Origin of the sequence: Mammaliicoccus sp. F-M27 (genome assembly GCF_022387115.1) — a bacterium.
In the GTDB taxonomy this organism is placed as follows: Bacteria; Bacillota; Bacilli; order Staphylococcales; family Staphylococcaceae; genus Mammaliicoccus; species Mammaliicoccus vitulinus.
This window is the reverse complement of sequence record NZ_JAJNIE010000005.1, coordinates 1-115,343: the sequence shown is the minus strand read 5'-3', so window position 1 is coordinate 115,343 and position 115,343 is coordinate 1. Positions and strand designations below refer to the sequence as shown.

General features: G+C 32.7%; 111 protein-coding genes, 1 other RNA gene and 1 pseudogene (1 of these 113 running past the window's edge). 87 read left to right on the top strand and 26 right to left on the bottom strand.

The annotated features are described in order from the left end of the window. The 8 genes from LQ598_RS07195 to LQ598_RS07160 form a co-directional block, all read left to right on the top strand. Positions 1–675 carry the 3' portion of a cation:proton antiporter gene (locus LQ598_RS07195; protein ID WP_239745392.1) on the top strand. The gene continues 1,368 nt to the left of window position 1, outside the view, so the window shows 675 of its 2,043 coding nt (coding positions 1,369–2,043); its start codon lies beyond the left edge, outside the window; its stop codon occupies positions 673–675. 70 nt (positions 676–745) lie between these two features. After that, positions 746–1,600: an SA0632 family lipoprotein gene (locus LQ598_RS07190; protein WP_016912827.1), complete on the top strand. Its 855-nt coding sequence runs from the start codon at positions 746–748 to the stop codon at positions 1,598–1,600. A gap of 67 nt (positions 1,601–1,667) precedes the next feature. Further along, entirely contained in the window at positions 1,668–1,961 is a 294-nt protein-coding gene (locus LQ598_RS07185) for a hypothetical protein (RefSeq protein WP_016912826.1), read from the top strand. Between the two features lie 65 nt (positions 1,962–2,026). Beyond that, a complete protein-coding gene (locus LQ598_RS07180) occupies positions 2,027–3,610 on the top strand; it encodes a DNA-binding protein (RefSeq protein WP_239745391.1) in 1,584 nt (527 codons plus the stop codon). Positions 3,611–4,545: 935 nt separating this feature from the next. Further along, a complete protein-coding gene (gene exaC / locus LQ598_RS07175; protein WP_016912922.1) occupies positions 4,546–6,066 on the top strand; it encodes an acetaldehyde dehydrogenase ExaC in 1,521 nt (506 codons plus the stop codon). After that, a complete protein-coding gene (locus LQ598_RS07170) occupies positions 6,067–6,399 on the top strand; it encodes a DUF779 domain-containing protein (RefSeq protein ID WP_016912921.1) in 333 nt (110 codons plus the stop codon). A 67-nt stretch (positions 6,400–6,466) separates the two neighbouring features. After that, positions 6,467–7,006, top strand: coding sequence for a GNAT family N-acetyltransferase (locus LQ598_RS07165; protein ID WP_103322628.1), 540 nt, complete (start codon positions 6,467–6,469; stop codon positions 7,004–7,006). A gap of 12 nt (positions 7,007–7,018) precedes the next feature. Continuing rightward, positions 7,019–7,489 carry a 2-thiouracil desulfurase family protein gene (locus tag LQ598_RS07160; protein ID WP_016912919.1) on the top strand — a complete coding sequence of 157 codons (471 nt, stop codon included), beginning with the start codon at positions 7,019–7,021 and terminating at the stop codon, positions 7,487–7,489. On the opposite strand, the gene LQ598_RS07155 is transcribed toward LQ598_RS07160, so the two are convergent. After that, complete coding sequence (locus LQ598_RS07155) at positions 7,464–8,033, bottom strand: LOG family protein (RefSeq protein WP_103322627.1); 570 nt, start codon at positions 8,031–8,033, stop codon at positions 7,464–7,466. The genes LQ598_RS07160 and LQ598_RS07155 overlap by 26 nt on opposite strands. Before the next feature lie 82 nt (positions 8,034–8,115). Between LQ598_RS07155 and LQ598_RS07150 the strand changes: the two genes are divergently transcribed. Then, entirely contained in the window at positions 8,116–8,367 is a 252-nt protein-coding gene (locus LQ598_RS07150; RefSeq protein ID WP_016912917.1) for a hypothetical protein, read from the top strand. Between the two features lie 7 nt (positions 8,368–8,374). On the opposite strand, the gene LQ598_RS07145 is transcribed toward LQ598_RS07150, so the two are convergent. The 3 genes and pseudogenes from LQ598_RS07145 to LQ598_RS07135 form a co-directional block, all read right to left on the bottom strand. Next, on the bottom strand, positions 8,375–8,833 hold the full coding sequence (locus LQ598_RS07145) for a YaiI/YqxD family protein (protein ID WP_236590388.1): 459 nt from the start codon (positions 8,831–8,833) through the stop codon (positions 8,375–8,377). A 233-nt stretch (positions 8,834–9,066) separates the two neighbouring features. Continuing rightward, positions 9,067–9,660 (bottom strand): annotated as a pseudogene (locus LQ598_RS07140) (hypothetical protein); the annotation flags it as partial. An 84-nt stretch (positions 9,661–9,744) separates the two neighbouring features. Beyond that, positions 9,745–10,590, bottom strand: coding sequence for an undecaprenyl-diphosphate phosphatase (locus tag LQ598_RS07135; RefSeq protein ID WP_016912914.1), 846 nt, complete (start codon positions 10,588–10,590; stop codon positions 9,745–9,747). A 160-nt stretch (positions 10,591–10,750) separates the two neighbouring features. Between LQ598_RS07135 and LQ598_RS07130 the strand changes: the two genes are divergently transcribed. After that, positions 10,751–12,364 carry an ABC transporter ATP-binding protein/permease gene (locus LQ598_RS07130; RefSeq protein WP_239745389.1) on the top strand — a complete coding sequence of 538 codons (1,614 nt, stop codon included), beginning with the start codon at positions 10,751–10,753 and terminating at the stop codon, positions 12,362–12,364. Beyond that, the gene (locus LQ598_RS07125; RefSeq protein WP_103322624.1) at positions 12,361–14,028 is read left to right on the top strand and encodes an amino acid ABC transporter ATP-binding/permease protein; all 1,668 of its coding nucleotides are present in this window, start codon (positions 12,361–12,363) and stop codon (positions 14,026–14,028) included. The genes LQ598_RS07130 and LQ598_RS07125 overlap by 4 nt, the downstream gene beginning before the upstream one ends. Positions 14,029–14,117: 89 nt before the next feature. On the opposite strand, the gene LQ598_RS07120 is transcribed toward LQ598_RS07125, so the two are convergent. Next, positions 14,118–14,564: a MarR family winged helix-turn-helix transcriptional regulator gene (locus LQ598_RS07120; RefSeq protein ID WP_016912955.1), complete on the bottom strand. Its 447-nt coding sequence runs from the start codon at positions 14,562–14,564 to the stop codon at positions 14,118–14,120. Positions 14,565–14,770: 206 nt separating this feature from the next. On the opposite strand from LQ598_RS07120, the gene LQ598_RS07115 reads away from it, so the two are divergent. Together LQ598_RS07115 and LQ598_RS07110 are read left to right on the top strand one after the other, a co-directional pair. Further along, positions 14,771–15,694 carry a CobW family GTP-binding protein gene (locus tag LQ598_RS07115; RefSeq protein ID WP_239745388.1) on the top strand — a complete coding sequence of 308 codons (924 nt, stop codon included), beginning with the start codon at positions 14,771–14,773 and terminating at the stop codon, positions 15,692–15,694. A gap of 11 nt (positions 15,695–15,705) precedes the next feature. Beyond that, the gene (locus LQ598_RS07110; protein ID WP_107536453.1) at positions 15,706–16,614 is read left to right on the top strand and encodes an aldo/keto reductase; all 909 of its coding nucleotides are present in this window, start codon (positions 15,706–15,708) and stop codon (positions 16,612–16,614) included. 290 nt (positions 16,615–16,904) lie between these two features. Here LQ598_RS07110 and LQ598_RS07105 read toward each other — a convergent pair whose 3' ends face one another. Then, positions 16,905–18,098, bottom strand: coding sequence for a M20 metallopeptidase family protein (locus tag LQ598_RS07105; protein WP_103322621.1), 1,194 nt, complete (start codon positions 18,096–18,098; stop codon positions 16,905–16,907). A gap of 175 nt (positions 18,099–18,273) precedes the next feature. Between LQ598_RS07105 and LQ598_RS07100 the strand changes: the two genes are divergently transcribed. From LQ598_RS07100 to LQ598_RS07060, 9 genes are all read left to right on the top strand, one after another. Beyond that, positions 18,274–19,035, top strand: a complete 762-nt coding sequence (locus LQ598_RS07100) for a DeoR/GlpR family DNA-binding transcription regulator (protein ID WP_016912716.1) — start codon at positions 18,274–18,276, stop codon at positions 19,033–19,035. After that, on the top strand, positions 19,032–19,943 hold the full coding sequence (pfkB, locus tag LQ598_RS07095) for a 1-phosphofructokinase (protein ID WP_016912717.1): 912 nt from the start codon (positions 19,032–19,034) through the stop codon (positions 19,941–19,943). Before LQ598_RS07100 ends, pfkB begins: the two co-directional genes overlap by 4 nt. A gap of 18 nt (positions 19,944–19,961) precedes the next feature. Continuing rightward, positions 19,962–21,893: a PTS fructose transporter subunit IIABC gene (locus tag LQ598_RS07090; protein ID WP_016912718.1), complete on the top strand. Its 1,932-nt coding sequence runs from the start codon at positions 19,962–19,964 to the stop codon at positions 21,891–21,893. Positions 21,894–22,145: 252 nt separating this feature from the next. Then, on the top strand, positions 22,146–22,934 hold the full coding sequence (locus LQ598_RS07085; protein ID WP_016912719.1) for an alpha/beta fold hydrolase: 789 nt from the start codon (positions 22,146–22,148) through the stop codon (positions 22,932–22,934). 372 nt (positions 22,935–23,306) lie between these two features. After that, complete coding sequence (locus LQ598_RS07080) at positions 23,307–24,653, top strand: hemolysin family protein (RefSeq protein WP_016912720.1); 1,347 nt, start codon at positions 23,307–23,309, stop codon at positions 24,651–24,653. Between the two features lie 3 nt (positions 24,654–24,656). Continuing rightward, positions 24,657–24,971: a DUF3817 domain-containing protein gene (locus tag LQ598_RS07075; RefSeq protein ID WP_016912721.1), complete on the top strand. Its 315-nt coding sequence runs from the start codon at positions 24,657–24,659 to the stop codon at positions 24,969–24,971. Between the two features lie 977 nt (positions 24,972–25,948). Continuing rightward, a complete protein-coding gene (locus LQ598_RS07070) occupies positions 25,949–26,671 on the top strand; it encodes a pseudouridine synthase (RefSeq protein ID WP_016913224.1) in 723 nt (240 codons plus the stop codon). A 13-nt stretch (positions 26,672–26,684) separates the two neighbouring features. Then, positions 26,685–27,512, top strand: a complete 828-nt coding sequence (locus tag LQ598_RS07065) for an aldo/keto reductase (RefSeq protein WP_103322619.1) — start codon at positions 26,685–26,687, stop codon at positions 27,510–27,512. An 83-nt stretch (positions 27,513–27,595) separates the two neighbouring features. Then, positions 27,596–28,318, top strand: coding sequence for a YwiC-like family protein (locus tag LQ598_RS07060; RefSeq protein WP_119608978.1), 723 nt, complete (start codon positions 27,596–27,598; stop codon positions 28,316–28,318). A gap of 126 nt (positions 28,319–28,444) precedes the next feature. Here the strand turns inward: LQ598_RS07060 and LQ598_RS07055 are convergent, their stop codons facing one another. Next, positions 28,445–28,693 carry a GlsB/YeaQ/YmgE family stress response membrane protein gene (locus tag LQ598_RS07055; protein ID WP_103322617.1) on the bottom strand — a complete coding sequence of 83 codons (249 nt, stop codon included), beginning with the start codon at positions 28,691–28,693 and terminating at the stop codon, positions 28,445–28,447. 49 nt (positions 28,694–28,742) lie between these two features. Continuing rightward, positions 28,743–29,384, bottom strand: a complete 642-nt coding sequence (locus LQ598_RS07050; RefSeq protein ID WP_103322616.1) for a hypothetical protein — start codon at positions 29,382–29,384, stop codon at positions 28,743–28,745. Between the two features lie 186 nt (positions 29,385–29,570). Between LQ598_RS07050 and LQ598_RS07045 the strand changes: the two genes are divergently transcribed. Then, positions 29,571–29,918, top strand: a complete 348-nt coding sequence (locus LQ598_RS07045) for a PadR family transcriptional regulator (RefSeq protein WP_016911788.1) — start codon at positions 29,571–29,573, stop codon at positions 29,916–29,918. Beyond that, entirely contained in the window at positions 29,902–30,567 is a 666-nt protein-coding gene (locus LQ598_RS07040; protein WP_192978061.1) for a DUF1129 family protein, read from the top strand. Before LQ598_RS07045 ends, LQ598_RS07040 begins: the two co-directional genes overlap by 17 nt. Positions 30,568–30,634: 67 nt before the next feature. Here LQ598_RS07040 and queE read toward each other — a convergent pair whose 3' ends face one another. From queE to queC, 3 genes are read right to left on the bottom strand one after another with little or no spacing between them, the layout of a single operon-like run. Beyond that, a complete protein-coding gene (queE, locus tag LQ598_RS07035) occupies positions 30,635–31,345 on the bottom strand; it encodes a 7-carboxy-7-deazaguanine synthase QueE (protein WP_107536447.1) in 711 nt (236 codons plus the stop codon). Further along, on the bottom strand, positions 31,338–31,769 hold the full coding sequence (gene queD / locus LQ598_RS07030; protein WP_016911785.1) for a 6-carboxytetrahydropterin synthase QueD: 432 nt from the start codon (positions 31,767–31,769) through the stop codon (positions 31,338–31,340). The genes queE and queD overlap by 8 nt, the downstream gene beginning before the upstream one ends. Continuing rightward, positions 31,769–32,437 (bottom strand): 7-cyano-7-deazaguanine synthase QueC, encoded by a 669-nt coding sequence (queC, locus tag LQ598_RS07025; RefSeq protein ID WP_016911784.1) that lies wholly within the window; start codon positions 32,435–32,437, stop codon positions 31,769–31,771. Before queC ends, queD begins: the two co-directional genes overlap by 1 nt. 203 nt (positions 32,438–32,640) lie before the next feature. On the opposite strand from queC, the gene LQ598_RS07020 reads away from it, so the two are divergent. The 6 genes from LQ598_RS07020 (at position 32,641) to ltaS (ending at position 39,143) form a co-directional block, all read left to right on the top strand. Next, positions 32,641–33,243, top strand: coding sequence for an anthranilate synthase component II (locus tag LQ598_RS07020; RefSeq protein WP_192978062.1), 603 nt, complete (start codon positions 32,641–32,643; stop codon positions 33,241–33,243). Next, positions 33,221–34,969: an aminodeoxychorismate synthase component I gene (pabB, locus tag LQ598_RS07015; protein ID WP_239745387.1), complete on the top strand. Its 1,749-nt coding sequence runs from the start codon at positions 33,221–33,223 to the stop codon at positions 34,967–34,969. Before LQ598_RS07020 ends, pabB begins: the two co-directional genes overlap by 23 nt. Positions 34,970–35,030: 61 nt before the next feature. Then, positions 35,031–35,246 carry a hypothetical protein gene (locus tag LQ598_RS07010; protein ID WP_016911781.1) on the top strand — a complete coding sequence of 72 codons (216 nt, stop codon included), beginning with the start codon at positions 35,031–35,033 and terminating at the stop codon, positions 35,244–35,246. A gap of 35 nt (positions 35,247–35,281) precedes the next feature. Beyond that, positions 35,282–36,007 (top strand): carboxyltransferase domain-containing protein, encoded by a 726-nt coding sequence (locus tag LQ598_RS07005; protein WP_239745386.1) that lies wholly within the window; start codon positions 35,282–35,284, stop codon positions 36,005–36,007. Then, positions 35,998–37,002 (top strand): 5-oxoprolinase subunit C family protein, encoded by a 1,005-nt coding sequence (locus LQ598_RS07000; protein WP_016911779.1) that lies wholly within the window; start codon positions 35,998–36,000, stop codon positions 37,000–37,002. Before LQ598_RS07005 ends, LQ598_RS07000 begins: the two co-directional genes overlap by 10 nt. Before the next feature lie 200 nt (positions 37,003–37,202). Continuing rightward, entirely contained in the window at positions 37,203–39,143 is a 1,941-nt protein-coding gene (ltaS, locus tag LQ598_RS06995; protein ID WP_103322609.1) for a polyglycerol-phosphate lipoteichoic acid synthase LtaS, read from the top strand. A 58-nt stretch (positions 39,144–39,201) separates the two neighbouring features. Here ltaS and LQ598_RS06990 read toward each other — a convergent pair whose 3' ends face one another. Next, a complete protein-coding gene (locus LQ598_RS06990; protein ID WP_016911777.1) occupies positions 39,202–40,017 on the bottom strand; it encodes a ZIP family metal transporter in 816 nt (271 codons plus the stop codon). An 85-nt stretch (positions 40,018–40,102) separates the two neighbouring features. Here LQ598_RS06990 and LQ598_RS06985 point away from each other — a divergent pair, with 85 nt between their 5' ends. The 6 genes from LQ598_RS06985 (at position 40,103) to LQ598_RS06960 (ending at position 48,160) form a co-directional block, all read left to right on the top strand. Continuing rightward, positions 40,103–41,974 carry an ABC-F family ATP-binding cassette domain-containing protein gene (locus LQ598_RS06985; RefSeq protein WP_192978065.1) on the top strand — a complete coding sequence of 624 codons (1,872 nt, stop codon included), beginning with the start codon at positions 40,103–40,105 and terminating at the stop codon, positions 41,972–41,974. A gap of 22 nt (positions 41,975–41,996) precedes the next feature. Next, positions 41,997–43,775: a DNA helicase RecQ gene (gene recQ / locus LQ598_RS06980; RefSeq protein ID WP_016911775.1), complete on the top strand. Its 1,779-nt coding sequence runs from the start codon at positions 41,997–41,999 to the stop codon at positions 43,773–43,775. A gap of 90 nt (positions 43,776–43,865) precedes the next feature. Then, positions 43,866–44,825 (top strand): ABC transporter ATP-binding protein, encoded by a 960-nt coding sequence (locus LQ598_RS06975; protein ID WP_103323517.1) that lies wholly within the window; start codon positions 43,866–43,868, stop codon positions 44,823–44,825. Then, positions 44,825–46,339 (top strand): ABC transporter permease/substrate-binding protein, encoded by a 1,515-nt coding sequence (locus LQ598_RS06970; RefSeq protein WP_192978066.1) that lies wholly within the window; start codon positions 44,825–44,827, stop codon positions 46,337–46,339. Before LQ598_RS06975 ends, LQ598_RS06970 begins: the two co-directional genes overlap by 1 nt. 105 nt (positions 46,340–46,444) lie before the next feature. Continuing rightward, positions 46,445–47,512, top strand: a complete 1,068-nt coding sequence (gene hisC, locus LQ598_RS06965; protein WP_239745385.1) for a histidinol-phosphate transaminase — start codon at positions 46,445–46,447, stop codon at positions 47,510–47,512. 66 nt (positions 47,513–47,578) lie between these two features. Next, positions 47,579–48,160 carry a 5' nucleotidase, NT5C type gene (locus tag LQ598_RS06960; protein WP_239745384.1) on the top strand — a complete coding sequence of 194 codons (582 nt, stop codon included), beginning with the start codon at positions 47,579–47,581 and terminating at the stop codon, positions 48,158–48,160. 53 nt (positions 48,161–48,213) lie between these two features. Here LQ598_RS06960 and LQ598_RS06955 read toward each other — a convergent pair whose 3' ends face one another. The 4 genes from LQ598_RS06955 to LQ598_RS06940 form a co-directional block, all read right to left on the bottom strand. Next, on the bottom strand, positions 48,214–49,716 hold the full coding sequence (locus LQ598_RS06955) for a peptide MFS transporter (RefSeq protein ID WP_192978068.1): 1,503 nt from the start codon (positions 49,714–49,716) through the stop codon (positions 48,214–48,216). 536 nt (positions 49,717–50,252) lie between these two features. After that, positions 50,253–51,767 (bottom strand): peptide MFS transporter, encoded by a 1,515-nt coding sequence (locus tag LQ598_RS06950; RefSeq protein WP_107536437.1) that lies wholly within the window; start codon positions 51,765–51,767, stop codon positions 50,253–50,255. A 297-nt stretch (positions 51,768–52,064) separates the two neighbouring features. Then, positions 52,065–52,565, bottom strand: a complete 501-nt coding sequence (gene queF / locus LQ598_RS06945) for a preQ(1) synthase (RefSeq protein WP_016911811.1) — start codon at positions 52,563–52,565, stop codon at positions 52,065–52,067. Then, positions 52,535–53,449, bottom strand: a complete 915-nt coding sequence (locus tag LQ598_RS06940) for a DMT family transporter (RefSeq protein WP_192977891.1) — start codon at positions 53,447–53,449, stop codon at positions 52,535–52,537. Before LQ598_RS06940 ends, queF begins: the two co-directional genes overlap by 31 nt. Before the next feature lie 377 nt (positions 53,450–53,826). Here LQ598_RS06940 and nrdI point away from each other — a divergent pair, with 377 nt between their 5' ends. The 8 genes from nrdI to LQ598_RS06900 all read left to right on the top strand — a co-directional run bounded on the left by nrdI (position 53,827) and on the right by LQ598_RS06900 (position 61,926). Then, positions 53,827–54,225: a class Ib ribonucleoside-diphosphate reductase assembly flavoprotein NrdI gene (gene nrdI, locus LQ598_RS06935; RefSeq protein ID WP_016911809.1), complete on the top strand. Its 399-nt coding sequence runs from the start codon at positions 53,827–53,829 to the stop codon at positions 54,223–54,225. After that, positions 54,188–56,293: a class 1b ribonucleoside-diphosphate reductase subunit alpha gene (gene nrdE / locus LQ598_RS06930; RefSeq protein ID WP_016911808.1), complete on the top strand. Its 2,106-nt coding sequence runs from the start codon at positions 54,188–54,190 to the stop codon at positions 56,291–56,293. Before nrdI ends, nrdE begins: the two co-directional genes overlap by 38 nt. 27 nt (positions 56,294–56,320) lie before the next feature. Continuing rightward, positions 56,321–57,292, top strand: coding sequence for a class 1b ribonucleoside-diphosphate reductase subunit beta (gene nrdF / locus LQ598_RS06925; RefSeq protein WP_016911807.1), 972 nt, complete (start codon positions 56,321–56,323; stop codon positions 57,290–57,292). Positions 57,293–57,513: 221 nt separating this feature from the next. Further along, a complete protein-coding gene (locus tag LQ598_RS06920; protein WP_169034557.1) occupies positions 57,514–57,930 on the top strand; it encodes a FixH family protein in 417 nt (138 codons plus the stop codon). Between the two features lie 126 nt (positions 57,931–58,056). Then, positions 58,057–59,028, top strand: a complete 972-nt coding sequence (locus LQ598_RS06915) for an ABC transporter permease (protein ID WP_016911805.1) — start codon at positions 58,057–58,059, stop codon at positions 59,026–59,028. After that, a complete protein-coding gene (locus LQ598_RS06910; protein WP_016911804.1) occupies positions 59,018–59,983 on the top strand; it encodes an iron chelate uptake ABC transporter family permease subunit in 966 nt (321 codons plus the stop codon). The genes LQ598_RS06915 and LQ598_RS06910 overlap by 11 nt, the downstream gene beginning before the upstream one ends. After that, complete coding sequence (locus LQ598_RS06905) at positions 59,980–60,780, top strand: iron ABC transporter ATP-binding protein (RefSeq protein ID WP_016911803.1); 801 nt, start codon at positions 59,980–59,982, stop codon at positions 60,778–60,780. Before LQ598_RS06910 ends, LQ598_RS06905 begins: the two co-directional genes overlap by 4 nt. Positions 60,781–60,885: 105 nt before the next feature. Further along, positions 60,886–61,926 (top strand): ferrated catecholamine ABC transporter substrate-binding lipoprotein SstD, encoded by a 1,041-nt coding sequence (locus tag LQ598_RS06900; protein ID WP_239745383.1) that lies wholly within the window; start codon positions 60,886–60,888, stop codon positions 61,924–61,926. A 42-nt stretch (positions 61,927–61,968) separates the two neighbouring features. Here the strand turns inward: LQ598_RS06900 and murB are convergent, their stop codons facing one another. Together murB and LQ598_RS06890 are read right to left on the bottom strand one after the other, a co-directional pair. After that, positions 61,969–62,889 (bottom strand): UDP-N-acetylmuramate dehydrogenase, encoded by a 921-nt coding sequence (gene murB / locus LQ598_RS06895; protein ID WP_016911801.1) that lies wholly within the window; start codon positions 62,887–62,889, stop codon positions 61,969–61,971. 70 nt (positions 62,890–62,959) lie between these two features. Beyond that, the gene (locus LQ598_RS06890; protein WP_016911800.1) at positions 62,960–63,481 is read right to left on the bottom strand and encodes a GrpB family protein; all 522 of its coding nucleotides are present in this window, start codon (positions 63,479–63,481) and stop codon (positions 62,960–62,962) included. 96 nt (positions 63,482–63,577) lie between these two features. Here LQ598_RS06890 and LQ598_RS06885 point away from each other — a divergent pair, with 96 nt between their 5' ends. Continuing rightward, a complete protein-coding gene (locus tag LQ598_RS06885) occupies positions 63,578–64,465 on the top strand; it encodes an EMYY motif lipoprotein (protein WP_107536545.1) in 888 nt (295 codons plus the stop codon). A 43-nt stretch (positions 64,466–64,508) separates the two neighbouring features. Here LQ598_RS06885 and LQ598_RS06880 read toward each other — a convergent pair whose 3' ends face one another. Further along, entirely contained in the window at positions 64,509–64,745 is a 237-nt protein-coding gene (locus LQ598_RS06880; RefSeq protein WP_371868295.1) for a hypothetical protein, read from the bottom strand. Between the two features lie 154 nt (positions 64,746–64,899). Between LQ598_RS06880 and ytxJ the strand changes: the two genes are divergently transcribed. Together ytxJ and LQ598_RS06870 are read left to right on the top strand one after the other, a co-directional pair. Next, positions 64,900–65,220, top strand: coding sequence for a bacillithiol system redox-active protein YtxJ (gene ytxJ / locus LQ598_RS06875; RefSeq protein ID WP_016911797.1), 321 nt, complete (start codon positions 64,900–64,902; stop codon positions 65,218–65,220). A gap of 99 nt (positions 65,221–65,319) precedes the next feature. Then, positions 65,320–66,441 (top strand): glycerate kinase, encoded by a 1,122-nt coding sequence (locus LQ598_RS06870; RefSeq protein ID WP_103323463.1) that lies wholly within the window; start codon positions 65,320–65,322, stop codon positions 66,439–66,441. 95 nt (positions 66,442–66,536) lie between these two features. Here the strand turns inward: LQ598_RS06870 and pepT are convergent, their stop codons facing one another. From pepT to gdpS, 4 genes are all read right to left on the bottom strand, one after another. Continuing rightward, entirely contained in the window at positions 66,537–67,763 is a 1,227-nt protein-coding gene (gene pepT / locus LQ598_RS06865) for a peptidase T (protein WP_239745382.1), read from the bottom strand. A 38-nt stretch (positions 67,764–67,801) separates the two neighbouring features. Continuing rightward, complete coding sequence (locus LQ598_RS06860) at positions 67,802–68,266, bottom strand: threonine/serine exporter family protein (RefSeq protein WP_016911794.1); 465 nt, start codon at positions 68,264–68,266, stop codon at positions 67,802–67,804. Between the two features lie 13 nt (positions 68,267–68,279). Further along, complete coding sequence (locus LQ598_RS06855; protein ID WP_016911793.1) at positions 68,280–69,047, bottom strand: threonine/serine exporter family protein; 768 nt, start codon at positions 69,045–69,047, stop codon at positions 68,280–68,282. Between the two features lie 97 nt (positions 69,048–69,144). Next, a complete protein-coding gene (gene gdpS / locus LQ598_RS06850; RefSeq protein ID WP_107536544.1) occupies positions 69,145–70,215 on the bottom strand; it encodes a GGDEF domain-containing protein GdpS in 1,071 nt (356 codons plus the stop codon). 258 nt (positions 70,216–70,473) lie between these two features. On the opposite strand from gdpS, the gene LQ598_RS06845 reads away from it, so the two are divergent. Continuing rightward, positions 70,474–71,529 (top strand): glycosyltransferase family 4 protein, encoded by a 1,056-nt coding sequence (locus tag LQ598_RS06845; RefSeq protein WP_016911791.1) that lies wholly within the window; start codon positions 70,474–70,476, stop codon positions 71,527–71,529. An 8-nt stretch (positions 71,530–71,537) separates the two neighbouring features. On the opposite strand, the gene LQ598_RS06840 is transcribed toward LQ598_RS06845, so the two are convergent. Beyond that, positions 71,538–72,188, bottom strand: a complete 651-nt coding sequence (locus LQ598_RS06840) for a YigZ family protein (protein WP_103323464.1) — start codon at positions 72,186–72,188, stop codon at positions 71,538–71,540. 80 nt (positions 72,189–72,268) lie between these two features. On the opposite strand from LQ598_RS06840, the gene LQ598_RS06835 reads away from it, so the two are divergent. From LQ598_RS06835 to whiA, 24 genes are all read left to right on the top strand, one after another. Continuing rightward, positions 72,269–72,784, top strand: coding sequence for a hypothetical protein (locus LQ598_RS06835; protein WP_103323465.1), 516 nt, complete (start codon positions 72,269–72,271; stop codon positions 72,782–72,784). A 73-nt stretch (positions 72,785–72,857) separates the two neighbouring features. Beyond that, on the top strand, positions 72,858–73,724 hold the full coding sequence (gene fakB1, locus LQ598_RS06830; protein WP_103323466.1) for a fatty acid kinase binding subunit FakB1: 867 nt from the start codon (positions 72,858–72,860) through the stop codon (positions 73,722–73,724). 55 nt (positions 73,725–73,779) lie between these two features. After that, positions 73,780–75,066 (top strand): DEAD/DEAH box helicase family protein, encoded by a 1,287-nt coding sequence (locus tag LQ598_RS06825; RefSeq protein WP_158256822.1) that lies wholly within the window; start codon positions 73,780–73,782, stop codon positions 75,064–75,066. Positions 75,067–75,074: 8 nt separating this feature from the next. Then, entirely contained in the window at positions 75,075–75,728 is a 654-nt protein-coding gene (locus tag LQ598_RS06820; protein WP_169925707.1) for a ComF family protein, read from the top strand. Between the two features lie 66 nt (positions 75,729–75,794). Continuing rightward, on the top strand, positions 75,795–76,364 hold the full coding sequence (gene hpf, locus LQ598_RS06815; protein WP_016912669.1) for a ribosome hibernation-promoting factor, HPF/YfiA family: 570 nt from the start codon (positions 75,795–75,797) through the stop codon (positions 76,362–76,364). A gap of 166 nt (positions 76,365–76,530) precedes the next feature. After that, on the top strand, positions 76,531–79,062 hold the full coding sequence (gene secA, locus LQ598_RS06810; RefSeq protein ID WP_016912670.1) for a preprotein translocase subunit SecA: 2,532 nt from the start codon (positions 76,531–76,533) through the stop codon (positions 79,060–79,062). A gap of 12 nt (positions 79,063–79,074) precedes the next feature. Continuing rightward, positions 79,075–80,185 (top strand): peptide chain release factor 2 gene (gene prfB, locus LQ598_RS06805; protein WP_103322537.1). Its coding sequence is split into 2 segments (ribosomal slippage): positions 79,075–79,146 and positions 79,148–80,185, totalling 1,110 coding nucleotides; the frame shifts between segments, so codons are not numbered across the junction. A 441-nt stretch (positions 80,186–80,626) separates the two neighbouring features. Then, on the top strand, positions 80,627–80,947 hold the full coding sequence (gene cccB, locus LQ598_RS06800) for a cytochrome c551 (protein WP_103322538.1): 321 nt from the start codon (positions 80,627–80,629) through the stop codon (positions 80,945–80,947). 346 nt (positions 80,948–81,293) lie between these two features. Beyond that, entirely contained in the window at positions 81,294–82,172 is an 879-nt protein-coding gene (locus LQ598_RS06795; RefSeq protein ID WP_107556704.1) for a LysM peptidoglycan-binding domain-containing protein, read from the top strand. 121 nt (positions 82,173–82,293) lie between these two features. Next, positions 82,294–82,869 carry a TlpA family protein disulfide reductase gene (locus tag LQ598_RS06790; RefSeq protein WP_107536540.1) on the top strand — a complete coding sequence of 192 codons (576 nt, stop codon included), beginning with the start codon at positions 82,294–82,296 and terminating at the stop codon, positions 82,867–82,869. Continuing rightward, complete coding sequence (locus LQ598_RS06785) at positions 82,869–83,519, top strand: HD domain-containing protein (protein WP_107556705.1); 651 nt, start codon at positions 82,869–82,871, stop codon at positions 83,517–83,519. The genes LQ598_RS06790 and LQ598_RS06785 overlap by 1 nt, the downstream gene beginning before the upstream one ends. Positions 83,520–83,527: 8 nt before the next feature. After that, positions 83,528–83,758: a DUF2198 family protein gene (locus LQ598_RS06780; protein ID WP_016912675.1), complete on the top strand. Its 231-nt coding sequence runs from the start codon at positions 83,528–83,530 to the stop codon at positions 83,756–83,758. A gap of 132 nt (positions 83,759–83,890) precedes the next feature. Then, positions 83,891–85,873, top strand: coding sequence for an excinuclease ABC subunit UvrB (gene uvrB, locus LQ598_RS06775; RefSeq protein WP_107536538.1), 1,983 nt, complete (start codon positions 83,891–83,893; stop codon positions 85,871–85,873). 5 nt (positions 85,874–85,878) lie between these two features. Then, positions 85,879–88,713 (top strand): excinuclease ABC subunit UvrA, encoded by a 2,835-nt coding sequence (gene uvrA, locus LQ598_RS06770; protein WP_016912673.1) that lies wholly within the window; start codon positions 85,879–85,881, stop codon positions 88,711–88,713. 16 nt (positions 88,714–88,729) lie between these two features. Then, positions 88,730–89,056: an SHOCT-like domain-containing protein gene (locus LQ598_RS06765; protein WP_107556706.1), complete on the top strand. Its 327-nt coding sequence runs from the start codon at positions 88,730–88,732 to the stop codon at positions 89,054–89,056. Between the two features lie 621 nt (positions 89,057–89,677). Next, positions 89,678–90,610 carry an HPr(Ser) kinase/phosphatase gene (hprK, locus tag LQ598_RS06760; RefSeq protein WP_016912703.1) on the top strand — a complete coding sequence of 311 codons (933 nt, stop codon included), beginning with the start codon at positions 89,678–89,680 and terminating at the stop codon, positions 90,608–90,610. After that, on the top strand, positions 90,610–91,428 hold the full coding sequence (gene lgt / locus LQ598_RS06755) for a prolipoprotein diacylglyceryl transferase (RefSeq protein WP_107556707.1): 819 nt from the start codon (positions 90,610–90,612) through the stop codon (positions 91,426–91,428). The genes hprK and lgt overlap by 1 nt, the downstream gene beginning before the upstream one ends. Before the next feature lie 19 nt (positions 91,429–91,447). Then, complete coding sequence (locus LQ598_RS06750) at positions 91,448–91,930, top strand: acyltransferase (RefSeq protein WP_026023276.1); 483 nt, start codon at positions 91,448–91,450, stop codon at positions 91,928–91,930. An 80-nt stretch (positions 91,931–92,010) separates the two neighbouring features. Then, the gene (locus LQ598_RS06745; protein ID WP_233709576.1) at positions 92,011–93,375 is read left to right on the top strand and encodes a tetratricopeptide repeat protein; all 1,365 of its coding nucleotides are present in this window, start codon (positions 92,011–92,013) and stop codon (positions 93,373–93,375) included. Positions 93,376–93,438: 63 nt separating this feature from the next. Next, complete coding sequence (gene trxB / locus LQ598_RS06740; protein ID WP_016912699.1) at positions 93,439–94,386, top strand: thioredoxin-disulfide reductase; 948 nt, start codon at positions 93,439–93,441, stop codon at positions 94,384–94,386. 166 nt (positions 94,387–94,552) lie between these two features. Next, positions 94,553–95,458, top strand: a complete 906-nt coding sequence (rapZ, locus tag LQ598_RS06735) for an RNase adapter RapZ (protein ID WP_016912698.1) — start codon at positions 94,553–94,555, stop codon at positions 95,456–95,458. Beyond that, positions 95,455–96,441, top strand: coding sequence for a gluconeogenesis factor YvcK family protein (locus LQ598_RS06730; RefSeq protein ID WP_239745381.1), 987 nt, complete (start codon positions 95,455–95,457; stop codon positions 96,439–96,441). The genes rapZ and LQ598_RS06730 overlap by 4 nt, the downstream gene beginning before the upstream one ends. Before the next feature lie 101 nt (positions 96,442–96,542). Next, the gene (locus LQ598_RS06725) at positions 96,543–96,692 is read left to right on the top strand and encodes a hypothetical protein (protein ID WP_016912696.1); all 150 of its coding nucleotides are present in this window, start codon (positions 96,543–96,545) and stop codon (positions 96,690–96,692) included. Between the two features lie 133 nt (positions 96,693–96,825). Further along, on the top strand, positions 96,826–97,767 hold the full coding sequence (gene whiA, locus LQ598_RS06720) for a DNA-binding protein WhiA (protein WP_016912695.1): 942 nt from the start codon (positions 96,826–96,828) through the stop codon (positions 97,765–97,767). 274 nt (positions 97,768–98,041) lie between these two features. Here the strand turns inward: whiA and clpP are convergent, their stop codons facing one another. Next, on the bottom strand, positions 98,042–98,638 hold the full coding sequence (gene clpP / locus LQ598_RS06715) for an ATP-dependent Clp endopeptidase proteolytic subunit ClpP (protein ID WP_016911944.1): 597 nt from the start codon (positions 98,636–98,638) through the stop codon (positions 98,042–98,044). A gap of 443 nt (positions 98,639–99,081) precedes the next feature. Between clpP and LQ598_RS06710 the strand changes: the two genes are divergently transcribed. From LQ598_RS06710 to LQ598_RS06640, 15 genes are all read left to right on the top strand, one after another. Beyond that, positions 99,082–99,327, top strand: coding sequence for a glutaredoxin family protein (locus LQ598_RS06710; RefSeq protein ID WP_236590375.1), 246 nt, complete (start codon positions 99,082–99,084; stop codon positions 99,325–99,327). A gap of 150 nt (positions 99,328–99,477) precedes the next feature. Further along, a complete protein-coding gene (locus LQ598_RS06705; protein ID WP_239745380.1) occupies positions 99,478–100,494 on the top strand; it encodes a sugar-binding transcriptional regulator in 1,017 nt (338 codons plus the stop codon). 50 nt (positions 100,495–100,544) lie between these two features. Then, positions 100,545–101,555 (top strand): type I glyceraldehyde-3-phosphate dehydrogenase, encoded by a 1,011-nt coding sequence (gene gap, locus LQ598_RS06700; RefSeq protein WP_016911940.1) that lies wholly within the window; start codon positions 100,545–100,547, stop codon positions 101,553–101,555. A 114-nt stretch (positions 101,556–101,669) separates the two neighbouring features. Continuing rightward, positions 101,670–102,860, top strand: coding sequence for a phosphoglycerate kinase (locus tag LQ598_RS06695; protein WP_103322544.1), 1,191 nt, complete (start codon positions 101,670–101,672; stop codon positions 102,858–102,860). Positions 102,861–102,882: 22 nt separating this feature from the next. Further along, positions 102,883–103,644, top strand: a complete 762-nt coding sequence (tpiA, locus tag LQ598_RS06690) for a triose-phosphate isomerase (protein ID WP_103322545.1) — start codon at positions 102,883–102,885, stop codon at positions 103,642–103,644. Next, positions 103,644–105,179 carry a 2,3-bisphosphoglycerate-independent phosphoglycerate mutase gene (gene gpmI, locus LQ598_RS06685; protein ID WP_103322546.1) on the top strand — a complete coding sequence of 512 codons (1,536 nt, stop codon included), beginning with the start codon at positions 103,644–103,646 and terminating at the stop codon, positions 105,177–105,179. The genes tpiA and gpmI overlap by 1 nt, the downstream gene beginning before the upstream one ends. Before the next feature lie 30 nt (positions 105,180–105,209). Continuing rightward, positions 105,210–106,514 (top strand): surface-displayed alpha-enolase, encoded by a 1,305-nt coding sequence (eno, locus tag LQ598_RS06680; protein ID WP_016911937.1) that lies wholly within the window; start codon positions 105,210–105,212, stop codon positions 106,512–106,514. Positions 106,515–106,684: 170 nt separating this feature from the next. Continuing rightward, positions 106,685–108,031: a 3-phosphoshikimate 1-carboxyvinyltransferase gene (aroA, locus tag LQ598_RS06675; RefSeq protein ID WP_239745378.1), complete on the top strand. Its 1,347-nt coding sequence runs from the start codon at positions 106,685–106,687 to the stop codon at positions 108,029–108,031. 66 nt (positions 108,032–108,097) lie between these two features. After that, the gene (gene secG, locus LQ598_RS06670; protein ID WP_016911935.1) at positions 108,098–108,331 is read left to right on the top strand and encodes a preprotein translocase subunit SecG; all 234 of its coding nucleotides are present in this window, start codon (positions 108,098–108,100) and stop codon (positions 108,329–108,331) included. A gap of 89 nt (positions 108,332–108,420) precedes the next feature. Then, a complete protein-coding gene (locus tag LQ598_RS06665; RefSeq protein ID WP_016911934.1) occupies positions 108,421–109,161 on the top strand; it encodes an alpha/beta hydrolase in 741 nt (246 codons plus the stop codon). A gap of 37 nt (positions 109,162–109,198) precedes the next feature. Continuing rightward, the gene (gene rnr / locus LQ598_RS06660; RefSeq protein ID WP_239745377.1) at positions 109,199–111,538 is read left to right on the top strand and encodes a ribonuclease R; all 2,340 of its coding nucleotides are present in this window, start codon (positions 109,199–109,201) and stop codon (positions 111,536–111,538) included. Between the two features lie 10 nt (positions 111,539–111,548). Next, complete coding sequence (gene smpB, locus LQ598_RS06655; RefSeq protein ID WP_040808262.1) at positions 111,549–112,016, top strand: SsrA-binding protein SmpB; 468 nt, start codon at positions 111,549–111,551, stop codon at positions 112,014–112,016. A gap of 78 nt (positions 112,017–112,094) precedes the next feature. After that, positions 112,095–112,450: a transfer-messenger RNA gene (gene ssrA / locus LQ598_RS06650) on the top strand. Between the two features lie 359 nt (positions 112,451–112,809). Further along, positions 112,810–113,325: a MarR family winged helix-turn-helix transcriptional regulator gene (locus LQ598_RS06645; protein ID WP_017000767.1), complete on the top strand. Its 516-nt coding sequence runs from the start codon at positions 112,810–112,812 to the stop codon at positions 113,323–113,325. Next, positions 113,322–113,681, top strand: coding sequence for a rhodanese-like domain-containing protein (locus LQ598_RS06640; protein WP_194200999.1), 360 nt, complete (start codon positions 113,322–113,324; stop codon positions 113,679–113,681). The genes LQ598_RS06645 and LQ598_RS06640 overlap by 4 nt, the downstream gene beginning before the upstream one ends. 258 nt (positions 113,682–113,939) lie before the next feature. Here LQ598_RS06640 and LQ598_RS06635 read toward each other — a convergent pair whose 3' ends face one another. After that, complete coding sequence (locus tag LQ598_RS06635; protein WP_017000765.1) at positions 113,940–114,377, bottom strand: GNAT family N-acetyltransferase; 438 nt, start codon at positions 114,375–114,377, stop codon at positions 113,940–113,942. Positions 114,378–115,343 lie beyond the last annotated feature (966 nt).

Genomic DNA, 115,343 nt, shown 5'->3' with positions numbered 1-115,343 from the left:
AAAGAATTTTATAGTAAAGAAACAAGCTATATTTATGGGAAAATTACGCGTAGCTATCATATGCAACTGTCATTTTTAAGAGAAAGTGACGAAAAAGATGAAGATATTAAAGAACTAGAACGCATGCAAAGAATCGCGATCGATACAGAATTCAAAACGTTAGATAAGTTAATTAGCGACAATAAAATTTCACAAAGTACATTTGATAATTACAGACAAATTACAGAACGTTCAACAACCTTTAAGAATGCATCATTGTATACGAAAGGGAAACTTATGTTGAAGTTGTTTGTTCGACGTAGAAGAATTAAAACATTCGTCAATGCGACAAGTTCACTTACTATTGAAGCAAACTTAAAAGAAATGAGATTTATTACTAAAGAAGTGCATTTCCAAGTTGTGAAGAGATTAACTGAAGAAATGAATGATGATAATGCATTTGAAATGAGCATTGTATGTGATTCTTATTTAAATAAAGTTGAAAGATTAACACCTGACTATTTCAAAGGTAATCATACAGCTGTATATACAGAAATGGAGATTTACGCTTTAAGAATGCAAAGAGAAATGATTAATCAATTAACTGAAGAAGGTAAAATTAGCCGTTCTATGGCTTTAAAATTAAGAGAGTCTGTCAATTATGATGAAATGATTGTGCTAGGAAATAGCATCTAGTTTGTTTTCAATAGATAGCTTACATGTTGTGTGGTAAAATATTTAAGACTATATATGGGAGGCGACACCTATGAAGAAAGTACTTTTACTTATGGTGAGCTCATCAATTATTTTAGCAGCATGTGGCAATGATGATGATGAACAGCAAAATTTAAAACAAGAAATTAAATCTTTAGAACAATCATCTAAAGATTATCAACAAGATAAAAAGTCTTTAGAAAAAGAAAATGAAAAATTAAAAGACAGTATTAAAGATAAAGAAAAAGAACTTAAAAAACTTGAAGATGAAGTAAAAGAAAATCAATCTGATACTGAAACATCAAAAAGTGAAAAAGAAGAAACTAAAAATAAAAAAGAAACTTCAAGTTCTGAAAGTAACGCGCAATCAGCAAAAAAGCCTTTTCCTAATACAATTCGAACATCAACAAATGGTGATGTAGAACTTGTAAATGACATTGATAACAAACATTTTCAATTTGAAGATAGTGGTATAAAAGTTACAATCGATCATTTACAAATTTTCCAAGTGAATAATATGCCAGAAGGTCAAGTGCTGCTTTTCAATGGTGCTAAAGATGGCTATGTTGTCATGTATGAAGTGATGACTGAAAATACAACAAAAGAAAAGTTGTATTATGACAATGCTGCATCGATTCAAGAAGGAGAGCATAAACAACGTTCTGACTATGCTTCATTTATACCAGATTCACACAATGAAAAATATATGAAAAAATCTAAAGAGAATACGGATGAGTACCAACCAGGTGAAAAAACGAAAAGTTTAAAATCTATTCCGATATCTCAAAAAGCTTATAAAGCAATTAAAGATCATACCGCAACATTTAACATTCATGGTGGCGTGAGTAAGACATCTACATATGATGGCGCTACTGATAAAGTTAAATCTTTTAAATTGAATATATAGTCGCGTTTAGATTGAATTGTATTAGGGAATAAACTATAAAGGATTAATTGAAAAGAGGGATGTCATCGTGCATGAAAAAGATTTTGTTTTGATTGAAGGAAAAAAATTAACATTATTAGAACTAGGGCATGAAATCGAAACGATCACTGGTCGTACATTACAGTCAACAACAGGTGAAGTGAGAAGTTGGCCATCTGAAGCTGTTGTTTTCAATCGCAAATCAAACATCAATCAAGTAACATATCGTTTTAATGATGTTAATGATTTAATTGATGCAACGATTGAAGTTCCTAGAGGATTTAAAAACTATGATACAGATCCTGTAACAATTAAATTGCTGACATATATTAGAAGAACGTAAAATATCAATAAAACCTCTAACATGACGTGTTGTTAGAGGTTTATTTTATACATAAGGAGATTATCATGAAATCGAAACTTATCTTGATTAGTTTAATAGGACTATTAGCGTTTGTAATAGTTGGGTGCTCGAATAATGCGAGTGAAAAAGAAGGGAAAGATGGAAAAGTCGTGTTATCACCAAACAGTGATGAAATAAAAGGGAAAGTACTTTTTGATAGTAGTCATGGTCAAACGGCTGGCAGTGCAGACTGGGTCGTTAACGGTGGCTTTTCTGACTTTGCAGAAGCATTGACGAAAGAAAATTATGAAGTAACAGATTTAGGATTTCATCAATTGTTAGAATACGATACGATGAAAAAATATGACCTTGTTGTCATACCTGAATCCAATAACCCACTTAAAGCAAGTGAACAACAAGCGATTGAGAAATATGTAAAATCAGGTGGTAGTACGTTGATGATTAGTGATCATTATAATGCTGACCGCAACTTTAATCGATGGGATTCATCTGAAGTTATGAATGGTTATAGAAGAGGGGCTTATGATAATCCTACAAAAGGTATGACATCTGAAGAAAGTAATTCTGAAAAAATGCAAGATGTCGAAAGTAGAGACTTTTTAAATGATGTCTTTGGTTTAAGATTTAGATATAATGCACTTGGAAATATTAAAGTAGACGATTTAGCCAATGATAAAGATAGCTTTGGCATTACTCAAGGTGTCAATGCAGTGTCGATGCATGCAGGATCTACGATGGCAATTACAGATCCTAATAAAGCAAAAGGTATAGCATTTGTTCCAAAATTATCGAAAGATGATGTGTGGAATCATGCCGTCGACCAAGGTATATATAATGGTGGTGGAAAAAGTGAAGGTCCTTATATCGCGATTAGTAAAGTAGATGAAGGTAAAGGTGCATTTATAGGAGATTCCTCAATGGTAGAAGATAAATCTCCAAAATATAAACGAGAAGACAACGGTGAAACGAAGAAAACATATGACGGATTTAAAGAAGAAGATAACCAAAAAATGAACATGCAAATTGTTGAATGGTTGAATAAGAAAGAAAGCGATAAAGATTTTTCTTCAATGGGCATACAACTTGATGAACAGACCCCTTTATTAAATTTTGAAGAACCAAAAAACAGTAGTGAAGTTGAAAAAGAACCTTGGGGTACACCAAAGCAAGGTTATAAATGGTATGATGCTTCCACATATGCCTCAGGAAGTTATGGTGCTACTGATACTGAGACGAGCAATGAATCCGAAACGGAATCGAGCACAGATAATGAAGGTAGTGAAGGTTCGACAGGAAGTAGTAGCAATAAACAAAGTAACCAAAGTGAATTCGATATGCCAACTTCTGTACAAAGACAACAGAAATTTGAAATAACTGTCCACGTAGACGAATCACAATTAGTAAATCAAAAATTCCAGTTATCAATTAAGAATAAAGACGGACAAGAAGTCGGCATGTTTAACGGTCAAGCACCAGGTGTGTCTGAATCCGTTAATCCAAAAATTAATAATGGCGTAACAGATTGGTATTTCAAAACTAAAATAGCCAATGAAGCCGATAATAATGTAGATGTAGAAGTATTATCAGGCGGAAATGTAATTGCTAAAACAACGATGAATGTAGAATAAATAGTGCCCGTGAATTTATCAAGTCGAGGGCCACATGATAAATAGAGCCGTTGAATTTATCAAGTGAAGGTCCACATGATAAATAGAGGCCGTGAAATTATCAAGTGAAGGTCCACATGATAAATAGAGGCCGTGAAATTATCAAGTCAGGCCCCACATGATAAATAGGACCGTTGAATTTATCAAGTCAGGCTCCACATGATAAATAGACCCGTTGATATTATCAAGTCAGGCTTCACATGATAAATAGAGTCGTTGAAATTATCAAGTCAAGCTCCACATGATAAATAGCAAAAAGATGACTAGGACATTAATATCCTAGATTAATGAGAAAGAGCGTAAATTCTTAAATAAATATGAATTTACGCTCTTTTTCTTATATTGGTAGCCATTAAAGCTAAACCAATTTATGTATTTTAGATTTTACCAGAATCGCACGATATCTTCTGAGTCTTGGTGCGATTTATCCAGATTTTACCAGAATCGCACGATATCTTCTGAGTCTTGGTGCGTTTTCCCCATATTTTACCAAAATCGCACGATATCTTTTAAGTCTTCGTGCGTTTCACCCATATTTTACCAGAATCGCACGATATCTCTTAGGTCTTCGTGCGCTTTATCCATAGCGCTTATTGAACACTGTAACCCTAATATCGCTTGGACTATTCTCCACGATTTTGCAAAGTGCTGACGCCCGGGGGAATAGTATGCCGCGCGCGACTACAGGCTCGAGCCATACCCCCAGGCAAGCATGCACTTTCAAAATCGTAAGATTTTAAAATATAAAATTATTAAACTAGATGCACCAATTGTATAATATTATTTGTAACTTTTTCTGTAACTTTATATCATTATTATAAAATGCTTTTTAGTTGATGAAAGCGCTCCCCTAGATTAAAATTAATATGTAATCAATTTAAGGGAGGCGTTTTAAAATGGCTTTTGAATATCCAACTGCAACAAATGCAAAATACAAAGTAAAAGATAAGTATCAAAACTTTATTGGTGGTAAATGGGTTGATCCTAAAAATGGTGAGTATTTTGATAATGGATCACCAGTTACTGGTGAAGTTTATGCTAAAATTCCGCGTTCAACTAAAGAAGATGTAGATGAAGCGGTAAAAGCTGCGCATAAAGCACAAGTTGAGTGGGCTAAAAAATCTCCAGCTGAACATTCGCAATTACTCTTAGATATAGCAGACCGTGTAGAAGCGCATTTAGAAGAATTAGCTGTTATTGAAACATTTGATAATGGGAAACCTATTAGAGAATGTTTAGCAGCAGATTTACCATTAGTAGTAGATCACTTTAGATATTTTGCTGGTGTCGTAAGAGCTGAGGAAGGATCTATTTCACAAATTGATAATGATACAGTGGCTTATCATTTTAAAGAACCTATCGGCGTGGTAGGTCAAATTATTCCGTGGAACTTCCCATTATTAATGGCAACATGGAAATTGGCACCTGCAATCGTAACAGGTAATGCTGTTGTGCTTAAACCAGCTGAACAAACTCCAGTATCTATTCTGCATTTTATTGAATTAATTGCAGATTTATTACCAGAAGGATTAATTAACGTCGTAAATGGTTTTGGTGCAGAAGCTGGACAAGCTTTAGCTACTCATGAAGATATTAACAAAGTAGCATTTACTGGTGAAACAACGACTGGTCGTATCATCATGCAAAATGCGAGTCAAAACTTAATTCCAGTAACGTTAGAATTAGGTGGGAAATCACCAAATATCTTCTTCAAAGACATTATGGATGAAGACGATGACTTCTTAGACAAAGCTGTCGAAGGGTTAGTCATGTTCGCACTGAACCAAGGTGAAGTTTGTACATGTCCATCTAGAGCGTTAGTTCATGAAGATATTTTCGATAAATTTATTGAAAAATGTATAGAGCGTGTTAAACAAATCAAAACAGGTAACCCACTAGATCCTGAAACAATGCTTGGTGCACAAACTTCTCAAGAACAAGCTGAGAAAATTAAAAGTTATCTAGATATTGGTAAACAAGAAGGCGCTGAAGTATTAGTTGGTGGTAATGTGCGCAAAGAATCTGGAGAATTAGAAAATGGATTCTATATTGAACCAACAATCTTTAAAGGTACTCAAGATATGAGGATTTTCCAAGAAGAAATATTTGGACCTGTCTTATCATTAGCGACATTTAAAGATGATGATGAAGCTTTAGAAATGGCAAATGATACTTTATATGGATTAGGTGCAGGTATTTGGACGAGAAACCAAAATAAAGCTTATCGTTTTGGTAGAGGTATCCAAGCAGGTCGTGTATGGGTAAATAACTACCATACTTATCCAGCACACGCGGCATTCGGAGGATACAAAATGAGTGGTATTGGCCGTGAAAATCATAAAATGATGTTAGACCATTATCAACAAACTAAAAACTTACTCGTGAGTTATGACGAGAAGCCTGCAGGACTGTTCTAAATGACTGAGCAAGTCACTGCTACTGAAAAAGCCAGATCACTCATTAGAGATTTAAAAAAGACACATGGTGAAAATCTCATTTTTCATCAATCAGGTGGATGTTGTGATGGTAGCTCTCCGATGTTATTCGTTGAAGGAACATTGATTATTGGAGATGTAGATGTGAAACTAGGTGAAATTGAAGGTGTACCATTCTATATGAACAAAAAGCAATATGAATATTGGAAACATACTAATTTAGAGTTAGATGTTGTAGATGGAAAAGGCGGAATGTTTAGTATAGAAGGCCCAACTGGTAAAAGATTTCACATTAGAAGTTCAGTAAGATCATAATTTTTGAAAGGATGTGCTAAAATAATAGTACATCCTTTTTTAATATGATAAAGGTTGGGTGAAGTAAATGACTGAGTACATTGAAACAAAACGTTTAATACTAAGAAATTGGAAAGACGAGGATGTTGCTAAATTTCAAAGTATGAATGCAAATCCTGAAGTAAGAAGGTACTTTCCAGATATATTAAGTTACAGCGCAACAAAAAATATTATTGATCAAATGAAAGCAATTATTAACCAACATGAAATTGGTTTATTTGCTGTGGAGTTAAAAGAAACTAAGAGCTTTATTGGCATGGTAGGACTTAACTACATTCCTGAAGATAGTGAATTAACCTTCCCAGAGTTACCGTTTTATGAAATTGGGTGGCGTATAGATAAGGATGTTTGGGGTAATGGCTTAGCTACCGAAGCGGCAGAAGCTGTATTAACGTATGCAAAAGAAAAGGGCATCAATGAAGTTTATAGCTTTACGTCAGAAATTAATAAACCATCTAGAAGAGTTATGGAAAAATTAGAAATGGAACACATTAGAAATTTTTTGCATCCTAAAGTTATACATGACGAACATTTAGCAGCACATGTTTTATATCATAAAGTTTTATAAGGAGTCGATTATATGATTGTTATCAGTGCATGTTTAGTAGGCGAGCAAGTAAGGTATGACGGTAATCATAAATTAGATTTGTTTTATAAAAATTTAATTGATAACAAAAAAGCGATAAGCGTTTGTCCTGAGATATTAGGTGGACTTCAAGTACCGAGAGAACCAGCAGAAATTATTGGTGGAGACGGTTATGATGTTTGGAATGAACAAGCAAAAGTTGTCACAGTATCTGGTCAAGATGTTACACATCAGTTTAAAGAAGGTGCGAAAAGGGCACTTTCTATTATAAAAGATTTAGATGCGCAAACAGTGATTTTGAAAAGTGATAGCCCATCTTGTGGCTCTACAGTTATTTATGATGGAACATTTACGGGCAATAAAAAAGAAGGCGTCGGTGTAACGACAGCCCTCTTTAAATTAAATAACGTTGATGTATATGATGAAAAATCATTTCATGCTACTTTTGATAATCTCGAAGTTTAACAGGTTGAGCTTTTTTCATTGAATGGAATAATGTATCAATATCGTCTTCAATAATCGCTAAATTTTTATAATCTTTACTTACAAATTCAGTTGAAATTAAATGATCAATCATTGAACTTAAAGGATTGAAAAATTGTTTAATGTTTAAAGCGGCAATAGGTTTATGATGTAAACCTATTTGAGCCCATGTATATATTTCAAAAAACTCTTCTAATGAACCGGCTCCGCCCGGCAACATAATAAAAGCATCTGATATGTCAGATATCATTTGTTTTCTTTCATGCATCGTTTCAACAACGTGATATTCTGTTAAGCTATCATGTGCGATTTCACGATCCCCTAAAAATTTTGGCATAATACCTATGGCAATGCCGTCATGGTCTATTACACCATTCGCTAAAGCCCCCATCATTCCAGTTGAACCAGCACCATAAATTAATTCATAATGATTTTCTGCTAAATACTTACCTAAAGCATAAGCTTGCTCGGTATAGATAGGGTCGTTACCTTTGCTTGCACCACAAAATACAGCGATTCTTTTCATGTATATTACTCCTTTCGAATATGTAGTATAATAATAATGAGAGAATTCTAAATTCCATTCATAAAGATAGGAGGGGTTACCTGTGAATGTATTTCTAATGGTTGTACTTATCGTACTCATTTCAACTGCGGCTGGCCTTGTCAAAAACCATCAATCTAAAACAGTTAAAATTGAAAAAATTAAAGCACAAAGTGTTAAAGATGAGTTAGAGCTTGAAAAAATTAAACATGAAAATTATTTGCTAGAAACAGATAAAATGCGTCTAGAACTTGAACAAATGAAAGAAACTGATAAAGTCAATTTAGAAAAATCTAAAAATCAACTTATAGAATAAGACAATGTCACTTGCTGACATTGTCTTTTTTTATAAGCTGTAATAGAAATTCCGAAAAAACTTTATGGTCTTCTTGTGTCAGCTTTTTAGGACCTTTAGTTCTACCGCCTTGTTGTCTTACTTGTGCTGAGATATGCCTTTGCGTTAATAACTGTTCGATATTATTTGTTGTGTATGCATAACCTTTATGGTGTATGACATGCTGTGCTTTATTTAATAAAAGGCTCGCAAGTCCATAATCTTGTGTGACAACAATATCATCAGGTTTTGTAAGTTTAACAATTCTAAAGTCAGCGCTATCCGCACCGTGATCAACATAAATGGTTGAAACGTAATCTGGATATTCAGTTAATGAAAAATGATTAACACTTCTTATAATAAGAACGGAGATGCTTGTATGTTGAGTGATACGAATGACATCATCCGTAACTGGACAAGCATCTCCATCTATAATGATTCGATTAATCATTTATTACGACGAGATCTTTTTTCAGATGTTGTATGTTCTGTTGTATGTTCATCATATGGGAATTGATTGATATGTTGAGACATAGACGCTTTATGTTGATTATACAATTTATGCTTGGCTGGTTCTTTTTTCTCATTTCTAACGCGTTCGTTTACTAATGCTTGAATGTTCGGCTTAGCTTGTTTTGAACTTACATCTTCTAAAGATTTCGTTTGTGTTGATTGCTGCTTGTTTTCTTTTTCTTTAAACTCATTGATTTCTTTAATACGCTTTTCTTTATTTTCAGCTTCTAATTTTTGTTCTTCTTGTTCGCGTGCTTCAATATTTTCTTGAAGTTTTTTATCTAATTTAGATACATCTTTTTCATTTTCTTTTTGAAGTTTTTCACCTTTTTTAGCTTGTTTTTCTTCAAGTTTTAGATAATGATTAAGTTCTTTAAGACGATCTTTTTGATTTTCTTTGCGTGCTTTTTCTTCTTCTTTTTGTCGTTCACTTATATTTTTTTGAAGTTTTTTATCTAAATGATCAATTTCTTTTTGTAATTGTTTTGCTTCTTTTTTCTCTTCTTTAAAAGGTTGTTTCATTTGTTTGTTATAGTCGTATAAGCGTTTCTTTTGTCCGACATAAGATATGACTGGTTGAGATTTTTCGGAAACTTTTTCTTTTGTTTCTATAGATTTATCTTTAACTTTATGAGAAAAATCAACTGTCGTTTCAGTAACGTGTTTAACATCTGGGTGTTCTTTAATTTTTTTACGTTCTTTAATTAATGGTACAAGTATTAATGGTAATGTATTGACGATTAGTTTAACTTTATCATTCATGAGTTATTCCTCCATATTAATTTCTATTGATATATCTTATTTTAATACCCTTTAACATCAACTTCAAACTGTCGGTTACAAGTATTAGCCGATGTTCTGACCGATACCGAATCCGAAGTAAGCAATTGCTATAACAATGACTAAGATGATTCGATAAATAGCAAATGGTATCAATTTAACGCGATTAATAAGTTTTAAGAATAATTTGATAGAAATAAGACCAAATATAAATGATGCAATGAATCCTACAATATAAAATGGAATTTGATCTAAAGTAATGAATTGTAAATTTCCTAATAATGCTTTTGCACTGGCAGCAAACATGATAGGAACAGCCATTATAAACGTAAAGTCAGATGCTGCTTTATGGTCTAATTTAAGAAATACACCTGTTGAAATAGTTGACCCTGAACGACTAAATCCTGGCCATAGTGCTATCGCTTGTGATAAACCAATTACAAATGCTTTTGGATAGTTCATAGCATCTACTTTATGTGGATTTGTAACACGTTTTGAGTAAATATCTGCACATATCATATATACAGCACCTAGTAGTAAACCAATTAACACGGTTGGAACACTAAATAAATGTTCTTCAATAAAGTCATCAAACAATAAGCCAAGTATACCTGCTGGGACTAAACCAACGATGATGTGTGATAATTTTAATCGATTTTTTTTCTGTTCATTTTCTTTAATATGTAACATTTCTATATATCGACTTCTAAATATCCATGCCGCTGCAAGAATAGATCCTAATTGCACGACAACTTTAAATGTAAATGCAGATTCGCTTCCGAGGAAGGCTTTAGATTTCAACCACATATCATCTACTAATATTTGATGGCCAGTAGATGAAACTGGTGCAAACTCTGTCAAGCCTTCTACAATACCTAATATAATCGCTTTAATTAATTCTAATATAAACATAATTTAGCTCCTCTAATTTTAAGAAAGTCTGTGGTTATCTATAGACAATCACTGTATCATTATTGTACCAAATATTACATAATAATATATAAATAAATGATAATACATTTTAGTTTATTTTTTTATTAAAGGCGTTATAATAGAAAAAGGTGGTGAGATTGTGAAAGAATTAACAAAGTATAGTATGGAGTATAAACTGTTACAAATATTCATGTTTTTAGCCTCTTTATTACTCAGTTTAACTGTCATATTTCAAAATATATATTTAGGAAAAATTATAAATCAAATGCTCGTCGTTAAATCAGGATATGAACAGCTTTATTTATGGCTAGGTATATTATTAGCCGTGCTGTTATTAAGAGCATGCTTTAACTATCTTAACCAATTGTCCGGTCAACAGCTTTCTTTTAAAGTGAAAAGAGATGTAAGACACAATTTGATAAATAAAGATACTGAACGATCAAAAGTTACAATTTTAACCGAAGTGGTTGAAGGTATACATCCTTTTTATGAATCATATTTGCCTCAAGTCTTCAAATCAACCATTATCCCAATCGCGATTATCATTACTTTATTTTTCATTCATTGGCCAGCAGCGCTTATTATGATGATAACTGCGCCATTTATTCCATTATTTTATATTGTGTTTGGATTAAGAACACGCGATAAAGCGAAAGATCAAATGCAGTCTTTAGATCGTTTTGCGATCGAGTTTATAGATTTAACGAAAGGTCTTGTGTCACTGAAATTGTTTAATCGTACAGATGAAACAACTGCGAAAATACACAAATCCAGTACATCATTTAGAGATTTAACGATGGAAATTTTAAAAAGTGCATTTTTATCTGGATTAATGTTGGAATTTATTTCGATGCTCGGAATCGGTATTGTGGCGTTAGAAGTAGGTTTGCGACTTATCGTATTTAACGATGTATCATTTGTTGTAGCAATCATTACATTATTGCTTGCGCCTGAATTTTATAATGCGATTAAAGATTTAGGACAAGCTTTTCATACAGGTAAGCAAAGTGAAGGTTATATTGAAATGATTGAAGAGATGAATAACGAAGAACAAGCTAAAAAGACAGCTATTCAAATCGATTCAAATATGAATCAACAGGATATGATTCAATTTAATGATGTATCTTTCGCATATCCTAATCGTCAAGATTTTTCATTTAATAAAATTAATTTAAATATAAAAGAAAAGAGTCATACCGCTATCATTGGGCCAAGTGGTGCAGGTAAATCAACATTGATTCAATTAATGTTAAATGAGCTAAGTCCCAATAATGGTGAAATTAAGTATAAAAAATCATTAAAAATTGGTTATCTATCCCAAAGACCATACATTTTTAGCGCTACTTTACTAGAAAATGTCACGATGTTCCAAAACTATGATGAAAATCATGTATTTGATGTATTAAAAGAAGTAGGACTCATGGAAAAAGTCACACAGCTATCAAAAGGTATCAATACGATGATAGGTGATGGGTATGAAATGTTATCTGGTGGAGAAATGAGAAGAGTTGAACTTGCCAGATTGTTATTGCTCAATCCTGATGTCGTTATTTTTGATGAACCGACAACAGGGTTAGATATTAAGACTGAACAGCTCATTGTTCATACGGTCAATCAATTTGCGAATGAAAAAACTGTTATCACAATTGCGCATAGAAAAGAAGTTCTGAAATATGCCACTCACTACATTGAAATTCAAAATGGTGAAGTTCGTGAAATCGATGTGCCGCATAAAGGTGGTGTCATGCAATGAAAAAATTAACGATTAAATTTGATAAAGATTTCTATCTTTCAATCATAATAGGTGTTTTTGGCATGCTGACCGCATTAGGTATGTTTGCATTGAGTGGATATATGATTTCTAAAAGTGCGCTTGGCACACCTCTTTATGCTTTAATGATTCTAATCGTCACGATTAAATTATTTGGTTTTGTTAGAGCGATCACAAGATATTTCGAAAGGTTATATTCACATCGTTCTACATTTACGATGTTAAGAGACATTCGGGTGGAATTGTTTAATCACTTAATTCCAATAGTTCCTAACGTATTTAGAAGATATCGTTCAAGCGATTTGCTCACTCAAATGGTGAATAATGTCGAACGATTACAAAACATATTATTAAGAGTGTATTATCCACCAATTGTTATTATATTAACGACTTTCATAACGATTTTAGTCATGATTAATTTTAATATATATGCAGGTATCGTAATTGGTATATCGATGTTTATTTCCGTTATATTAATTCCATATTTATCTAGTAAACGTGCTAATCTTCTAGCAATGCAAGTTCAACAAAGTGAAGAAGATTATGTAGCAGAGTATTTTGATTTTGAAAACGGACGTTCAGAATTAAAGAGATTTCAGCAATTTGTACATTTTAAAGAGAAAGTTTTTAAGAAACAAAATCAATATGAACAGAAAAAATATAAAGAACAGAAATTTTTAAGTACGTATGATTTCATGTTGAACTTATCATCAATGGTCAGCATATGGTGTATGACAATCTTATGTATATGGCAAATTCAAGATGGCGTATTAAATGCTGTATTTTTTGCAAGTATCTTAATGATCACCATCACATTGTTTGAACAAGCGATACCTATGACAAACGTCGCATTTTATAAAGCAGATACAGAAAGAAGTCTTCAAAATATAGAAGAAGTTATCAATCAATCTTTTGATGAAATCAATGGAAGTTCAGTGCACAGTGATGCGTTGTATAATGCGAAAAACTTAACTTTCAAGTATGATTTTCAAGAAAGACCAACTTTGAAAAGCATCAATTTTGAAATTGAAAAAGGACAACATGTTGCAATAATTGGGCCATCAGGTTCGGGTAAAACAACATTGCTCAATTTACTCATGGGATTATACAGTGTGAACGAAGGCGTATTATCTTATAATAAAGAACTGCTCGCTCAAATAGACAAAGAAAATTATGTAGACGAAATCAACACAATGTTGCAACATAATCACTATTTTGAGGGTACTGTAAGAGAGAACTTGTTAATTGAAGCGAAAGACGAAGAAATGAAGCAAGTCCTTTCAACAGTGAACTTAAGTTATTTAGATTTAGACCAACAATTAACTAAAAACGCTGAAAATATATCCGGTGGAGAAAGACAACGTTTATCTATGGCAAGATTACTGTTAAGAAGTGCTCAAATATGGATGTTAGATGAACCAACTGCATCTTTAGATGAACAGAACGAAGAAAATATCATGCATCATTTATTAAATAAAGACGACACAATCATCATTGTTACACATAACTTGAAATATTTACAAAGCTTCGATCATATTATTGTCATGAACGAAGGAGAAATTTTAGAACAAGGTAGTTATGCTCAACTGATGAAAGATAAAGGTTACTTATCTGAAGTCATTTATTATAATGAGCAACTCGTGTGAAAATAGTAATGTATAAAAAATAAGCATCTCACTTTGATGATTAAAAAATTAAAGTGAGATGCTTATTTATTTTGAATTAAACATGATTTCTATTTCTCTTGATTAATTTTGTCGACGTTATTAATCAGTTTTTGTAATAAATTGTTAAGCTGTTGTGATTCTTCGTCGCTTAATTCTGATACATCTTGAATGAGATGAGATGCATGATGCAAATGTTCTCTCATTTGTTCACTTTTCTCAGTTAAATGAACAAATACTTCTCTTTGGTCTAATTCAGAACGTTCGCGCTTAATGAGTTCCAAATTCTCCATTCTTTTTAATAGAGGGGATACGGTACCTGTATCTAGAGCTAACTCTGTTACAAGCTTTTTAACATTGACCGGTGCGGTTTCCCATAAAACAGTAAGAACTAAATATTGTGGATAAGTAATCTGGTACTCTTTAAAAATTTTGTTTGAATAATAACGATTGACTTGTCTTTGCGCATTATACAAATTAAAACACAACTGGTTTTGGATATTTAAATTATCCGGCATGATCTTTCCCCCAAACTACAAATGCAATGGTTCATATTTTTTTTACAAACTTCTTATTCATTATATAATGAATAAATTTAGTTTGTAAATATTTTTAATAATAGCAAGGATTCATTGTAGAAATTATATGATGGGTCAATATTTAAAACGTAAGTCTTTGTAGTTTGTATGGTTATATCATATAATTGCAGAAAGGTGGTTTAAACATGGTTCAAAGTAATGAAAATAAAATGTCTGTTACAGTTTTGACAGGATTTTTAGGAAGCGGTAAAACAACTTTGCTTCAAAGGCTGATTTTAAATGCTAAAGAAGCTGGTCAAAAAGTCGCGATTATTATGAATGAATTTGGTTCTTTTGATGTTGACAGCAAACTATTAGGTGACGATGTTTCAAGTCAAAGTTTATTAAATGGTTGTATCTGTTGTTCATTGAAAGATGACATTGAAGTCGTCTTACATAATTTATATCATAAAGAAAATCCGGATTTAGTGTTAATTGAAGCTACTGGAATTGCACATCCAGTTGAAGTGGTAGATGCGTGTCAAAATCCAACATTAATAGATAAAGTTGAAATGCCTTCAATAATCGGTGTAATGGATGGTAAAAGATACTTAGAACGAACACGATATACAATACAGACGAAACAACTTATGGAAGAACAGATGTTGTATTCGCATCTGATCGTTATTAATAAATCTGATGAATTATCAGCAGAAGAAAAAGCATTATTAAAAGAATCATTACAATCTATTAAGCATCAACCTCAACTTCACTTCACGAATTATTCGAATATAGATGATATCGAAATGCCAGTGAATGAAATATTAGCTATTGAAGGTAAACATAGTCATCATCACGGTATACAATCAATGAATTACACATTTAGTGGACCGGTAGACATGGAACTGCTCTTTCAATTTTTGAGACAGTTACCTGATTCAATACTAAGAATTAAAGGGTTTCTTAAATTCAAAGAAGAACCAGAACAAACTTATTTATTTCAATACGCGTTTGGGGTACCTCAATATGAACCAGAAATCATGAATATGCCCTTAACGATTGTCATAATAGGAGAAACGATAGATAAAGCTTATTTACGAAACAAGTTAGATATGTTGAATTTTTCATAGGAGATGATGGGATGGAACGTATTCGTATAAATAAAAATGTTAGTTATTCAAGGATTGTACATGGATTTTGGAGATTAAATGAATGGGGATATAGCAATCAGCAAGCGAACAATTTTTTACATGAAATTGTAGATCGTGGTATTACGACGATGGATCATGCTGATATTTATGGTGATTATACGTGTGAATCTTTATTTGGAGACGCATTAGCATTAACACCGAATTTAAGAGAAAAAATCGAAATTGTCACTAAATGTGGCATTATTTTGCCGAATGAAAATAAACCTAAAAATACAGGTCACCGATATGATCAAAGCTATGAGCACATTATAGAGTCGGTCGATCAATCATTATTAAATCTTAAAACAGACTACATCGATACGTTACTTATACATCGTCCATCTCCACTGATGGATCCAGATGAAATGACAAGAGCTGTCATGCATTTAGTGGAACAAGGAAAAATAAAAGCATTCGGTATTTCTAATTTTAAATGTAATCAATATGAGTTGTTGAACGAAAGTTTAAAAAAAGAAATGTCACATATTTCGGTCAACCAAGTGGAAGTATCACCGTATCAGTTAGAAAATATTGAAGACTGCACATTAAATAGAATGCTCCAACATGATGTTAAAGTTATGGCGTGGAGTCCATTAGCAGGCGGTAAAATATTTGATGAGAACGATAAAAAATCAAGACGCATACTTGAAGTGATTCAACCACTCGCATCCAAATATAACGTCAGCATTAGCACTGTGATATATAGTTGGTTATTAAAATTACCTTCTAAAGTAATGCCAATTGTCGGTTCAAGTAAAATTGAAAGAGTCGATGAAGCGGTTAAAGCGACTAAGCTACAATTAACAGATCAAGAATGGTTTAACATATATGTCGCTTCGCGTGGTGAAGATATATTATAGTTGCTTCAATAAAACAGAAATTTTTCTCAAAATAAAGAGTTTAGGACATAAATGTTCTAAACTAAAATGATTTTGTAAAGTGCATGCTTGCCTGGGGGTATGGCTCGAGCCTGTAGTCTCTCACACATACTATTCCCCCGGGCGTCAGCACTTTACAAAATCAGAAATATAAAATCACCCAATCCGAAAATGATGCCAACGGATTGGGTGATTTATTTTAAGTTGGGATTTATGTCCCAATCTCTTTTATATGTCAGTTTTGAAAAATAGACATTTTTTAAGCTATGTTTTTATTTTTCTAATCTTTTAAGTGTGATTTCAGCTAGTGATTTAGCTGCTACGAGCATACAATCTTCATTTACATCAAATTTAGGATGATGGTTCATATATGGCTCTGATACGCCGTTAGGTTTACTACCTACTATATAGAAAGAACCAGGAATTTTTTGTAAATAATATGCAAAGTCTTCTGACCCTGTTACTTGAGGAATCTCAACTAGTTGATGGAAATAATCTCCGACACTTTCAGATAAAATTTCAGCTACTTTATCTGTTTGTTCAGGATGATTATAAAGTACTGGATAACCATATTGGTAATCTAGATCATATTTAACATCAAATCCTACTGCAACACTATCTGCAATTTTTTTGATTTCTTGATACATTGTTTCTTCTAATGCTGGATTTAAATATCGAGCTGTACCTTTAATAGTGACACTGTCTTGAATAACATTATAACCACCCGGCGCTTCAAATGCACCGATTGTAACAACACCCATATCTAACGGATCGATACGTCTTGAAACAATTGTTTGAATAGCATTTACAAAGTTTGTTCCAGCTACTAAAGCATCGTGTGTTTTGTGTGGACTTGCGGCGTGACCACCTAATCCATTTATCGTTAATTTGAATGTAGAACTACCAGAGAATGAAGGACCTTTATTATATCCAATGAATTCTGGACCAGCTGCAGGTACGATATGAATACCATATACTTCATCTAAATCGTCTAGAACACCTGATTCTACAATTGCTTTAGCACCGCCAGGAGGTTTTTCTTCAGCATGTTGGTGGATGATTTTGACAGTACCTGGTAATTCTTCTTTCATTTCTATTAAGGCATCTGCAAGTCCCATTAAGTAAGCTGTATGTACGTCGTGTCCACAAGCGTGCATAACGCCTTCATTTTGTGATTTGAAAGGTACGTCTGTTTCTTCTGTAATCGGTAAAGCGTCGAAATCAGCTCTTAAACCAATTGTTCTACCTTCACGTCCACCTTTAATTTCAACGACAATAGCATGCTCGCCGTCAATAGGTTTGATAATATTAACATCTTTGTCTTTATAAAATGATTGGATATAGTCTGCAGTATTCACTTCTTCAAATGATAATTCAGGGTTTTGATGTAAATGCCTTCTAATATCAATCATGTTACTTTCATTATTTTCAATCAGTTTAAATAGCTTTTCTTTTGAATTATTCATGTTCTGCCTCCTAAAAATATACTAAATAAGTATAACAGTAATCTTTTTCTACATAAAACATTTAAACTTATAAAATCATAAAAAAATTTTGATTGATTTTGAATGAATGTGATTGAATGTGATTGACATTTTAATGAAAACGTTTTATTATATACAATTGAACAGGGGAGATTGTATGTTAACGACTGAAAGACATCAATTAATCATAGAAGAGATTAACCAACGGGAAACGGTATCTTTACAAGAACTCATCAACTTGACGAATTCAAGTACTTCTACAATTAGAAGAGATTTATCACAACTAGAACAAAGAGGCTTACTTAAACGCGTTCACGGTGGTGCTACTCAAATTGCGAAACGTCATGAAGAAAGAAATATGACGGATAAGGAATTACGTCACCAAGATGAGAAACAAGAAATAGCGAGACTTGCAGCTAGTCTTATTTCGGATGGAGATACCATTTATTTAGATGCTGGGACAACTACTTTAGAAATGATTCCGTTTATTACACAACAAGACATTATCGTAGTTACTAACGGTTTAACACATGTGAGACCGTTATTAGAAAAAGGTATTCCTGTTTATATGACTGGTGGAGAAGTTAAATCAACTACATTCGCAAATATAGGTGTAAATGCAGTTAAATCACTTGAAAGATATCGATTTGATAAAGCTTTTATCGGTATGAATGGAATTGATTTAAACTACGGTCTAACTACACCTGATCCTAGTGAATCAGAAATGAAAGAAACAGCTATCAACTTATCATCACAAGTGTACGTCTTGTTAGATCATTCTAAATTTAATGAAGTGTCATTTGCAGAAGTAGAATATGAGAAATCAATTGAAATTTTAACTTCTGAAAAAGCAGTTCAAACTATACGTAATTTCGATCAATTTAAAGAAAAATATAATATTAACGGAGGACTACAATGATATACACAGTTACATTTAATCCATCAATTGACTATGTGATGTTTACAAATCAATTTGAAGTTGGTGAATTAAATAGAGCGCATGAGACAAATAAATTTGCTGGTGGTAAAGGCATTAATGTATCACGAGTTCTTAAAACGTTAAACGTGAAGAGCACAGCTACCGGATTTGTTGGAGGTTTTCCAGGAGAATTTATTAAAGATGCTCTTGCTAAATCAGATATTCTAACTGATTTTGTAGAAGTTCAAGACGATACGAGAATAAACGTGAAGTTAAAATCAGGTCTAGAAACTGAAATAAACGGACCAGGACCAAATATAGAGCCCGATCATTATGAACAGTTTTTATCAAAAATGAAAAAGACAACTTCAGAAGATACGGTCATTATTGCAGGAAGTGTACCAAGTACGCTTAAAAAACCAGTTTATCAAGAAGTTGCAGAAATATTAAAAGAAACAGGCGCAAATTTAATTGTAGATGCTGAAAAGGATTTAATGAAATCGATTCTTTCTTACAAACCTAAATTTGTTAAACCGAACAAAACTGAATTAGAAGAGATATTTGATAAACAGATAGAAACTGACCAAGAAGTCATTGAATGTGCAGAATCATTATTACAAGAAGGCGCACAAGCAGTAATTGTATCACTTGGTGGAGAAGGCGCTATCTATGTGGATCAAACGACAAAACTAAAAGCTATTGTGCCTAACGGTCAAGTAGTAAATACGGTTGGATCTGGTGATAGTACTGTGGCAGGCATGGTAGCTGGATTAGAGACAGGTCAAGATATAGAATCAGCTTTCAAATTAGCTGTAAGTTGTGGGACGGCAACTGCGTTTAATGCAGACTTAGCAGAATCTCAAGACATCGAAAAAATAATTTCTGAAGTGGTTATTAAACATATTTAAAACAGGGAGGTCATTAAAATGAGAATTACTGAACTTTTAACTAAAGAAACGATCGCAATGGATTTATCAGCTACTCATAAAGATCAAGTAATAGATGAACTTGTATCTCAATTAAATCAAGCGGGGAAATTGAGTGATGAAGTTACGTTTAAAGAAGCGATTCATGCAAGAGAATCACAAAGTACAACTGGTATCGGGGAAGGCATAGCCATTCCTCATGCTAAAACAGATGCTGTACAATCAGCAGCAATTGCATTTGGTAAATCGATTGATGGTGTTGATTATCAATCGTTAGATATGCAACCAGCACATTTATTCTTTATGATTGCAGCACCTGCTGGAGGGGCTCAAACGCATTTAGATGCACTAGCAAAACTTTCTGGGATTTTAATGGATGAAAATGTAAGAGCAGAGTTACTACAAGCTAAAAGTGAAGAAGAAGTATTAAATATCATTAACAAGCATGATGATGAAGCGACAGACGAAGAAACAGAAGAATCTGTAGTTGCATCAAATGAAGCAGCGGTTTCTGAAGAAGGGCTTGTATTAGCTGTAACTGCATGTCCAACAGGAATTGCACATACTTATATGGCAGCAGATGCTTTGAAAAATCAAGCTAAAAAAATGGGCGTTCCGATTAAAGTTGAAACAAATGGTTCAGGTGGTATTAAGAACCATTTAACAGAAGAAGAAATCGAAAAGGCTTCAGGTATAATCGTAGCTGCAGATGTACATGTTGAAACAAATCGTTTCGATGGCAAAAACGTTATACAAGTGCCAGTAGCTGATGGTATTAAACGACCAGAAGAACTAATCAATATGGCACAAGATACGTCACGTAAGCCATTTGTCGCTAAAGGTGGCAAACAAAGCAGCTCTACAAGCAATGAAAAACAAAGTGTATCTAAAACTATTTATAAACACTTAATGAACGGTGTTTCTAATATGTTACCACTTGTAATCTCTGGTGGTATCTTAATGGCAATTGTATTCTTATTCGGTGAGAATTCATTCGACCCTAAGAGTGATCAATACAATGAATTCGCTGCAAACTTATGGTCAATTGGTAGCGACAGTGCTTTCCAATTAATTGTACCAATCTTAGCAGGTTTCATTGCTCGAAGCATAGCAGATAAACCAGGGTTTGCATCTGGTCTTGTCGGTGGTATGTTAGCAGTAGCAGGTGGTTCAGGATTCTTAGGTGGTATTATTGCAGGTTTCCTTGCAGGTTACTTAACTGAAGGTGTTAAATATATATTTAAAAAATTACCTCAAATGTTTGAAGGTTTAAAACCAACATTAATATACCCAGTATTATCTGTGTCACTTACTGGACTATTAATGGTATACGTTATTAACCCACCAACATCTTGGTTAAACAATTTATTATTAAGTGGATTAGATAGTTTATCAGGTTCTAACATCATGTTACTTGGATTAGTATTAGGTGCTATGATGGCAATTGATATGGGTGGTCCATTTAACAAAGCCGCTTATGTCTTTGCTACAGCCGCTTTAACAGAAGGTAATGCAGCAGCAATTACAGCTGCTATGGTTGGTGGTATGATTCCTCCAATCGCAATCGCAACAGCGATGTTAATATTCAGAAGTAAATTTACAAAAGCACAAAAAGGTTCAGTGATTCCAAACTATGTAATGGGATTATCCTTCATAACAGAAGGTGCAATTCCATTTGCAGCAGCAGATCCGTTACGTGTCATTCCATCCATGATGGTTGGTTCAGGAATCGGTGGTGCAATTGCATTAGGATTAGGTTCTAACATTCAAGCACCACACGGCGGTATATTCGTAATACTTGCAACAGACTTTGGACACGTTCTACAAACGTTATTAGCGGTTGTAATCGGTGCATTAGTAGCAGCAATCATATATGGATTAATCAAACCAAAATTAACAAAAGAACAATTAGAAATTGCTGAAGAAGCATAATAAGTAGAAAAATTTAATATTAATCGTTACAAGCTGTCGACAAAGTAGTCACTTTGTGGCAGCTTTTTTTAGTGATAAGCGAGTTGATATTGAGTTATTGATAAACGTGGATACGTAGATTATATTTTCTCAGTCAAAAGTATGACGTGGAAATCTATGTTTAAAATTGAAATATCAGGGAATTTTTTATATGATTAAACTAGAATATTCACATTATGTTGAATAAGGTAAACGTGGGGAAAGATGTAAACTATGTTATATTACAAGACAATTATAAAATCAAATGATTCTGAATGGGTTACGCTACTACATGGTGCTGGTGGGAGCTCTTCAATTTGGTTTAAACAAATGAGGTATTATAGAAAACACTTTAATATTTTATTAGTTGATTTACGAGGTCATGGTAAATCTGCAAATAAAGAATGGAAGAAAAATGATTCATTTGAACATTTGGCTAAAGAAGTCGTAGATGTATTGGATTATTTAAAAATCGACAAGACTCATATAATAGGGATGAGCTTAGGTACTATCGTTGGTCAAACGATGGCTGAATCCTATCCTGAAAGAATTTCAACTTTAGTATTAGGTGGCGCGATTATAAACGTTAATTTAAGAACGAAATTTTTACTCGCTATTGGCCGTACAATTATGAATTTTGTACCTTACATGCTGCTTTATAAACTTTTCGCATACATTATTATGCCTAGAAAAGCGCACGAAGAATCACGGTTAAGATTTGTTAATGAAGCTAAAAAAGTGTCTCAAAAACAATTTATTAAATGGGTTAAGCTGACTAAACTTGTTAATCCTTATTTAGCGCATTTACAAGTAGCTACGAAAGATATTCCGACGCTTTTTATAATGGGTGAGGAAGATTACTTGTTTATGCCGCCAGTTGAAAGATTAGTAAAAGAAAACGGGAATTTTTCTTTGGAAATCATAGAACAAGCTGGCCATGTATGTAATATCGATCAGCCTGAAGCTTTTAATCAAATAAGTTCAAAATTTATTATGAAACATGTAAAATCTGTAACGATGTAAAGAATGAGACTGGGACATAATGTAATGTCTCAGTCTCTTTTAGCATCTTGGCAGTAGCTGACTGAATTGAAAATGCGCTTGTATCAAGCTTTTTCCAACTCTAGTCAGCCTTGCCGGGGCGGGACTACGAAATCTTTTCATACAAATTAGATTTCTGTCCCGCTCCCATTCTTTCTTATATCATTTAAATAAATAGTGAAATGTGATACACTAAAAGTAATATGCTAATATTGGGGGAGGTGACGCTAAATGGGAAGGATTTAGTTTTAAATTCATATTTTATTATAAAATATATAGAAAAAAGTAATAAAAAGGTGACCATAGCGTCACCGCAAAATATTTGGAGGTGAATCCCTAGAAATAGGGAACTAATTGGAAATTTCGACCATAATAAACTTTATTGTATTCTTTGTATTAATTGCATTTACAATGGTATTTGTAGGATCTGAATTCGCGCTTGTTAAAGTACGTATGACTAGAATTGAACAATTGATATCTGAAGGTAGTAAATCAGCTAAAATTGTACATAAGATGGTTAAGGAACTAGACTATTATTTATCTGCATGTCAACTCGGTATTACAGTTACATCACTTGGATTAGGTTGGATTGGTGAACCGACATTTGAAGTATTAATTCATCCGGCATTAGATTTCTTTAATTTACCTGATGCACTCACAAAAACTTTTTCCATCGTAATCAGTTTCTTAATTGTTACATTCATACATGTTGTAGTTGGTGAATTAGCGCCAAAAACGGTAGCTATTCAACAAGCAGAGCGACTAAGTTTAATCTTCGGCAGACCGTTATATTATTTCGGTATTGTTATGAAACCACTTATTTGGTCTATGAATGGAACAGCACGTATTTTAGTAAGAGCAATAGGTATTCAACCTACGAACGAAGAACAAGCAATGTCAGAAGAAGAATTAAAGCTTATCATGACTCAAAGCTATCAAAGTGGTGAAATAAACCATACAGAATTAGCTTATATGAAAAATATTTTCTCATTCGATGAAAGATTAGCAAAAGATATCATGGTACCTAGAACACAAATGGTTACATTAACAGAACCATTTAATATTGAGGAACTGTTAGTAATCATTAATGAACATCATTATACACGTTACCCAATAACAGAAGATGGAGATAAAGATCACGTTAAAGGCTTTATTAACGTCAAAGAATTCTTAACAGAATATGCATCAGGTGCAAATATTAAAATCAATAATTATATACATGATTTACCACTTATTCACGAAGTTACGAGAATCAGTGATGCGTTAGTGAAAATGCAAAAAGATCATGTCCATATGGCATTAGTGATTGATGAGTACGGTGGCACAGCTGGTGTTATTACAATGGAAGATATTCTTGAAGAAATTGTTGGAGAAATCCGTGACGAATTTGATGATGATGAGGTAAATGACATCATTAAAACAGGTGAAGATACTTACCAAATTAATGGTCGTGTCACTTTATCAGAACTCGAAGAAAAGTTTGGAATAGACTTTGCAGATTCTGATGACATAGATACTATTGGTGGTTGGTTACAAGCACATAATCCAGAAATTGAGAAAGATGATTATGTAGACACAGATTACGACAAATGGGTTATAATTGATGTTGAGAACCATCAAATTAAAACTGTTGCATTGCACAAAGAATTTATTAAAGAACGTAGAAGTATTTTTGATGATGACAAAGAAGATGAGGAATGAAAAGTGAGCAAAACTACATTAACATCATTATTTAGATTTACAGGATATTTAGAAGGTGGATCATTACTATTATTAGTATTTATAGCAATGCCTATCAAATATATATTGAGTAATCCAAATGTAGTTGCAGTATTAGGCATGGTACACGGGGGATTATTTACAATTTATCTTATTATGATACTCGTAATGGCTATTATTGTAAGAACCCATATTAAATGGTCTGTTATTGCTTTTGTATCAGCATTTATACCATTTGGTACATTTATATTTGATCGTTTCTTTATTAATAGCAAGTCGTATCAAAATATTACACAATAATCATAAAAATAAGCATATCACGCTACTGATTTAACTCAGTAACGAGTGATATGCTTTTTTATTTTGAGTTGGGATTTATGTACCAGCCCTTTTACAATTGAATGAGGTTGGTGTGTGGAGGGAGTGGGGTCGGAGTCTCTATGTTGCTTGTTTGGTGAGTCTTGCAACTTAGAGTCGTTCTATGTTGCTTGTTTAGTAAGTCTTGCAACATACAGAGCTTCTATGTTGCTTGTTTGATGAGTCTTGCAACATACAGAGCTTCTATGTTGCTTGTTTGGTGAGTCTTGCAACATACAGACGTTCTATGTTGCTTGTTTGATGAGTCTTGCAACATACAGGCTTTCTATGTTGCTTGTTTAGTGAGTCTTGCAACATACAGGCTTTCTATGTTGCTTGTTTGATGAGTCTTGCAACATACAGAGCTTCTATGTTGCTTGTTTAGTGAGTCTTGCAACATACAGCATGCACAAGCAAAACCGTAACTCTATATGGATATTCCAAGAAAAACAATAATACAAATGTCAGCATATTAGATTGGTTTAAAAAATAAAAAATCCCGTGAATTTATCAAGTCAAGCTCCACATGATAAATAGAGCTGTTGAATTTATCAAGTCAGGCTCCACATGATAAATAGAGCTGTTGAATTTATCAAGTCAAGGCTCACATGATAAATAGAGCCTGTGAATTTATCAAGTCAAGCTTCACATGATAAATAGCAAAAATTCTTTATAATATTCCTAACGATTTTGTGAAGTGCTGACGCCCGGGGGAATGGTATGAGTGAGAGACTACAGGCTCGAGCCATACCCCTAGGCAAGCATGCACAAGCAAAATCGTAACTCTATATAAGACAACTATTGATTAGTAATGATAGTAAACGATGCGATAGAAACGTGATGGATCTTTTTTGTCTTAATGAATCGCATCATGTAAAATAGAAGTCATAGTAGATTGATTGAGAGAGGAACACATATGTATGAGAATTAATAAATTTCTAAGTGAAGCTGGAGTATGTTCAAGAAGAGGCGCAGATAAATGGATCAGCGCTAATCGAGTTAAAATAAATGATGAATTGGCAACATTAGGATCAAAAGTAGAAGATGCAGATGTTGTTAAAGTTGATAATGAAGTGATAACAATTGATAAAGGTTATGTATATATAGCTCTAAACAAACCTCGTGGTATTACTTCTACAACTGAACGTCATATTAAAGGTAATGTTGTTGACTATGTGAATCATCAAGAAAGAATATTTCATATTGGGAGACTAGATAAAGACTCTGAAGGACTTCTATTACTGACAAGTGATGGAGATATAGTGAATGAAATATTACGTGCAGAGAATAATCATGAAAAAGAATACATTGTTTCTGTAGATAAACCTATTACGAAAGATTTCGTTAAACAAATGTCTGAAGGTGTAGAAATTTTAAATCAAAAGACGCTTCCAGCCAAAATAGAACAACTCAATGATAGAACGTTTAAAATTGTTTTGACTCAAGGTTTAAATCGTCAAATTAGACGTATGTGTGAAACTTTAGGATATGATGTTAAAAAATTAAAAAGAATACGTATTATGAATATTAAACTAGAAGGTATTAAATATGGTGAGTGGAGAGATTTAACAAAAGAAGAATTTGAAGAACTGACAAATTCACTTTCATACACACCAAAAAGAGAGCGCATGATATCTAAATAAAGGGGTAATGAATATGGTTAAATTAAATAATAATGTAGATATACCAGAATTAGGTTTAGGCGTATATAAAATTAATGAAGAAGATGTTGAAAGAGTCGTAAATACTGCGATTGAAGCTGGTTATAGAGCGATTGATACTGCTTGGTTTTATAAAAATGAAAAAGCATTAGGTCACGCTTTAAATAAAATTGATATAGATCGTGAAGAACTTTTCATTACAACTAAATTATGGAATGATTTTCAAGGGTACGATGAAACAATTAAAGCATTTAATGACTCCTTAGAGTCTTTACAATTAAAGTATATAGATATGTATTTAATTCATTGGCCATGTCCAGAAGATAATCTTTTCGTGGAAACATACCAAGCTTTAGAAAAATTATATAAAGAAGGTAAAATTAAAGCGATAGGCGTATGTAATTTTAAAGAGCATCACTTAGAAAAATTATTAGCTGAAACAGAAGTTGTCCCAGCGGTTAACCAAGTAGAATTTCATCCGAAATTTAACCAAAAAGAACTGCAAACATATTGTGAAAGTAAAGGCATTAAAGTTATGGCTTGGAGTCCTTTAATGAGAGGCGGAGAATGGCTAGATAACCCGGTTTTGAAAAATATAGCTGAAAAATATAATAAAACTGTCGCGCAAGTGATTATTAAATGGCACATACAACAAGATAGACTTGTTATACCAAAATCTCAAAATGACAACAGAATTAGAGAGAACTTTGATGTGTTTAACTTTGAATTAAGCGATGAAGATATAATAGAAATTGATAATCTTCATACAAATGAGAGACAATTTAGAGATCCAGATGATGTGAAAATAGGAGATATGAAATAATGTTAAAACCTTCACATATTTGTTTGAATTAAGATGTATTTTATATATATCTTTTAGTAAAATAAATATGTGGAGGTGTTTTTTTGTTTAAATTTAAAAAACCAAATCAACATGGTGTTTGGTCGATGATCGTCGTACCTATCGCATTTGGTATCGCAGCAAGCGGTTTTACATTTTTGCATATATTATTATATATAGGTGTACTAGCAGCTTATTTCATGAGTGATCAAGTATTTTTCTATTTAAAGAAAAGGAAAAAAGACATAGGCTACATATACACAGCTAGCATATTCGCACTAATAGTCCTTATATCATTTATACCCATAGTGTTATATAGAAATGATACATTTTGGATCTTTTTATTGATGTTGCCTCTATCATTTATCAACGCATATTTCGCTAAAAAGAAAAATGAAAGGGCATTTACAAATGACTTAATAGCTGTCATTATATTTTGCTTATTTGGTATAATTAGCACATTATTAAACACAGCTATATCAAATATTCAAACATGGTTACCGGTTTTTATAATAAGCTTTATGTATTTCTTTGGAACGATATTATATGTAAAAACGATGATTAGAGAGAAAAAATCAACAAAATATAAATGGAGTTCATGGATATATCATTTATGTATTGTCATTGTAGGATTCGTGATTAGTCCTTTAGTTATGGTCATGTATATACCAAGTTTAATACGCTCAATCGTTTTATATGGGAAGAAAATTAAAATTATGCATGTTGGACTAATAGAAATAGCCAATTCTGTCTTCGTGTTAGTAGTCGGATCGATGTACTTACATTAAGATGCAAAATAATGACATACAAAAAGACTGCTAACAAGTTCACTTTAAGTGACTTTGTCGACAGTCTGAAGCAACCATTTACAGGATGGTTGCTTTTTATTTATATCTTTTATTAAAACATAAATATTATTTTTTGATCATTTTTAAGATGAATGATAGTACGAGTATCAATATAATTGAACCAATAAGTGCTGGTATAATTGCTACTCCGCCCCATACTGGACCTAAATCGCCTAGTAAAGAACCACCAATAGCTGACCCGATTAAACCGGCAATGATGTTACCAATAATGCCGCCAGGTATATCTTTACCTAATATAACGCCTGCTAGCCAACCTATAAGTCCGCCTACGATTAACATTAATATAAAGCCCATAGAGTGTACCTCCTCTTGATATTTCTGATTTACTTATATATGTACCCTGTTACTTTGTATGTGAAACATAATAAGAAGTTTTGAATAACTTTTGCCATAAAATAAACAAAATATAAAAAAGGAAGACGGGTACTAATAAAAACCAGTGGGGAGTAAGTACAATCATACATATTAGAGATACGATTGATAATATTTCTCCTACTAATCTTGGATGAATAAAGTATCTATATATACCTTTTTGGTAAATTTTTGCAAGTCTTTTACCATTTGATTCAACTGCTTGTGTAAACAATGAAAGGTAAGCGATAATCTGGCCGAATATAAATAAACTGACACCAAAGTATGGCACAGATTGGTAAATGGAAAGTTTACTATCTAAATAAACGATGTTTAATGTCATGCTAAATATAATAGTAACAATATAAAGTACAAAAAATTGGTTTTCAATATAGTTTGGAGCGTATTTAATTTGAATCCATGTATGAAAAAATGCCCATATAAGTAACATAATTGTTACAGCTATCGTGATGAAGTTGATTTCTTTGATGATTATAAAGGAAACTAAACCATTCAAAGCAATTGTGATAGAAATGACGTAATGGTTTATACGCTTTTTCTTATTCATTACTACGAAGTTATATGACATTAAGACGATACACAGAATGATATTAATTGAAACGAGAAATGCCATATCAGTCTCCTGCCTTAAACTAGTCTCATCTAAGAATTATAACAATTTCTTAACATTTAATCACTAAATATATATTTAAGAAGTAAATTTGGATAAGCGTTTGACATTTTGAATGTGTTTTACTAGTATTGTGTTAAGCTATCTTGTAATACAAAGTAGCAGTGAAAATTGGAAGAGGTTATGAATATGTCGTCCATAAAGACACAAATGAGAAAAGGTTTATTAGATGCTTGTATATTGTCTATTATACAATCTCAACCTGTATATGGTTATGAGTTATCACGTAAATTAAATGAGCATCAATTTACTGATGTGAGCGAAGGTACAATTTATCCGATTTTATTGAGGCTGTTGAATAAAGAATTTATTTATAGTGAGTTCAAGCATAGTGAACAAGGACCAAAAAGAAAGTATTATTACATAACTGAGAAAGGCCGTGAAGAATTAGAAATCGTAAGTAATGAATGGCTTAAAATTAAAGAACCAATTACTAAATTGTTAAAAGGGAGCACTGACGATGGCGAGAACAACTAAACAATTGATAGATGAAAACAATGAGAAGAGAAAGCAATTAAATGAAGAAGATTTAGAAGTGTACGAAGATTTCTTGTTATATGTGAGAACGGATTTAAGAGTAAGTGAACACGAAACTGAAGTTATTTTGATGGATGTATTAGATCATTTATTAGAAGCTGTTTCACACGGTTCATCGGCTATAGAATTTTTTGGACATGATGTCAAAGGGCATGCTGATGAAATCTTAGAAGAGCTACCTAATGAATCTAACAAAGCTGTGATGAAAATGGTAATGATGGGTGTTGCTTATTTTTACAGTATTTATTTTATTGTTTCTGGTATTGTTGGAATATTTGCAGACTATAAGACGCCACTAATATCAACACTTTCATTATTAATTTTAGTGCCAATAGGTGGATTCTTCATTATAAAAATGCTGTTTAATATTATTCAAAGGTATATATTTGATAAATCACAATACAAAAAATTTAAAGAAACTGTTTATGCAGGTCTAGTTGTAGGTGTCATTCCAGCAATATTAATATTAGTACCAAATATTATATTTAAAGATATGATGAGAGTTTATATTCCGTGGTGGATATTCCTTGTAATAGGTATCGCGATTTATAGTGTTTATAAAATATCAAAGAAAAATGGACAAAATTAGAAAATATAAAAATCACCCAATCCGAAAATGAATTTAACGGATTGGGTGATTTATTTCCTAGGAAATATTAAACGCCTTTTTTATTACTCCACAATAAAGTGTGTAATTGAGGTAAGACATAAATATCATTTAATGTGTCGTTCATGACTTTATCAATAAGTTGTTCATATTTTTCTAATAGTTTTTCTGTATGGTTTGAAACACTATCGTCTAAGTAAGGATTTCCAACTTGCAAGTAGAATGGAATGGAAGGGTATCTGTTGTGGATATCTTTGGCGAATTGATAATCTTCTTCATCGAATATAACGACTTTTAGTGACAGACTTTCTTGAACACATTGTGCAATGACTTCATCCAAAATTGGTAAGTTTGGTTTCATACCAGAACTTGGAGGTTTAGGACTAATTGTTAAGTCATCGATAAGTGTCATCCAGCTTTGGAATTTTGAACCTTGCGTCTCGAGCGCAGTCTCGATGTTCCTTTCGTTCAGCGCTTCTACTAAAGGACCAATATTTTTTATGAGTGCTGGATTACCGCCGGATATTGTAACGTGTTGATATTTATTAGGTGCAATGGCATCTAATTCAGATATGATGTCTTCTGGTTCGAGTAAGCGAATATCATCTTTAGCAGAACCATCCCAAGTGAAACTTGAGTCACACCAACTACATCGGTAATCACACCCGCTTGTTCTCACAAACATCGTTTTTCGACCGATGACAGATCCTTCACCTTGAATGGTAGGACCGAAAATTTCTAATACGGGTATTTTAGGCATTATTGTCACCTTGTTTAATAGGACGATAAACAACATAACTTGTTGGTGTCTCTCTAACAAAGACTTGTACACATTTAGGTTTGTTTGCTCGTCTATCTAAAGCTTCTTGTACGATATTGTATATTGTTTGGGCAACTTGTTCAGTTGAAGGACTGTTATCTTTAAATTCATCAAAGTCATTTAACAGTTTATGGTCATATCTTTTGTGAATTAAAGATTTAAGTTCGCTAAAATTCACTAAAAACCCCATTTTATCTAATTCGTTACCTGCAATTGTTAAGTTTATAAAATAAGTATGGCCATGAATATTTTTACATTTACCTGCCTCTTCATAAGGAATGTAATGCGCACTAGAAAAGTTGAAATCTTTATTCAGTTCGAAGGCATAAGGATGTTGAACACTTGGATAAATTTGTTGTAGCATTATAAACTTCCTTTCGTTTCTAGATATTGGTCTAAGCCTTGTTTTCTCAATTTACAAGCAGGACACTCGCCACAACCATCACTCATTACACCGTTATAACATGTTAATGTTTTTTCTCTAACATAGTCTAGTGCACCTAATTGATCGCTTAAAGCCCATGTTTCTTTTTTGTTCAACCACATAAGTGGTGTATGAATCACAAAGTCTTTATCCATTGATAAGTTAAGTGACAAGTTCATAGATTTGACGAAACTATCTCTACAATCTGGATAGCCGCTAAAGTCTGTTTCACAAACACCTGTAATAATATGTTTAGCGCCAATTTGGTAAGCTAATGCACCAGCAAATGATAAAAATAATAAATTTCTAGCTGGTACAAATGTATTTGGAATTCCATTTTCATCATTTTCTATTTTCATATTATGATCAGTTAATGCGTTTGGAGAAAGTTGTGAAAGTAATGACATATCGAGAACGTGGTGTTTTAAACCTTGTTCGCTCGCAATATCTTCTGCAACTTTAATTTCTAAATCGTGCCTTTGACCATATTGAAATGTAACTAATTCTACTTCTTTAAATTGTTTCTTAGCATAAAACAAGCATGTTGTACTATCCTGTCCACCACTGAACACGACAAGTGCTTTTTCATTTTTTAATGTTTCTGACATAAAACTTCTCCTTTATAAAGGCATAAAAAAAGCCTGCCTTCTATAAAAAGGTAGACGTAGGTGTCTAGTTTTTTATAGAGGGTGTAAGCTAGTAACCTCTTAGTTTATTGAATATACAAATGATAATATAATCATATTGTAAAAGCAAGTTTGTGATATGGTATGATTGATTTGAAATTAAGGAAAGAAGAGCGTGTAAACTTATGATTATGATGATAGATAACCACGATTCATTTACATATAATATTATTGAATATATAAAAATACTAACTAAAAATAATGAAATTAAAATTTTGAAATCTGAAGATGTGACTGTAGAAATCGTTCAATCTCTTAATCCCGACGTGATCATCATTTCGCCAGGACCGGGCCATCCTGATGATTATGCAGCGTTGAAATCGTATATTTACAATATTTATAAAGATGTACCTATATTAGGCGTATGTTTAGGTTTCCAATTATTAATTGCTACTTTCGGTGGAAGCGTGATAAAAGGTGAACGACCTGTTCATGGTCACACTGCGAGACTAGAACATGATGGAAAGGGATTGTTTGAACATTTACCTCAAGATTTCCAAGTTACGCGATACCATTCTTTAATAGCTGATAAAAAGTACATTCCTCAAGATTTTATTGTTACTGCGAGAACAAGTGATGATATCCCGATGGCCATTCGACATAAATCATTACCAATTGAAGCTGTTCAATATCATCCCGAATCAATTATCAGTGAATATGGTTTAGAGCAGTTAGCGAATTTCTTGATGAAAGCAGGTGTTGAAATTGAAGACGCATATAAAGTTTAAATATATTAATGATCAGCAAAATGAAGAAAAACTAGACTTAAAGTTTCAGAACTCAATTGCTTCTATGACTGCTCATAGCATCGATGAAGTTCAAACATTAGTTGATAAAGCAACATATTACCATCAACAAGGATATTATGTCGTCATGACATTACCTTACGAAAGTGCACCAGCATTTGACGAAACTTTAGAAGTGCACAAAGCAGACGGTCATTACGGTTCGATGCAAGTGTACGACCAACCAGTTGCTCAATTCGATTATGATGTGAAAAATGATGATACAGATGAAAATATGGATTGGCAGACAACAAATTCAGATGCTGAATTAGCGCATCATATTCATAGAATACAAGATGAAATAAGGTTAGGTAACACATACCAAGTAAACTATACGACGCGATTAACAGCCCAATCCATTCAAGATGGCTATGCATATTTCAAATCGTTAACAGCAGAGTCTCATGGTGATTACGAGGCTTATATTGAGCATGATGATGAAACGATTATTTCTATATCGCCAGAGCTTTTCTTTCAATTCGGACGACATCAACATCTTGAACATACATTGTTAACTAAACCGATGAAAGGTACGATTGCAAGAGGTGGTAGCTTAACTGAAGATGAAGAAAATCTTACGACATTAAAGCATTCTAAAAAAGATAGAGCTGAGAATGTGATGATAGTCGATTTATTAAGAAATGATTTAAGCAAGATTTCTAAAGTTGGGACAGTAGAAACGATAGACTTGTTCAAAATTGAAAAATATAAAACCGTTTATCAAATGACAAGTACTGTGCGAAGCCAATTAAAAGATAAACTTTCATTATTTAATGTTCTTCAAGCGCTTTTCCCATGTGGATCTATAACTGGCGCACCTAAAGAATCCACTATGCGAATCATTAAAAATTTAGAAAAAACAGCTAGAGGCATTTATTGTGGTGCAATTGGTTTGTTATTACCAGATGGAAGAATGATTTTCAATGTGCCTATAAGAACGATTCATAATAATGAAAAAAGGGCTATTTACGGTGTAGGGTCAGGTATAACAATAGATTCAAATGCTGAAGCGGAAATCGAGGAATTTAACATGAAGACTAAAATACTTGAAAAACGTAAAGTGAATTTAATTGAAACGATGCGAATTCAAGATGGCCGTGTTCAGAGACGTCATGAGCATACAGAAAGAATTTCAAAAAGTGCTGAAGCGTTACAAACACCTATTGAACTTGAAAAATGGGATAACATACTTGATGAAACAGAAAAAAGTCATATGGACAGACTATATAAATTAAGAATAGAATTGACTCATGAAGGTGAATTCAATGTGGATACAACAGCATTAGTCGATTCGACAAAACCACTAACAGCAAAATTGAAACAGGCTCAACCAGTTTCTTCTATATATATTAAAAACAAAACAACTGAGCGTCATCATTTTAAGCACGAACATGAGACAGATGTGGTATTGTACTATAATGACAAAAATGAAATTACTGAATTTGATATTGGTAACGTTGTGATTAAAGATGGTGAATCTTTTATAACACCACCTTATAACGAACAAATTTTAAATGGTTGTATGAGGCAACAACTGCTAGCATCTGGCGTCATTAAAGAACAAGCAATTGATAAAGAAACATTGTTAAATAACATTAAAAATCATAAATATGAAGTATTTATGATTAATAGTTTGAGAGAATGGACTAAAATAGATTTAAAATTTTGATGGTAATCTATAAGTACAAATAGTAAAATAGTAAACATCATATAAGGACGGGTGAAAATATATGTTCTTAACATTATTATATTTAGTAATAGTGATTGTAGTAGCATTTTGCTTAAAGCGTGTTGTTTTAAGTGAGCTAAGAAAAGAAAAAAATAAGCAAAGTTTTGCGTATTTATATATTGGATTTGCCATTGCAATCGTTTTTGTGGGCTTATTTGTTAATCAATTAACGCATGTTTTTATTGATTTGACAGATGTATTTTATCGTAAACAGTGATGCTTTATACAGCAAAATAGAATGAGGTGTCTTTAATGCGCATATATCCTAAAGGGGATTCTGCTCTAACAGTAATAAGTGATCGTGAACCTTCAAGACAGTTAACGCATGAAATAAATGAATTTAGATTAGAAATATTAAATCAAGATATGCCTTTTATTGATGAGGTTATTCCAAGTGAAAGTAGTTTAATGGTCGTTTATCATCCATATAGTATGATGATGAATCATAATATAAATGAACCATATAAATTTATGACAGAATTTGTTGAACGTATTATTTATCAGAAGAAGAAAGACTTGAATCATAGAGAAGTTATAAAAAAATCAATATTAATAGATGTTGTAATTGGCGGTAAATATGGTCCTGATTTTAATCATTTAACGAACTTATCAGAAGAAGAACAAAGACAAGTGCTTGAATCGAGAACTTATTTTGTTTCAATGATAGGACACACTCCGGGATGCCCTTATTTATCTGGATTAAGCCACCGTTTATATTCAGACAACTGCAACTATAAACAATTTATTCCTAAAGGCTCTTTATGCATAGAAAAAGATAAATTATTTATTACAACTACGGATACGAGCGGGGACTGGCCGGTAATTGGTTGGACGAATGTTGACATATTTGATAGAAAAAGTAGTGAGTGCAAACTTAAATTTGGTGATGATGTCATTTTAAATGTAGTTGATGATGTCATTTTAAATGTAGTTGATGATTTACCAAGTAAGGATGGAGGGTATAAGCCATGTCAGTAATTATAAGAGAGTCTGGACTATACACTTCAATACAAGACTTAGGTAGACAAAAATATCAACATATAGGCATTGTAAAAAATGGTTCTATCGATCAACTCAATCATAGATTAGCCAATATGCTAGTTGGAAATGATGAGGAAGAAGCATTAATAGAAATGACAATTAAGTTGCCGAGCATTCAATTTACTGAACCAACATTGATCGCTTTTACAGGTGCGAATTTTCCAGCATATAAAGATCATAAAAAAATAACGCCATACAAAATCCATTTAATGAATAAAGGTGAGGTACTCAGCTTTGGTGAAACTTCAAAAGGTACTAGAGGATACTTAGCTATTGCTGGTGGCATTGTTGCAGAAGAATGGTTAGGATCTAAGTCGACGAGTATTCGATTGGAAATGGGTGGCTTTAAAGGCCGCACACTCCAAGAAGGCGACGAAATAGAATTGTGTAGAAATTACACAGCGATTCAAAAGAAACTGTTTGAGAACTTAGAAGTCACTGAAACGACTGCTTGGGGCATTGATCAATATACGTTAGCTTTAAATTACTATACAGATATTTTTCATGTTATTTCCGGAGAAGGTATGACACATTTTAATGCAGAAGAAATAAAACATCTTGAAAACCAAGTTTATAAAGTATCAAATCGTTTTAATCGAACAGGATTAACATTAGAAGGTAAGTCGGTTATTAATCGAAAAATTGTTGATCAGTCATTTTTAAGTGTTAAAAAAGGCACTGTGTTACTAAACCAAGAGAACCAACCAGTTGTGATGCTGAATGATCATCAATCATTATCGAGTTATCCTCAAATTGGAACGATTGCTTCGTATCATATCGATAAACTAGCACAAAAAAAGCAAGGCTCTAAAATGATTTTTAAGAAGTTAACGATTCAAGAAGCGGAATTAAATATGAAAAAACATGCTCAGTTTGTTAAACAAATTAAAACAGGTATAAGATATAAATTGAATGAAGAATTAAATAAATAATTCACATGTGTAAATTGTGTCTGCATCATGCACTTTTTACACATTTTTTGCTTTTATTTATGGTTTTTAGTTGAAATTTATTGTGAAGTAGTATAAATTATAATACTGAGCATAAAATATTACGAGAATATTACAACCTTCAATAATATGTAACGATATAATAATGAAAATTGATTTGAGTTGAGATACGGAGGAAAGGTATGAAAACGAAAAATAGGAAGATAGGCGTCTTTACATTCTTCTTGCTTACTATTTTAGCAATCGCTTTAAAGACATATTTTGCCTATTATGTAGATTTGTCACTCGGGGTAAAGGGTCTCGTACAGAATTTGATTTTATTAATGAACCCATATAGCTTAATCGCTTTAATTTTAAGTGTGTTCTTATTCTTTAAAGGGAAAAAGTCATTTTGGTTTATTTTTATCATGGGATTTGTATTAACGTTCTTACTTTATGCGAACGTAGTATACTTCAGATTCTTTTCAGATTTCTTAACATTCAGTACTTTGAATCAAGTAAGTAATGTTGAATCGATGTCTGGTGCTGTATATAGTTCGTTCTCTTGGTACGATTTTATATATTTCATAGATACTATTGTATTCTTATTTGTACTTATTTTTAAAAGTAAATGGTTTACGACGAAAGCATTTCCGAAAAAATTTGTGCCCGTTGTTATGGGTGTAGCAGTTGCATTATTTTTCTTAAACTTAGCTTTTGCAGAGTCAGATAGACCAGAATTATTAACAAGAACATTTGACCATAAATATTTAGTTAAATATTTAGGACCATATAACTTCACTGTATATGATGGTGTCAAAACGATTCAAAATAATTCACAAAAAGCTTTAGCAAGTGAAGATGATTTAACTGAAGTTAAAAACTATACGAAACAAAAATATCAAGAACCTAACAAAGAAACATTTGGTATTGCTAAAGATAAGAATGTCATTAAGATTCATTTAGAAAGTTTCCAATCCTTCTTAATCGATTTCAAAGTGAACGGTGAAGAAGTAACACCTTATTTAAACTCGTTAGCTAAAGGTAATAAAGATTATAAATATTATCCAAACTTCTTCCATCAAACTGGTCAAGGTAAAACAGCCGATTCCGAATTAACGATGGATAATAGTATTTATGGTCTGCCACAAGGTTCGGCGTTCTCACTGAAAGGTGACAACACTTATCAATCATTACCAGCTATATTAAACCAGCGAGGTGGTTATGAAACTTCTGTCATGCATGGGGATTACAAAACATTCTGGAATAGAGATCAAGTGTACAAACATTTTGGTGTAGATAAGTTCTACGATGCAACTTATTATGATATGCAACAAAAAAATCTTGAAAACTTAGGTTTAAAAGATGAAGTATTCTTTGATGAATCTATTGCGCACTTAAAAGAACAAAAACAACCTTTCTATTCTCATTTAATTACGTTAACGAATCATTACCCATTTACGGTGAGTCCGGAAGACGCAACAATCGAGAAACCAGATACGGGTAGTGCAACATTAGATGGTTATATCCAAACTGCACGTTATTTAGATGAATCACTAGAGAAATTTATGACGCAACTTAAAAAAGAAGGCTTATACGATGATTCAGTTATCATCATATATGGTGACCATTATGGTATTTCAGAGAACCATAATAAAGCGATGGCTAACTTATTAGGTGAAGATGAAATCACACCAGCTAAATTTATGGACTTAAACAGAACACCATTCTTCATGAAAGTTCCAGGTTTAGAAGGTGGCGTTGATGAAAGATATGGTGGTCAAGTTGACGTTATGCCTACTTTATTAGATGTATTAGGTATAAAATCAAATAACTATCTGATGTTCGGAACAGATTTATTATCTAAAGGACATGATGAAACAGTCGCATTTAGAAATGGTGACTTTATCACGCCGAAATATAAATCGATAGGTAGTGCAGTTTATGACAACAAGACAAACCAACCTATGAAGACGAAACCTAAAGATTTAGAGAAAAATAAAAATAATGTAGAAAAAGAACTGGAATTATCCGATCAGTTATTACACGGAGACTTATTCCGATTCTACGACAATCCAGACTTCAAGAAAATTAAGCCATCAGACTATGAGTATAAACCAGGTAATGGCTATCAAGAAGAATAAAAAAAGAAACAAACCCAATCGTTTTCACGATTGGGTTTGTTTTTGTATAGAGACTTGATTAACCTAATGCAACGTCTAGTATCATCATGATCGTAAAACCGCCCATGAGTCCTAACGTTGCTAAGTCTGTATTATTGCCAGATTGTGATTCAGGTATTAATTCTTCTACAACTACGAATATCATTGCGCCGGCTGCAAATGCGAGTGCATATGGTAATACAGGTGCGGCGATGACGACAAGTAATGCGCCTAACATCGCGAATACTGGTTCAACCAATGCTGAAGCTTGACCATAGTTGAATGACTTCCATCTTGTTAATCCTGAAGCTCGTATTGGCATTGAAAGTGCTGCACCTTCTGGAATATTTTGAATACCAATACCTATTGCTAAGCCGAGTGCACCTAATAAAGTGGCACCATTATTACCGGTTGCGACCCCACCAAAAGCTACACCTATTGCCATACCTTCTGGAATATTATGTAGTGTAATGGCTAAAAATAGTAATGTGTTCTTTCCTAATTGAGTATCAGGGCCTTCTACTTTTTGACTTTTATCGACTGCGTTTTGATGTGCATGCGGTATGACGAAGTCTAATAGTCTAATGAACAATCCACCTAATAAAAAGCCGATTGCTGCTGGCAACCATGGCATGGCTGAGTTAGAACTTTGCTCTATCGAAGGTTGTAATAATGACCAAAAACTAGCTGCAATCATGACACCTGCTGCAAATCCTTGCATAGTATTGATTACTTTTGTATCTATATCTTTAAACAAATAAACGAACGATGCACCGAATGCAGTTAACAGCCATGTGATGATACCTGCAAATAATGCTTGTAAATATGGTGGTAGTTCTATAAAAAAGTCTTGCATAGTTTTTGCTCCTTCATATCTTTTGTGTGAAAAAAAGTGTATAATATATTAATTGAAAACTGAGAAAATTAAAGGGTGTTAATTCATGGAAGCATATAAAATTGAAAAACTTAATAAGCAATACGGTGACAAGGTTATTTTTGATGATTTAGATTTATCCGTTTCATACAAAGAGCGCATTGGACTCGTTGGTATAAATGGAACAGGTAAGAGTACTTTGCTTAAAGTGATAGCAAATATTGATGACGATTATGATGCGAAAATATCTTATCCTAATCAATATGAAATAGCATATGCGAGCCAGAAACCCGAACTCGATGCGACTTTAACTGTAATAGATGAAGTGTTGAATAATGAAACTGAAATGACAAAAGTCATTGCCCAATACGAAAACGCTTTAAATCAATATCAACAGACTGCCGATCCTAAAGATTTAGATCTTATGATGAAATACCAATCGGATATGGATCGATTAAATGCATGGGATTACAGTGCAGACGTTAAAACCATTCTATCAAAACTAGGTATAAATGACTATCTTAAAAAAATATCGACATTAAGCGGTGGTCAACAAAAAAGAGTTGCACTAGCAAAAGAATTGATACGTAAACCAGATTTATTATTATTAGATGAACCAACAAACCATTTAGATATTGAAGGAATTGAATGGCTCGTTAATTATGTAAAACAATATCCTCATACAATCATGTTTGTTACACATGATCGTCACTTTTTAAATCAAGTTTCTACTAGAATTGTAGAACTTTCAAATGGTAAATTGACAAGCTATCCAGGTAACTATGAGTCTTATATTGAAGCAAGAGCTGAGAAAGAAGAGATAGAAGCTCAACAAAATGTTAAGAAAAAAGCGCTTTATAAACAAGAATTACACTGGATGAGACAAGGCGCTAAAGCTCGTTCAACTAAACAACAAGCAAGAATCAACAGATTTAATGATTTAGAAGATGATTTGTCTAATAAAAAGACACAAGGAGAGGCAAGTTTAAATTTAGCGCACTCACGTTTAGGTAAACAAGTCTTTGAATTAGAGGATGTCTCTAAATCAATAGGTGACAGAACTTTATTTGATCCATTTACAACAATTATACAAAAGGGCGATAGAATTGGAATTGTTGGGGAAAATGGAGCAGGTAAAACAACATTGCTTAACATTATAAGTGGCTTAGACCAAACATTTGACGGTAACTTGATTACAGGTCAAACGGTTAAAATAGCATACTTTAAACAGCAAGACGAAAGTTTAACTTCTGACGAAAGAATGATTGATTACTTGAGAGAAGAAAGTGAAGTAGCGAAAGAGAAAGATGGGACAGTTGTATCAGTTACCCAGTTGCTTGAAAGATTTCTATTTCCTAGTCAAACGCATGGCACTCGAATTAATAAGCTGTCAGGTGGCGAACAGAAGAGACTATATCTACTTAAATTGTTAGTACATGAGCCTAATGTATTAATTTTAGATGAACCAACAAATGATCTAGACACTGAAACATTAACGATACTTGAAGCTTATATTAATGAATTTGGTGGAACAGTTATAACTGTAAGCCATGATAGATACTTTTTAAATAAAGTGGCTAATAAATATTGGTATATTCATGACAAACAAATCGAACCAATGTTAGGTACTTTTGAAGATTATTTAGCGTACAAAAGAACGGTTGATAAAAAATCTTCACAACAACATAAAGAAGCACAAAAAGCTGAATCGAAATCTAAACCAACTGGTAGATTATCATTTAAAGAAAAACGAGAACTTGAACAACTAGAAGAGAATATTGAATATATTGAAACAAGATTAGAAAAGATTGAACAAGAAATGGTTGAACATGCGACAAATTATGAAAAGTTAAACGAACTGACAAATGAAAAAACATCAATTGAAGCGCAATACGAAGAAGATTATAAGCGTTGGTCATCCTTATCAGACAGATTATAAGCGTATAGAGGTGTAAATATAGATGCAAAATATTTTAAAAGAGTATTTCGGATATCAGCAATTTAGAGATGGACAGAAAGAAATTATAGATAAAGTCATTAATCATCGTCCTACTTTAGGCGTTATGCCTACTGGTGGCGGTAAATCAATTTGTTATCAAGTGCCAGGTCTATATTTAGATGGACTCACAATTGTCATTAGTCCACTGATTTCTTTAATGAAAGACCAAGTTGATAGCTTAAAATCGATGGGGATTAAAGCTGAATTTTTAAATAGTACTTTAACGAGTAAGGAAAAGAAGAGAGTAGAGCATGAACTCGTTTCAGGGCAGTTAGATTTTCTATATATTGCACCAGAACGATTTAACCAACCGCAGTTTATTCAAATGATTAACAAGTGTAATGTTCAACTTATAGCGTTTGATGAGGCACATTGTATTTCTAAATGGGGACATGATTTTAGACCGAGTTACCAAGAGGTCATAAAACATGTTATGAGTTTACCTCATCACTTTAGGCTCGTGGCTTTAACTGCAACAGCGACTAAAGAAGTACAAGCAGATATCTCTCAAAAATTGGGCATAGCTGAAAATGATGTTGTTGAAACATCTATTAAACGTGAAAACTTAACATTTAAAGTGAATAATACGTATCAAAGGCTCAATTTTGTTAAAGATTATGTGAAAAGTAATATTAAACATTCAGGTATTATTTATTGTTCTACTAGAAAACAAGTAGAGCAGTTGAGTGAAACATTAGATGATTTGGATATACAGAATGTTATGTACCATGCAGGCTTACCTAAAGACGAAAGAGAGCGTGCACAACGTAAATTTATTGAAGATGATATCAAACTAGCTATCGCTACGAATGCGTTTGGTATGGGGATTGATAAATCTAACGTCAGGTTTGTCATTCACTATAATATGCCACAAGATATTGAATCTTATTATCAAGAAGCGGGTAGAGCAGGCCGAGATCAATTAGAGAGTGAATGTATTTTGCTGTTCTCAGACAGAGATATTGATCTTCAAAAATTCTTTATATCATCAAGCCCAGCTGATGATGAATATAAAGAAAAACAAGGCGAAAAACTTAGACAAATGATTCAATATACGAAGACAACTAAATGTTTAGAAGCTATGATGATTCATTACTTCAATCCAGATGAAAAATTAGAAGAATGTGGCAGATGTTCAAGCTGTATTCAATCTGAAAAGTCATATAATATGACAACGGAAGCACAAAAAATATTAAGTTGTGTCGCAAGATTAAAACAAAAAGAAAAACGAAATATGATCATACAAGTATTGAGGGGAGAACAAACACCTCAAATTTCCTCATTAGGATACAATGAACTAAGTACGTACGGTATCTTAAAAGACTATACAACCAATGAATGTCACCATTTATTAGATGAGTTACGTTACAAAGGTTATTTAAATGAGCATAAAGAGATATTAAGTGTAGACCAAGACGCTATGGAAGTGCTTAGAGGGAATGTTGAAATTATGACAACGCCATTCAAATCTAAGCCTAAAGAAATAGTTGATATTCAAACAATTGCAGATGTCGATCGTGCTCTATTTGAACGATTAATTGAAGTAAGGAAAGATTTGAGTAAAGAATTAGAAGTATCACCTTTGTCTATATTCTCAGATCAAATTCTAGAACAGTTTGCGAAAAGGTTACCAGAATCTAAAAAAGAAATGATTTTAATAGATGGAATAGGTAGCTATAAGTTGAAACATTATTGTCCGATATTTATCGACACAATCAAAAGTTACAAGCAACCAATTTAAATGATGATAGGCATTTTATTGTGAAATTAGGGTAAATAATGAAAGAGTAAAATGCGTTACAGACAATAAATAGAAATGTGGTGTCTATGAATGATCAAATTTGAAGCTGTTTCAAAGATATACGGGGATAAAAAAGCAGTAGATAATGTGAGTTTCAACATTAACGAAGGTGAATTTTTTGTTCTAATTGGACCATCAGGTTGCGGGAAAACGACTACACTTAAAATGATTAACAGACTTATACCATTATCGGAAGGGTATATATATTTTAACGATAAACAAATTAGCGATTATGACGTTTCAGAAATGAGATGGGATATAGGCTATGTACTTCAGCAAATCGCGCTGTTTCCGCACATGACGATTAAAGAAAATATCGCGCAAGTTCCAGAAATGAAAAAATGGAAAAAGAAAGATATCGCTAATCGAGTAGATGAATTATTAAACATGGTAGGTTTAGAACCCGATACATTTAGAGATCGATATCCTAGAGAACTATCTGGTGGACAACAACAACGTATAGGTGTGATACGTGCGCTTGCTGCAGATCCGCCTGTTATATTAATGGATGAACCATTTAGTGCATTGGATCCATTAAGCAGAAAGAATTTACAAGATGATTTGTTAAAGCTACAATCTAAAATTAAAAAAACAATCGTCTTTGTAACGCATGATATTGAGGAAGCAATGAAAATGGGAGACCGCATTTGTTTGTTAAATCAAGGTCATATAGAACAAATTGGAACGACAGAAGACTTTATACACCGACCTAAAAATGATTTCGTAAAATCATTTATTGGTAATGTAGATACACATGTATTGAAACAAGTTAAACTCGGTGATATTGCACAACCTATATCAGAAGTACATATAGAATCCATTGAACAGTATCCAAAAGTAGAACCATCTCACACGATTGATGACGTATATGGATTATTAGCTGAACATGAAGCAATCATCATGGATAAAGGGGACAATGTTCCTAGCCATATTGTGACAAGACAATATGTATTTAGCTATTTGGCTGAAAAGAATAGAGGTGTTTCATAATGAATGCATTATTCGAAACGCTTGCAAGCAGAAAAGGTCAATTATTAGAGACATTATTAGAACATATACAGCTGTCATTTATTGCGTTGTTAATAGCTGTTGTGATCGCAGTGCCACTCGGTATATTACTTACTAAAACTAAAAAATTAGCAGAAGTTATTATTAATATAGCTGCTGTGTTACAAACAATTCCATCACTAGCATTGCTAGGTTTAATGATTCCATTGTTTGGGATCGGACGTCTTCCTGCAATTATTGCACTTGTTATATATGCATTATTGCCAATTTTAAGGAATACATATACCGGTATTAAAGAAGTCGATCCATCACTTATTGAAGCGGCACGAGGCATTGGTATGAAAACAGGACGAAGGTTGTCTAAAGTTGAATTACCGCTTGCTATGCCTGTTATGATGGCTGGTATTAGAACTGCTATGGTACTCATCATTGGTACTGCGACTTTAGCAGCGTTAATTGGCGCTGGTGGACTCGGAGATTTAATTCTTTTAGGTATCGATAGAAATAATACCTCATTAATATTGTTAGGTGCGATTCCAGCTGCAATATTAGCAATTTTCTTTGATGTCTTTTTAAGAATATTAGAGAAAATTTCATACAAAAAATCGTTAATTATTTTAGGGACGATATTAATCATTTTCTTACTGTCTGTTACAATACCTCTATTTGCCCAAAAAGGTGACAAAATTACTTTAGCTGGCAAACTAGGGTCTGAACCAGAAGTGATTACGAATATGTACAAAATATTAATAGAAGAAGAAACTGATAATACGGTAGAAGTAAAAGCAGGGATGGGTAAAACATCATTCTTGTTTAATGCATTAAAGTCTGATGAAATAGACGGTTATTTAGAATTCACAGGAACAGTTTTAGGAGAATTGACTAAAGAAACGCCGGAATCAACGACTGAAGAAGATGTCTATAATCAAGCTAACAATAGTCTAGACAAAAAATTCGACATGCAGTTGCTTGAACCGATGAAATATAACAATACTTATGCTTTAGCTGTTAAAAAAGAGTATGCAGAAAAGCATAATATTAAAACGATTTCTGATTTGGATAAAGTTAAAGATGATATTAGACCTGGTTTCACATTAGAATTTAATGATCGTGAAGATGGATACAAAGGTGTTCAGAAAAAATACGACTTGAACTTTAAAGATGTCAAAACAATGGAACCTAAGTTAAGATATCAAGCACTTGAAAGTAACGACATTGATTTAATTGATGCATATTCAACAGATGCTGAACTTAAAGAATATGGAATGGTCGTCTTAGAAGATGATAAAAAGCTATTCCCACCATATCAAGGTGCACCTTTAATGAAGAAAGAAACTGTGAAAGAGCATCCAGATGTCGTTAAAGCTATGAATAAACTAAAAGGTAAAATTTCGGATGAAGAGATGCAAGAAATGAATTATAGAGTAACGATTAAAGATGAAGACGCTTATCAAGTTGCAAAAGAATATTTAGAGAAGAATGATTTGATTAGCTAAATACCATTGATTTATGAAAATGATTAGGTCTATAATACTAATAAATTACAAAACGGTAAATTTCGATTTACCGTTTTTTATATTTCAATTTGGAGGTCTTAGATTATGAAGCAACAGTTAAGTGAATTACAGGCATATCAACCGGGTTTATCACCGAGACAATTAAAAGGAAAGTATGGCATAGATGGAGAAATGGTCAAGCTTGCTTCAAATGAAAATTTATATGGTCCTTCACCAAAAGTAAAAGAAGCCATTAAAAATAATTTAGACGAATTATTCTATTATCCAGAAGTGAAACAGTTTGAAGTGAAAGAAACATTAAGCACATTCCTCAATGTAAAAAAAGAACAAATCTTTTTCGGTTCAGGTTTAGACGAAGTCATTATGATTATTTCAAGAACTGTCTTAGAGCCTGGCGATGAAATATTAACAAGTGATATGACGTTTGGACAGTATAAACATCATGCCATTATTGAAAGTGCACAAGTTAAAACAACGCCACTTAAAGATGGTTATTTTGATTTAGATGCTATGTATGATCAAATCACAGACAAAACTAAATTAATATGGATATGTAATCCTAATAATCCTACTGGTACATATCTTTCACATGATGCCATCGAATCTTTTATTAAAAAAGTGCCTGATGACATTATTGTGTTAATTGATGAAGCGTATATAGAGTTTGCAGTTGCTGACGATATCCCAAACAGTTTAGAACTGTTATCAAAATATAACCAAGTAGTTGTGTTAAGAACGTTATCTAAAGCGTATGGACTAGCTTCACAGCGTATAGGGTATGCGATAGCGAATGAGTCTTTATTAGATCAATTAGATATCGTGAGACTGCCTTTTAACGTAACATCTTTATCTGCAGTTGCAGCAGATGCAGCGATAAAAGACCAAACTTATTTAAAAGAAATGACACAAAAAAATCGTCAAGAAATAGAGAAGTTTTTAAATGCTTCTTTCAAAGAACATATTTATGATAGCCAAACGAATTTTATATATGTAAATACTGAAGAGCCTCAAGTATTATATGATTATTTAATCAAAGAAGGATTTATTACACGACCATTTCCAAATGGCGTTCGAATTACGATGGGTTTTAGTGAACATAATGATAAAATGTTAAAAGTATTAGAAACATTTTTTGAAACGCATAATTCATAAAAAAGGAAAGTCATTAATTTCTTTGATATACTAGTAGACATTGATAGATATAAAGGAGTAGGTATAATGACGAAGCAAACAATCGGTATTGATATGGATGAAGTTCTAGCTGACACAATTAAAAAATTATTAAGACGTTACAATGAAGAAACTGCTTCAAATGTAACAATGGAAGAACTTAAAGGTACAAAAATACGTAATATGATGCCAGAGCACCAAGGTGTTCTTACGAGTATTTTAAGAGAGGATGGCTTCTTCAGAGATTTAGAAGTATTTTCGAATGCGATTGAAGTCGTTCAAAAATTAAATGAATATTATGACGTATATATTGTCACTGCGGCAATGGACGTACCAACTTCATTTGCTGACAAATATGATTGGCTAAGAGAACATATGCCATTTTTATCACCACAACATTTTGTGTTCTGCGGTGATAAAGGCATCGTCAATACTGACTATCTAATTGATGACAACCCTAAACAATTAGAAAGCTTTAATAACCACGCTATTATGTATGCTGCTGATCACAATGCTGAGTATGATAAATGGCCAAAAGTTCAAAACTGGCAAGAAGTAGAAGAATATTTCTTAGGTGAGAACGGCGAGTACTCTAAACATCATGAAACTGTATCAGAATCATCAAAATAAATAAAAAATACGACATCAAGCTCAATGAGCTGATGTCGTATTTTTATGTTGTACTAGTGTATACCTTGCATAAGTTTTTTGATCTTTGGTGTCATGGCTAATACAATCAATGCCACGACAATTGCAATTGCACCAATTAGTCCGAAGTAATTTTGTTGTCCTAATGGTTCTATAAGTTTAACGAGTTGACCGTTAATACCTTGTGCTGTTGCGTTTGTTAAGAACCAAAGACTTAACATTTGTGCTGAAAATGCTTTTGGTGCAAGTTTAACAGACACACTTGATCCAGTAGGTGATAAACACAGTTCTCCGATTACACATAAGAAGAAGCTAAATATTAACCATATTGGATTCATCAGTTCTGCTTGTTGCATGGACATTGCAATCATCATAGCAATAAATGAAATACCTGCAAATGTTAAACCAATTACAAATTTAAGTGGTGTAGATGGATTGTATTTTCCTAACTTTTGCCACAAGAATGAAATAACTGGCGCAAATATAACGATGAAGAAAGGATTTATAGATTGGAACCAACCTGCTGGTATAACAAAGTTAATACCATATGCATTTAAATCTAATTGAGTGTGCTCTTGAGCAAATACCCCAAGTACGTTCGAACCTTGTTCTTGAATGCTCCAGAATAATACTGAAGCTAAGAAAAGCGGTATATATGCTATCAGTCTTGATTGTTCAGTGCCATCGATATCTGGACTGCGATACATAATTGCCCAATATATAAAGGGTACAACGATACCGACTATTAATACGATTAAACTAATTGAATTAAATGTAAGCTGTCCAATTGAATATAATATACCTAAAAGGATAACAATACCTATCGCACTATATGTAAATATTTTAGAATATTTCAGCTTTTCTTTATGATTTAAAGGGTTAGAAGGATGATTTTCAACTTCTCCAAGACTTTTTCTTTGGAATAGTACATAAGCTATTAAAGCTAATAACATACCAAATGCTGCGATAGAGAAACCTTGATGAAATCCTATACTAACACGCACTTTGTCAATAATAAGTGGTGATATTAAGGCGCCCATGTTAACTGACATGTAGAATATAACGAACCCTGCATCCAGTCTATTATCGCTCTTGTGGTACAAACCTCCAACAACGTTTGAAATATTCGGTTTCATTAATCCTGAACCTACGATAATAAGAATCATAGATATTAAAAATGCACCTAAACCAAATGGTAATGATAATACTACGTGGCCTAACATAATAAGTACGGCTCCGTACATCAATGATCGACGTGAACCAAGTAATCTATCGGCAACCCATCCACCTAATATACCAGTCATAAATATGAGTGAACCATACATTGACATAACTTGTTGCGCTGTGATTTTATCTAATCCAAGCCCACCTTGACTAACAGAAAAGTATAAATAATACAGTAAAATCGCACGCATCCCGTAATAACTAAAACGTTCCCAGAATTCTACAAAGAATAATATGCCTAATCCACGTGGATGACCAAAAAACCCATGTTGAGGAACAGTTTCTACCATTTCCTCTCGCGTCATTTTGCTCATAAAAAATCGCTTCCTTTCTAAACTTCACCCAATTAGGTAAGTTTAAAGAACATTTTAACTCTATAAATTATAAAATTCAATAAAATTTTAATAAGTTCTAAAATTTTGAATAATCAAAAAATAATTATATTAAAAAGGAAAGTAACATACAGAATCACTTTTTATAATGCGTATGTTTTCTTGTGAAACATTTTCAGTCTTCTGAGTCTTCGTGCGTTTTACCCGTGAATTTACCAGAAACGCACAATATCTTCTGAGTCTTCGTGCGATTTATCCGTGAATTTATCAAGTCAGGCTCCACATGATAAATAGTAAAAAATCTCTATAATCTTTCCTCCACGATTTTGCAAAGTGCGGACGTCCGGGGGAATAGTATGACACGCTCGACTACAGGCTCGAGCCATACCCCCAGGCAAGTATGCACAAGCAAAATCGTAAGATATTAAAATATAAAAAGATCACTTCACTAGGTTTACCTAATGAAGTGATCTTCTATTTTGAGAATGGATATTTATGTCCCAGTCTCGTGATAAGTTCTATTTTATGCCGCCCATCAATGTTTTGATTTTTGGACTAGCTACTAGAAGTAAGATAGCTATAATAATTGCTAAAATACCTGAGTATAAGAAGTAATCGTTAGAACTTATACTCGTGTAAACTTTAACCATTTGAGCATTTAACCCTTGTGCCATAGCATTTGATAAGAACCAAACACTCATCATTTGAGCTGTAAATGCTTTTGGTGCTAATTTTGTTGTTGTTGATAAAGCGATTGGTGAGATACAAAGTTCACCAAGTGTTACTAGTAAGAAACTTGCGAATAACCATACTGGGTTAATTAATGATGAATCACTTGATAAAGGTACAACCATAATGATATATGAAAGACCTGCTAAGAATACACCAATAGAGAACTTATAAACAGTAGGTGGATTGAACTTACCTAGTTTAACCCATAAGATTGAGAATATTGGTGCGAATAGAATGATGAAGAACGGGTTAAGTGACTGGAACCAAGCTGCTGGTATGTTGAAATCAATTGCACCACCAGTTAGTTTAGCCATACTTAATTGTGTTTTAGTATCTGCAAATTGTGCTAATACTGTAGAACCTTGTTCTTGAATCATCCAAAACGCTACTGCAGCTATAAATAATGGTATGTACGCATACACACGTGTACGTTCGTAATCTTCCGTCTTTTTACTTACAGTAATTTTTATAAAGTAATAAATTGGTAATAGAACACCTAGAACTGAAATGAAGTTCGCAAAGTTCGGTAATGTTAATTGACCAAATATACTTAGAATAACGCAGACAATTGCGATGACTACAACGACAATTGCAACGATTTTTGTGATTTTTTTCTTTTCTTCTGAATTTAACGGATCCGGTACTTCTATACCAGCTAGACCTAAATATTTCTTGTTTGTTAAGAAATAAATGATTAAACCGAGAAACATACCTACTGCCGCTACTGCGAAACCAGCATGGAAACCAACGTTAACTTGTAACCAACCGATTAATAGTGGTGATAGTAATGCACCTAAGTTGATAGACATGTAGAAAATTGTAAATGCTGAATCCAATCTTGGATCATTTTTCTCATATAATAAACCAACAGTTGATGAAATGTTAGGTTTCAATAGTCCTGTACCAATGATTAAGAATAAAAGTGCGACTAATAATAAAGTGAAATTGCTCGGTAGTGATAATAGAACATGACCGATCATGATGAGTATTCCACCATAGAATAATGCATGTCGTGTACCTGTAATTCTATCAGCAATCCATCCACCAATGACACCACTCATATAAACAAGTGCACCGTAGATAGATACAATTTGAAGTGCTAAACCTTGATCAATGCCAAATCCGCCTTTTGCTACTGAATAGTAAATGTAGTAGGCAAGAATAGCCTTCATCCCATAATAACTAAATCTTTCCCAAAATTCAGTTAGGAACAATGTTGATAAGCCTTTAGGATGGCCAAAGAAACCAGTACGCGGTGTACTCTGGATAATTTCCTCTTTAGTATAATGTTTGTTACCCATTTTTTACTTCCCCTCATAATAAACTGTATTCATTTTTTAGATGTACTTAAAATTAGCACATGTTAAATTGTAATCGTTTCGTAAAATAAACACAAGTTAAAGATTAACAATATTCATACAATAGTGATTATTTAAAATAATTAAATACAGTAGCGTCAAGGGTTACACGTAATTTAAAAAATATTTAATTTTGTAAGCGTTTTCTTTTACAGATGATTAATATGTCTATATATGTGAAAAATGTAAATGTTATGTAGTAAAAAACCACATCCGCAATAAAGGGATGTGGTATATGAATTATCTGTTATCTATATTTTCAGGATATAAGTCGTGATTCATCATGCGATATTCTGCCATTTTTTCATACTTTGAATCTGGTCTACCGTAGTTCGTATAAGGATCAATTGAAATGCCACCTCGTGGCGTAAATTTACCTAAAACTTCTATATAATGGGGGTCCATTAATTCTATTAAGTCATTCATAATGACATTCATACAATCTTCGTGAAAATCTCCATGGTTTCTAAAGCTAAACAGATATAATTTTAAAGATTTAGATTCTACCATTTTTACATTTGGAATATAAGAAATATAAATAGTAGCAAAATCCGGTTGTCCAGTGATTGGGCATAATGATGTGAATTCTGGACAATTAAATTTAACGAAGTAATCTCTACCTTGGTGTTTGTTGTCAAACACTTCTAAAACCTCTGGCGTATATTGATCATGATATTGATTGTTTTGATTCCCTAATAATGTGATATCTTTTAATTCTTCTTTATTTCTTCCCTCTGACATTGTGATTCTCCTTTTGAAATGGATTGTTTCGGTTTTGGATTTCTTTGAGCTTTTCTGAACATATAATAGCCTGCAAGGAATATAATGATATATCCTAGATAACTTAATAAATCGGGTACCTCTTTAAATATGATGAAACCGAGTAAAGCACTAAATATTACAGATGCATATACAAATATTGAAATATCTTTAGCAGCGGCAAAACTATATGCGATTGTTATGCCAAACTGACCAATTGTTGCGAACACACCCGACATTAACAATATGATAACTTGTGATGTCGTCATCGGTTCAAATGTAAATATGACAAATGGGATTAATGCGACTGTTGAAAAGAATGAAAAATAAAAAACTGTTGTATAAGATTTTTCGCGTTGTCCTAATGGTCTTAAAGCTGTGTACGCGCCAGCAGCAAAAATACCTGATAGTAATCCGATAATTGCAGGGGTTGTATCTGAATCAAATGTAGGTTTAATGATGAAAAGTGCACCTGCAATTGCAACAACCATTGCAATAATTTGATATTTCCGAGCTTTTTCATTTAAAAACAATGCACAAAGTAGTATAGTCCAGAATGGATTTAATTTCATTAACATGTCTGCATCACTTAAAACCATATGATCGATTGCATAAATATTGAGCAACACACCAATTAAACCAAGTGTGGAACGTAATATAAGCAATGGTTGGTTTTCTAATTTCCCGAAAAAGGGTGCTTTAAATTTGATAACGAAGTAAATGGGTACAATCATCGCAATAAGGTTTCTAAAGAGTGATTTTTGAAAAACCGGTAAGTCACCAGAAAGTCTGAAGAATACAGCCATTAAACTAAATCCTATTGATGAAATGAGTATGGCTATTATTCCTTTAACTGTAGAGTTCATTTATACACCTTCCAATTTTTATCAATGAACATATATTATCATAATTCACTTTAAAAAGTATATGTCTTGTTAACGCATTTGGATTCTAAATATAAATTTTAAATGAAAGATATTTTTAAATGTTGATATAGCAATGTTTATTAGAAGATGTAGGAAAGTCAAGCCTATTTTTTTATAAAAATTAAGGTATTATAAGTGTTATGAATCATTTATAGTGTTATAATAAAACACACAATATAGTATGTGCATAAGAAATTGAACACTATATCTTGTGTTTTGCACATTTAGTACAAAAATGAATAAAGTGTTAAAATTTTTGTATTTTTAATTTTATAAATACAATTTGTTAAGTATATATATGTGGTAGGTGAAAGTTTATGAAGATAATTTATTACTCTTTAACAGGTAATGTAAGACGGTTCATTCAGAGGGCTGGATTGTCTGATACAATGGCTCTCACTGAGGCTAACAAAACAAATGTAATAAACGAACCATTTATAATGGTTACAGGTACAATTGGATTCGGCCAAGTACCTGACACTGTGCAAGATTTCTTGAATGTAAATCATCAACATCTTAGAGCGGTAGCAGGTAGTGGAAATAGAAATTGGGGACAGAATTTCGCGAAAGCAAGTGAAGAAATCGCGAATAAATATCATGTCCCTTTATTGATGAAATTTGAATTACACGGTAACCAAGAAATAGCAGATGAATTTAAAGAAAAGGTGGTTAATCTCTATGAAAATGATCAACAAACAACAGAAAAATCATATTGAATTAAACAATAAAGTAACTAAAAGAAGAGAAGACGGCTTTTTCGATATTGAAAAAGATCAAGAAGCTTTAGAAGTATATTTAGAAGAAATAGCAGAAAAAACAATCCAATTTAATGATCCAATGGAACGCTTGCACTTTTTAGTTGATCAAGACTTCTATTATGATTTATTTAAAGAATACAGTGAAGAATCACTTAAAGAGATCAACCAGTTTGCAGATTCAATTCCTTTTCAATTTGCAAGTTATATGTCAGCAAGTAAATTTTTCAAAGATTATGCATTAAAGACTAATGATAAATCCGAATATCTAGAAACATATAAAGAACACGTTATTATTGTGGCGCTATATTTAGCTAAAGGTAATGTTAAACAAGCTAAGCAATTTGTTGAAGGTATGATCGAACAACGTATTCAACCTGCAACACCAACATTCTTAAATGCTGGTAGAGCAAGACGTGGTGAGTTAGTCAGTTGTTTCTTACTAGAAGCAGATGATAGTTTAAATTCAATTAACTTTATCGATTCAACTGCTAAACAATTGAGTAAAATTGGTGGCGGTGTAGCTATTAATTTATCTAAATTACGTGCTCGTGGTGAAGCAATCAAAGGCATTAAAGGGGTAGCTAAAGGCGTACTTCCAGTTGCGAAATCATTAGAAGGTGGATTTAGTTATGCTGATCAGCTTGGTCAAAGACCTGGTGCAGGTGCAGTTTATTTAAACATCTTCCACTATGACGTACTAGAATTTTTAGATACTAAAAAAGTTAACGCTGATGAAGATATTAGACTTTCAACAATATCTACAGGCTTAATCGTTCCTTCAAAATTCTTTGATCTTGCTAAAGAAGGTAAAGATTTCTATATGTTTGCACCTCACACTGTTGAACGTGAATATGGTGTAACGCTAGACGATATTAACCTTGATGAATATTATGATGAGCTTGTTGCAAATCCTAATGTTATTAAAAAAGCTAAAGACGCTCGTGATATGCTCAATACAATTGCGCAAACACAATTACAATCAGGTTATCCTTATTTGATGTTCAAAGACAATGCGAATAAAGTACATCCGAACGCAAATATTGGTCAAATTAAAATGAGTAACTTATGTACGGAAATTTTCCAATTACAAGAGACATCTATTATTAATGATTACGGAACAGAAGATGAAATTAAACGTGATATTTCATGTAACTTAGGATCATTAAATATCGTGAATGTAATGGAATCTAAGAAATTTAAAGATTCAGTTCATATCGGAATGGACGCATTAACAGTTGTTTCTGATGATACAGAAATTAAAAATGCTCCAGGTGTGAGAAAAGCGAACAGTGAATTACATTCAGTTGGCTTAGGCGTTATGAATTTACATGGTTATTTAGCTAAAAACAAAATTGGCTATGAGTCTGAGCAAGCAAAAGACTTTGCTAATGTATTCTTTATGACTATGAATTACTATTCTATTCAACGTTCAATGGAAATTGCGAAAGAAAGACAAGAAACGTATGTTGATTTCGATAAATCTGATTATGCTTCAGGTAAATATTTTGAAAAATACATTCAAAATGATATTAAACCACAATTTGATAATGTTACAGCATTATTTGAAGGCATTGACGTTCCAACAGCTGAAGATTGGAAAGCATTAGCAGAAGCGGTTAAAGAGAATGGATTATATCACGCGTACAGACTTGCTATTGCACCAACTCAAAGTATTTCATATGTGCAAAATGCTACAAGTTCAGTAATGCCTATCGTAGACCAAATTGAAAGAAGAACATATGGTAATGCAGAAACATTCTATCCAATGCCATTCTTATCACCAGAAACGATGTGGTATTACAAATCAGCATTTAATACAGATCAAATGAAATTAATTGATTTAATTGCAACAATTCAAGAGCACGTAGACCAAGGTATTTCTACAATCTTATATGTTAATTCAGAAATTTCTACACGTGAACTTTCAAGATTATATGTATATGCTCACCATAAAGGTTTGAAATCACTTTACTATACACGTAATAAATTATTAAGTGTTGAAGAATGTACAAGTTGCTCAATTTAATCATTTTAATAAGATAGGAGATCTAACATGAAGGCAGTAAATTGGAATACACAAGAAGATATGACAAATATGTTCTGGCGTCAAAACATCTCACAAATGTGGGTTGAATCAGAATTTAAAGTATCTAAAGATATAGCAAGTTGGGAAACACTTACAGAACCTGAAAAAAATGCATTTAAAAAAGCATTGGCAGGACTTACAGGTTTAGATACACATCAAGCAGATGATGGAATGCCACTAATAATGATGCACACGAGCGATTTACGTAAAAAAGCTGTGTATTCATTTATGGGCATGATGGAACAAGTACATGCGAAAAGTTATTCTCATATATTCACAACATTGTTACCATCTAGCGAAACAAACGAACTATTAGATACATGGGTTGTAGAAGAACCACATCTAAAATACAAATCAGATATAATTGTAGGAAACTACCATAAACTGTGGACTAAAGAAGCTTCTGTATATGATCAATATATGGCTAGGGTATCAAGTGTGTTCTTAGAAACATTCTTATTCTACTCAGGTTTCTATTATCCTTTATATTTAGCTGGACAAGGTCGTATGACAACTTCAGGTGAAATTATTCGTAAAATATTATTAGATGAATCGATTCATGGTGTGTTTACAGGATTAGATGCACAAAGTCTGAAAAATGAACTTTCACAAGACGAACAAATTAAAGCTGATAGAGAAATGTATCGTATGCTTGATTTACTATATAAAAATGAATACGAATATACTAAAATGTTGTACGATGAAATAGGATTAACGAATGACGTAATGAACTATGTAACATATAATGCCAACAAAGCATTAGCAAACTTAGGATTCGAACCTTACTATGAAGAAAAAGCATTCAATCCGATTATAGAGAATGCTTTAAATACAAGCACTAAGAACCATGACTTCTTCAGTGTTAAAGGTGACGGTTACGTAATAGCATTAAACGTAGAATCACTTACAGATGACGACTTCGTCTTTGATGAAAAATAAAAGTTTAGGACATTAACATCCTAGATTAATATAAAAGAGCGTAAATTCTTCGAAAATAAGAGTTTACGCTCTTTTTACTATATTGTTTGCACACTTCGTCTTAAATGATCTTTTATAATTGATAGGGGTTAAAAAGTTAACATATTTTTCATTATTTATTGAATTTAAAATGGATTTATTGTTTATAATGAGTGTAATAGCATGAAAGGTGGATTTTACTCATGAAAAGAATTGTGATAAGTATTTTAACGGTATTAATAATTTCTGTGCTTGCTGCATGTGGAAATGATAAGAAGGAAGATGAGCATAATCATTCAGAACATAAGTCTTCTGATAAACCTCAAGCTTTGGAAGTAGCTTTAAATGTGCCTAAAGAAGCTAAGAGTGGAGAAGAAGTTGAATTATCAGCGGAAGTTAAACTTGGGGATGAAAAGGTTAAAGATGCAGATGAAGTAATGTTTGAAATTGTTAAAGATGGGGACAAGGCTTCTTCTGAAATGAAGAAAGTTAAAGAAAATAAAGATGGCGTATATACTTTGAAATATAAGTTTAAAGAAGCTGGTAAATACAATGTAACGAGCCATGTTACAGCTAGGGATCAACATACAATGCCTAATCAAAATATTAATATTAAATAATTATTAAAGAGTAGTGGAATATAATTCCATTGCTCTTTTTTTAAAATAGCATTGCATTTAATTTTATTCTTCATTACAATAGAGATAATGATAATCGTTATCAACTAATGAGAAGTAGGGTGTGACATGGGAAAGTTTTTAATGCGTTTAGATGTTTTAGCTATATTATTAGTAATCGCAACATTTTTCTCGATTTTTATAGGTGTCTCTGAGGTAAAACCTTTACATATATTTAATCTATCTGATGAACAAAAAAATATATTAGTATCGAGTAGGATTCCAAGAACAGTGAGTATTATTATTTCGGGTAGCTCTTTAGCAATTTGTGGGCTTATTATGCAACAGCTCACGCGTAATAAATTTGTTTCACCAACAACGGCTGGAACAATGGACTGGGCTAGATTAGGTATTTTAATTTCATTAATTGCTTTTCCAGAGGCAAATATATTAGTTAAATTACTATTTGCTACATTGTTGAGTTTGTTAGGAACAATGTTATTCATGCAAATTCTACAAAGAATTCAATTCAAAGATGTCATATTCATTCCACTAGTTGGTATTATGCTCGGAAATATTGTTTCTAGTTTTTCATCTTTTGTTGCTTTAAGAACGAATGCTGTGCAAAGTATAGGGAATTTCATGCAAGGTAATTTTTCAATTATTACAAGTGGTAGATATGAAATTTTATATATAAGTATTCCGTTATTGATTCTTGCATTTATATTTGCAAATCAATTTACGATTGCTGGAATGGGTAAAGATTTTAGTGTGAACTTAGGACTTAATTATCAAAAAGTCGTAAATATCGGGTTGATTATCGCATCAATTATTACCGCGCTCGTTGTTGTAACAGTTGGGATGATGCCTTTCTTAGGATTGATTATTCCAAACTTAATATCAATGTTTAGAGGTGATCATTTAAAAAATGCACTTCCACATACAGCTATTTTCGGCGCATTGTTTGTTATGATTTGTGATGTATTAGGTAGACTCATCATTTTCCCTTATGAAATTACAATTGGATTAACGATTGGTGTAATTGGTAGTTTTATTTTTATAGTAATGCTGATGAAAGGACGATCAAGAAATGCTCAATAAATTATCACCTGTACATAAATTAATCCTTTTATCTGTATTAACACTACTGATTGCAGCATTGTATTTGTTTTATAATATTAATCCAAATATTCTAGAGTATCAATTAACGGGGCGTGTAAGAAAAGTAATTGCTATGTTATTAGTAGGTGGAAGTATTGCGGTGTCTACAGTAGTTTTCCAAACGATTACGAATAACAGGATTTTAACACCATCTATTATAGGTTTAGATGCTGTATATATGTTTATTAAGACTTCTTTAATATTTGTATTTGGTTCAACTTCGACAATTGTATTAAACTATCAATTGAATTTTATAATTACGCTTGTCGGCATGATTTTATTTAGTTTGTTTTTATTCCAAATATTATTTAGATCTAAAGACCAGAATGTATTCTTCATATTATTATTAGGTATTGTGTTTGGTACATTCTTCTCTAGTTTATCTAGCTTTATTGAAATGATGATTGATCCTGAAGAATTTTTATCTATACAAAGTGCAATGTTTGCAAGTTTTAGTGCTATTAATGAAAAGTTGCTCGTAATATCAGGTACAGCACTTTTAATCATGATTGTAATAGCATTTAAGATTAAGCCATATTTAGATGTATTGTCATTAGGAAGAGATCATGCCATCAATCTTGGCGTTAATTATATGAATGTGACGAGATGGCTCATGGTTATGGTTGCATTGCTTGTTACAATTTCAACTGCGCTTGTAGGTCCTATTACATTTTTAGGTCTACTCGTCGTTAATTTAGCACATGAGTTTATGAAAGAATTTGAACACAAATATATACTGCCAGCTTCTATACTCATAAGTTGGATCAGTTTGTTTTTAGGTCAATGGGTAGTCGAACACATATTTGAAGGAAACACAGAAATTAGTATCATGATTAACTTTATAGGCGGTATTTACTTTATATTCTTAATTTTAAAGGAGCGTAATGTAGCATGATTAAAGTTCAAGGTTTAACAAAAGCTTATCATCAGAGCAAAGTCGTTGATGACGTTGATATAGAAATTGAAAAAGGTAAAATCACTTCTTTTATTGGACCGAATGGTGCTGGGAAAAGTACGGTTTTAGCTATGGTTAGCCGATTGATTGAAACAGATGAAGGTAATATTAAAATAGATAACCAAGATATCTCTTCAATGAAAAGTAATGAACTTGCTAAAAAGCTCTCTATTTTAAAACAAACGAACCATACAGAACTTAAGATTTCTGTAAGACAACTTGTGAGTTTTGGTAGATTTCCTTATTCAAAAGGTAAATTAAAAAAAGAAGACCATATCATGATTGATAAAGCATTAGAATATTTAGGATTAACGAACATTCAAAATAAATATTTAGGTGAGTTATCTGGTGGGCAAAAACAAAGAGCATATATTGCGATGACAATCGCTCAAGATACAGATTATATATTATTAGACGAACCATTAAATAATTTAGACATGAAACATTCTGTACAAATTATGAAAATTTTAAGAAGACTTGTTAAAGAAATGAACAAAACGATTGTGATTGTGATACACGATATTAATTTTGCATCTTGTTACTCGGATAAAATTATTGCGATTAAAGAAGGTAAAGTAGAAATAGCAGGCCTTAAAAATGAGGTTATCAATGAACCAGTATTGAGTGATATTTATGATTTAGATATTAAAATAGAAGAAATTAATGGTCAACGTATATGCGTTTATTTTGATAATGAATACATTGAAGCAGATGAAATAAAAACGTTAGCGATGTAATGGATTAAGTTTCATACATTGAAGGGAGTGATGCTTGATATTAGATGGGCAGATAGGTTTTTGGACACATTTTACATCATTCAATCAGAAGGAGAATCATAGTCAATGAAAAAAGTATTCAGTTTTATATTAATTGCAGTATTATCAGTAGTACTTGTGGCATGTGGAAGTAACTCAAGCAGCAAAGAGGAAAAATCATCAAAAGATGATACTAAAAGTGAGTCAAAAACAATAGAAATTCAATCGAAATATCAAGTTCGCGGTGAGAAGAAAGATGGCAGTGATTCTAAAAATATCGAAGAAAAAGTTAAAGTACCAGTTAATCCTAAAAAAGTAGTTGTATTAGATTATGGTGCTTTAGATACAGTTGAAGCTTTAGGTGTAAAAGATACAGTTAAAGGTGCTCCCAAAGGGGAAGGTGGCGCATCATTACCTGACTTCTTAAATACATTTAAAGGTGACGACGTTGTTAACACTGGTTCAGTAAAAGAAGTAAACTATGATAAAATAGCTGAAATCCAACCAGACTTAATCTTGTTCTCTGGCCGTACAGCTGGTACAGAAGTACAAGATGAATTGAAAAAAGCAGCTCCAGATGCAGCGAGATTATATGTTGGTGCAGATGATAAAGATTTATTAAATTCAGTTGAAGAAAATACGACGAATTTAGGTAAGATCTTTGATAAAGAAGATAAAGCAAAAGAATTAAATGCAGATTTAGATAAAAAAGTGAAAACAGCTAAAGCAAAAGCTAAAAAAGTAGACGACAAAGCAATGTTCTTATTAGTTAACGAAGGTGAATTATCTACATATGGTCCAGGTGCTCGATTTGGTAGCTTAATTTATGACGTATTAGATATTAAACCTGTCGATAAAAATATTAAAGCAAGCGGCCACGGACAACCAATCAGTTATGAATATGTTACTGAGAAAAATCCAGGTATCATTTATGCAATGGATAGAGGTAAAGCTATTGGTGGTAAAGAAAGTTCAAACAAAGCATTATCAAATGATGTCATTAAAGATGTAGATGCTATTAAAAATGATAAAGTCATTAATGTTGATCCAGAATTATGGTACTTAGCTTCAGGTGGCGTAAGAACAACTGAAAAACAAGTAGACGAAGTCATTAAAGGTTTAGAATAAAAGTAAAAAAGACAAGCGATATTAATTAATCGCTTGTCTTTTTTAATCTTTTAATCTTTCTCCGATGATTCTTACTTCTCTTTTTAATTCTACGTCAAATTTTTCTTTAACTACGCTTTGGACATGTTTAATGATGTTTTCATAGTCTGTGGCTGTACCATTATCTACATTCACGATAAATCCGGCATGCTTAGTAGATACTTCTACGCCACCAATTCTATGACCTTGTAGTCCTGCATCTTGAATAAGTTTACCAGCAAAATGATTAGGTGGTCTTTGGAAGACACTTCCACATGAAGGATATTCTAATGGTTGTTTATCTTCACGACGTTGTGTTAAGTCATCCATAGTTGCTTGAATTGAATTAATGTCACCGTCTTTTAATTTGAATGTTGCTTCTAATACGACTAAATGTTTTCGTTGAACAATGCTTGTACGATAGTCTAATTCTAAATCTTCACCTTTAATGACGTGTAATTGACCTGTATCATCTACCGCCTTAATGTAATCTATACAATCTTTCACTTCGCCGCCATATGCACCAGCATTCATGTATACTGCTCCACCAACAGAACCTGGTATCCCACAGGCAAATTCTAAACCTGTTAAATGATGATTTCTAGCACGTCTAGATACATCAATAATAGCTGCGCCGCTTCCGCAAGTAATGGATTGATTATTAACGGTTATTTGATTGAATTGTAATAAGCTTATAACAATGCCTCTTATACCACCATCTCGAATGATGATATTTGAACCATTTCCTAAAAATGTTAATGGAATTTGATTATTATATGCAAATTCTATAATCTTTTGTACTTCTATATGTGAAGTGGGTGATAAATAAAAGTCCGCTTTGCCACCAGTTTTAGTGAATGTATATCTTTTTAGTGGCTCGTCTACCTTTATAAGTGATTTAGGGAGGAAAGTAGTTAACGCCTCCAAAATAGTATGATTATCCAACGTACGACGTCCTTTCTTTATTGTGCGCTTAATACTATTATATCAAGATTTATAATCTTAAGCTAATAGGTTATTTTTTATGTTTATTTATGAGTTGTTGAAACCATTTTTGTTTTTGGTTTTCATAGTCTTTAATACTTCTAGAATTATGTAAAGCCTCTATCTTAAATGATTCGAAAGTCTTTATAATATTTGTATCATTTGTTAAAAGTGCCTCTACAGTTAAATAATCATATAACATTTGGTTGTTTTGTTCAACAATATGTAAACGTGCAATTTGATTTAACGCAACCATGTCTTGAAATTGAGCCATTATAATTTTTTTGTGATAGCCATTATGCAATCGATATATTTGATGATAGTTTAGTCTTTTTTCGTCTAAGCTCGTAATGTCATGTAACGACTTTACTGTTACAAGAACATCAATAATTGGCTCAGTAGAATAATGTGTTTGCTTAGTGCCACCTATGTGATAGACTGCTATCACTGGCGAATCTAACAGTTCCAATAATAATTGTTGAATCATTTTAAATTTTGGTTTAAAATCATCTGATGATTGTAATTGAATAAAGGGCTGTGGAAGTTTTAACATAAGTACTCCTTTCTATAACACATACATGAATATATAATATAACATTTTCATTATCCATGAAATTATGTATAATACAAGGGAAGCAGAGGTGCAATGATGAAAATTAAATTACTTTATTTAATGATGTTTGTTCTTGTCTTAATTATTGCAGCTTGTAGTAATGAATTACATTCAGATCTTCAAAAGTATAAAAGGGATATGAAACCTATTTATAAAAAAGAAAATTCAATTCTTAAAGATATAGATGAATTAAGATTAAACCAGTTAGATCAACTTATAGGTACAGAAGTAACAGTTGAGAAACGTAAAGAGTTGAATGAACTTCAAGATAAGCTTGAAAAGCGGATTATACCTGAAGTTAAAGATCTTAGAAAACAAGCTGAAAATATAAATGTAAGCACAAATGAAGTTAAAGATGCTCATAATATTTACATGAGTAACGTGAAAAAGAAAGAAGAAACAATAACAGAGTTAAATGAATACATTTCATTATTTAAGCAATCTATTAAATCTAATGAAAAAATATTAGAATATACAAATATTTTTGAGCAAAATAAATCTGACGCTGAAAAAAATGCGAAGCTAGCTAAAAATAATCCTGAAGACAAAGAAGATTATGAAGCGCTCGTATCAGTAATTGATAAAAATAGTGAAGAGTTAAGTACCAAAGCTAAATATTTAAACGAAACTCAAAATGTTCAAGATAGAGCAGATTATATTGAAAAAGAGATTATTCCACTATTTTCAAAAAATGTGAAATCATTGAATCAAACGAATATATCATCTAAAAGAGTTAACCAAATGAGACAAGCTCAAATAGAAGTGTATTATACGCTTATTAATTACTATAAAGAACGCAAAAAAGGTATTATAATTGAAGAAAAACTTCAAAAAGTACAAGTAGCAAATGGTGTAAGTTCTCAGTTTAGTTATCTAGGCAAAGATGAAAAATACGACAAAGCGATTGAAAGATTAAACAAATAAACACACCAAATACATTGTTTTGTGTAATCGGTGTGTTTTTTATTTATTTTTTATTTATTGTTTCTTTATCGTTACGGTTCTTTGATAGATAGATGTTTTTACCAACAAGTGATATGAACCAAATAGTAAATGCGATGATAAGAATGTACGATAATGCAGGTTGATTTTTAAAATCAAATAAAAACAGGATAGAAATAATAAGTAAACATGCATTAATAGTATCAATCATGCCCCATCTTTTAATAAGGATGGGTGTCGTATTTTTGGACAAATCTTGCACCTCCTTAATATATAACTAGTATACCAAAGTTGTGTTGTGGTTAATATTGTAGATTACGGGTAGAGATAATTAATAAAATAGAATTTGCCATATAAATGGATAAATGATATAGTGTTCAATTGTATTGGTTAAATTATGATAGAGGTGAATTAAAATGGTCGTGAAATTAACTTCCATCGATCAATTTGAAAAAGTACTCAATGATAATCCAAACGTATTTGTTATGAAACACAGCAGTACTTGTCCTATTTCAGCAAGTGCATATGATCAATTTAACAAATTCTTATATGAAAGAGACATGGACGGTTATTACGTAATTGTTCAAGAAGAAAGAGAATTGTCTGATTATATAGCTGACAAAACTGGAGTCAAACATGAATCGCCGCAAGCATTTTATTTTGTAAACGGGAATGCTGAATGGGATGCGAGTCATGAAAATATCACAGTAGCAAGTTTATCGAAAGCAGAAGAGTAATACTAATAATAAGCAAACAGTCAAAAGACTGTTTGTTTTTTGTTAATTGCGCAAAAAAACAGTATAATGAATTAAGATAAAAAGCATGAGGTGAAAATTATGAGAGTATTAGTTGCGATGGATGAGTTTGATAGTATTTTATCTAGTTACCATGCAAATCGATTTGTCGAAGAAGCAATAAAGTCTCAATTTAATGAAGCGGATATTGTCCAAGTTCCATTATTTAATGGACAAAGAGAAGTTATAGATTCAGTATTATTATGGCAATCTGGCACGAAATATTCAGTGAATCATCATGATGCGGATATGAGACCAAAATCATCTGTTTACGTCGTGACAGAGAAAAATATAACGGTAGTAGAGGCAGGGAATATCCTAACTTCGAGTGAAGAAGTCAAGAACCCGCTTAATACATCTTCATATGGATTAGGGGAAGTCATCTTAGAAGCACTAAATGAAGATAGTGAAGAAATGTTGATATCTGTAGGTAATGTGGCGAGTTACGATGGCGGACTTGGTATGTTACAAGCATTAGGTGCTAAATTCTACGATGCTGAAGGAAGCTTAGTAGATATTAGTAAAGGTGCTAAATGGATTAAATATATTAGAACAATTGATTTATATGATTTAGATAAAAGATTAAATAATAAAAACATTAAAGTGATTACAGACTTTGAGTCTAAATACTACGGTAAAAATAGCCGTGTTATGAAAGAACTAGAATTGAATCAAATCACTTCAGAAGATGCGACTTCAATCGATAATGCTTTATGGTATATAAGTGAATTATTTAAAAGTCAGCATAAAATATTACTAGGTAAAGAAGAACGTGGCGGATCAGGAAGTGGTTTAGCAGCTTTATTTAATAGTTTATGGAACGCTCAACTTGTAACAGGTGGGGATGTTGTAAATGAACTGACATATTTAGATCAATTAATAGAGCAAGCAGATTTAGTTGTATTTGGTGAAGGCTTGAAACCGAATCAACAACTGTTGGAAACAACGTCAGTGAGAATAGCTGAAATCTGTAAAAAATACAACAAAATAAATATTGCGATATGTGCCACAGATGAAAAGTTCAATCAATATATAGAGCAAGATGTGACAGCAATGTTTAAAGTATTTAACAAAGACCAATATACAATGAGTGATTTAGAAATGGGTATCGCGTTAAGACACTTAACAACACAATCACTTAGACTAGTAAAGACTTCATTATAAATAACGGACAGATATTAAAAAGAGCAGAAATTCATTTGTACAAATGAATTTCTGCTCTTTTTTAATTTCTAAGACATTGATGTCTCGGATTATTTTTATGATTGTTTTTCAAATTCGGATACTATACCAACAATCGTGTGGACTGCTTTTTTCATGACATCTATTGATGCATATTCAAATGGTCCGTGGAAGTTTGCGCCACCTGTAAATAAGTTTGGTGTTGGCAATCCCATATATGAAAGTTGTGAACCGTCTGTCCCGCCTCGTATTGGTTCTATGATAGGGGACATGCCTAATGATTGGATAACTTTCTCTGGTATGTTAATAAGCTCAGGAAGCGGCTTGATTTTTTCACCCATATTATAATACTGATCATTGATTGTAACGGAAATGAGTTCATTATTATATTTATGGTTTAAATTCTTAGCTATATCTAGTAAATGATTTTTTCTACGCTCAAATTGAGCTTTATCATGATCTCGTATTATATATTGAAGTGTTGCTTTTTCAACTGTGCCTGACATATCTGACAAATGGTAAAAACCTTCATAGCCTTCAGTGTGTTCTGGTGCTTCATCACTAGGTAATTGGTCATTGAATGCCATTGCTAATGTATTGGCGTTTACCATTACGTCTTTTGCAGAACCAGGATGTACATTGACGCCATTTACTTCTACTACTGCAGATGCAGCATTAAAGCTTTCGTATTGTAATTCGCCTTCAAGGCTACCATCTAATGTGTAAGCAAAATCTGCATTAAAACGTTCTACATCAAAGTGATGTGGCCCTCTACCAATTTCTTCATCTGGTGTAAAACTAAATCTAATATCACCGTGTTTAATTTCTGGATGTTCCATTAAATAAATAATAGCTTCCATAATTTCGGTAACCCCAGCTTTATCATCTGCACCGAGCAGTGAAGTGCCATCTGTTGTCATCAAAGTATGTCCGATTACTTTTTTTAATTGTGGAAATGTTTTTGGACTCAGTACTTTTTCTGAATCACCTAAACGAATTTCCTCACCGTCATATTTTTCGACTATTAAAGGTTTGACGTTTGATGCATTATAGTCTGGAGATGTATCGATATGTGCTAATAAGCCTATAGTAGGTACTTTTTTATCTGTATTTGACGGCAAAGTTGCCATTAAATAGCCTTTGTCATCTACTTCTACTTCAAGGTTTAAATCTTTGATTTCGTCTTGAAGTAAGTTGATTAAGTCCCACTGTTTCTTTGTAGATGGTGTAGTTTGACTATGTGGATCAGCTTGTGTATCTATTTTTACATATCTTTCTAATCGCTCAATTAGACGTTGTTTCAAATTGCTCGCTCCCTTTTTACATCTATTTACGCTATTTATTATACGCTCTTTTGTTTACGAGAAGCAAAAGAACGCTTTGAACGAATGTAGATTTGGAAGATAATTTCTGAACATAATATTCCAAATGCGATTGCACCTGATATCAATGTAGCTTGTAATGTAGTATTGATTGCGACATCATAATTGTTTATGACTAAATTTTTAGTAGCGTCATAAGCTAATCCACCAGGTACTAGGGGAATGATGCCCGCAACTATAAATATAATCATAGGTCGTTTATAATAACGGCTCATAATATGGCTCATTAAAGCTAATGCGAAACTACCATAGAATGAAGCTTGAACTTTATCTATACCGAAGTCTAATGAAATTGAGTAAATCATCCAGCCCATTGCACCAACGATACCGCAAGCTACTAAAAGTCTTTTAGGTGCGTTGAAAATGACAGAGAAAAATAACGTTGCTGTAAAACTTAATAAAATTTGATATATATAATCTAACATTTAAAGCACCTCCTTAACTTAGTAATAACACAATGGCAACACCAGCACCGATAGCGAAAGCTGTTAGCGCCGCTTCAACACCTTTAGAAATACCAGCAAGTAATTGGCCAGCCATTAAGTCTCTAATAGCATTTGTAATGAGTACACCTGGTACGAGTGGCATTACTGAAGCGATTGTTATTAAGCTTAAATTAACACCAATAAAGAAATTAACGCTAATGGTTGCAATTGTAGCGATAATTAATGAACTAATAAACTCGGTAAAGAATTTGATTCTAATTGTATTATGTACAATAGACATTGTTAAATATCCGGTACCACCTGCTATAAATGATGGTATTACTTCTGCTTGTTTACCACCAAACATAGGTAAAAAACAGGCTGATGCAATAGCAGCAGCTAATACTTTTAACCAAAATGGAAATTGCAATGCTGCATGATGCAAATGTATAAGTTCAGACTTAGCTTCGTCTATCGATAATTCGTTATTTGCGATTTTACGAGAAATTTGATTTGTTAATGAAATCTTTTCTAAGTCTGTTGTGCGTTCGTCTATTCTTATAAGACGTGTATTTGTTCTGTCATTTAACGAGAAAATAATAGCAGTGGAAGTTACAAAGCTATGGGTATTTTCTAAGCCGTAGCTCGTCGCAATTCGTGCCATCGTATCTTCAACTCTATACGTTTCAGCACCACTCTCTAAAAGTATTCGGCCAGCTGTCATGACAACATCAATTATTTTATTCTCATCTATAATAGTGAAGTCTTGTATCTCTTCCATATTAACCTCCAGTTTCACATTGAATTTATGTAAATCGACAAAATAAAAACTATTCAACAAAAAACATAGAATTGCTATAGGCAATTCTATGTTCATTTTATAACTTAATAATTGGATTGAACATTACTTTGTTTTGACCTTGTAATTTTGCTTCGTGTAACATATCATCAGCATCTTTAAACACACGACGCTTAGATTTATTATCTTCTTCGCTCAAGTAACCTACACCAATAGAAACAGATAAATTAATTGTTTCTTTATTAGGTAAATGGAAAGTAGATCGTTGCACACTGTCACGAATACTTTCAGCTAGTTTGATTGCGCTATCTAGCGTTTCACCGACAAGAATAATTGAAAATTCTTCTCCACCGTTACGAAAAGCTTTCACATCTTTCGGTAAATAATTAATCAATAATTGTGACATTTGTTTGAGAACAGCATCTCCAGCTTTATGTGAATGTGCATCGTTCACATCTTTAAAGCCGTCAATATCAATTAATAATAAGGCCATAGATTGATTTTCTTCAGTAATTTGTTCAGTTGTCTTATTTAAATAACGATCAAATTCTTTAACATTTCCTAAACCTGTTAAGTAATCAACTGATTCTTCATTTTCATATCTTGAAATTAAATTTTTCAAGATCCAAATGTCTCGATAAACACTTGCACTTATAATACTTAGGATAAAGGAAACGGGTACAAGAAACAACCACTCATTTAACCATGAATCTGGATTTAAAAATATAAGTGTAATTGCAATAATAATGATGCTGATTAAATATAATAATTGAATACTAACGAAATCACTTTGTTTAAGAAATGGACCTATGAAACCAACTACAATTGCGATAATAAGCAAATGCAAATTATCTAAAAAGGGTGTTCCAAATACGAACATATCAACAAGTAATACTATACCTGCACTCACAACGGAATAAAATAAATTAGTAAATCTTCCTAAGAAAAGTATCGGTATAAAACTTAATGTAATAACGTGTTCATGATATTGTATGGGATTGGTTATTAATAATATGGCAACACCTGTCATTAAGAGGGTGATATAATTTTGAGAAAAAGTCACAGTTCTCGTTTCGTTATATTGTATTCGATGGTATAGATAAAATGCTGCAATAGTTACTGATATATTAAATATAATTGCTTGTATCATTTAACACCATCCTTCTTTTAGTAAGCCATATGATATTGTAATCTATTAGGTGACGTTTGTCACGGTATAACAGGTTATTTTGTTAAAAAAGTTTCTTTTTTCACATAAACGATTTCTTGTTCAGATTAGATGTAGAATTCTTTGACTTTAAATATGTGGTATACTATTGTTTTTATGGCATGTACAGAAAAATTTTGATATTCTAAAAGTAATGTTTAAATTAAAATAATGCTTCAAATACAAAATGAAGGTGAATCCATGTTTACTTTGCAACTAATATTACTATCCATGATTGTAAGTTTAATACTAACACCTTTAGTTATCGTTCTTTCTAAAAAAATTGGTGCTGTAGATATGCCAAATGTTAGGAAAGTTCATACTAAACCCGTATCAGTATTAGGCGGCTCAGTCATTTTATTATCTTTTCTTATCGGATTATGGTGGGGTAAACCAGTTGAACATGAAATCATTCCTATTATATTAGGTGCGATTGTTATATATTTAATTGGTTTAGTTGATGATCTATATGATATGAAACCACTCATTAAACTTGCAGGACAAATAGCTGTTTCTTTAATTGTAGTCTTAAACGGTGTCACACTTGATTTTATTACGTTACCTTTTGGCATTGTAATAGAATTTGGGATATTTAGTATTCCAATGACAATTTTTTGGGTAGTTGCAGTTATGAATGCAATAAACTTAATAGATGGGTTAGACGGATTAGCTTCAGGTATATCTTGTATCGCTTTAATCACGATAGGGTTTATCGCAATTCTACAACAAAACATTTTTATTATGATGATTTGTAGTGTATTAATCGGTTCTTTATTAGGATTCCTAGTGTTTAATTCACATCCCGCAAAAATATTCTTAGGAGACAGCGGTGCATTACTTCTAGGTTATATCATTGGTGTGTTATCGTTATTAGGTTTTAAAAACATCACCTTAATATCGTTATTCTTCCCAATGGTTATCCTTGCTGTTCCATTTATAGATATGTTATTTGCAGTCATTCGTAGGTTACATAATCGTCAATCAATCGTACAAGCGGATAAATCGCATTTACATCACAAGTTGCTCGATTTAGGTTATACACATAGGCAAACGGTCATATTAATATATATGATAGCCATTCTATTTAGTATATCAAGTGTAATACTTTATTTATCACCACCATATGGCGTCTTAATGATGTTTGTTATGATATTGATTACAATAGAACTAATCGTAGAATTTACAGGACTTATCAATGCAAACTATAGACCTATCCTTAACTTGTTAACAAGAACAAGATACAAGAAAGAACGCTAATTTTTTGATTAGCGTTCTTCTTCTTTGTTATATGGAAATGGCAAAGCGATCATGTCTTGTTTGTTTAAATCGTATTTGCCTTGGTTTATTTCATTCAAGAATGATATGAAATGATCTTCTTCAGATGCAATCACGTGAATTGTATATGTTACTTTGTCTGTATAAGATGTATCCACAAGCTGATAATCTGTTTGTTGTAATTCATGTTCGAAGCGGCCAGTTTGATCATAATCGAGTGTGACTTCGAACGGAATGGCATCTAATAATATGATACGTCCGATTTCTTTAATAACTTGGCTGACTGCACTTCCATATGCTCTTATAAGTCCGCCAGCTCCTAATTTAATACCACCAAAATATCTTGTAACAACAACGACGACATTATGGAGTTGTTGTTTTTTTAATACTTCTAACATGGGTACGCCAGCAGTTCCTGATGGTTCACCGTCATCGTTAGCTTTTTGTATGAGCATGGTTGGACCTATAATATAGCTTGAACAATTATGTGTGGCATCATGATGTTCTTTTTTCTTAAGTTGTATAAATGCTTTAGCTTCTTCTTCTGTTTCAGCTGGATGTATACTTGCAATAAACCTTGATTTATTGATAACAATTTCAGTTTCATGTGCTGATTTTATTGTAATAAGTCCTTCTGCCATGTTTATACTTCTCCCTTTACATCATAATCTGTTACGATTATTATATACTATTGAAATTAGTCGGGAAAGGATTGTATGAATTGAAAAATAAATTATTACTTTTATGTTTAGTATTGTCTCTAGTGTTAGTGGCTTGTGGGTCGAAAGAGGAGCCGAAACAAACGACTGACGATGCAGATGACAGCCAAGGTTTACTGTTAGATGACAAAGGAAATCCTAAAGATACAATTCAAGTTGATGAAAAAACTGAGAAGGCAGTTAAAGATACTATAGAAAAGAACAGAAAATCTTTAAATGATGGCAATGTTGATGAATATATAAAAACGATAGATACAGACTCTAAACAACTTGATGTTAAAGAAGAAGAAAAAGTTTTGAAAGATACGCTTGAAAATTATAAGTTTGATAAAAAGATATCCAATATTAAATTCTTAGAGAAGAAAAAAGATCAAATTGTTGTATTTTATAATGTTGAAACAACAGCACATCCAAAGAATGGTAGTGAAGATGAAAAGAAATCTTTTAATGAAGTTGTAACACTTGTTAAAAAGGATGGCACTTATAAATTTTCTAAAATGGCACAAGCAGCTATTTAGTGAATAAACTTCTTTTCAAATAAGTGAGAATTAGATATGATTGTTATGGAAGAGAATCAAGGAGGATAACTTTATGAAGATTGCTGTTCTAACAGATTCAACAGCATATTTAGATCAAGCTTATTTAGAAAAATATCAAATTAAAACAATCGCTTTAAATGTTATTTTTAAAGACAAAACATATAAAGAATTATCAGAACTCAACACAGATGATTTTTATAAAAGAATGAGAAATGAGACACAATTACCGACAACTTCTCAACCAGCAATGGGAGAGTATGTACAGTTACTCGAAAGTTTAAAAGAAGAAGGTTATACAGATGTAATTGCTGTTCACTTATCTAGTGGTATAAGTGGTACATTCCAAAGTGCGGTGACAGCAAATGCTATGGTCGAAGATATTCAAGTCCACCCATTCGATTCAGAAATTTCATGTGCTGTTCAAGGTTTCTATGCTATAAAAGCTGCTCAACTTGTACAACAAGGTATGACAGTTGTGGATAATATTCTTGAACAATTAGAAAGCATGAAACAAACGACTAACGCATATTTCATAGTGGATGATTTAAATAACTTGAAAAAAGGTGGACGCTTAAATAGTGCTCAAGCTTTTGTAGGTACTATGTTACAAGTTAAACCTTTGCTCCACTTTGTAGATACTAAAATTGTTCCTTATGATAAAGTCAGAACTAAAAAGAGAGCTATGAAACGAATCGAAGAGCAATTAGCTAAAGAGGTCGATGGTTATAAAAACTTATCTATCGTCATTATTGAAGGTAATGATAAAGAAAATGCACTTTTGTGGAAAACTCAAATTGAAGAGAAGTTTCCTGGAGCCCATGTAATATTAAGTTATTTTGGACCAGTAATTGGTACGCATTTAGGTGAAGGTGCATTAGGATTAGGATTTACTACGACAGAATTAGATTTATCTAAATAAAATGACTACAGCGCAAAAAGCAAAAGCTTTTTGTGTTTTTTTATTGGAGGTAAAGATGAAATTATACGGACGTATATGTCATGATTTAAACAATATAACAACAGAAAAATTAAAAGCTTCAAAACCTGGTGTTTCAAATGTACAAGGTAAATATATATGCCATCAATGTGGTAACACCGATCAAACATTGTTTTTTCAATATTATTGCCATCATTGTAATAAAGAAACAACTTATTGTAGATATTGTGTTAACTTTGGTAAAGCTCAAAGTTGCAAAGACATTTATATCATTGAAAGTAAACGACATCAAACAGATGGTAAATACCGATTGGATTTTGAACTGAGTGAACAACAACGTATAGCTTCAGAGAACATTCAGAGAGCTGTATTAAAGTATGAACATTTATTGCTTCATGCCGTAACCGGTGCAGGAAAAACAGAAATGATATTTGCTGGCATATCTGCGGCTAGACAAAAAGGTGACAACATCGCTGTTGTTTCTCCTCGAGTCGATGTCGTTAAAGAAGTGTATTTAAGATTAACAAACGCTTTTAAAGACGAACAGATTGATCTAATGTATGAAGGTCAGTTTGCGCAATATAATAGTACATTTGTTGTAGCGACTGTTCATCAATTAATGCGCTATGATGGTCACTTTAATGTTGTCATTGTAGACGAGGTGGATGCATTCCCTTTAGAGATGGATCAGCAACTCATGCATACAATTCAAAAAGCTTCCGCCACTTCTGCCAGTCATATTTATTTAACGGCAACTCCTAATAAACGACTACTATCGCAATTTAACCATTCTCAAATCATTAAACTCCCAGCAAGATACCACGGACATCCACTACCTATTCCAGAATTTCAGTTCAATACAATAAAAGAAACAAAGTTAAATCCAAAATTATTAAAATTCTTAAAGCAGCAAATTGAAAATGAAAGAAAAACCTTTGTGTTTTTTCATGATATTCGTTTCATGGAAAAAGTCTTTAATATTTATAGACATTATTTTTCAAAAATTGAATATGTTTCAAGCATTGATTCTAAGCGCCATGAAAAAGTAATGCGTTTAAGAAATAATGAAATCGACATTATGTTTACAACAACAATACTTGAAAGAGGTATTACACTTGAAAAATTAGATGTCGTCATCGTGAACACAGAAAAATTCAATAGTAGCGCAATTATTCAAATCGCAGGACGTGTTGATCGTAAGATAGCATATCCAAATGGAAAAGTTCTGTGCTACCACGAAGGTTTAACTAAACATATGATGCATGCGAAAAATGAAATTGTAAAAATGAACCGTCTTGCATTTCAGAAAGGATGGATAACATGAAGCGCTGTATGATATGTCAAAATCCAATCATTGAAGTGGTAGACTTATTAAACTTTTTTTCGCCTATATCTGATGTATGTAAAGATTGTGAATTAAAATTAACATTTAATCATGCTGCGAGAAGGTGTCCACGCTGTTTAAAAATTCTTTCAGATGAAGAACAAGAATGCCTAGATTGTGTTTGGTTATCGAAGAACTATACATTGATTAATCAACTTTATACAATCTATGATTATCAAGGACTAGCTAAAGATTTAATTCAGCAATATAAACTCGTAGGAGATGTTGCAATTGCTCAAATATTTCAATTACCTAGAAGTATAATGAAACAGTATGACTATGTTATTCCTGCACCAATACATCCAAATAAATTAGCGAAAAGAACGTTTGATCACGTTACATTCGTTTTAGATAGTCAAAATATAAAATACACGCAAATTTTTGAGACTGAAGAAAGATTAAAACAGTCTGATTTGTCTAAAAGAGCGCGCGCCTTACAACATAATCCATTCAAAATTAAAAGGGACTTAGAATTAGAAAACAAGAAAATTCTGCTCGTTGATGATATTTATACAACAGGGTTAACAATACATCGATTAGCTGAACTTTTAATAGTTAGAAAAATCAGAAAAATAGACGCCTTAACATTTGCAAGAGGGTGAAAAAATGGTAAAATATAAGAAGGAAGAAACACAAGAGAAATAGAGCGTTAAAGGAGTCGGTGCTTTATGATCAGATTTGAAATTCATGGTGAAAACATCACAGTGACTGATCCGATAAGAAATTATATTGAGGATAAAGTAAGTAAACTTGAAAGATACTTTACTAATATCCCAGAGGCGATAGCTCATGTCAAAATTAAAACTTATCAGGATTCTAGAAGTAAAATTGAAGTAACTATTCCGTTGAAAGATGTTACTTTAAGAGCTGAGGAAAGACATGAAGATTTATATGCTGGAATCGACTTAATAACAAGTAAACTAGAGAGACAAGTACGTAAGTACAAAACAAAAGTTAACAGAAAATACCGCGATAAAGGGCGAGAAAAAGATGTCTTTGCAGCAGGTGGGGATTCAACATCTGATGAAAGCGAAGATAACGACAGTGACAATGAAATTGAAATCATCCGTTCTAAACAATTTGCATTAAAACCAATGGATTCTGAAGAAGCAGTATTACAAATGAATTTATTAGGTCATGATTTTTACATTTTTACAGATGCAGAAACAGATGAAACAAGCATTGTTTATAAACGTAAAGATGGTAAATATGGATTAATTGAAACTTCAATACAATAAATGTTAACAAGATGGACTGGTGCAGAATTTCTGCACCAGTTTCTTTGGCTATTAATAGCTTTTCATTTACAGAGGTGGTAATCTTAAATAGTATAAAAAGAGAGATAAAAGTGTTATGATATATTGTTGTAAGATTACTAGTTTCCTAGTTGAAGGAGAGAACAAAATGGGTTTTTTATCAAAAATAGCTGATGGTAACAAACGAGTTGTAAAATCACTCGGAAAGTTAGCAGATCAAGTCATTAATTTAGAGGACGAAATTGCTAAATTAACAGATGAACAATTAAGAGAAAAGACAGAACAATTTAAAAAAGAATTAGCTGAAATAGAAGATTATAAAAAGCAAGAAAAATACTTAGAGAAAATATTGCCAGAAGCCTATGCAATCGTTAGAGAGGCTTCAACACGAGTATTCAAAATGACACCTTTTAGAGTGCAAATTATGGGTGGTATTGCTATTCATCGTGGAGATATTTCTGAAATGAAGACTGGTGAAGGTAAAACATTAACAGCAACGATGCCTGTATATTTAAATGCATTAACAGGTAGAGGCGTTCACGTTGTTACAGTCAACGAATATTTATCAAGTTCACAAAGTGAAGAAATGGCTCAATTGTATAATTTCTTAGGATTATCAGTAGGTCTAAATTTAAACTCAATGGATACGGATCAAAAACGTGAAGCATACGCTTCAGATATTACGTATAGTACAAATAATGAGCTTGGATTTGATTATTTGAGAGATAACATGGTTACTTATAAAAAAGACCGTGTTATGAGACCTTTAAACTTTGCAATTATTGATGAGGTCGATTCAATTTTAATTGATGAAGCGCGAACACCATTAATCATTTCTGGTGAAGCTGAAAAATCAACAACTTTATACACTCAAGCAAACGTGTTTGTAAAAATGCTTAAAGGTGAAGATGACTACAGTTATGACGAGAAGACTAAAGCCATTACATTAACGGAACAAGGTATTGATAAAGCTGAACGCATGTTCAAAATAGAAAATTTATTCGATGTTAAAAATGTAAACTTAATGCATCACATTAATATAGCTTTAAAAGCAAACAAAACAATGTTTAAAGATAAAGACTATGTTGTTGAAGATGGCGAAATTATGATTGTTGACCAATTTACTGGTCGTACAATGCCTGGACGTCGATTCTCAGACGGTTTACACCAAGCAATAGAAGCTAAAGAAGGTTTAGAAATTCAAAATGAATCAAAAACAATGGCTTCTATTACATTCCAAAACTTCTTTAGAATGTACAATAAATTATCTGGTATGACTGGTACAGCTAAGACAGAAGAAGAAGAATTTAGAAATATTTATAATATGACTGTTACTCAAATACCAACAAATAGACCGATACAACGTCTAGATGAAGCAGATTTAATTTTCTCATCTCAAAAAGGTAAATTCGATGCTGTTGTAAAAGACGTTATTGAATTTCACAAAAAAGGACAGCCAGTATTATTAGGTACTGTAGCTGTAGAAACAAGTGAATACATTTCACAATTATTAAAGAAAAAAGGCGTTAGACATAATGTCTTAAATGCTAAAAACCATGAACGTGAAGCGGACATCATTTTAAATGCAGGTCAAAAAGGCGCGGTAACGATCGCAACAAACATGGCTGGTCGTGGTACAGACATCAAGCTAGGCGATGGTGTTGTTGAAGTAGGCGGACTAGCTGTAATCGGTACTGAGCGACATGAATCTAGACGTATCGATGACCAACTTAGAGGTCGTTCTGGTCGTCAAGGTGACGTAGGTCGCAGTAGATTCTACCTATCATTAGAAGATGAGTTAATGGTAAGATTCGGCTCTGAACGCATGCAATCATTGATGGGTAAATTAGGAATGGACGACGATACACCGATAGAATCTAAAATGGTATCTAGAGCGGTTGAATCAGCTCAAAAACGTGTTGAAGGTAACAACTTCGATGCGCGTAAACGTCTGTTAGAATATGATGATGTATTAAGAAAACAACGTGAAATCATTTACGGAGAGCGTAATGATATTATCGAAAAAGAAGATGTGCAAGATATTGTTAAAGATATGATTAAGTCTTCTCTTGAACGTGGCATTAATTATCACTTAGCGACTAATGAAGAAGAAATTGATTATGAAGCACTTGTACAATTTGTTGAAGATTCTTATTTACACCAAGATGTCATTAAAGCAGATGATATTCGTGGTAGAGACTATGAAGACATCGTAGAAATTGTATTGGAAAAAATTAAAGAACAATATAATGCGCAACAAGAAGACTTTGGAGATCAAATGTCTGAATTTGAACGCATGATTGTCTTAAGAACGATTGATCGTAAGTGGACAGATCATATCGATACAATGGATCAATTACGTACAGGTATTCATTTAAGATCTTATGGTCAAATCAATCCACTTCGTGAATATCAAAATGAAGGTTTAGATTTATTTGAAACGATGTTGAATGAAATAGAAGATGAAGTTAGTAAATATATTCTTAAATCAACAATTGATCGTGGCGAACAAGTTGAACGTGAACAAGTTGAAATAGGTGAAGCTAAACACGTTGGTGCAAACGATGGTAAAGAAAAAGTTAAACCTAAACCAATCGTTAAAGATGAACAAATAGGTCGTAATGACCCATGTCCGTGTGGAAGTGGAAAAAAATATAAAAACTGTCACGGCCAATCATAAAGGAGTAAAGTTATGGAATTAACTGAAATTAGACAAACATTAAATAAAAATAATGAGAAATTAATGAATATCAGGGGGTCTCTTTGACTTAGAAAACAAAGAGACTAACATTCAAGAATATGAAGAGATGATGGTTGATCCAAGCTTTTGGGATGACCAAAATAAAGCGCAAGATATTATTAATAAAAATAACGCTTTAAAATCAGTAGTGGGAGATTTTCATAAATTAGCGCATCAAACTGACGATTTACTAACTACTGTTGAACTTCTTCAAGAAGAGTATGATGAAGATATGCATGAAAGTTTGGAGCAAGATTTAAAAACACTCCAAAGCGATATTGATCAATTTGAGTTGAAGTTATTGCTTAATGGAGAACACGATGAAAACAATGCTATTTTAGAGTTACATCCAGGAGCAGGTGGAACTGAATCACAAGATTGGGGATCTATGTTACTTCGAATGTATCAACGTTTCGCTGAACAAAAAGGATTCAAAGTTGAAACGTTAGATTATCAATCTGGTGATGAAGCTGGAATTAAGAGTGTTACGATTCTAGTTAAAGGACATAATGCTTATGGTTATCTAAAAGCTGAAAAAGGTGTTCATAGATTAGTGCGCATATCTCCATTTGATTCATCTGGCAGAAGGCATACTTCTTTCGTTTCATGTGATGTTACACCTGAATTTGATAATGATAAAATTGAAATCGAAGTTAATTCTGAAGATATTACAGTTGATACGTATAGAGCTTCAGGAGCAGGTGGACAGCACGTTAACACGACTGATTCAGCTGTACGTATTACACATCAACCAACAGGAATTGTCGTAACTTGTCAAAATGAAAGATCTCAAATTAAAAACAGAGAACAAGCGATGAAAATGTTGAAAGCTAAACTATATCAAAAAGAGCTTGAAGAACAAGCAGCAGCGCTTGATGAAATTAGAGGCGAGCAAAAAGAAATTGGATGGGGAAGCCAAATACGTTCTTATGTATTTCACCCATATGCTATGGTTAAAGACCATAGAACCAATGAAGAAACAGGTAACACGAATGCAGTGATGGATGGGCATATCGAACCATTTATAGATGCATACTTAAGAAGTCAGATAGATGAAAAATAATAAAAAAATGGAGTCTGGGACATAAAGAACCATTCTCAAAATAAAAGATTTCTTCATTAGTTAAGCCTAGTGAAGAAATCTTTTTTATTTTAAAATCTCACGATTTTGTTCGTGCATGCTTGCCTGGGGGTATGGTTCGAGCCTGTAGTCTCTCACGCATACTATTCCCCCGGGCGTCAGCACTTTACAAAATCGTGGAGGATATTCATTTCTATAATATTTTTTCATTTGTTCTTTTAAGAACATGATAAATGTTGCAAGACTGACTAAACAAGCAACATAGAACGTCTGTATATTTTAAGTTGGAATTTATGTCCCAAACCTTTTTCTTTATATATAAATAGACACAATTTATTTTGTGAATTTTCGCACAAAAGGATGTCGAAATTCTGAATATCATGATAAAATATACTTGATAATATAATGAATGGGGTGTTACATATGAAAATCAAAATGGGCATGATTTCTGTATTAGCATTATCGGCGTTAATTTTTGCTGGTTGTGGTCAGTCGAACGATGATAACAAAACAGAAGAACATAGTTCAAAAGGGGAAGAAATTTTTAAAAACAATTCTTGTGTTGGTTGTCACGGTAAAGATCTTGAGGGTGCTTCAGGACCGTCTTTGAAAAAAGTTGGTTCTAAAATGTCTGAAGCAGATATCGAAAAGACCATAAATGAAGGTAAAGGTAATATGCCAAGCAAAGTTGTAGATGAAAAAGAAGCTAAAGAAGTCGCGAAGTGGTTAGCTGAACAAAAATAATCCTATGAATTTCCATATTAATATACATGAATTATATTTAATGAGTATATGAATTGGGAATTAGATGTGGGATAAAAGACACTTTGTAAATTGAATATGATAGTAAAAAAGAGCACTATTAATTGTAAAAATACAAATAATAGTGCTCTTTTAAATACTTCTATGACAGTCTTGAGTAACATTTTTGTCGAAAAAATTATAGGTTCTTAACGTTTATATTACGAATTTGTAACAAACAAATATGAGGTATTTGTTTGTGATATATTATTTCCAGTATTAGTTGGGGAGTACCCTATAAAATAAAAATATAAATAAAAACATATAAACCTTGGGAGGATATGTCATCATGAAGAAGACATTCATTACTTTAGCATCTGTCACAGCTTTAACTACATTATCAAGCACTTCTGCATTCGCAGCAGATATTAAAGTTAAAGACGGACAAACTTTGGAAACAATCGCACAAGAATACGGGACTTCAATTTCAGAACTTAAATCATTAAACAACATCGACAACGTTACAGTTGGACAAAATTTAAAAGTATTAAAAGACGATATATATACAATTCAAGAAGGCGACACGCTTTATAAAATAGCAGAAAAATTTGATATAACAGTTTCAGAATTAAAAGAATGGAATAACTTATCTTCTGATTTAATTATTGTAGGAGACAAATTAACTGTAGCTGAAGAACCATCAGAAATAACGGCTGAGCCGACAAGCTTAACAGTTAATGCACCAGCATCACCAGCACAAGAAGATTTAACGAGAACTGCATATGCACAAACTTCAAATGGTTATGCATATAATAATGAAAATACACAAGCATATGATGTGCCAAGTTTTAATTCAAATAGCGAATCTCAATATTCAGCACCTGTTTCATATAGCAGACCATCTTCAGGTGGTGGCAATAATTTATATACTTCAGGTCAATGTACTTATTATGCATTTAGCAAACGTCCAGATATCGGAAATACTTGGGGGAATGCTAATAACTGGGCTAATGCAGCAGCTCAATCAGGTTACACAGTAAATAATAGCCCATCTGCAGGTGCTATTTTACAATCAACTGCTGGCGGATATGGTCATGTAGCATATGTTGATAGAGTAAACTCTGATGGATCAATTCAAGTTTCTGAAATGAATTATCAAGGTGTTGGTGTTGTTTCATCACGTACGATTTCAGCATCAGCAGCAGGAGCATATAATTATATTCACTAGTTTTTAATAAACAAACAAGTAAGCAAGTAGTTAATTCTAAGTAAGAATTTTAACTATTTGCTTTTTTTTATTTCTATAGTTGATATAATAAACGTAAATGAGTGTATAGAGGTTTGAAAACATGAAAAAAGGGTTAAAAATCATATTAGTACTATTTTTAATAAGCATAGTTGGTTTTAGTGTATATAAAGTAATAGATATTAATAAGTTTCAAACTAAAGATCAATTTAAAGAACAACAAGGAAAGCAATCATTTCAAAATAGTCATCCTGCTACAGGATTAAATGTAAATGAAGAAACCGTTAAGACGTTTGCGACCGAAGAATCTACAAATTTACAAGAAGTTACGTCTAAAAATGATATAACAGTTATTAATTTGTTCGCTTCTTGGTGTGATCCTTGCAAACGAGAAATGCCTGAACTTGTAAAATATGCAAAAAACAAAGAAAATGGTGTCGAGTTAGTTGGTTTAAACGTTAAAGATAAACGTAAACCAGCTGAACAATTAATTCATGACGTTAATGTGAATTATAGCATTTACGTTGCACAAGATGATTTTCTTAAAAAGTTTAAAACTTACAATATTCCTACAACATTATTTGTAGACAAAAATGGCGAAATAAAAAAAGTGTATTTAGGTGAATTATCTGAAAAGACACTGAATAACTTAGTTACACAAGTTAAGGAGGAGAATTAATGGGGATACATCAATATTTTAAAAGTTTATCTGATTTAGAAAAATTAGTAAGATGTCCAGGAAAATTTAAATATCAAGATCATAACGTTGCAGCGCACTCTTTTAAAGTAACAAAAATTGCGCAATATTTAGCAACAGTAGAAGAACAAAATGGTCAAGAAATAGACTGGAAACTTGTTTACGAAAAAGCGTTGAATCATGACTATCCTGAAATATTCACTGGAGATATTAAAACACCTGTTAAATATGCCTCTTATGAAATCAAAAAACTATTCTCTCAAGTTGAAGAAGAAATGATAGATAAATTTATAACAGAAGAATTTCCAGAGCAGTATCAAGACATATATAGACATAGACTGCAAGAAGGCAAAGATGATAGTATAGAGGGGCAAATACTTAGTGTTGCAGACAAAATTGATCTGCTTTATGAATCTTTTGGTGAAATACAAAAAAGAAATCCAGAACCTTTATTCTTTGAAATATATGAAAGTTCATTAGAAACGATTATGCAATTTGATCATTTGTCATCTGTACAAGATTTTATACAGCATATTATTCCTGATATGTTGCAAGAAAAATTTATTCCACGTTCGGAATTAAGAGAAATAACAATGACGATTCTTGAGAAACGTGAAACAAAAAGGAGTTAGTGAGTTGAATGATTTGGCCGATTCTTGCTTTGTTTCTCCCTTGTTTAATGGTTATTATTTTCACGCAAATTGCTCAAAACAAATGGGTAGGCTTACTCGTATCCAGTATTATAATTGGCGTTTCAGTATATAAAGGCTTTTTTAATAATGAAGTTATCATTATGCTAGATGTTGTCAGTTTAGTGGTCGGATATTATATAGTGGACACCCTTAAAGTAGATAAAATTGAATCAAGATAGATAAGAGGATAAATCATTATGATTTTTCCTCTTATTTGTATTTAAAAAGTCATAAAACGAACAAATGTTTGGTCATTTTTACAATTTTTTGATAAAATATATTTATATATTACAGAATTTAAGGAGGTTTCTATGCAACATTTTCCTTTTAAAATACATTCAGACTATTCACCTCAAGGAGATCAGCCCGAAGCTATTAAATCTCTCGTTAAAGGTATAAAGGATGGTAAGAGACACCAAACGCTACTTGGTGCAACAGGAACAGGTAAAACGTTCACAATGAGTAATGTTATTAAACAAGTAGGAAAGCCTACCCTTATCATTGCGCATAATAAAACATTAGCAGGTCAATTGTATAGTGAGTTTAAAGAGTATTTTCCTGAAAACAGAGTTGAATATTTTGTAAGTTATTATGATTATTATCAACCAGAAGCATATGTTCCTCAAACAGATACATTTATTGAAAAAGATGCATCCATTAATGATGAAATAGATAAACTGCGACATTCTGCTACGAGTGCATTGTTTGAACGAGATGATGTTATTGTAATCGCAAGTGTCAGTTGTATATATGGTTTAGGTAATCCGGAAGAATATAAAGACTTAGTCGTAAGCACGCGTGTAGGTATGGAAATGGAACGTAACGAACTATTAAGAAAGCTTGTCGACAACCAATATTCGAGAAATGATATTGATTTTAGACGTGGTACTTTCAGAGTAAGAGGCGATGTAGTTGAAATTTTCCCAGCATCACGAGATGAATTGTGTGTGAGAGTTGAATTTTTCGGAGACGAAATTGACCGAATTAGAGAAGTGAACTATTTAACGGGTGAAGTGATAGCTGAAAGAGAACATTTTCTATTTTATCCAGCTTCTCACTTCGTAACACGTGAAGAAAAGATGAAAGAAGCTATTGAACGTATTGAGAAAGAGCTTAAAGAACGTTTAGAAGAACTTAGAAAAGATAATAAGTTATTAGAAGCTCAAAGATTAGAACAAAGAACAAATTATGACTTAGAAATGATGCGAGAAATGGGATTCTGTTCGGGAATTGAGAACTATTCAGTTCATTTAACGTTACGTCCTAAAGGCTCCACACCATATACGTTATTAGATTATTTTGGTGATGATTGGCTCGTAATGATTGATGAATCACATGTTACGATTCCTCAAATAAGAGGTATGTATAATGGTGACCAAGCTAGAAAAAATGTTTTGGTTGAACATGGATTTAGATTACCAAGTGCTTTAGACAATAGACCACTTAAATTTGAAGAATTTGATAAGAAGACTAAACAACTTGTTTATGTGTCTGCCACACCAGGTCCGTATGAAATTGAACATACTGATGAAATGGTGGAACAAATTATACGACCAACTGGATTATTAGATCCTGTAATAGAAGTTAGACCGAGTGAAAATCAAATCGATGATTTAATGGCTCAAATTAACGAAAGAGTAGAAAGTAATGAGCGTGTGTTAATCACTACATTAACGAAGAAAATGAGTGAAGATTTAACGACTTATTTAAAAGAAGCGGGCATTAAAGTAAATTACTTACATTCTGAAATTAAAACGTTAGAACGTATAGAAATTATAAGGGATTTAAGAATGGGCGTTTACGATGTATTAGTTGGTATTAATTTACTACGTGAAGGTTTAGATATACCAGAAGTATCGCTTGTCACAATTTTAGATGCTGATAAAGAAGGATTCTTAAGGTCAGAGCGTGCGCTTATCCAAACGATTGGACGTGCAGCACGTAATGATAAAGGTAAAGTTATTATGTATGCAGATAGAATTACAGATTCTATGAGAACGGCAATAGATGAAACAAGTAGAAGACGTGTAACCCAAAAAGCTTATAACGAAGAACATAATATTACACCACAAACAATTAATAAAAAAATTAGAGATGTCATATCAGCTACTGTAGAAACAGATGAAGTAAACGATAAAGATAAGAAAAAAGCGCCGAAGAAGCTTACGAAAAAAGAAAGAGAAAAGACAATCGAGCGCATAGAAAAAGAAATGAAAGGTGCTGCGAAAGATTTAGATTTCGAGCGTGCATCTGAATTAAGAGATATATTATTTGAACTAAAAGCAGAAAGGTGACTGAGATGAAAAACAAATCCATCATCGTAAAAGGTGCAAGAGCACATAATTTAAAAGATATAGATATAGAAATACCAAAAGATCAACTTGTTGTGATGACAGGTTTATCAGGATCAGGGAAATCATCATTAGCGTTTGATACAATTTATGCTGAAGGTCAAAGACGATATGTTGAATCATTAAGTGCATATGCTAGACAATTTTTAGGTCAAATGGATAAACCAGATGTAGATTTAATTGAAGGCCTTTCTCCAGCGATATCAATAGATCAAAAGACAACAAGTAAAAATCCTAGATCAACTGTAGCGACAGTTACAGAAATTTATGATTATTTGAGATTATTATATGCAAGAGTAGGTAGACCAATTTGTCCAAACCATGGTATTGAAATTAAATCGCAAACTGTGCAACAAATGGTCGATCAAGTTATGGAATTAGAAGATAGAACAAAATTACAAATTCTGTCTCCAATTATTTCTGGACGTAAAGGCACGCATAAAAAATTAATCGAAGATATCGCTAAAAAAGGTTATGCAAGATTAAAAGTTGATGGCGATATTTTAGATGTGGATGATGTACCAGATTTAAATAAAAATCAAAACCACTCAATCGATGTTGTAATAGATAGACTTGTGATTAAACCTGGAATAGAAGCGAGATTAGCAGATTCGTTACAAACAGCTTTGGAATTAGCTGAAGGTAATGCTGTAGCGGATATTATTGATGGTGATGAAATTAAATTTTCTGAACATCATGCTTGTCCTATTTGTGGGTTTTCAGTTGATCAATTAGAACCTAGAATGTTTTCATTTAATAGCCCATTCGGAGCATGTCCATCATGTGATGGTCTCGGCATGAAATTAACTGTTGATGTTGATTTAGTTGTACCAGACAAAACATTAAGTTTAAATGATGGTGCTATTTTACCTTGGCAACCAATCAGTTCAAATTATTATCCAACTTTATTAAAACAAGCTTGTGAACATTTTAAAATTGATATGGATAAACCATTTAATAAATTAACGAAAAAAGAAAAGAATATTGTATTACGTGGACATGAAGATGAAATTGAGTTTGAATTTAATCAAGATTATGGCGTTAAAACGAAACGTAAAAGAACGATGGCGTTTGAAGGTGTATTAAATAACATTGAACGACGTTATCATGATTCACCATCTGAGTACGTTAGAGAAGTTATGCAAAAATACATGGTCGAAAAAACATGTGAAACGTGTGATGGATATCGTTTAAATGAAAAAGTGTTGTCAGTTAAAATTGATGGACAGCACATTGGTGAAGTTGTGAGATACTCAATTTATAATGCGATTGAACACTTCGATCATTTAAATTTAGATGAAACTGAAAGAAAAATTGCTAAACTTATTTTAAAAGAAATACACGAGAGACTTTCATTCTTAAACAATGTTGGTTTAGAATATTTAACGCTGAATCGAGCTTCAGGTACTTTATCTGGTGGTGAAGCGCAACGTATTAGATTGGCGACACAAATTGGTTCGAGATTATCAGGTGTTCTATATGTGTTAGATGAACCTTCTATCGGTCTTCATCAAAGAGATAATGAACGATTAATCAACACTTTGAAATCTATGAGAGATATGGGAAATACTTTAATAGTTGTTGAACACGATGAAGATACAATGAAAGCTGCAGACTACTTAGTGGATATCGGACCAAAAGCGGGTGTTCATGGAGGAGAGGTTGTAGCTAGTGGTACACCTGAAGAAGTTATGCAAAATGAAAACTCATTAACGGGTCGATATTTAAGCGGCAAAGAAAAAGTGTACGTACCATCAAAGCGCAGAAAAATAACGAAACGAAAAATATCTGTTAAAGGCGCAACGAGTAATAACTTGAAAGATGTTGATGTAGACTTTCCATTGTCAGTTATGACATGTGTAACGGGCGTTTCGGGTTCAGGTAAAAGTTCTTTAGTTAATGAAGTGTTATATAAAGGATTACAAAAGCAATTGTACAATACGAAAACTAAACCAGGTGCTCATAAATCTATAAAAGGTGTTAATGAAATAGAAAAAATTATAGATATTGACCAATCTCCAATTGGTAGAACACCACGTTCTAACCCAGCAACATATACAGGTGTGTTTGACGATATAAGAGATGTATTTAGTCAAACTAATGAAGCCAAAGTAAGAGGTTACCAAAAAGGTAGATTTAGTTTTAATGTTAAAGGTGGCCGTTGTGAAGCATGTAAAGGAGACGGAATCATTAAAATTGAAATGCATTTTCTACCTGATGTATACGTTCCGTGTGAAGTTTGCGATGGAAAAAGGTATAATAGAGAAACATTAGAAGTAACTTACAAAGGTAAAAGTATTTCTGATGTGTTAGAAATGACTGTAGAAGATGCTTATCACTTTTTTGAAAGTTTGCCGAAGATAAATAGAAAATTAAAAACAATCGTTGATGTTGGACTAGGTTATGTAAAATTAGGACAACCAGCTACTACTTTATCAGGCGGTGAAGCACAACGTGTCAAACTTGCATCAGAGCTTCATAGACGCTCTAACGGTAAGTCGTTATACATTCTAGATGAACCAACAACTGGATTGCATGTAGATGATATTAAGCGCTTGTTAAGTGTATTGAATAGACTTGTTGAAAATGGTGACTCTGTCATTATTATAGAACATAATTTAGATGTCATTAAAACAGCTGACTATATCATAGACTTAGGTCCTGAAGGTGGAGACGGTGGTGGAGAAATTATCGCAACCGGTACTCCAGAAGATATAGTGAAAGTAGACGCATCTTATACTGGTAAATATTTAAAACCGATCTTGGAAAGAGATCGAACATAATCCGGGAGGGAACAATATGAACGAAGTACAATTAAAGATATTAGAACTTATCGAAAGCGGTAAAATTACAGTAGAAGAAGCTGTAAAATTACTTGAAGCAACTTCAAATAACCCAAAATCAACGTCAACATTCACAAATAAGTCAAAAGAAAATGTAGAACAATTATTTGAAGACTTATTAGGTAAAGTTAAAACAACTGCTAAATCAGGTAAATCTGAATTTGAGAAACAGTTTAATGATAGAGAAAGATCAGAGCATGACCCAATTCAACAATTAGATGAATCTTTAAGAAATATCATTAGATCTTTTAACAAAAATAACGACCAAAATAAAGGTATATAATTAATTGAGGTTGGGACATAAATGTCCTGAAAACTTAAAAAGAGCAGAAATTCATTTTTAAAATTGAATTTCTGCTCTTTTTTTATATGAAATTAGATATTTGTAACGATTTTGTAATTGGATAAGGTTGGTGAGAGAGGTCGGGGTCTGAATGTAGCTTGTTTAGTCAGTCTTGCAACATACAGGCGTTCTATGTAGCTTGTTTGGTGAGTCTTGCAACATACAGACGTTCTATGTAGCTTGTTTGGTGAGTCTTGCAACATACAGGCGTTCTATGTAGCTTGTTTAGGTAGTCTTGCAACATACAGACGTTCTATGTTGCTTGTTTAGTGAGTCTTGCAACATTTAGCATGTACTTAAAAGAACAAACGAAAAAAATATAAGTAAAATGAATATCCCTCACGATTTTGTGAAGTGCTGACTCCCAGGGGAATAGTATGCCGCACGCGACTACAGGCTCGAACCATACCCTAGGCAAGCATGCACGAACAAAATCGCATGGTTTTATAAAAAATCCCAACTTCTTTTATATTTTAAAGATATCGATCTAATATTTATAATGATTGCAGTTATGGTTAAAGTTCATTAGAATTAACATATATTAACCTAGAGGTGAACCCTATGATATCAAGTAGTAAATTAATAGAGCAATTTAATATGGAAGTCATTGCTGGAAAAGCAGGACTACATCGTAAAATAACTGAGACTGATTTATCACGCCCTGGTTTGGAAATGGCAGGGTATTTTTCGCATTATTCTTCAGACCGCATTCAAGTATTAGGTACGACTGAATTATCATTTTATAATTTATTGCCGGACGAAGAAAAGAAAGGCAGAATGGCGAAATTATGTAGACCTGAAACGCCAGCAATTATTATTACACGTGGTTTAGATGCACCAGAAGAACTGATTGAGAGTTGTAACAAAGAGAATACGCCACTTTTAAAAAGTGAGTCTTCTACCACGAAATTAATGGGACAAGTAACAGGATATCTTGAAAGAGAATTAGCACCTGAAACGTCATTACACGGTGTATTAGTAGATGTGTATGGTGTTGGTGTTCTGATTACAGGTGATAGTGGTGTAGGTAAAAGTGAAACGGCACTTGAACTTGTAAAACGTGGACATAGACTTGTAGCAGACGACAATGTTGAAATTAAAGAAATTAATAAAAATGAATTAATCGGGAAAGCACCAAAAATAATAGAACATTTACTCGAAATTCGAGGATTAGGCATTATAAATGTTATGACTTTATTTGGTGCAGGTTCAATATTGATGGAAAAAAGAATCAAGCTGAACATAAATTTAGAAACATGGAATAGAGAAAAAATTTATGACAGAGTCGGATTAAATGAAGAAACTTTAAAAATATTAGATTCTAAAATCACTAAGAAAACGATACCTGTTAGACCTGGAAGAAACTTAGCTGTTATTATCGAAGTTGCTGCGATGAATTATCGATTAAATAACATGGGTATTAATACTGCAGAAGAATTTAATAATAGACTTAATGCAGAAATTTTGAAGAATGCACGTAAGGAGAATGAGTAATGGGTGTGTTAGGTATTGACCCAGTAGCGATACAATTAGGACCTTTAGCAATACGATGGTATGGCATCATCATTGCTTCAGGTATCTTAATAGGGTATTTAGTCGCACAAAGAACAGCTAAAAAAATTGGCATAAAAGAAGATACGCTCATTGATCTCATTATTTGGTGTGTCGTCATGGCAATTATATGTGCGCGAATTTATTATGTAGCATTTGAGTGGCAATATTATAGTCAACATTTAGTAGAGATACCGCTTATTATGAACGGCGGCATTGCGATTCATGGTGGATTAATTGGGGCGTTCTTAACTGGATTTATTATATGTAGAAAGAAAAACTTATCATTTTTCCAAATGGTTGATGTTGTAGCGCCAAGTATCATATTGGCACAAGCTATCGGAAGATGGGGAAACTTCATGAATCAAGAAGCGCATGGAGGTCCTGTATCAAGAAGCTTCCTAGAGAATTTACATATACCAGAATTTATTATTAATCATATGCAAATTGACGGTATTTATTATCACCCAACATTTTTATATGAATCACTATGGAACATTATTGGATTTATTTTGTTATTATTGATACGTCCACAATTGAAAATTGGTGAGACTTTCTTTGCTTATTTAATTTATTACTCAATTGGTAGATTCTATATCGAAGGTTTAAGAACGGATAGTTTGATGCTTACTGAAAACTTAAGAATCGCTCAAGTGATTTCAATTGTTATCATCGTTGTTTCAATAGCTTGTATTATTTATAGAAGAATACGCTATAATCCGGAAAAATTCAGAGATGTTACAGGTTATTATCATAACTAAAGTTGAAAGAAGTGTTTATGTGAGGGCATTAAAAACTAAAAAAGTATCTGGGGCAAACCCATTATGGAAAATGTATGAAACAATACATTTTATAAAAGTGTTTAAAAATGTTATTATCATTGAAATTAGTAGATATATGCCGAGTGTTAAATGGAAACATTTCATATATAGAAAAGGATTAAATATGAAAATTGGTAACGAAACAGCTTTTGCATTTAAGGCTACGCCGGATATCATGTTTCCAGAGCTTATATCAATCGGTAAAAATTGTGTTATAGGATATAATGCAACCATTCTATGTCATGAATATTTAGTAGATGAATATAGAATTGGGCATGTAAATATTGGAGATAATGTATTAATTGGTGCTAATGCAACTATATTAGCAGGCGTTAATATAGGGAGTAATGCCACTGTCGCTAGCGGGACAATTGTTACGAAAGATGTTCCAGATGGTTTGATGGCATTCGGTAATCCAATGCAACTTAAAAAAAGGCGGTGAGTTAGTCGTTGGGAGACAATTCAAATATAATACACGTAAAGTTTGATAAAGACTTCTACTATCATAAAGCGATGGAGAAAATGAGACAACAAGATTTTGTGTATGCCGAGTCTTTATTTAAAAAAGCACTTGAACTATCACCTGATGATTTTGTTATTATACCGCCTTATGCTGAATGCCTTGTGGAGCTTAACCAAACTACAAAAGCAGAAGAAATGATGTATGATCAAATTGCGAAAGATCATTTTGTTACGGATTATTATTTTTATTTAAGTCAAATGTTTATGAAGACAAATGAGCCTAATAAGGCATTTTTATTCGGGTTACGTTATGTAACAGAAGAAGACGATCAAGATTATTTTGAAGAAATGATTCAAATGTTCGAAGTGAAGTATGATAATCAAACTGTCGTTGAAGAAGAAGCAGAGCGCTTTGTCATACAGCATATTTTTCAATATTTATTCTCCAAAGGTAAATTACAAGAAGCGAACGATTTTATAGAGAGACAACGTGCGACGATGCAAGAAGATCAGCATATTATGAATTTAAAAGCGATGTCGATGCTATACAATAACCAATATGAAGAGGCAGAGGCTTTGCTTCAAACTATATTGGAAGACAATCCGTCAGACATATATGCTTTATGCCATATGACTTTGTTATTATACAACACAGAACAGATGGAACGTTTTAAGCTATATTTAGATCAATTAAGTAAATTACATCCGATTAACGATGAAGAATCTTTTAAGTTAGGTGTCGTTTTAAGCTATTTAGGAAAACATAAACCTTCTAATCAACTACTAGTGCCACTTTTGAAAAAAGCACAAGCTTCTATGCCACAACTTCATCATGCGTTAAGTTATAATTATTATCATTTAGGTTATGAAGAAGAAGCGAAAAGACATTGGCAGAGATTTGAGGATAGTGTACAATATCATAGTCAATTACCACCATGGAAAATTGATGAACTTAAAGATATGTTAGATAGTCATGTGTTACCGTTATTAAAAGATGAAGACTACAGATATAGATTGTATGGCATATTTTTATTAGGTCATATGAAACATCGTGAACTCGTGATGTCTCATGAAGTATGGGAAGTTCTAGAAAATTTACCTGATTACGAAAGGTTATATATAACGTATACTTTTCAAAAACTTCATCTTAATAAGATAGGCTTTATTGATAAAGGTATGAAACTCATTGAACAATCAGAATATCAACATTATGGAAAAGAATTATTCGTATCATGGATTGAACATGCTGAGATGTTAATTGCAGATAATGAATCAATTGAAACAGTTGATCATTACGTAGCAGCCTCAGTATATATTTATTTAAAAATGTTAAATATAAAAATAACCAAAAAAGAAATTAAAAATTCATTCAATATTACGACGTATCGCTTGAATAAAGCAATTAATGCTATAGTGAGCATATAGTTATACTTAATAAATATATTGATGTACAATTCTACTGAATTAATAAGAGGAGGCAGTTTATAAATGACTACACAAGTAGATTATGATGTAATTATAGTTGGAGCAGGCCCGGCAGGTATGACTGCTGCTGTTTACGCTTCAAGAGCAAATTTATCAACTGTAATGATAGAACGTGGTATGCCAGGTGGACAAATGGCAAATACTGAGGATGTAGAAAACTTCCCAGGATTTGATTTAATTACAGGTCCAGACTTATCAACTAAAATGTTTACACATGCCCAAAAATTTGGTGCTAAATATGAATATGGTGACATTAAAAATATAGAAGATAAAGGTTCTTACAAAGTTGTTAATATGGGAGATAGAACATTAACAGCGCACGCTATTATCATTGCGACAGGTGCAGAATACAAGAAAATTGGTGTACCAGGTGAACAAGAATTAGGTGGACGCGGCGTAAGTTATTGTGCAGTATGTGATGGCGCATTCTTTAAAGGTAAGAACTTATATGTAATTGGTGGCGGCGACTCAGCAGTAGAAGAAGGTATTTTCTTAACTAAATTCGCTGACAAAGTTACAATCGTTCATAGAAGAGATGAATTAAGAGCTCAAAAAATCATTCAAGATCGTGCATTTAAAAACGACAAAATTGATTTTATTTGGAACACAACTTTAAAAACAATTAACGATAAAGATGGAAAAGTAGGGTCAGTAACATTAGTTTCTACAGAAGATGGTTCAGAGACTGAACATCAAGCTGATGGTGTGTTTATCTACATTGGTATGAAACCATTAACTAAACCATTTGAATCTTTAGGTATATTAAATGAAAATGGTTATATTGAAACAAATGACGAAATGGAAACAAACGTACCTGGTGTTTATGCAGCAGGCGATGTTCGTGAAAAAACGTTACGTCAAATCGTAACAGCAACTGGTGATGGAAGTATCGCAGCACAAAATGCTCAAGCATATATCGAATCACTAGAAGACGAAGAACAATTAATATAATTCAACAAAACTGTCGATAAAGTCGACAGTTTTTTTATGTGCATTTTTTGATTACAAATACTCGTTGTTACTGATGATTACACAGTTGAACAGCCATTTAATTAATGTTTTTTATCGTATTATCATGTAAGATAAAGGTATATATGATCGTTAAAGGAGAAGTGTTATGCAACCTATCGATAAAAGTAATGTAAAAAATGAATTGCTCGTTGTAACTGGTATGTCTGGTGCGGGAAAATCAGTCGCATTACAAGCGTTAGAAGATTTAGGATATTTTTGCGTTGATAATTTACCACCAATTTTATTGCAAAAGTTTGTAGACTTAATGGATCAAGGTAATCCGTCTTTATCCAAAGTTGCAATAGGTATTGATTTAAGAGGTAAAGATTTCTTTGGTGACTTAAGAGAAGAACTAGATTATATACAAAGTGAAAAAAGAGTTATTGTAGATATTTTATTTTTAGAAGCAAATGATAAAAAATTGATTTCGCGATATAAAGAAACAAGAAGAACACATCCTCTAAGTGAGAAAGGTAGCTTATTATCAGCTATTGAACAAGAGAGAGAATTATTAGGTGATATAAAAGGTATCAGCAACTTTGTAATAGATACTACTGAAAAGAAACCTAAAGCATTAAAACAAGAATTGATTGCAACGTTTGAAAAAGATCCTTCTACAACATTCCAAGTTCGAGTGTTAAGTTTTGGTTTCAAACATGGAATGCCCATCGATGCAGATATCGTATTTGATGTAAGGTTTTTACCTAACCCATACTATGTAGATGAATTAAGACCGTTGACTGGTCTAGATGATGAAGTTTACCAATATGTTATGAAATGGAAAGAAACAAATACATTTTATAAAAAATTTAGTGAATTATTAATGTTTATGTTGCCAGGTTACAAAAAAGAAGGTAAATCCCAATTAACAATTGCTATAGGATGTACAGGTGGTCAACATAGATCAGTTGCACTTGCAAAACGTTTAGGAGAAGATATTAAAGAGAACTTTGACTATGTTGTGTATACGTCACATCGCGATGCACATATTGAAAGTAAAAAGAAAAAATGAAAAAATTAAAAGTCGTCTTAATTGGAGGCGGAACAGGACTTTCAGTATTAGCGAGAGGACTGAAAGAGTATCAAATAGATATTACAGCTATCGTAACAGTTGCAGACGATGGCGGCAGTACAGGTAAAATTCGTGATGTGATGGATATACCTGCTCCTGGAGATATTAGAAACGTGCTAGCAGCTTTAAGTGATACTGAACCTATGCTTGAACAACTGTTTCAATACCGTTTTGAAGAAGAAAAGATAGGCGGACACTCTATAGGAAATTTACTATTAGCAGCTATGACGAATATAACGAATGATTTTGGTCATGCAGTTAAAGAATTAAGTAAAATTTTAAATATTAAAGGCCAAGTCATTCCATCTACGACTAAAAGTGTTGTATTAAATGCTGTGATGTCAGACGGTGAGATTATAGTTGGAGAGTCTAATATTCCTAAAACGTCAAAGAAAATTGAAAAAGTATTTTTAACGCCTGAAGATATTGAACCAATGAAAGAGGCCATTGATGCAATTGAAGAAGCAGATTTAATTGTGATGGGACCTGGTTCGTTATATACGAGTATAATGCCTAATTTGATTTTAAATAAAGTTAAAGATGCTATTATAAATACTGAAGCTGAAAGATTATATGTATGTAATCTTATGACTCAAAAGGGCGAAACAACAGGTTATTCAGTTAGTGACCATGTGAAAGCTATTCATGATCATGTTGGCGAAGAATTTATTGATTTTGTAATCTGTCAAAATAAACGTTTTAATGAAGAAATTTTATTGAGATACGAACAAGAAGATGCAAAGCAAGTTGAATTTGATGGTGACAAATTAACAGAAATGGGTGTGCAATGCATCCATGATAATAATTTAGTAAATATTACACCTCATCAATATATAAGACATAACAACAAAGTGTTAGCACAACTTATATATGAAATTGCGTTACGAGAAATTAGTACAATTCAATATAAAAAAGATAAATAAATTAACGATATAGTTACAACGATTAGATGAGTTGTAACTATATTTTTTTATGGAAATCAAGTAATATTAGTGTAAGGGCTTTCAAGATGAGGTGATGATTGATGAAGAACGTTCAAATCATAATGGTATTAGTAGGATGCATATTTCTACTTATTGGTTTAATGACTAATCAGCAAATAGGCATAAGTTTCTTAGTAATTGGTTTAGCAATGTTGTTATTTGGCATCATAAAAGAAACAAAAAGAAAATAATAAATTGTTTAAGTTGAAAAACTTGATACGCCCGGCTATTCCATGTAATATAAAATAGATACAAAACGTATGATATGTCTTTAGGCATATCATTATTTTTATGTGCATATAAATTAAGAAAGGGTGGTCTGCTGTGAGCTTTGCTTCAGAAATGAAAAATGAACTAACAAGAATTGAAGTAGATGATTGTTGCGCAAAGGCAGAACTTTCAGCTTTGATTAGAATGAATGGTAATTTAAGTATTTCTAATCAACAATTTGTCATAAATGTACAAACTGAAAATGCAGCGATAGCACGTCGTATTTTTTCTCTCATAAAAAAATGCTTCGGAGTAGAAGTTGAGTTATTGGTGAGAAAGAAAATGAAACTTAAGAAAAATAATATATATATCAGTAGAATAAAAGTAAAAGCTAAAGAAATATTAGATGAGCTAGGTATTTTACAAGAAGGTGTATTTAAACAAGTAATCGACAAAGATATTTTGAAAAATGATTGTTGTAAAAGAAGTTATTTAAGAGGTGCTTTTCTAGCAGGAGGATCAGTCAATAATCCAGAAACATCTTCTTATCATCTAGAAATATTTTCTTTATATGAAGAGCACTCAGCAGATCTGACAGCGCTTATGAATCAATACGATTTAAATGCTAAACAATTAGAACGCAAAAAAGGATATATAAGTTATTTAAAAGAGGCAGAAAAAATCTCTGACTTTCTAAGTTTAATCGGAGGCTATCAAGCATTACTGAAATTTGAAGATGTTAGAATTATTCGTGATATGAGAAACTCTGTAAATAGACTCGTCAATTGTGAAACTGCCAATTTAAATAAAACAGTAAGTGCCGCAATGAAACAAGTAGAAAGTATTCAACTGATCGACAAAGAAATTGGAATTGATAATTTACCAGATCGACTGCGAGAAGTAGCGAAATTAAGAATAGATAACCAAGATGTATCTATCAAAGAATTAGGAGAAATGGTGAGTACAGGGAAAATTTCTAAATCAGGTATAAACCATAGACTACGTAAACTAAACGAAATGGCAGAGAAAATTAGAAGCGGCGAAACAATACAATAAGGTATAAATGAAAGTCTGATTATTATTGTATAGTACGTTGAACACATATATTTTTTTATGCCATGCTTTCCGCGGGCATGTTCTCAGCCTGTAGTCTTCGAATCATGCTGTTCCCGCAGGAGTCAGCGCTAAAAAAATACCGAATATTACCAAAATATTTTTTAATATAGATGAAAATTTATTAAGAAAAGTTGATAAAGTATTGGATTTAAACTTCGTTTATGAACTTAAAAAAGCATCCGAGACTATTATAGTCCCGGATGCTTTTTTTATATTAATTTGATTTGATATCTTCTGGATGCATAACATCATCGATTAAACCATATTCTTTAGCTTCTTCAGCTGTTAAGAAGTTATCACGATCTGTGTCTTTTTCAATTTTTTCAATTGGTTGTCCAGTTCTTTCAGATAAAATTTTATTTAATTTTTCACGTGTGCGTAAAATATGACGAGCTGCAATTTCGATTTCTGTAGCTTGTCCTTGTGCGCCACCTAATGGTTGGTGAATCATTACTTCACTGTTAGGTAGTGCGAAACGTTTACCTTTTGCACCAGCTGATAATAGGAATGAACCCATTGATGCAGCCATACCGATACAAATTGTTTGTACGTCTGGTTTGATGTGTTGAATTGTATCATAAATAGCGAAACCAGCTGTTACGCTTCCGCCTGGTGAGTTGATATATAAGTATATATCTTTCTCAGAGTCTTGTGCTTGTAAGAATAATAATTGCGATACGATTGAGTTCGCTACGTTGTCATCAATAGCTGAACCTAACATAATAATGCGGTCTTTCAGTAAACGTGAGTAAATATCATAAGCGCGTTCTCCGCGATTTGTTGTTTCGATAACTGTTGGTATTAAATTCATCAGTTAATCCTCCTTTGAATATCTTAATGACCATATCATACACTACAAAGTCAAACATGGTCAAAATATATGACCTACTGATGAATATTATAACTTAAATAGCTGATTTATACACTGGAAATTTGCGACATGAGTTGTCAATGTTCGCATAAATGATATAATAGTTTCCGTAATCAACGAGCTGAGTGCAATGGATTTGAGTGACTTGTATATTAAAGTGTTCACATCTTTTTCTAATGATGTTTTCTGCTTGATTAATCGTCATAAATCTTCTCACTCCTTATAGTTGATAGTTCTATTATATGTGTAAGATGTTAAGTGAATATAAATTAATAATTAAGATTTAACTCTCCGTAGTGTAAAGGATAACACGCAAGATTCCGGTTCTTGAGATGGGCGTTCAATTCGTCTCGGGGAGGCTTATTATAATGAAGGATGATTTTATGACTATCAAATTTTATGTTGGATTAAATTGTGGGTTGTGTGAAGATGCGAAAATACAAATAGATTTTTTTAAAGAATCATATAATCATGATATTAAGGTTGATACTATTAATATAGAAGAAGACGATACATTACATGAAAAATTTATGCTAAGAGTGCCAGTTGTTGAGTATAAAGGTGTTGTGTTGCAAGAAGGGCATATTGATTTTGTCACTTTGATTGAAGCGTATGATGACTTGAACTAATGTGAGACGCTTTTAACTTGCAATCTCTATATGGGGGGTGTATTATAAAACTGTAAACAGATATTATTTTTTTGACCCGCATGGGACGAAAAACGTCTAACCTAGGTTAGATTTTGCCCATCTGTTAATCTATAAGGAGGCGACTTGTTTATGGAAGATTTATTGAAGATACAACATAGACTAGTTCCTGACTTGATTGACAAGATGTATCGACGTTTTAATATTTTATCGACGATTGAGAAGAAGCAACCTATTGGTCGAAGAACGTTAAGTGATGTTATGAATGTTACTGAGCGGGTATTGAGAACTGAAATAGAAATTTTAAAACAACAAGATTTAGTCAGCGTTCAGTCAACAGGTATGAAATTGACCGAAACAGGGGAGCGCATTCTCGCTTCGTTATCACATTACTTAACGCTATATTCAAGCTTTAATCATATTGAGGAAGAAATATTTAATCGATATGGTGTGAAAGCACATATAGTAAGAGGTAATTCAGATTCAGATGAGACGGTTAAAGCAGAAATGGGTACAGTGACAGCTGAATTACTCGAACAGTCATTATATGATAATGCTTCTGTTTCAGTAACTGGTGGTTCTACAATGGCCAGGGTTAGTGAGTCGTTGTACCCATTAGATAAAGACATTTTGTTCACGCCAGCGCGTGGTGGTTTGGGAGAAAACGTAGTATTCCAAGCAAATACAATTTGTGCAAGTATGGCAAATCGAACAGGCGGGTCATATAAGGTTTTGTATGTTCCAGATCAAGTAAGCGAAAGTTCGTATGAAACTTTGTTGAAAGAACCTGCAGTTATTGAGGTGCTTGATGCAATACGTCATTCAGATTTTATCATTCACGGTATTGGTGATGCGCTGAAGATGGCACAAAGAAGAAAGACTTCTGAAGAAGTATTAAGCCAATTGAAACATCATCATGCAGTCGGAGAAGCTTTTGGATATTATTTTGATTCCAAAGGTGAAGTCGTACATCGTGTTAAAACAATCGGTTTGCAACTAGAAGATTTGGCAACGAAGACAAACATTTTTGCAGTAGCGGGAGGTGCTTCTAAAGCAGAAGCAATTAAAGCTTATCTTGAGATAGCACCTAAGAACACCATTCTTATAACAGATGAAGGTGCTGCAAAAGCAATGATTAACTTGGAATAAAAGGTTTCAAACCCTTTTTGAAATAACAAATATAAAGGAGGCCATCATTCATGGCAACTAAAGTAGCAATTAATGGTTTTGGAAGAATAGGTCGTTTAGCATTCAGAAGATTACAAGAGGTAGAAAATATCGAAGTAGTAGCAATCAACGATTTAACAGATGACGCAATGTTAGCTCATTTATTAAAATACGATTCAACACAAGGTCGTTTCAAAGATGAAGTAGAAGTTATCGAAGGCGGATTCCGCGTAAACGGTAAAGAAATCAAAACTTTCGAAAATCCTAACCCTAAAGAATTACCATGGGGCGATTTAGATATCGACGTAGTATTAGAATGTACTGGTTTCTTCGCTGATAAAGAAAAAGCTTCAGCTCACATCGATGCAGGCGCTAAAAAAGTATTAATTTCAGCTCCAGCTTCAGGCGATTTAAAAACAATCGTTTATAACGTTAACCATGACGAATTAGACGGTTCAGAAGAAATCGTTTCAGGTGCGTCTTGTACAACTAACTGTTTAGCTCCAATGGCTCAAGTATTAAATAACCAATTCGGTATCGTTGAAGGTCTAATGATGACTATTCACGCTTACACTGGTGACCAAAATACTTTAGATGCTCCACATTCTAAAGGTGACTTCCGTCGTGCTCGTGCTGCGGCTCAAAACATCGTACCTAACTCAACTGGTGCTGCTAAAGCAATCGGCTTAGTAATCCCAGACTTAAAAGGTAAATTAGATGGATCAGCTCAACGTGTACCAGTAGCAACTGGTTCAGTAACAGAATTAACAGCAGTATTAGACAAAGAAGTTTCAGTAGAAGAAATCAATGAAGCTATGAAAAATGCTACAAATGATTCATTCGGTTACACTGAAGACGAAATCGTTTCTTCTGATATCATTGGTATCACTTACGGTTCATTATTCGATGCAACTCAAACTCGTGTAATGACTGTTGGAGATCGTCAATTAGTTAAAACTGTATCTTGGTATGACAATGAAATGTCTTACACTTCACAATTAGTTCGTACTTTAGAATATTTAGCAGCTCAAGCTAACAAATAATTTAAAAAAATGAACTAAATAGGTTATGCTTATGAGTAAGCGGGGAGCACATCGCTTCACCGCTTATTTTTAATCATATCGCATTTTCTATTATCTAGAGGAGGAAGACAAGTCATGGCAAAGAAGAATGTTAAAGACGTAGATGTAAAAGGTAAAAAAGTACTTGTAAGAGCAGATTTTAACGTACCAATGAAAGATGGTAAAATTACGAACGATAACAGAATCGTTCAGGCGCTTCCTACAATAAAATACATTATCGAGCAAGGCGGTAAAGTTATTTTATTCTCACATTTAGGTAAAGTGAAAACAGAAGAAGATAAAAAAGAATTATCACTTAAACCAGTAGCAGAACGCTTAAGTGAACTATTAAATAAAGAAGTAACATTTGTACCTGAAACTCGTGGTGAAGAATTAGAGAATGCTGTCAATGGTTTATCAGAAGGCAATGTATTAGTAGTTGAAAATACACGTTTCGAAGATGTTGATGGTAAAAAAGAATCTAAAAATGATCCTGAGTTAGGTAAATACTGGGCTTCATTAGGTGACATCTTCATCAATGATGCATTCGGTACAGCTCACCGTGAACATGCTTCAAACGTTGGAATTGCATCTAACGTTGAAACAGCATCAGGTTTCTTAATGGATAAAGAAATTAAATTTATCGGTGGTGTCGTAAGTGAACCAGAACGTCCATTAGTAGCAATTTTAGGTGGAGCGAAAGTTTCAGATAAAATTGGTGTAATTGAAAACTTACTTACTATAGCTGATAAAGTAATTATCGGTGGCGGAATGGCTTATACATTCTTCAAAGCTCAAGGTAAAGAAATAGGACTATCACTTTTAGAAGAAGATAAAGTTGATTTTGCTAAAGAATTACTTGACCGTGCTGGCGATAAAATTATCTTACCAGTAGATTGTAAAGTAGCTAAAGAATTTTCAAATGACGCTGAAATCACGATTGTTTCTGCTGATGAAATTCCAGCTGATCAAGAATCAATGGATATTGGTCCAAAATCAATTGAATTATTTAGTGAAGCATTACAAGGTGCAAACACAGTAGTATGGAATGGTCCTATGGGTGTGTTTGAATTAAGTAACTTTGCAAAAGGTACAATTGGAGTATGTAAAGCAATCGCAAGTTTAGAAAATGCAACGACTATCATCGGTGGTGGAGATTCTGCAGCGGCAGCTATGGACTTAGGATTTGCTGATGACTTTTCACACATTTCAACAGGTGGCGGAGCTTCTCTAGAATATCTAGAAGGTAAAGAATTACCTGGTATCGTAGCTATTTCTGAAAAATAATCATAAAAGGAGTTTATATATCATGAGAAAACCAATTATCGCAGGTAACTGGAAAATGAATAAAACAGTTCAAGAAGCAAAAGACTTTGCTAATGAACTTCCAGCATTACCAGATACTAACGAAGTAGATTCAGTAATTTGTGCACCAACTTTACATTTAGATGCACTTGTTAATTTAACTAAAGAAGGCGTAGCACAAGGATTACAAATTGGTGCTCAAAATGCGTACTTTGAAGATAATGGTGCGTTCACTGGTGAAACTTCTCCAGCAGCACTTGAAGATTTAGGTGTTAAATATGTAGTATTAGGACATTCTGAACGTCGTGAATACTTCGGCGAAACTGATGAAGATGTTAATAAAAAAGCATTAGCAGTATTCTCTCACAACATGACACCAATCATTTGTGTAGGTGAAACATTAGAAGAAAGAGAATCTGGTAAAGCTGAATCAGTAGTAGGCGGACAAGTAGAAGCAGCGCTTAAAGGCTTTTCTGAAGAGCAAGTAAAAGCTTCAGTAATCGCTTATGAACCTATTTGGGCAATTGGCACTGGTAAATCTTCAAATTCAGAAGATGCTAACGAAATGTGTGCTCACGTACGTAAAGTTGTAGCAGGTGCGTTCTCTCAAGAAGCAGCTGATTCATTACGTGTTCAATACGGCGGTAGTGTTAAACCAGAAAACATTAAAGAATATATGGCTCAATCAGATATCGATGGCGCATTAGTTGGCGGCGCTTCATTAAAAGTTGATTCATTCGTTGCACTTTTAGAGGGTGCTAAATAATGGCTAAACAACCAACAGCACTTATCATTCTTGACGGTTTTGCAAATCGTGAAGAAGAACACGGTAATGCGGTAAAACTAGCTAACAAACCGAATTTTGATAGATATTACAACAAATATCCACATAACGAATTATCTGCATGTGGTTTAGATGTTGGTCTACCAGAAGGTCAAATGGGTAATTCTGAAGTAGGTCATTTAAATATTGGTGCTGGAAGAGTCGTATACCAAAGTTTAACAAGAATTAATAAATCTATTAAAGATGGCGATTTCTTTGAAATTGAAGAATTAAAACAAGCGATGAACCATGTCGTTAAAAATGATTCTACATTGCATTTAATGGGTCTATTATCTGACGGCGGTGTGCACAGTCACTATAAACATTTATTTGCACTTTTAGAATTAGCTAAACAACAAGGTGTTGAAAAAGTCTATGTTCATGGTTTCCTTGATGGACGTGACGTTGATCAAAAATCTGCTCTTAAATATATTGAAGAAACTGAAAATAAATTTAAAGAATTAGGTATTGGTCAATTTGCTTCTATTTCTGGACGTTACTATGCAATGGACAGAGATAATCGTTGGGATCGTGAAGAAAAAGCTTATGATGCGATGTCTAACGGTGTAGGTCCTGTCTTCACAAATGCTATTGAAGGTGTAGAAGCTAATTATAAAGAAGGTTTAACAGATGAATTCGTTATGCCATTTATCGTTAAAGACGAAGAAAAAGGCGTTGAAAATACGGGCGTTAATAGTCATGATTCAATGATATTCTTTAACTTCCGTCCAGATAGAGCGGCTCAACTTAGTCAAGTATATACAAATGAAAAATTCGAAGGTTTCGAAATTAAACGTAAACTTGAAGATTTATTCTTTGTAACATTTACGAACTATAGTGACGATGTTTTCGCTAAAGTTGCATTTAAACCAGTTGATATTAAAAATACGATTGGTGAAGTTGCAGAAAAAAATAGCTTAAATCAATTAAGAATTGCTGAAACAGAAAAATTCCCTCATGTTACGTATTTCATGAGTGGTGGCCAACATGCAGAGTTTAAAGGTGAACGTCGCGTCCTAATCGACTCACCTAAAGTCGCTACTTACGACTTGAAACCTGAAATGAGTGCTTACGAAGTGAAAGATGCATTAATTGGTGAATTAGATAAAGGTGATTTAGATTTAATTATCTTAAACTTTGCTAATCCTGATATGGTAGGTCATAGTGGTATGCTTGAACCTACTGTCAAAGCAATTGAAGCAGTCGATGAATGTTTAGGTGAAGTTGTGGATAAAATTTTATCCATGAATGGTACAGCTATCATTACAGCTGATCATGGTAATTCTGATGAAGTATTAACAGATAGCGACTCACCTATGACAACTCATACAACAAACCCTGTTCCTGTTATTGTTACAAAAGAAGGGGTAGAAGTAAGAAGTGGTGGTCGTCTAGCTGACTTAGCACCAACACTTATTGACTTACTTGGAGTAGAACAACCAGAAGATATGACTGGTGAATCATTAATTAAAAAATAATCAATTAATATTATAAAAGGAGTTTTAATTATGCCAATTATTACAGATATTTATGCACGCGAAGTATTAGATTCACGTGGTAACCCGACAGTAGAAGTTGAAGTATTAACAGAAAGCGGTGCTTTTGGTAGAGCTTTAGTACCATCAGGCGCTTCAACAGGTGAATACGAAGCAGTAGAATTACGTGACGGAGACAAAGACCGTTATTTAGGTAAAGGTGTTCTTAAAGCTGTAGAAAACGTAAACGAAATTATTGCACCAGAAATTATCGAAGGTGAATTCTCAGTATTAGAACAAGTTTCTATCGACAAATTAATGATCGCTTTAGATGGTACACCTAACAAAGCTAAATTAGGTGCTAATGCTATCCTTGGTGTATCAATCGCTGTAGCTCGTGCTGCATCAGAATTCTTAGGCCAACCATTATACAAATATCTTGGTGGATTCAATGGTGTTCAATTACCAGTACCAATGATGAACATTGTAAACGGTGGATCTCACTCAGATGCTCCAATTGCATTCCAAGAGTTCATGATTTTACCTGTAGGTGCTGAATCATTCAAAGAAGCTTTACGTTGGGGAGCAGAAATCTTCCATAACTTAGCTAAAATCTTAAAATCTCGTGGATTAGTAACAGCAGTAGGTGACGAAGGTGGTTTCGCTCCTAAATTTGAAGGTACTGAAGATGGCGTTGAAACTATTTTAGAAGCTATCAAAGCTGTTGGTTTAGAACCAGGTAAAGATGTATTCTTAGGATTTGACTGTGCAGCTTCAGAATTCTTCGAAAACGGCGTTTATGACTATGCTAAATTCGAAGGTGAAAACGGTGCTAAACGTTCTTCAGAAGAACAAGTAGACTTCTTAGAAGAATTAGTTAACAAATATCCAATTATCACTATTGAAGATGGTATGGACGAAAACGACTGGGACGGATGGAAAATCCTTACTGAGCGTATCGGCGACCGCGTTCAATTAGTAGGTGACGATTTATTCGTTACAAACACTGAAAAATTATCTGAAGGTATCGAAAAAGGTATCGGTAACTCAATCTTAATCAAAGTTAACCAAATCGGTACTTTAACAGAAACTTTCGAAGCAATCGAAATGGCTCAAAAAGCTGGTTACACTGCAGTTATCTCACACCGTTCAGGTGAAACAGAAGATACTACAATCTCTGATATCGCAGTAGCAACAAATGCTGGTCAAATTAAAACTGGTTCATTATCAAGAACTGATCGTATTGCTAAATATAACCAATTATTACGTATTGAAGATGAATTATTTGAAACAGCTAAATTTGAAGGTCTTAAAGCTTTCTATAACTTAGCAAAATAATTGAGCATATAAATAAAATGATTCACATAAAGTACAAAAGGTGTAAGCTCACCTTTTGTACTTTTTTTAATAAATATTCTTTAGTACTTTAAACCAACAACAGTTTATCATTTCATTCCATATGGAAATGTTCTATAATAGAGGCAATGAATTTTATAGGAGGATCATAGATGACGATTAATTTAAAAAGTGCTCAATCACCATGGTCAAGCTTAGATGGAGTAGAACAATTAACACTTCATCCTATTAACCAATCATTTAATAAGGAAGTGATTATTCCAGGGAGTAAAAGCGTAACGAACCGTGCTTTCATTTTAGCTGGATTTAGTAATGGAACTTCGAAATTATCTGGATATTTAAAGAGTGATGACACATATTGGTGTATGGAAACATTAAAAAAATTAGGCGCTACTTTTGAAATTGTTGAAGATGAGATTCATATTACAGGAATAGATAGTTCTGAACTACCAGATAAAGAGCAAGTATTTATTGGTTCTGCAGGTACTACTGCGCGTTTCTTACCGGGTATTTTAGGTACTCAAGAAAAAAGTGCAATTACGATAACTTCAACGGAACAACTTGCCGTTAGACCTCATCAAACACTTCATGAAGCATTAAAACAGCTAGGTGTTGAAGTTAAATATCTTGAAGAAGAAGGTCAGTTGCCTGTCACGATTAAAGGCACACCTCAAACAGGTGGAAAAGTTTCACTAGCTGGAAATCAATCTAGTCAATTTATTAGTGGATTATTAATGGCAGCGCCTTTATTTAATCGTCCAACTGAAATAGAATTAACGACAAACATTGTGCAGAGTGCATATGTAGACATAACGATTGAGATGATGAATCAATTTGGAATTAAAGTTGATGTGTCTGAAGATTATAAACATATGAAAGTTGAGCAAGGTCAGTATAAGCCGGCAACTTTACCATTAGAAGCTGATTTATCGACTGCTTGTTATTTTATGGCATTAGCCGCTTTAAATCATTCAACCATTAAAATTAACCATTTAAATATGGAAAGTCATCAACCTGATTTAGAAGTGGTTGATATTCTTGAGAGAATGGGTGCAACTGTTGAAAAGGGTTCTGACTATGTCGTGATTTCTGGTCCAGAACAACTAAAAGGTGACTTAACGATAGATATGAATGCCTGTTCTGACCAAGCATTAACGATTGGTACATTAGCTGCATTCGCGGATGGTCCTATTACAATTACAGGAGTTGAACATATCCGTCATCATGAATGTAATCGTGTATCCGCATTAACAGAAAGTTTAACGCAATTAGGTATTGAAGTTATTGAACATCATGATGGATGGACGATTACACCAGGTCAAATAAAAGCAGCAACATTAGATACATTTGACGATCATCGTGTAGCAATGTCACTAAGTTTAATGGGTACTAAAGTTGATGGAATTAAGTTGTTAGATCCTTCTTGTGTTTCTAAAACTTGTCCGAATTATTTTGAAATGTTAAAATCTTTAGGTATTTCAGTCGAATATAATGAATGATAACTTGAGTGAATATTGTAAATATGCTATAATTCTACTGTTATAATAGACAGGAGGACCGAGTCCATGCATACATTTTTAATCGTCTTATTAATCATCGTTTGTATTGCATTGATTACCGTCGTGTTACTTCAAGAAGGTAAAAGTACAGGTTTATCAGGTGCAATTAGTGGCGGAGCAGAACAATTATTTGGAAAACAAAAACAACGTGGAATAGATTTAGTTTTACACAGAGTTACAATTATTTTATCAATTTTATTTTTCTTATTAATGTTAGCAATTACTTACTTTAAAATGTAAAGGTCCGACTGTATTGTCGGACTTTTTTGTTTGTTTACAAGTAAAAAAACGATACAATAGAACTAGATTATGTTAAAGGATGGTCGATCATGAGAATTCAATTACCTAAACCTTTCTTTTTTGAAGAAGGAAAAAGAGCAGTTCTACTTTTACATGGATTCACAGGTAATTCATCAGATGTTAGACAACTAGGACGTTATTTACAGAAAAAAGGATATACATCATATGCACCGCATTATGAAGGTCATGGTAGACCTCCTGAAGAGATATTAGAATCAAGCCCATATGTGTGGTTTAAAGAATGTTTAGATGCCTATGATTTCTTGGAAGAAAAAGGGTATACTGAAATAGCGGTAGCAGGGCTTTCATTAGGTGGCGTTTTTAGTTTAAAATTAAGTTTAAAAAGAGATGTAAAAGGTATTGTAACAATGTGCTCTCCTATGTATATAAAAACTGAAGGCACAATGTTTGAAGGTGTATTAGATTACGCCAAAGAATTTAAAAAGTATGAAGGAAAATCACCTGAACAAATCGAGCAGGAAATGAAACAATTTCATCCTACGAATACTTTGACTGAATTACAGGAAGTCATTCAAGGTGTAAGAGATCAAGTTGATGAAGTATTTGATCCTTTATTTGTAGTTCAAGGTAAACTAGATAAAATGATTAACCCTGATTCTGCTAATGTTATTTACAATGAATCCTCTTCAGACGATAAAAACATTAAATGGTATGAAGAATCTGGTCATGTTATAACAATCGGACAAGAAAAAGAAAAAGTATTCGAAGATGTACATCAATTCTTAGAATCATTAGATTGGTCCGAATAAGACATAATAATAATATAAACGAGAAAGGAGGCCCGCTATGAATCTAAGAGAAGAAGTTGAACAAATCATCAATGAAAAAGAATATAGTCCTATGACAGTAAGTGAATTTCAAGATGTAATGGGACTCAATAATGCCGATTCATTTAAAGAATTAATTAAAGTTCTAGTTGATTTAGAACAAACGGGTCAACTAGAAAGAACAAAGACGGATAGATATAAGAAGACAAGAGACAAATCAGATCTTGTTAAAGGTACATTAAGTCAACACAAAAAAGGTTTTGCATTCTTAAGACCTGTAGATGATACAATCGAGGATATATTCATTCCACCTAATCAAATTAATAAAGCGATGGATGGTGACGAAGTATTAGTAGAAGTTGTGCCATCTCGCGGGGATCATAAAGGGAAAATAGAAGGAAGAGTTAAAGCTATTACAACACGTAATATTACGCAAGTCGTAGGTACTTATACTGAAGCTAAGCATTTTGGTTTCGTGTTACCTGATGATAAACGTATTACTCAAGACCTATTTATTCCTAAAGGTAAAAATCTTGGTGCCATTGAAGGGCATAAAGTATTAGTAGAAATTACGGAATATGCTGATGGAACACATAATCCAGAAGGACAAGTGAAGGCGATTCTTGGTCATAAAAATGATCCAGGCGTTGATATTTTATCTATTATTTATCAACACGGTATTAACATCGAATTTCCAGACAATGTGATTGCGGAAGCAGAAAATGTGCCAGATCAAATTCAACCAAGTGAAATAAAAGGGCGACGTGATTTAAGAGACGAACTCACTATCACAATTGACGGCGCAGATGCTAAAGACTTAGATGATGCAGTATCTATTAAACCTCTTGATAATGGTTTAACAGAGCTTACAGTCAGTATTGCTGATGTAAGTTACTATGTTACTGAGAATAGTGAATTAGATAAAGAAGCTTACGATAGAGCAACAAGTGTTTACCTTGTAGATAGAGTCATTCCAATGATTCCACACAGATTGAGTAATGGTATATGTTCATTAAATCCTAATGAAGACAGATTAACTTTAAGTTGTAGAATGGAAATTAACCAACAAGGTGAAGTTGTAAGACATGATATTTTCGAAAGTGTAATCCACTCAGATTATAGAATGACTTATACAGATGTAAATTCAATTATTGAAAATAACGATCAAGAAATCCGAAATCAATATGCTGAAATTACACCAATGCTCGATTTAGCTCAACAATCATCACAACAATTAATCGCTAAACGTAAAAGACGTGGTGAAATTGATTTTGATATTAAAGAAGCACAAGTGCTAGTCGACGAAGATGGTATACCAACTGATATTAAAGTGAGAGAAAGAAATGATGCAGAAAGATTAATCGAAAGCTTTATGTTATCTGCTAACGAAACGATTGCTGAACACTTCAGTAAACTTGAAGTGCCATTTATTTATCGTGTCCATGAAAATCCAAAAGCAGAAAGACTAACGCGATTCTTTGAATTTATTGCTAACTTCGGACTTTCTGTTAAAGGGTCTAGTGAAGATATTCATCCATCAACTTTACAGAAAATTGTAGAAGAGGTAGCTGGACAAAAAGAAGAAATGGTTATTTCTACATTGATGTTAAGAAGTATGCAACAAGCAAGATATAGTGAAGATAATTTAGGACACTTCGGTTTGTCTGCTGATTATTATACACATTTCACATCACCGATTAGAAGATATCCAGATTTAGTCGTTCATAGATTGATACGTAAATATTTAATCGATAAGTCTATGAACAGCAAACAAATTAGACATTGGGAAGAAATGTTACCTGATATTGCTGATCACACATCTAAGCGTGAAAGAAGAGCAATTGATGCAGAACGCGATACTGATGATCTGAAAAAATCAGAATACATGATCCAACATGTAGGAGAAGTATTTACTGGTATTATCAGTTCAGTAGCCAACTTCGGTATGTTCGTTGAATTAGAGAACACAATTGAAGGTATGGTACACATGTCTAACTTAACTGACGATTATTATAACTTTGATGAGCGCAACATGGCTATCATAGGTGAACGCCAAGCTAAAGTATTTAGAATTGGTGATAAAGTAGAAGTTAAAGTGATCAATGTTAATGTTGATGAAAGAATGATAGACTTCCAAGTTGTAGGTATGCCAATAGCTGAGAAGAATAGAGAAAGATTAGCAAGAGAAAAAACAATCAAAGCTAAAAAACGTGGCACAACTAAAGAAGAAGAGAAGCCTAATAACCGTAAAAAAGGTGGACCTAAAGGCAAGCAAGGCGGTAATCAAGGTAATAAAGACAAAAAGCCTTATTACAAAGCTAAAGCTGTAAAAAATAAAGCGAGACGCAATAAAAAATAGAAAGTAGGTGATGGATGTGCCAAAAGTTCAGAGCAAACCATTAGCGCAAAATCGTAAAGCAAGTCATGATTACACAATAGAAGATACGGTTGAAGCGGGTATTGTACTTCAAGGTACTGAAATCAAATCCATTCGCCGAGGTAGTGCAAACTTAAAAGATGCATATGCACGCGTATACAACGGAGAAATGTACGTTTACAACATGCATATTGCACCGTATGAAGAAGGTAACCGTTTTAATCATGAGCCATTAAGAAATCGTAAATTACTTTTAAAAAGAAAAGAAATCGACAAACTTTTGGGTGTTACAAAAGAAAAAGGGTATGCATTAATACCGCTTAAACTCTACATTAAACACGGTTACTGTAAAGTACTTATAGGTGTAGCTAAAGGTAAACGAGACTATGATAAACGACATGCATTGAAAGAAAAAGAAGCAAAACGTGACGTTGAAAGAGCAATGAAACAAAGATATTAAACAATTATATTGATAAATCAATCAAAAATTGTTAAGATTAAATATACTTCTGATAAAAAGAAGTATATTTCTTATCGAGGGGACGTTACGGATTCGACAGGGGTCCCCGAGCTTATGAAGCGTGTCGGAGGGTTGTCTTCGTCATCAACACAACAGTATAATAACTGGCAAACAAGATAACTTAGCAGTAGCTGCCTAATAGCACTCTGCATCGCCTAACGGCATCACCTATGTGCTGTTAACGTGATTCAAATTAAGTAGGATACGCTCGTCACTGCCGTTTGAAGTCTGACGAGAAGAGATTAATCAAACTAGCGTTGTAACAGGGTGTCAGTCTCCTGATTCAACGCGAACCCTTAACGACTAGACTACACACGTAGAAGCATTTGTATCAGGATCTCTGGACGCGGGTTCAACTCCCGCCGTCTCCACTACATAGCTCTCAACCATTGTGGTTGAGAGTTTTTTATTATTATTTCTTTAAGACAAATAGAACATAGTATTTAGTAGGAATCAGGAGGATAGGTTTCATAAATTAAAATATGAAAAAAGCTCGAGATAGAAACGGTGGTCTAATAAATAATCAATACCATACAGATGTTGATATGGGGATATTAAAAGAAGAATATAAAGGAGAACTCACCTTAATTGGTGTTTTTTTATTGTATTATATAAATAGAAAATAATTAAAACATTCAATGCCAATAAAGCAACTAGGTATTTGAAAAGTTAATTTAGGTATGTTATGTTTTAAATAGTTAGGCGCCTAACTAAAATATGAGGAGTGTTCTTTTTGAATGAATTTTATTTAATTGATAGCCCTTCTTTTGCAAAGTTGAAGGAATTGAAAAATGAATATAGTAATTTAGATATTACTTCAGTTTTACTTTATTTAGAAATTCAAAAAGCGTATAAGAAAATGAAGTTGAATCATGATGTGTTTTTACAAAAATTTGATTTATCTGAGTCTAAATTTACAATCATGATGCTATTATCTTATGAAAAAGATAAGATGTTATCTCCTTCAGCTTTGTCTGAGAAAATAGGTAGTAAAAAGTCTACAATAACGGGAGTTTTAAAAGGTTTAGAAAAAAAGGGATTAGTTAGAAGAAAAATTTTATCTGAGGATAAGAGAACAAATTATGTTCAATTAACAGACTTTGGTTTAGGAAAATTACAAGAGTTTTTACCTTATAACTATGAAGTTGTTTCAAAGGTTTTTGAAGTTTTTAGTGAAGAAGAAAAAGAACAATTTTATAGATTAGCGAATAAGCTTAAAAATAATTTAGAAAAGGATGATCTATTTTGAATAAAGTAGAATTTTTAGAAACGTATTTAAGTCTTTATATTAATCATCATGAAGTTCTTGAAGATATGGAAAATGAAACAGGTAAATATGTAGTTATCGATGTTCGAAACGCACCTAGAAAAGTTAAAAAAGATAAAATTAAGAATTCTGTTGAAATACCTGCTAAAGATTTAAAAAATCATTTATCTAGTTTGGCTAAAGATAAAATATACGTAGTTTATGATTGGACTGGCGGGACTATTTTGGGTAAGGCAGCTTTATTAGATTTTTATAAAAATGGATTTGAAGCATATGAATTAGGTGGAGCTTTAGAAGGTTGGAAAGGTATGAATTTACCTTTAGAAGATATTGAGTGAATATGTTTTTAGATTACTTTTTTATTCAGAAAAAGAGTTTTTTTAAAACGAGTGTGAATGAGTTTCTTCTTGTCTTGATGCTATGTAAACTACCCAATGATAAGGGCAACAATTTTTATGTATCATAAATATAGAAAAGGTGCATAATTGCGAAGTGTGCTTGAGGTTAACTGTTGCAACGGTTGCCTCTTTTTTATTCTGACTTTAAAATTATCTATTTTCTGGATACTAATCTATAGCAATTTTTTTCGGTATCATTTACAAATCAAGTTCCATCATATAGCCATCATTCGTTATTTCGAAATTATTTTTAACATAAAAATTTGCTGCTAATCCCCCACCAGTAATTAGAAAAATTTTATTTATTTTTTCTCTTTTTAGATCACCTTTGACAAACTCCATTAATTGCTTACCAATACCTGTTCCTTGTTGATTGGGTATAACATTAAATTCATCGATACAGAATTGGTTAAAACCATCAAAATAATAGTCAATACGACCTAAACACATTGCAATTATTTCATCTGCAACTTCAATAACATATCCTCTAGAATTAAACCCGCTCATTGTGGCTTCAATTCTAAGTAACGCTTCTTGCTCAGTCCATTTATTATACCAAGGTGACCCAGCATAAGCTAAAACTAAATTTTTAGCACAATTATTATAATCTTCAGCACGAATATTTCTTAAATTCATAACCATCATCCTTTATTTATTTATTATCTATAGTTAATTCACTTTATCATATTCAATCTTATATTGTAATATTTTTTCTTTATACAATTTTTTAGCTTATCTAATATACCTGTGTTGTCGACTTGGGTACACAGGTCATAAAACTAACGCACTGTTTCGGTGTATGAGGTTAAAGGTAGTAAATCATGGTATTAGGTCAAAGTACAGTTTCTATTTTAAGACATAGTAATTTACTTCTGTATTTCAGAAATACAGTTTACTCATTGTGATTTAAATGCTTCGAAATATTTTATATGGGGGGTTTTGGTCGCTAACTTACTTAGAAATCATTTTGAGTTACATGGTCAAAAAAAGACCGATTACAAAAGGTGGAACATATAAAATGTTGCCCCAAATTGTAGTAATTTTATCAATTTATACATTTCAAGTACAATCAGTAATACAATCAAAACATTGTTATATCAATACTTAAAGTACGTTTTAAATATATTAATTAACGGTATAATGAACTCCCGCCGTCTCCATTATATAGCTCTCAGCCCTAGTGGTTGAGGGCTTTTTATTTTTGTTGCCACAGTTACGCCCCAGTGTTGCCACAGTATTGCCCCAATATTGCCACAAGCACATAAAAACCACCACCTTATATTAGGGCAGGGCAGTGGTATAGAAAATTTTCAGTTACATTAGGTGGCACGTATTTCAAAGATAATCTAATTTTAAAAGAAGCATATAACGTTGAAGTGTTTGAAGTTATAGAATATCTAGAAGAAAAAGATTTATGATAACGGATCAGAAATGCGATTGTAATTAATGAATCATACTATATTATTAAACCCTACTTAGATGAAACGGCACTGCACCCTTACTAAGGGAGTTCAATAAAAACACTATTTTCTAGGCTGCTAATTCCCTATATTCTATAGGGGATAAGTAGCCTAGTTTTTGTTGAATTCTAACTTTATTATA

Coding starts and splice junctions, on each gene's coding strand:
- LQ598_RS07190 (WP_016912827.1), top strand. CDS start 746: ATGAAGAAAGTACTTTTACTTATGGTGAGCTCATCAATTATTTTAGCA.
- LQ598_RS07180 (WP_239745391.1), top strand. CDS start 2,027: ATGAAATCGAAACTTATCTTGATTAGTTTAATAGGACTATTAGCGTTT.
- exaC (WP_016912922.1), top strand. CDS start 4,546: ATGGCTTTTGAATATCCAACTGCAACAAATGCAAAATACAAAGTAAAA.
- LQ598_RS07170 (WP_016912921.1), top strand. CDS start 6,067: ATGACTGAGCAAGTCACTGCTACTGAAAAAGCCAGATCACTCATTAGA.
- LQ598_RS07165 (WP_103322628.1), top strand. CDS start 6,467: ATGACTGAGTACATTGAAACAAAACGTTTAATACTAAGAAATTGGAAA.
- LQ598_RS07160 (WP_016912919.1), top strand. CDS start 7,019: ATGATTGTTATCAGTGCATGTTTAGTAGGCGAGCAAGTAAGGTATGAC.
- LQ598_RS07155 (WP_103322627.1), bottom strand. CDS start 8,033: ATGAAAAGAATCGCTGTATTTTGTGGTGCAAGCAAAGGTAACGACCCT.
- LQ598_RS07135 (WP_016912914.1), bottom strand. CDS start 10,590: ATGTTTATATTAGAATTAATTAAAGCGATTATATTAGGTATTGTAGAA.
- LQ598_RS07125 (WP_103322624.1), top strand. CDS start 12,361: ATGAAAAAATTAACGATTAAATTTGATAAAGATTTCTATCTTTCAATC.
- LQ598_RS07120 (WP_016912955.1), bottom strand. CDS start 14,564: ATGCCGGATAATTTAAATATCCAAAACCAGTTGTGTTTTAATTTGTAT.
- LQ598_RS07115 (WP_239745388.1), top strand. CDS start 14,771: ATGGTTCAAAGTAATGAAAATAAAATGTCTGTTACAGTTTTGACAGGA.
- LQ598_RS07110 (WP_107536453.1), top strand. CDS start 15,706: ATGGAACGTATTCGTATAAATAAAAATGTTAGTTATTCAAGGATTGTA.
- LQ598_RS07105 (WP_103322621.1), bottom strand. CDS start 18,098: ATGAATAATTCAAAAGAAAAGCTATTTAAACTGATTGAAAATAATGAA.
- LQ598_RS07100 (WP_016912716.1), top strand. CDS start 18,274: ATGTTAACGACTGAAAGACATCAATTAATCATAGAAGAGATTAACCAA.
- pfkB (WP_016912717.1), top strand. CDS start 19,032: ATGATATACACAGTTACATTTAATCCATCAATTGACTATGTGATGTTT.
- LQ598_RS07090 (WP_016912718.1), top strand. CDS start 19,962: ATGAGAATTACTGAACTTTTAACTAAAGAAACGATCGCAATGGATTTA.
- LQ598_RS07085 (WP_016912719.1), top strand. CDS start 22,146: ATGTTATATTACAAGACAATTATAAAATCAAATGATTCTGAATGGGTT.
- LQ598_RS07070 (WP_016913224.1), top strand. CDS start 25,949: ATGAGAATTAATAAATTTCTAAGTGAAGCTGGAGTATGTTCAAGAAGA.
- LQ598_RS07065 (WP_103322619.1), top strand. CDS start 26,685: ATGGTTAAATTAAATAATAATGTAGATATACCAGAATTAGGTTTAGGC.
- LQ598_RS07055 (WP_103322617.1), bottom strand. CDS start 28,693: ATGGGCTTTATATTAATGTTAATCGTAGGCGGACTTATAGGTTGGCTA.
- LQ598_RS07050 (WP_103322616.1), bottom strand. CDS start 29,384: ATGGCATTTCTCGTTTCAATTAATATCATTCTGTGTATCGTCTTAATG.
- LQ598_RS07045 (WP_016911788.1), top strand. CDS start 29,571: ATGTCGTCCATAAAGACACAAATGAGAAAAGGTTTATTAGATGCTTGT.
- LQ598_RS07040 (WP_192978061.1), top strand. CDS start 29,902: ATGGCGAGAACAACTAAACAATTGATAGATGAAAACAATGAGAAGAGA.
- queE (WP_107536447.1), bottom strand. CDS start 31,345: ATGCCTAAAATACCCGTATTAGAAATTTTCGGTCCTACCATTCAAGGT.
- queD (WP_016911785.1), bottom strand. CDS start 31,769: ATGCTACAACAAATTTATCCAAGTGTTCAACATCCTTATGCCTTCGAA.
- queC (WP_016911784.1), bottom strand. CDS start 32,437: ATGTCAGAAACATTAAAAAATGAAAAAGCACTTGTCGTGTTCAGTGGT.
- LQ598_RS07020 (WP_192978062.1), top strand. CDS start 32,641: ATGATTATGATGATAGATAACCACGATTCATTTACATATAATATTATT.
- LQ598_RS07010 (WP_016911781.1), top strand. CDS start 35,031: ATGTTCTTAACATTATTATATTTAGTAATAGTGATTGTAGTAGCATTT.
- LQ598_RS07005 (WP_239745386.1), top strand. CDS start 35,282: ATGCGCATATATCCTAAAGGGGATTCTGCTCTAACAGTAATAAGTGAT.
- LQ598_RS07000 (WP_016911779.1), top strand. CDS start 35,998: ATGTCAGTAATTATAAGAGAGTCTGGACTATACACTTCAATACAAGAC.
- ltaS (WP_103322609.1), top strand. CDS start 37,203: ATGAAAACGAAAAATAGGAAGATAGGCGTCTTTACATTCTTCTTGCTT.
- LQ598_RS06990 (WP_016911777.1), bottom strand. CDS start 40,017: ATGCAAGACTTTTTTATAGAACTACCACCATATTTACAAGCATTATTT.
- LQ598_RS06985 (WP_192978065.1), top strand. CDS start 40,103: ATGGAAGCATATAAAATTGAAAAACTTAATAAGCAATACGGTGACAAG.
- recQ (WP_016911775.1), top strand. CDS start 41,997: ATGCAAAATATTTTAAAAGAGTATTTCGGATATCAGCAATTTAGAGAT.
- LQ598_RS06975 (WP_103323517.1), top strand. CDS start 43,866: ATGATCAAATTTGAAGCTGTTTCAAAGATATACGGGGATAAAAAAGCA.
- LQ598_RS06970 (WP_192978066.1), top strand. CDS start 44,825: ATGAATGCATTATTCGAAACGCTTGCAAGCAGAAAAGGTCAATTATTA.
- hisC (WP_239745385.1), top strand. CDS start 46,445: ATGAAGCAACAGTTAAGTGAATTACAGGCATATCAACCGGGTTTATCA.
- LQ598_RS06960 (WP_239745384.1), top strand. CDS start 47,579: ATGACGAAGCAAACAATCGGTATTGATATGGATGAAGTTCTAGCTGAC.
- LQ598_RS06955 (WP_192978068.1), bottom strand. CDS start 49,716: ATGAGCAAAATGACGCGAGAGGAAATGGTAGAAACTGTTCCTCAACAT.
- LQ598_RS06950 (WP_107536437.1), bottom strand. CDS start 51,767: ATGGGTAACAAACATTATACTAAAGAGGAAATTATCCAGAGTACACCG.
- queF (WP_016911811.1), bottom strand. CDS start 52,565: ATGTCAGAGGGAAGAAATAAAGAAGAATTAAAAGATATCACATTATTA.
- LQ598_RS06940 (WP_192977891.1), bottom strand. CDS start 53,449: ATGAACTCTACAGTTAAAGGAATAATAGCCATACTCATTTCATCAATA.
- nrdI (WP_016911809.1), top strand. CDS start 53,827: ATGAAGATAATTTATTACTCTTTAACAGGTAATGTAAGACGGTTCATT.
- nrdE (WP_016911808.1), top strand. CDS start 54,188: ATGAAAATGATCAACAAACAACAGAAAAATCATATTGAATTAAACAAT.
- nrdF (WP_016911807.1), top strand. CDS start 56,321: ATGAAGGCAGTAAATTGGAATACACAAGAAGATATGACAAATATGTTC.
- LQ598_RS06920 (WP_169034557.1), top strand. CDS start 57,514: ATGAAAAGAATTGTGATAAGTATTTTAACGGTATTAATAATTTCTGTG.
- LQ598_RS06915 (WP_016911805.1), top strand. CDS start 58,057: ATGGGAAAGTTTTTAATGCGTTTAGATGTTTTAGCTATATTATTAGTA.
- LQ598_RS06910 (WP_016911804.1), top strand. CDS start 59,018: ATGCTCAATAAATTATCACCTGTACATAAATTAATCCTTTTATCTGTA.
- LQ598_RS06905 (WP_016911803.1), top strand. CDS start 59,980: ATGATTAAAGTTCAAGGTTTAACAAAAGCTTATCATCAGAGCAAAGTC.
- LQ598_RS06900 (WP_239745383.1), top strand. CDS start 60,886: ATGAAAAAAGTATTCAGTTTTATATTAATTGCAGTATTATCAGTAGTA.
- LQ598_RS06890 (WP_016911800.1), bottom strand. CDS start 63,481: ATGTTAAAACTTCCACAGCCCTTTATTCAATTACAATCATCAGATGAT.
- LQ598_RS06885 (WP_107536545.1), top strand. CDS start 63,578: ATGAAAATTAAATTACTTTATTTAATGATGTTTGTTCTTGTCTTAATT.
- ytxJ (WP_016911797.1), top strand. CDS start 64,900: ATGGTCGTGAAATTAACTTCCATCGATCAATTTGAAAAAGTACTCAAT.
- LQ598_RS06870 (WP_103323463.1), top strand. CDS start 65,320: ATGAGAGTATTAGTTGCGATGGATGAGTTTGATAGTATTTTATCTAGT.
- LQ598_RS06860 (WP_016911794.1), bottom strand. CDS start 68,266: ATGTTAGATTATATATATCAAATTTTATTAAGTTTTACAGCAACGTTA.
- LQ598_RS06855 (WP_016911793.1), bottom strand. CDS start 69,047: ATGGAAGAGATACAAGACTTCACTATTATAGATGAGAATAAAATAATT.
- gdpS (WP_107536544.1), bottom strand. CDS start 70,215: ATGATACAAGCAATTATATTTAATATATCAGTAACTATTGCAGCATTT.
- LQ598_RS06845 (WP_016911791.1), top strand. CDS start 70,474: ATGTTTACTTTGCAACTAATATTACTATCCATGATTGTAAGTTTAATA.
- LQ598_RS06840 (WP_103323464.1), bottom strand. CDS start 72,188: ATGGCAGAAGGACTTATTACAATAAAATCAGCACATGAAACTGAAATT.
- fakB1 (WP_103323466.1), top strand. CDS start 72,858: ATGAAGATTGCTGTTCTAACAGATTCAACAGCATATTTAGATCAAGCT.
- LQ598_RS06825 (WP_158256822.1), top strand. CDS start 73,780: ATGAAATTATACGGACGTATATGTCATGATTTAAACAATATAACAACA.
- LQ598_RS06820 (WP_169925707.1), top strand. CDS start 75,075: ATGATATGTCAAAATCCAATCATTGAAGTGGTAGACTTATTAAACTTT.
- hpf (WP_016912669.1), top strand. CDS start 75,795: ATGATCAGATTTGAAATTCATGGTGAAAACATCACAGTGACTGATCCG.
- secA (WP_016912670.1), top strand. CDS start 76,531: ATGGGTTTTTTATCAAAAATAGCTGATGGTAACAAACGAGTTGTAAAA.
- cccB (WP_103322538.1), top strand. CDS start 80,627: ATGAAAATCAAAATGGGCATGATTTCTGTATTAGCATTATCGGCGTTA.
- LQ598_RS06795 (WP_107556704.1), top strand. CDS start 81,294: ATGAAGAAGACATTCATTACTTTAGCATCTGTCACAGCTTTAACTACA.
- LQ598_RS06790 (WP_107536540.1), top strand. CDS start 82,294: ATGAAAAAAGGGTTAAAAATCATATTAGTACTATTTTTAATAAGCATA.
- LQ598_RS06785 (WP_107556705.1), top strand. CDS start 82,869: ATGGGGATACATCAATATTTTAAAAGTTTATCTGATTTAGAAAAATTA.
- LQ598_RS06780 (WP_016912675.1), top strand. CDS start 83,528: ATGATTTGGCCGATTCTTGCTTTGTTTCTCCCTTGTTTAATGGTTATT.
- uvrB (WP_107536538.1), top strand. CDS start 83,891: ATGCAACATTTTCCTTTTAAAATACATTCAGACTATTCACCTCAAGGA.
- uvrA (WP_016912673.1), top strand. CDS start 85,879: ATGAAAAACAAATCCATCATCGTAAAAGGTGCAAGAGCACATAATTTA.
- LQ598_RS06765 (WP_107556706.1), top strand. CDS start 88,730: ATGAACGAAGTACAATTAAAGATATTAGAACTTATCGAAAGCGGTAAA.
- hprK (WP_016912703.1), top strand. CDS start 89,678: ATGATATCAAGTAGTAAATTAATAGAGCAATTTAATATGGAAGTCATT.
- lgt (WP_107556707.1), top strand. CDS start 90,610: ATGGGTGTGTTAGGTATTGACCCAGTAGCGATACAATTAGGACCTTTA.
- LQ598_RS06745 (WP_233709576.1), top strand. CDS start 92,011: ATGAGACAACAAGATTTTGTGTATGCCGAGTCTTTATTTAAAAAAGCA.
- trxB (WP_016912699.1), top strand. CDS start 93,439: ATGACTACACAAGTAGATTATGATGTAATTATAGTTGGAGCAGGCCCG.
- rapZ (WP_016912698.1), top strand. CDS start 94,553: ATGCAACCTATCGATAAAAGTAATGTAAAAAATGAATTGCTCGTTGTA.
- LQ598_RS06730 (WP_239745381.1), top strand. CDS start 95,455: ATGAAAAAATTAAAAGTCGTCTTAATTGGAGGCGGAACAGGACTTTCA.
- LQ598_RS06725 (WP_016912696.1), top strand. CDS start 96,543: ATGAAGAACGTTCAAATCATAATGGTATTAGTAGGATGCATATTTCTA.
- clpP (WP_016911944.1), bottom strand. CDS start 98,638: ATGAATTTAATACCAACAGTTATCGAAACAACAAATCGCGGAGAACGC.
- LQ598_RS06710 (WP_236590375.1), top strand. CDS start 99,082: ATGACTATCAAATTTTATGTTGGATTAAATTGTGGGTTGTGTGAAGAT.
- LQ598_RS06705 (WP_239745380.1), top strand. CDS start 99,478: ATGGAAGATTTATTGAAGATACAACATAGACTAGTTCCTGACTTGATT.
- gap (WP_016911940.1), top strand. CDS start 100,545: ATGGCAACTAAAGTAGCAATTAATGGTTTTGGAAGAATAGGTCGTTTA.
- LQ598_RS06695 (WP_103322544.1), top strand. CDS start 101,670: ATGGCAAAGAAGAATGTTAAAGACGTAGATGTAAAAGGTAAAAAAGTA.
- tpiA (WP_103322545.1), top strand. CDS start 102,883: ATGAGAAAACCAATTATCGCAGGTAACTGGAAAATGAATAAAACAGTT.
- gpmI (WP_103322546.1), top strand. CDS start 103,644: ATGGCTAAACAACCAACAGCACTTATCATTCTTGACGGTTTTGCAAAT.
- eno (WP_016911937.1), top strand. CDS start 105,210: ATGCCAATTATTACAGATATTTATGCACGCGAAGTATTAGATTCACGT.
- aroA (WP_239745378.1), top strand. CDS start 106,685: ATGACGATTAATTTAAAAAGTGCTCAATCACCATGGTCAAGCTTAGAT.
- secG (WP_016911935.1), top strand. CDS start 108,098: ATGCATACATTTTTAATCGTCTTATTAATCATCGTTTGTATTGCATTG.
- LQ598_RS06665 (WP_016911934.1), top strand. CDS start 108,421: ATGAGAATTCAATTACCTAAACCTTTCTTTTTTGAAGAAGGAAAAAGA.
- rnr (WP_239745377.1), top strand. CDS start 109,199: ATGAATCTAAGAGAAGAAGTTGAACAAATCATCAATGAAAAAGAATAT.
- smpB (WP_040808262.1), top strand. CDS start 111,549: ATGGATGTGCCAAAAGTTCAGAGCAAACCATTAGCGCAAAATCGTAAA.
- LQ598_RS06635 (WP_017000765.1), bottom strand. CDS start 114,377: ATGAATTTAAGAAATATTCGTGCTGAAGATTATAATAATTGTGCTAAA.